Source organism: Kingella denitrificans ATCC 33394 (assembly GCF_000190695.1).
In the GTDB taxonomy this organism is placed as follows: Bacteria; Pseudomonadota; Gammaproteobacteria; order Burkholderiales; family Neisseriaceae; genus Kingella_A; species Kingella_A denitrificans.
Map to the genome: position 1 here is coordinate 822,546 of NZ_GL870929.1, position 112,681 is coordinate 935,226.

The following is a 112,681-nucleotide window of genomic DNA, read 5'->3' on the forward strand; positions in this document are numbered from 1 at the left end:
CAATCACCCGAATTACGACCCCAATTATGTGCCGTATCATATGCGCGACACCAATGGTAAGAAAGGAAATAACCTATGTTTATTGGAATTGGAATGCAATGCGGCTATAAAACTGATAAACGTTTTGGGCAATATCATATTTTATTAAATAGAATATTCAATCAAAATAAAGAAGAACCATGCATCCATTTTAAAACCCTGCATGAATTTTCCATTATATTCAGGGTGGCAGGGGGGAGAGATTGATTTTGATGGTGGTGAGAGGCCGGAACGTTTAAGAAAAGGACGCAATCAGCCTTACTATACAATCGACTTGGTCATTCCCGAAAAAAAACTGGCCTGAAAAAACCGAAACCGAACTGCGCGAATATGTCGCACAAGGCGTTCGGGACTGCTTTGCCTTGTTGCGGGACAAAGCGGTTAAAGCCGGCAAAGTCAAAGATGTGGCAAAGCTGGATGCCGATTTTGAACAAGGCATGGTGCAATTTTTAACCCTGCCTTTGCCAGAACTACCAAAATATTGACCAACAAGCATAGATTAGCTATTTGTAGCGGCATATCCTGTATCTGCAAAAGCAGCCTAAAAATCTCTCTTCGGCAGCCAAACAAGTAGATTCCAATGCCATCAACAGACGGGTTGGTCGCCGTTCATAACTCATCCTTGTATTTCAATACCTTTACTGCGCAGATTTGCCAAGCATTCGGCAAGGTAATCATCGTCATGTTCGTCATAAATCGGGCTGCCGACAGGTTCTTCCGCCAAATCGGGATAGGACGGGCAGGTGTTGCCGCGATGGTTTTTATCGCGCCACGCGGGATCTGGCCGGTAGCCGCGCTGCTGCATTTCGTCCATGATGAGAACGTGATAGGCGTAGAGCAGATAGGGGCTGTGGGCGAAGACGTAGTTGACGGTGGCGTGCGGCCGGCCCCAGCCGTTGCCGCGCAGGGCGGCGCATTCGCGGTGTTGGCCGAGTAGTTGGGCGCGGGGGAGTTGGGGAATAAGGGCTTGGTGCCACAGGCGCATAAATGGAGTCTCTGTAAAAAGTGCAGGCTGCTTTTTGGCAATGGAAAAGCAGCCTGCACATTATTTTCAATCGATGGCGCGGTATTCGCCCGTCCATTCGCCATTGGGCGCGGCGGCATCGGTTTTCATTTTTCCGCTGCGCCGGTCGATTTCATAACTGAACAAACGCGGAGCGGTTGTCGGGTCGCCGCCACATTGGGCATCGTGTTTTTCGCGCACGTCTACCATGTAGCCGTTTCTAGTTTTCTCGGCCATAAACATCAAGCATTCGGTTTTCAGGCTGGTCAGCCGATTGCGTGCCACGGATTCGGACACGCGCTGAATCGCCTGCTCTTCGCTGCGAACGCTTTTGGCATGTGTGGGCAGAGCGGTAATGGCCGACAGGACGGCGAAACAATAGATGTAGATGGATTTCAATTTCATCGTATTTCCTTATCTTGCACTGCAAAAGAACAGGCAGCCTGCACATTGGACATGCAGGCTGCCTGCCGATTCAGCCGTTAAACAGCCAAGGCTGGCTTTGGCGGCGTTGCGTTTCAAACGCCTTGATGTCATCCGCATGCTGCAAGGTCAGGCCGATTTCGTCCAAACCGTTGAGCAGGCAGTGTTTGCGGTGTTCGGTAATGTCGAACTCAAAGGTTTCGCCGCTCGGTGTGGTTACGGTTTGTTGTTCCAAATCAATGCTTAGCTGATAGCCCTCGGCAGCATACACTTCTTGGAACAGCCGCTCCACCTGCTCTTCGGTCAGCACAATCGGCAGCAGGCCGTTTTTGTAGCAGTTGTTGAAGAAGATGTCGGCAAAGCTGGGGGCGATGACGGCGCGGAAGCCGTAGTCGTCGAGCGCCCAAGGGGCGTGTTCGCGCGAGGAGCCGCAGCCGAAGTTTTTACGCGTGAGCAGGATTTGCGCGCCTTGGTAGCGCGGTTGGTTCAACGAAAAATCGGGATTGAGCGGGCGCTTGCTGTTGTCCATGCCCGGCTCGCCGTGGTCGAGATAGCGCCATTCGTCAAAGCAATTCACGCCAAAGCCGCTGCGTTTGATGGATTTGAGGAATTGTTTGGGGATAATCGCATCGGTGTCCACATTGACGCGGTCGAGCGGTGCGACGATGGCGGTAAGTTGGGTAAAGGCTTTCATGGGAATCGTGCTTTGCCATCGGCATTATTGCTGGTTGGAATATTGGACTTTTTCCCAAGATGTGGCATCGCTGCTGATGTGCGCGCGGGTGTCGGCGCAGGCAGCCAAAATCAAAGCGGCAACGGCAAGAATGATGGTTTTTTTCATGTTAAACTTCCTTATATTTCAAAATATTAAAAGTGCAGGCTGCTTTTATCCCCGCACAGTAAAATGCCCCGCGCAAACGGGACATTCTACATTCGCATCACAAATGATTAGTGGCTCATTTTTTGTTGCACGTTTTCAGCACCGCTGCTCACAGCACCGCCCAGCGCGCTTACATCACGACCTGCACCAGAAATGGTGTTACATGCAGACAAAGCCATCAGAGAAACAATAGCCAACAAAGTCAATTTTTTCATTTTGAGCTCCTTAAAAAATATAAATAATATGCAGAAACTGCGCGCCTATCATAAAGGCTGACCGTAAAAAAGACAAGTTTATTTTGGGTGCAGGCTGCTTTTTGGGTTTTCCGGTGGCAAAAAAGCAGCCTGCACACCGTTTATCCGTGTATTGCAGGCTGCTTTGCCGGTTTACGCGCCTTCTTTTTTACTCAATGTCAGCCCCGTGAAGCCGAACAGCAAGGTCAGCAGCAGGCTCAAATAGCAGAAGAAGGCATAAGGCAGATATTGCCAAACGGGCACGCCGAGCGCATGGCTGATGAACACGCCGCAGACGCTCCACGGCACGAGCGGATTGATGACCGTGCCCGCGTCTTCCAGCGTGCGCGAAAGATTGCGCGAATGCAGTCCGAGCTTGTCGTACACGGGTTTGAAGGTTTCGCCGGACAGCAAAATGCTCAAATATTGTTCGCCGATCAGAAAATTCACGCCGACCGATGTGGCGGCCACGCTGAAGGTGGCGCGTCCGGCGGTGGTCAGGAACGCGCGGATGGCGGAAAGCAGCGACGGAATCACGCCGAGCGTAAACAGCAGCCCACCCAAACTCATGCCGAGAATCACGATGGTTTGTGTGAAAAACATGCTTTCCAAACCGCCACGCGAAATAAGTTTGGCAATGTCTTGGAAGGTGTCGCCTTCGAGTTTGTAGCCGCCGTAAAACCATGCGCCGAGCTGCTTCAAATCGGGCGTGCTGTGCAGATAAGTCACGGCAAGCGCGGCAATGATGGTGAAGAGCATGGCGACGACGGCGTTGATACGCAGCAGCGCCAGCACCACCAACAGCGCAAACGGAATCAACGAATAAGCGTGTACCAAGCCCGTTGCTTCCAGCTGGCTGCGGAAGGATTCGACGCTGTTCAAATCGTGGGCAGCCACATTGGGCAAAAGCCACAGCATCAGTGCCGCGCTGATGAGCCACGCGGGAATGGTGGTGTACATCATGTTTTTGATGTGTTCGAACAAATCAATGCCGACGATGGAGGCGGAAATGCCCGTGGTATCGGAGAGTGGGGACATTTTGTCGCCGAAGAACGCGCCGGACACAATCGCCCCCGCCGTCATCGCCAAATCGGCATGAAACGCCGCTGCCATGCCCATAAAGGCAACGCCGACAGTGGCGCAAGTAGTCAAACTGCTGCCGATGGACACGCCAATGACGGAACAAAGCGCAAAGGCGGAGAAATAGAAATAAGTGGGGGAAATCAGCCCGAAACCGTAATACATCAGCGTCGGAATCGCACCACTCATCATCAGCGCGCTCACCATCAGCCCGATGAAGAAAAACAGGTAAATCGCGCCCATGCCCTGCCCCACCGCGCCGACCATGCCTTTTTGCATGTCGTTGTATTTCAACCCGCGCGCCAAGCCGTACAAAATCAGCACGGTGATGGCGGCGATGATGGACATGTGCGGCAGCCATTCCAGCGAGATAATCGTGTAGCCCATGGCGCCGATAAGCGCGATAACGACGGCAAGCGCCTCCGCACGCGGCATTTCGAGCAGTGATTTGAATGCAAACATATTGCTTTGCCTTAATTCGGTATGAAATTTAACGGATTTTAACACAAAGACGGCCGGAACGCGCGGTTTCGGCAAAAAGCAGCCTGCACTTTGTTTTTGATGGTGCAGGCTGCTTTTCAGCCTTCAAACCCGTCGCCCGACAAAAAAACAGCAGAAGTTTCAAACCTCTGCTGTTTCGGTATTTTGGTAGGCACGATTGGATTCGAACCAACGACCCCCACCATGTCAAGGTGATGCTCTAACCAACTGAGCTACGTGCCTGTGCGAAAGCGCGGATTATAGCCGATTTTGCGCAGTTTGTGAACGCAATCCGAAAGCAGCCTGCACCTTAACGGCACACGGGCAAATCCCGCACCTGCTCCCACACGGTTTCGTTTTGCAGGCGGATTAAAATGTGTATTTGGCGCACACCCATCTGGTTCATGGCCTCCGCTATCTTGCCTGGGAAACAAGGCATGCTCTGCTCCACGCCCGTTTCCACTAATTGCACAAACCGCTCCCTATTCCTATCCAGCACTGTGCGAAACGCAGGCTGCAACTGAAACGTGTACGTTAGCTGCGGTTTTTCCGGAAAATTATGGCTCAAACGCATACTTTGCACCACTTCTGTTTCCGGGCGCTGCGCATAGCGCTCATTGACTTGGCTCACCATTTCGTCCAGCAACTGTGCTTTCTGTTGCTGATTCAACGTTGGCAGCGCCTGTATAAATGAGTCCAATTCCCTGTCGTTTTGCTGCGTTTCCGCCCGTGCAGGCTGCAATAGCAAGACTAATGACAGCACCGAAAAGGCCAATATCTTGTTCAACATACGTATTTCCCTCTAATACATCAATAGTTTAAATCATAACAGCATCCCTGCCGCCCACTCCATCGTTCAAAAGCAGCCTGCACCTTAACGGCACACAGGCAAATCCCGCACCTGCTCCCACACGGTTTCGTTTTGCAGACGGAACAGCAGGCGCACTTGGCGCACGCCCAGCCGGTTCATGATCTCCACCGTCTTACTTGAGAAACAAGGCGCGGCCAGTTCCATGCTCGTTTCCATTAATTGCACAAGCAGCTCCCTGTTCCTATCCAGCACTGTGCGAAAAGCAGGCTGGAACTGAACCGTGTACGTTATCTGCTCCTTTTCCGGAAAATCATGACTCAAACGCATGCTTTGTAGGTTATCGACACCCGTTTCCGGCAGCTGCGCATAACGTTCGTTGACTTGGCGCACCATTTCGTCCAGCAACTGGATTCTCTGTTGCTGATTTAATGTTGACAGGGTCTGCATAAATGAGTCATCCCCCCTGTCGTTTTGCTGCGTTTCCGCCCATGCAGGCTGCAATAGCAAGACTAACGACAGCACCGAAAAGGCCAATATCTTGTTCAACATACGTATTTCCCTCCAATACATCAATAGTTTAAATCATGCAGGCATCCCTACCGCCCACTCCATCGTTCAAAAGCAGCCTGCACCTTCAAAACCAAAGTGCAGGCTGCTTTTTTATCCGTCAACGTGTTTACGCTTCTGCCGCCGCCATCAGGCTGGCGTTACCGCCGGCGGCCGTCGTGTTCACGCTGCACGAAATTTCTTCGTACAACGGCAGGATGTCCACGCCGTTGCTGGCATCGATCACGCGCAAAATCGCACCGTCGCGTTTCGCCATCGTGGTTTTCAGTGCTGCGCTCGGTTTGTCCAAGCTCACCAAATGCACCACTTTGGCTTCCTGTTCGGGATACGCGCTCACTTTCAGCAACTGGCCGGCAGCCTCGGCCAATGCGGCCAGCGGATGGTCTTGCGACACCACCACTTGCGCGCCGGTGGCGGCAATGCGGATAAAGCCTTCCAATGCCTGTTGCAGGCTGCCGCCTTCCAGGTAAACCTGTTTTGGCGCGTGCCAAGTCAGCTCGTTGCATTCGCCGGTCGGGCCTTGCAGCAGGGCAACCGCCTGATTCAGCGTGTGAATCCGCGCCTCGCCCAAAATGCCGCCCAAGCGCACTTTTTCTTCGTGCGATACCGGCAGCTGCTGAATCATGCCTTCCAAAATGTGCAGGCTGCCTGCATCTGCCGCGCCCAATTTGGTCAGGTTTTGCGGCAATGTCCATGCTTTGCCTGCGCTCAGTTTTTGCAGGTAGAACGGGCCGCCCGCTTTCGGGCCTGTACCGGACAGGCCGTGTCCGCCAAACGGCTGCACGCCCACCACCGCGCCGACGATATTGCGGTTCACATAAATATTGCCCGCTTCAATGTTTTTCTGCACAAATTCCACGGTGCGGTTGATGCGGCTGTGGATGCCGTGCGTGAGTGCATAGCCTTTGCTGTTGATTTGTTTGATTAATTCGCCCAGTTGGTCGGCGCGGAAGCGGACAACGTGCAGCACGGGGCCGAACACTTCGCGCTGCAACTGGTTCAAGTTGTCCAATTCAAACAGCACGGGGGCAACAAAAGTGGCTTTGTCGGCATTTTCCGGCAGTTTGATTTGGTGATAAGACTTGGCGGCCGTTTTCATTTTCTCAATGTGCGCCAACAAGTTGCCTTGCGCTTCTGCGTCAATCACGGGGCCGACATCAGTGGTCAGCTCCATCGGGTTGTCCACGCGCAATTCGTCCATCGCGCCTTTAATCATCGCCACCATGTGGTCGGCAATGTCTTCCTGCAAGCACAGGATGCGCAATGCGGAGCAGCGTTGTCCCGCGCTGTCGAATGCGGAGTTGAGCACGTCGGCGCAGACTTGTTCCGCCAATGCGGTACTGTCCACAATCATGGCGTTCTGGCCGCCGGTTTCGGCAATCAGCACGGGCAAATCTTCGCGCGCGCTCAGGCTTTGGTTGATGAGTTTCGCCACTTCGGTAGAGCCGGTGAAAATCACGCCGTTGATGTTCAGGTTTTTCGTCAAGGCCGCGCCCACATCGCCCGCACCCAGCACCAGTTGCAACACTTCTTCCGGCACGCCCGCTTCATGCATCAGCTGAACGGCACGGTGGGCAATCAGGCTGGTTTGCTCGGCAGGTTTGGCAATCACGGTGTTGCCCACTGCCAATGCGGCCACCACTTCGCCGGTGAAAATCGCCAGCGGGAAGTTCCAAGGGCTGATGGCCACCAGCGTGCCCAAGGCTTGGCGTTCGGCGCAGGTGGTTTCGCATTCGTTGGCGTAATAGCGACAGAAATCCACGGCTTCGCGCACTTCGGCAATGGCGTTGTTCAGCGTTTTACCGGCTTCGCGCACGGCCAGCATCATCAGTTCGGGCGCGTGCTGTTCGTACAAATCGGCAATGTTGCGCAGGATTTCGGCACGTTGTGCAGGCTGCTTTTGCGCCCATTCGGCTTCTGCTTTTTTGGCATTGGCCACGATTTTATCGACTTCGGCCGCCTGCACGAACGCTGCTTTGCCCACCACATCGTCGTGATTGGCCGGGTTGCGGACTTCGTGCGCGTTTTCGTTTTTAATGCGGCCGACCACCAAGGATTTGGCTTGGTAATCTTTTTCCGCCGCTTTGTTCATGGCAGCCTGCAAATCGTTCAGCACGGTTTCGTTCGACAAATCGAAGCCTTGCGAATTGAGGCGTGCATCGCCGTAAAGGTGGCGCGGCAACGGCAGGATGGCGTTGGGTTTGCCGCCGGTCTCCGCCGCGGCATCCAGCGGGCATTTGAGCAATGCGTCCACGCTCACATGCTCGTCCACAATCTGGTTCACGAAAGACGAGTTCGCACCGTTTTCCAGCAGGCGGCGCACCAAATAGGCCAGCAGGGTTTCGTGCGTGCCGACTGGGGCGTACACGCGCACGCGCCGGCCCAGGTTTTGTTCTCCCACCACTTGGTCGTACAGCGTTTCGCCCATGCCGTGCAGGCATTGGTGCTCGAAATCTTTGCCTTTGCCAAAGTTGTAAATGCAGGCGAGTGTGTAGGCGTTGTGTGTGGCAAATTGCGGGAATACGGCGTCTTGCGCTTCCAGCAGTTTGCGCGCGCATGCCAAATAGGAAACGTCGGTGTGCACTTTGCGTGTGTACACAGGATAGCCGTCCATGCCGTCCACCTGCGCCCATTTGATTTCGCTGTCCCAGTATGCGCCTTTCACCAGGCGAATCATGAGTTTTTGGTTGTTGCGGCGCGCCAAGTCCACCAGATAATCAATCACGAACGGGCAGCGTTTCTGATACGCCTGCACCACGAAGCCGATGCCGTGGAAGCCGGCCAAATCGGGGTCGGACACCAAGGCTTCCATCAAATCCAGCGACAATTCCAAACGGTTGGCTTCTTCGGCGTCGATGTTCAGGCCGATGTTGTATTGTTTGGCGAGCAGGAACAGCTCTTTCAGGCGCGGCAGCAATTCTTTCATCACGCGTTCGTGTTGCGCGCGCGAATAACGCGGGTGAATGGCTGAGAGTTTCACCGAAATACCGTTGCCTTCGTACACGCCTGCACCGTTGGCATCTTTGCCGATGGCGTGAATCGCCTGCACATAATCGTTAAAATAACGTTGCGCGTCGGCTTCGGTCATGGCTGCTTCGCCCAACATATCGAACGAGAAGCGGTAGCCCATTTTTTCGCGTTCTTTGCCGTTGGCCAATGCTTCTTCAATGGTTTGGCCGGTCACGAACTGTTTGCCCAGCATACGCATGGCCGCATCCACGCCGGCGCGGATCAACGGTGCGCCGCCTTTGCCCAACAGGCGGCTCAAACTGCCCGACAAAGCTTCTTCATTTGGTTTGTCCTGCGTGAGTTTGCCGGTAATCAGCAAGCCCCATGCGGCGGCATTCACAAACATGGAAGGGCTGCGTCCCAAGTGGCGTTTCCAGTCGCCGTCTGCCAGTTTGTCCTGAATCAGTTTGTCGCGCGTTTCTTTATCGGGAATACGCAGCAGGGCTTCGGCCAGACACATCAGCGCCACGCCTTCTTCGCTGGACAATGTGAACTCCTGCATCAGCGCGTCCACACCGCTGGCTTTGCTGCGGTCGGCACGCACTTTTTTTACCAGCGAGCGTGCCAGTTGGTCTGCAGCCTGCTTTTCTTCAGCGCTCATCGCCGCACGTTGCAGCATGTCGGCAACGGCTTCCTCCTCGTCGCGGCGGTAGGCGGCGGTAATGGCTTGGCGCAAGGGGTTGGTTTGGGTTTGGGCAAAGGCAAACATGATTTTTTTCCTTAATCCTTTATATAGATTGATCAAGTTGTGGTTAAAATGCTTATCGGTCATTGAGAGTCAACGTGTGAACGTGTAATTTTGCGATAAACTCCGCAAAATATTATATTAGTACAACACTCATCGAAATGCAAAGAATGCAGGCTGCTTTTGAACGGGATTTGCGCCAACGCAAAATCAAAGCAGCCTGCACTTTCCGTGTGCCGAAAGACAGTGCCCGTCCAAGGTTTCAGATTGACAGCGGCACCCCTTGCCCTTACGATTACGAATTGTCCGTTTGACACAGTGTTTATACCCGACATGAAAAGCATTAAATCCATTGCAATTGCCGTCAGCAGCCTTTTTGTTTTGCCCGCCGGCATGGTGCAGGCTGCTTCTGCCGCGCCGTCTCCGTCGCCCAAACAAACCGGCTTGGCAATCATGCGTTTATACCAATCCAACTATTCCGCCCATGCGCCGAAAATGGGGGGCGAAATTTGGTTGAGCCTGCGCCAAGACTTCCGCTTGAGCGAAGTGAACGCAAATTTAGTGCGCAATCATGAAAGCCGCTTCGTAGCCAACCGCAGTTATTTCAACCGCACTTTAGCACGCAGCGCGCCTTATATGTACCATATTGTCAATGAGGTGCAGCGACGCGGCATGCCGGCCGAAATCGCCCTGCTACCCTTCATCGAAAGCGCTTATGTGACCAAAGCGCGCTCCCATGTCGGCGCGTCGGGTTTATGGCAGTTTATGCCCGCCACCGGCCGCCACTACGGCTTGGAGCAAACCCCGATGTATGACGGGCGGCACGACATTTCCGCTTCCACCAATGCCGCATTGAACTATCTGCAATACCTGCACGGACTCTTCGGCGACTGGACGCTCGCGCTGGCCGCCTACAACTGGGGCGAAGGCAACGTGAGCCGCGCCATCCGCCGCGCGCAAGCCGCCGGACTTGCCCCCACATACGAAAACCTGAACATGCCGGCCGAAACGCGCAACTACGTCCCCAAACTGCTGGCCGTGCGCAATTTGGTCAATAATCCGCACATGTTCGGGCTGCAACTGCCCAGCATCAAGCACGAACCTTATTTCCGCGCCGTTACCGTGAGCGCGCCGTTGGACATTATGGCCGCCGCGCATTTGGCCAACATTTCCGAAAGCGAATTTTTGGCGTTGAATCCCGCCTTCAAAACACCGGTTTTCATCCCCAAAGAAAACCGCCAAATGCTGCTGCCTGTGCAGGCTGCCAACACATTTGAAGCCAACTACCGTGAATCCGACCCGAAAACCCTGCTTTCTTGGGACGTATTCACGCCCACGCAGCGCATTTCAGTGGCTGATTTGGCCAGCCAAACCGGCAGCAGCCCCGCCGAATTGCGCCGTCTGAACGGCATTTCGGGCAATTATGTGAACGCCGGCCGCACCGTTTTGGTAAACCGCAACACCATGCAGGGCATCGGCAATGTGAACGCGTTTGTGAAAGCCGATTTCGACCCCGTGCCGGATACGTTTGTGGAACAGGCACCGGTGTTGGCACCGCCTGTGGCTGCCGCGCATACGCCGCGCCCTTCTTTAGCCGCCAACACGTTTGCCGCACCGCCCCAAGCGGCCGATGTCGTCATCGTTACCCCACCCTTAAACCTGACACCGCCTGCGCCTGAAACCCCGCCACAAAATACCGTAGTCGCCGAAAAGCAGCCTGCACCTTTGCCGACAACGCAAACCGCATCGGCCGAAACAGCTGACACGCCGACAGAACACATCAGCGCGCCTGCGCCTGCCGAAGAGCCGCCTATCCGCATCGCACAAGCCGATACCGAAACAGCGGCCAAAACACCCGAACCAGCCGAAAGCGCACCCAAAGTGCAGGCTGCTTTGAACGAACCAGCCGCCGACAAAGCGCCTGAAGCACCGAACGTTGCCGCCAACCAGACAGACAGCAGCGCCCAAGACGACGATGACGAATTATGGGTTGTCGCGCAAGCCGCACAAGCCAAAATGCAGGCTGCCGAAACCGTCCGCGCCACCGTTGCCCAAAGCGATGCCGCCGCAACACGCGAGCGCACGGCCGCCGAAACGCGCCGCCGAAACGCCAACACAGCAGCAACTCCAAAACCCGCACCACAGGAACGCGTGAGAACGGCGGAAAAACCAGCCGCAGAACGCACACGGATGGCAGAAAAACCCGCTGCCGAGCGCAACCGCCCCGCCCCCGCGCAAACGTATAAAGTCGAGCAAGGCGATACCGTATACAGCATCGCCAAACGCTACAACATCAGCACCGACGAACTGATTGCCGCCAACCAAATCCGCAATAACCGTTTGAGCGTCGGACAAACGCTGAAAGTGAGCGGCAATGCGGCCGCAAATGTGCAGGCTGCCCGAAACGGCAACGCGCCTCGCAGCAACAGCGCAGCCAAACCTGCCGAGCAGAACGCGCGCCACGGCAACCAGCGCGATGCCAAACCCAATGCACAGCCTGCACATAACGGCCGTGCCGAAAAACCGGATACGCCGGCTGCGCGAAACAACAGCCGCACCGAAAAAGCCGGCACGCCCGCGGCACGCAACGGCAGCCAGCGCAACCAGCAAGCCGAGAAGCACCACGCGCCCACCACGCGCAATGCCGACCGCCAAACCGAGAAACCCAACGCGCAGCCTGCCCGCAACAACCAACGCGGCAACAGCGGCCAAAGCAAACCCGCACAACCTACCAAACGGCGTTAAAAGCAGCCTGCACCCTGGCAAAACCACGTTCCCCGCCCAGCAACGTGGTTTTGCCATGCCTTGTCTTGTCGCTTGAACAAAAACGCACTAGAATTGCCCGAACCAAAGCCCCCTAATCGCCCACCCAACCCGCATGGAACAACATTATGCCGTGGAATATTCCCATCCTGCTCACATGGTTGCGGATTTTGCTCATCCCCATCTTCACCGCCCTCTTCTACCTCCCCCAGACCTACATTTCGCAAACCCACGTCAATATTGCGGCGGCGCTGATTTTCGCATTGGCGGGCATCACCGACTGGCTGGACGGCTTTTTGGCACGGCATTGGAAGCAAACCTCCGATTTCGGCGCATTCCTCGACCCCGTCGCCGACAAACTCATGGTGGCTGTGTCGCTGATTTTATTGGTCAAACTCGACCGCACGCTCGCCATCTACGCCATGATTATCATCGGGCGCGAAATTACCATCTCCGCCCTGCGCGAATGGATGGCGCAAATGGGCAAGCGCAACAGCGTCGCCGTCGCCTATATCGGCAAACTCAAAACCGCCGCACAAATGGCCGCCATTTTTGCACTGCTGCTCAACTTTCCCGACTTTTACGGCATCAATTTCAACCAAGCCGGCAACCTGTTGATGTTTATCGCCTCCGTGCTGACCATTTGGTCGATGTTTTATTACCTGAAACTGGCGTGGAAAGAATTTCAATAAATTTGGTACAAACTGCTTGACAATATTTCCGCAAGCATTATAATGCCGACTTCTTTTGCTGGATTTGCAAAGCATGCGGGAATAGCTCAGTTGGTAGAGCGCAACCTTGCCAAGGTTGAGGTCGCGAGTTCGAGACTCGTTTCCCGCTCCACAATTCACACAGCAAACAAATACGCGGGAATAGCTCAGTTGGTAGAGCGCAACCTTGCCAAGGTTGAGGTCGCGAGTTCGAGACTCGTTTCCCGCTCCACTTACATTCAAACAGCAAACAAATATGCGGGAATAGCTCAGTTGGTAGAGCGCAACCTTGCCAAGGTTGAGGTCGCGAGTTCGAGACTCGTTTCCCGCTCCATTTTTTTATGTGGCGAAATAGCATAGTGGTAATGCAGCGGATTGCAAATCCGTAGACGCCAGTTCGATTCTGGCTTTCGCCTCCAATCATTTCCGGCGGGGTGGCAGAGTGTTTATGCGATAAGGGGTGCAACCCTTATACAGGCTGGTTTGATTCCACGCCCCCGCCTCCATATCGATACCGGTTTCAATGTGCCCGAGTGGTGGAATTGGTAGACACAACGGACTTAAAATCCGTCGCTCCTAAACCGAGCGTACCGGTTCGATTCCGGTCTCGGGCACCAAGATTTAAGAAAACAGCCTTGAACGGCTGTTTTTTTATTGCCCACCAAAGCCAAAAGCAGCCTGCACTTCGGTCATTCGAATAGAAAATCACAACGTGCAGGCTGCTTTTTGCTTTCGGTTTTCACGCTGCACAAAAACCGTTAAAATTCACGAGTCTGAACACGAATAATGCGATTCGGCAGCCGCTGCAACCGCACGGCAAAACACGAAAACACGCACAGCCGATAACGGTTACCCGATATCGCAAAGCCATTAACTTTCGCCCGAAGGCGCGCCAAATCCGAACGAAAGCAAACGGCCGCCACAAAACCAACCGATATTTCAAAGAGCGATGATTATGCTGTATTTAACGATGATTTTACTGATTGGTGCGCTGGCCGGATTGGCCTATTGGCAACACCTGCAAGAAAAGGAATGGCTGGAAAATTGGTTTCGGCACAACCAGCACGCACATAAGGCGGCGGCACCTGAAAATACCGTAAACGAACCCACCGGAACCGCAGAACAGGCAGATGCAGAAAATGTCGGCGCAACCGACCCTTCCGCCGACAACGCCGCCGCAGACAAGGAAGCCAAAACTGCCGAACAACCGGCCGACGCGCCGACCACCCCATCGGAAATTGTCTTTATGGATATGGCGCAGCAGAAAACCGCGCCGCCCGACATCATTTCCACGGCAGAAGTAACGCGCTTGGTTTCGCGCCCTTTGAAAAGCAGCCTGCACCCGAGCTTCCGCCCCGATGCCATTATTGAAGAGCAGCAAATTGCCGCGCAAACCATCACCCCGAACGACCCCGCCTTGCACCGCGTCCGCACGCGCACATTGACGGAATTGGAGATGCTGCGCGAACGCGGTGGCCTGCCCGACACCACCGTCACCGCGCCGTTTCCAAGCAATGAAAGCGTGCAGCTGCCCGAGCCGTCTGCCGAATTGGAAACCATTGAAATTTCAGATATTCAAAGCAGCCTGCATCGCCAACGGCAGGCGCGGCGGCAAGTGCAGGCTGCTTTGAGCCATACGGCAGACCAATATAACAATGCCCTGCCCGTCATCCCGGAAGACGAACTGTGGGCGAATTTGGCGAACCGTCGGCCGCATTCCGCACGCCTGCTACGCCAAAACCGCAGCCAAACGACAGCCGCACCTTCACCGCTGGCCGACACGCCCGCCGCGAACACCAGCCCCGTGTCGATTGCGCCGGTGCCCAGCCTCCCCGCCTCCATCATCCCCGAACCTGAAATTGCCGAACCCGTGCATTTTCAAGCGCAAAGCCATACCGACGAATTGGCGAACCGCCTGTCCTCGCCCGAAACGCCGCCCCGCCGGCACACCAAGCTGGACCGCGCCGCCATCGCCGCACAAGTACAGGCTGCCACCCTGCCCGCCGCCCAAGCGTCCGGCCACATTGAATTTGACGATACCAGCGATGTGCTGACCGAAGCCGATTTCGCCGCTTACTACCAAGAGCAAAACGACAGCGCTGCCGATGTGCTGGACGATTCGTGGGAATCCGCCTTCTCCGCAGAACCCGCTTTGCCGCCGCTGCAACTGCTGCAACCGCCGCAACACAATCCTCAGGCCGTGCAAAGCCCTGAAGAACTGCTGGAAAACAGCATCATCATTGAAGAAAAGCTGGCGGAATTCAAAGTGAAAGTGAAGGTGCTGGACGCTTATGCCGGCCCTGTGATTACGCGCTATGAAATCGAACCCGACGTGGGCGTGCGCGGCAATTCCGTCATCAATCTGGAAAAAGACTTGGCGCGCTCGCTCGGCGTGGCCGCCATCCGCGTGGTGGAGACGATTCCGGGCAAAACCTGCATGGGATTGGAACTGCCCAATCCCAAACGCCAAACCATCCGTCTGCGTGAAGTGTTCGATTCGCCCGAATTCTCGCAAAGCACGTCCAAACTCACGCTCGCACTGGGGCAGGACATCAGCGGTAATCCGGTCGTTACCGATTTGGCCAAAGCGCCGCATTTGCTGGTGGCCGGCACCACCGGTTCGGGCAAATCGGTGGGCGTGAACAGCATGATTTTGTCGATGCTGTATAAAGCCACACCCGAAGAAGTCCGCATGATTATGATTGACCCGAAAATGCTGGAATTGTCCGTCTATGAAGGCATTCCACATTTGCTCGCGCCCGTGGTCACCGACATGAAGCTGGCCGCCAACGCGCTCACCTGGTGCGTGAACGAAATGGAAAAACGCTACCGCCTGATGAGCCATGTCGGCGTGCGCAACCTGGAAGGCTACAACCAAAAAATCGCCCAAGCCGCCGCACAAGGGCGCAAAATCGCTAATCCGTTCAGCTACACGCCGGACGACCCGGAACCGCTGGAAAAACTGCCGTTTATCGTGGTGGTGGTGGACGAGTTCGCCGATTTGATGATGGTGGCCGGCAAGCAAATCGAACAGCTTATCGCCCGCCTTGCCCAAAAAGCGCGCGCCGCCGGCATCCACCTGATTCTGGCCACCCAACGCCCCAGCGTGGACGTGATTACCGGCCTGATTAAAGCCAATATCCCCACGCGCATTGCCTTCCAAGTGTCCAGCAAAATCGACAGCCGCACTGTGCTCGACCAAATGGGTGCGGAAAACCTGCTGGGACAGGGCGATATGCTGTTCCTGCCGCCGGGCACGGGCTATCCGCTGCGCGTACACGGGGCGTTTGTGGCAGATAACGAAGTGCATAAAGTCGCGGATTACTGGAAGCAGTTCGGCGAACCCAATTATGTGGACGACATCCTTTCCCCCGCTTCCGAAGACTTCCAATTAAGCGGCGGCAGCGAACGCGACCCGCTGTTTGACCAAGCGGTGGAAGTGATTCTGCGCACCAAAAAGGCCACCGTATCGTCGTTGCAGCGCCATTTGCGCATCGGCTACAACAAAGCCGCCACGCTGATTGACCAGCTCGAAGCCGAAGGCGTGGTGTCTGCCCCCGACCATTCCGGCAAGCGCACGATATTGGCACGCAAAACGGAATAACGCTTCCCGTTGCCGCGCCCTATTAACTGTGCAGGCTGCTTTTCCCACCCCGCCAAAACAGCATTCAAAAGCAGCCTGCACTTTTTTCATCATCAAAATCAAAGCTGCCCATGGACAAAATCTTTCTGCACGGCATGAAAGCCGAAACCCTTATCGGCGTGTACGAATGGGAACGCCAACAACCGCAAACCCTCGTCATCGACCTCGACATCGCCCTGCCCGACAACGCAGGCGCGCAAGACGACATCGCCCAAACTATCCACTACGGCGAAGTCTGCCAAGCCCTCCGCAGCGAACTGGCCAAACGCAATTTCCTGCTGCTGGAAAGCCTGGCGCAATCCATTGCCGACTTCATTTTCGCGCAGTTTCACGCCGCATGGGTGCGCGTCCGCATTACCAAGCCCGGCATTTTGCCGCGCGTGGCCGCAGTCGGCGTGGAAATTGAACGGCACAATCCCCAAAAGCAGCCTGCACCCTGATTTCTGCAATTCAATTACAGAAAATTCAAAACAAAAACATATTCCTACAAACAAACAGGCTGAAAGCGTATCATCTCCCTACCTAGCCTGTTTTAATCTTTCAAAACACCAAAATTCAGAAATAATATAACCAAAATCGCCCCATTTTCCCATCCGGCAACTTAACACTTTGTTTGCATTTTTTAACATTTCCATTATATTTTCTGATACCCGCCATCAAAAACACAAAACTCTAAAAATGGTTTCATTATTGATTGAAAATAATCTGTTTTTTACCCGACCAAACCCATCGCACGCAGCGTCATTACGGTATTTCCAAATATTTTCAGGCAATTTATCCGCGAAAATATCCGCCAAACCCGCATTTATTTTTACAAGCCCCTTGACCGTCCAAAATCATATCGCGTAAAGTAATGCAAATTTGCCGCCGATACAGGCTGCACCTATTCTTACAATAAACATAAGAAGCATTATCATGAACACCAACCAAAGCACCCCACACGGCGGCAAACCCGCCGATGTTTACTTTTTCGGCACCTGCCTTTTGGATTTGTTTATGCCAGAAGCAGGTATGGACGCCATCACGCTGTTGGAGCAGCAAGGCATTAAAGTGCATTTTCCGATGGAGCAAAGCTGCTGCGGGCAGCCTGCATTCTCATCGGGCCACCGCGAAGAAGCGTTCGACGTGGCCAAGGCACAGCTTGATTTGTTCCCCGAAAACTACCCCATCGTCGTGCCTTCCGGCTCTTGCGGCGGCATGATGAAGCACCATTGGCCCAAATTGTTCAAAGGCAGCGAATACGAACAGCGCGCCAACGAATTGGCCGGCCGCGTGGTCGAGCTGACCAATTTCTTGGTGGACATCGGCTACGAGCCCAAAGACGTGGGCGCGCCGGTGAAAGTGGCGGTGCATACTTCTTGTGCAGCGCGCCGCGAAATGGGCGTGCACATCACCGGCTGGAAGCTGATTGACAGCCTGCAAAACGTGGAACGCATCGTGCACGACCACGAAAGCGAATGCTGCGGCTTCGGCGGCACGTTCTCCGTGAAGCAGTCCGATATTTCCGGCGCGATGGTCACCGACAAAGTGGCTGCGCTGAAAGAAACGCAGGCCACGGAAATCGTGAGTGCGGATGCAGGCTGCATGATGAACATCGGCGGCAAAATCGCCAAAGACGAGCCGAACATGCCCAAACCCAAACACATTGCCACATTCTTGCTGGAACGCACGGGAGGTAAAGCATGAGCGCGCGCGACAATATTTTGGCCAAACTCCGCAAAGCCAACGCCTATCCGATGGCGGAACCGCAAACTTTCGATTACTACCAAGAAATGTCGCCCGAATGGGAAAGCGAAACCGCCCGCCTGCGCCATTGGGCGGCCACCATGCGCGCGGTGAAAACCGAGATTTTCTGGGTGCGCGAACACGATTGGGAGCAAAAACTGGTGGAAGTGGCGCAGCAAAAAGGCCTGCAAAACATGCTGCTTTCGCCGCAAACCGAACACGGCCGCCGCGCCCAAGCGGCCTTGCAGGCTGCTTCCGTGGAAACCCGCGCCTTCAACAAACCGATTGACGATTGGAAAGACGAATTCTTCGCCGACGTGCAGGCTGGTTTCACTTCGTCTGTTTGCGGCATCGCCCACACCGGCACGATTATGCTGGTTTCCTCCCCTGAAGAACCGCGCAGCCAAAGCCTGGTTCCCCCCGTACACATCTGCCTGTTCGATACACGCAAAATGTACGACACCTTTCATGCGGCACTGCATGGCGAAGCCTTAATCGATGCCATGCCCACCAATATCATTTTGGTGTCCGGCCCGTCAAAAACCGCCGATATCCAATTAACCCTTGCCTACGGCGCACACGGTCCGCGCGATATGGTCGTCTTGGCCATATTGCCCGAGAATATCGACCCCGCCGATTTGGAGAATGCCGCATGAGAACCGAACAAACCGTACACTTCCATCCGCGCCCCGAAACCTTCAAAGCCAACGCGCGCGAAGCCCTGGCCGACAAACCTTTGCGCAAAAGCCTGCGCACGGCTATGGACATGCTGATGACCAAGCGCAAAATCGTGCTGTCGGACGAACAAGAACTGCAAATGCTGCGCACCCTGTGCGAACACATCCGCCAACGTTCGCTGTCCAAACTACCCGATTTGCTGGAACAGCTGGAAAGCAACCTGACCCGTTTGGGTGTGAAAGTGCATTGGGCGGAAACGCCCGACGAAGCCTGCCGCATCATCCACGGCATCATCATGCACCATCAGGGCAAACTGATGGTGAAAGGCAAATCCATGGTGAGCGAAGAAATCGAGCTGAACCATTATCTGGCCGACCGCGGCATTAAAGCCGTGGAAAGCGACTTGGGCGAATACATCGTGCAGATGGCCGGCGAAAAACCGACCCACATCGTGATGCCCGCCATCCACAAAACCAAAGAGCAAGTGAGCGAACTGTTCCACAACAACATCGGCACGCCGCTGACTGACGACGTGGACCAACTCACCGGCTTCGCCCGCCAAGCCCTGCGCGACGTGTACCGCACCGCCGATGTCGGCTTGAGCGGCGTGAACTTTGCCGTGGCCGAAACCGGCACGCTGTGCTTGGTGGAAAATGAGGGCAACGGCCGCTTGTCCACCACCGTGCCGCCCGTGCACATCGCCATTACCGGTATTGAAAAAGTGGTGGCCAAACTGTCCGACATCCCGCCGCTGTACAGCCTGCTGCCGCGCAGCGCCATCGGCCAAAACATCACCACCTATTTCAACATGATTACCGGCCCACGCCGTTCCGACGAGCTGGACGGCCCGCAAGAAATGCACCTAGTGCTGCTGGACAACGGCCGCAGCCAGGCCTACGGCGAAGAACAAATGCGCCGCACCCTGCAATGCATCCGCTGCGGCGCGTGCATGAACCACTGCCCCGTGTACACCCGCATCGGCGGCGCGGCCTACGGCACTACTTATCCCGGCCCGATTGGCGAAATCCTGTCGCCGCACCTGCTCGGCTTGGAGCCCACCCGCGACCTGCCCACCGCCTGCACCATGTGCGGCGCGTGCGTGGAAGTCTGCCCCGTGAAAATCCCGATTACCGAGCAAATGCAGCGCCTGCGCGAAGAAGCCCAGCGCGCGCCCGACGAAGCCGTGCCCTACCCGATTAAAGGCCAAGGCGCGTCGCACACCTTGGGCGAGCAACTGGCTTGGCGCATGTTTGACGGCATCTTCGCCGGCAAAACCGCCTACCGCATGTTCGGCGCGCTGGCCACCAAATTCCGCGGCCTGACCCCGGGCAAACAGCTGACCTGGACCGACAACCACGTGCCGATGAAGCCCGCGCCCAAATCGCTGCACCAGCTGATGAAGGAAAAACAGCAGAAAAACGGCGGCTAAACCGAGTGCAGGCTGCTTTTCGGACATAGGAATAAGAAGGGCAGCCTGCAAAGCTGGAACGGTTTTGGTTTGGCAGAAGCCGAAGCTTCCGGCCGGCCTTTTTCAGGTAGCCCGAACGCCGCAAAGGCTCGCCGCACAAACCAAAGTGCAGGCTGCTTTTGCATCGTCCGAACCGATTGAAAAATCAGGAAAAACAGTTTTCAGGTGGCCCGAAACACACGGATTCGCGCAACCCCATCCCCTCTCCCATGGGAGAGGGTTAGGGAGAGGGCAGCAAACCTCAGGTTTGCCGTTTCAACATCGCCCGTTCCGCCAATCCTGAACAGAATCAGGCAACCGCGTTTTCAGGTAGCCCCAACCTTCGGCACGGCTTAACTTGCCTTTGCCCATGTGCAGGCTGCTTTTTCATCGTCTGAACCGATTGAAAAATCAGGAAAAATAATTTTCAGGTAGCCTGACTGACGACAAACCCAATCCGCCGCCTGTTTTCAGGCAAAACCCAAAAGCAGCCTGCACCCCGGGCTGCCCCTTTTTACCGACACACACGGAGACATCATGAGTATCGCCCTTTCCGTCTTTCCCATCTTATTGCTGATTGTTTTGATGATCGGCTTCAAAATGCGCGGCGACCGCAGCGCCATCTTGGCCGCGTTATCCGCTGTTTTGATTGCCATTTTTGCCGTGCCCAACGTGGGCGGCTTCACGCCCCCCACAGGATACGGCGTCGGATACGTCGGCTGGGCGTTTGCCGAAGGGGTGCTGAAAGCCATCTTCCCCATCCTGATTGTGATTCTGATGGCTTTGTTCAGCTACAACGTGCTGCTGGAAAGCAAGCAGATTGAAGTGATTAAACAACAATTTACCAACATTTCCAGCGACAAGCGCATTCAGGTGCTGCTGATTGTGTGGGGCTTCGGCGGCCTGCTGGAAGGCATGGCGGGCTTCGGCACGGCAGTGGCCATTCCGGCGGCTATCTTGATTGGTTTGGGCTTCAGCCCGCGCTTCTCCGCGCTCGTGTCGCTCATCGGCAACAGCGTGGCCACCGGTTTCGGCGCGGTCGGCATCCCCGTGATTACCTTGGCCAAAGAGGTATTCGGTTCGGCGCTAACGGCCGAGCAGACCCATGCCGTTGCCGGGGACGTGGTGATTCAGCTGGGCTTCTTGATGTTCTTGGTACCGTTCGTCATCCTGATGCTGACCGACACTTCTAAAAAATATATCGTGCCCAACATTATCCTGTCGGCCGTAGTGGGCGGCTTGTCGCTGGGTGTGCAGTTTGTAGCCGCTTATTTCATCGGCGCGGAAACGCCTGCCATCTTGGGCAGCATCGCCTGCATTATCTTCATCGTGCTGTATGCGAAAATGACCGAGAAAAAAGATACGCCTGCCGATAAAGCCATCAGCATGGGGCAAATGGCGAAAGCATGGGCGGTGTACGGTTTCATCCTGTTCTTCATCATCATGGCCAGCCCCTTGTCCGGTCCCGTCAGCGCGTTTTTGAAATCCACGCTGGTGAGCAAAATCCACCTGCCGATTTATGAGAAAGGCATATATTTCTCCTTCGGCTGGTTGTCTAACGCCGGCTTGATGCTGTTTTTGGGCGCGTTTATCGGCGGCTTGGTGCAAGGCGTATCCGCAGGCAAGCTGTTCCGGATTTTGGGGCAGACTTTGGTGAAAATGAAGGCTTCGGGCATCACCGTCATCTGCCTGGTGGCCATGAGCGCGATTATGAGCCACAGCGGCATGATTGCCGTGATTGCCAAAGGTTTGGTGGACGCCACCGGCACGTTCTATCCGCTGGTTGCACCGCTGGTGGGCGCCATCGGCACATTCGCTACCGGCAGCGACACTTCTTCCAACATCCTGTTCGGCAAACTGCAAGCCTCCGTGGCCGACCAGCTGGGCATGAATAAATCATGGCTCGCCGCCGCCAACACGGCCGGTGCGACCGGCGGCAAAATCATTTCGCCGCAAAGTATCGCCATCGCCACCGCCGCCTGCGAACAGCAAGGCCAAGAAGGCGCCTTCCTGCGCTCCGCCATGCCTTATGCGATTGCGTATGTGATTATTGCGGGCATTACGGTGTATTGCTTTACTGCATTAGCACTGTAATCCCATGGCATCAAAAGCAGCCTGCACCCCGAATTTCCGAAGTGCAGGCTGCTTTTTCGTATGAATAAACCATTTAATTATTTGAATTATAAAAATTAAATTTAAACAGGCAAACGTAGAAATACTACAGAAAAATCAAAATTTGATTGCAATTTTGCCCATGAAAAGGCAAAATAAATCCGCGAAATCCCACCACCATCCATTATCTTATCCAGGAGCAGAGCCATGTCCATCAAAAACGTTGTACAAATGATTGAAGACAACGATATCCGTTTTGTCGATTTGCGTTTCACCGACACCAAAGGCAAGCAACACCACTTCACCATTCCGGCGCGCATCGTACTGGAAGACCCCGAAGAATGGTTTGAAAACGGGCAGGCTTTTGACGGTTCTTCCATTGGCGGCTGGAAAGGCATTCAAGCATCCGATATGCAGCTGCGCCCCGACCCATCCACCGCATTTATCGACCCTTTTTATGACGATGCCACCCTCGTACTGACCTGCGACGTGATTGACCCTGCGGACGGCAAGGGCTACGACCGCGACCCGCGCTCCATCGCCAAACGCGCCGAAGCCTATCTGAAATCGTCCGGTATCGGCGATACGGCATTTTTCGGCCCAGAACCCGAATTTTTCGTGTTCGACGGCGTGGCGTTTGAAACCAGCGCGCACCAATCGCGCTTCAAAATCACTTCCGAAACCGGTGCTTGGTCGAGCGGCAAAGATTATGACGGCCAAAACACAGGCCACCGCGCCATGCTCAAAGGCGGTTATGCGCCCGTTGCGCCTGTGGATGCAGGGCAGGATTTGCGTTCCGCCATGGTGCGCCTGCTGGAAGACATCGGCATTCCCGTGGAAGTGCACCACAGCGAAGTCGGCACAGGTTCGCAAATGGAAATCGGCACAAAATTCGCCACTTTGGTGAAACGCGCGGACTGGACGCAGGATTTGAAATATGTGGTGTGGAACACAGCGCACAATTTCGGCAAAACCGCCACCTTCATGCCCAAACCCATCATGGGCGACAACGGCAGCGGCATGCACGTCCACCAATCCATCTGGAAAGACGGCAAAAACCTGTTTTCTGGCGACGGCTATGCCGGTTTGAGCGATATGGCGCTGTATTACATCGGCGGCATTATCAAACACGCCAAAGCCCTGAACGCGATTACCAATCCGTCCACCAACTCTTACAAACGCCTCGTGCCGCACTTTGAAGCACCGGTGAAACTGGCGTATTCCGCCAAAAACCGTTCTGCTTCCATCCGCATTCCGGCGGTGAACAGCCCGAAAGCCGTGCGCATTGAAGCGCGCTTCCCCGACCCGGCCGCCAATCCGTATTTGGCGTTTGCCGCGCTGCTGATGGCGGGCTTGGACGGCATTCAAAACAAAATCCACCCGGGCGACCCGGCCAGCAAAAACCTGTACGACCTGCCGCCTGAAGAAGACGCGCAAGTGCCGACCGTGTGCGCCTCTTTGGAAGAAGCATTGCAGGCATTGAAAGCCGACCACGAATTCTTAACGCGCGGTGGCGTGTTCAGCCAAGACTGGATTGACAGCTACATCGCGTTCAAAGAAGAAGACGTGCGCCGCATACAGATGGCGCCGCATCCGCTGGAATTTGAAATGTATTATTCGCTGTAACGAATATCGCGGATGAAAATAAAAGTGCAGGCTGCTTTTGGAAAGTTCTCAAAAGCAGCCTGCACTTTATTATTGGTGATAAGGATTTATTCTTCGTCGCCGTCGTTCAGCGCGTTGATGCTGTATCCGCCGTCCACATAAGTGATTTCGCCGGTAATGCCCGAAGCCAAATCCGACAGCAGGAACGCAGCCGCATTGCCCACTTCTTCAATGGTCACATTGCGGCGCAACGGATTTTGCGCGGCCACATGTGCCAACAGTTTGCCAAAATCGGCAATACCGGCGGCCGCCAAAGTTTTAATCGGGCCGGCCGAAATACCGTTGCAGCGGATGCCTTCTTTGCCCAAGCAAGACGCGGTGAAACGGATACCCGCTTCCAGGCTCGCCTTCGCCATGCCCATCACGTTGTAGTTCGGAATCGCACGCACCGCGCCCAAATAGCTCAATGCCAAAATCGACGCATTGCGGCCCTGCATCATCGGACGGGCGGCTTTAGCCAACGCAGGCAGGCTGTATGCCGAAATTTCATGCGCCGTATTGAACGCCTCGCGCGTAATGCTGTCCAAAAAGTCGCCGCTCAACGCTTCTTTCGGCGCAAACGCAATGGAATGCACCAAGCCGTCCAAGCCATCCCAATGTTTGCCCAATTCGGCAAACGCGCCTGCGATTTCTTCATCGCTCTGCACATCGCAATGGAACACCAAATCCGAACCCAAACCGTTGGCCAGCTTGCGCACGCGCTCTTCCAGCTTGTCCACGGCGAACGTGAACGCCAATTCCGCGCCCTGTTCATGACACGCCTTGGCAATGCCGTATGCAATCGAACGGTCGGAAATCATGCCCGTAATCAAAATCTTCTTGCCTTGTAAAAAAGCCATATCGTATTCCTTTACTTCTGTCGTTATTGTGCCGTAAAAACCTGCCATTATATCCGTATTTTACCCATCGGGCATAGAGCTTGCGCAACAAAAAGGCAGCCTGCACCCCAAGCCCCCGAAGCGCCCTGCCCCGCGCAATGATTTTTAATGCCCGAAGTGTGGTTTTATGTTAAAGTTCGACTTGTTTTGTTAGGGTTTGCCCGCCCGTACCGCCAAAGGAAAACGGCACAGGTTCGGCGGCAATCCCGATACGATTTTTCCAAAGCAGCCTGCACTCCCTTGCTTCAGGCTGCCCGAAAGCATGGCCTGCCCCCACCAAAGCAGCCTGCACCCCATTCCATTAACCTCAAATCCAAAAGGTAACACCCATATGGCACAAAACGTAATCGTCATCGGCTCGCAGTGGGGCGATGAAGGCAAAGGCAAAATCGTGGACTGGCTGGCCGAACAGGCCACCGGCGTGGTGCGTTTTCAAGGCGGCCACAATGCGGGGCACACGCTGGTGGTGAACGGCAAAAAAACCGTCCTGCGCCTGATTCCCAGCGGCATCCTGCACGAAAAACTGGACTGCTTCATCGGTTCAGGCGTGGTGGTTTCCCCCGAAGCCCTGCTCGGCGAAATTGACGAACTGATGGCGGCAGGCGTGCCGAACGTGGAACAACGGCTGCACATTGCCGCCACCGCACCGCTGATTCTGCCGTACCACATTGCCCTCGACCAAGCGCGCGAAGCTTCCAAAGGCGACAAAAAAATCGGCACGACCGGCCGCGGCATCGGCCCTGCGTATGAAGACAAAGTGGCGCGCCGAGCCGTGCGCGCAGGCGATTTGCTGAATATGGACGCGGTGGCGGACAAAGTGCGCGCCAATTTGGAGCTGTATAACGTGCAGTTGCAGCACCTGCACAACGCCGAACCCGTATCATTCGACGACGTGATGGCCAGAATCAACGGTTTCCGCGCACGCATGTTGCCGATGATTGCCGATGTGCCGCGCACCTTGTACGACAAAAACCAAAAAGGCGAACGCCTGCTGTTTGAAGGCGCGCAAGGCACGCTGCTGGACATCGACTACGGCACTTATCCCTTCGTTACCTCGTCCAACTGCATTGCCGGCGCGGCATCGGCAGGCGCGGGTGTGCCGCCGCAAATGCTGCAATATGTGCTGGGCATTGTGAAGGCCTACACCACGCGCGTAGGCAGCGGCCCTTTCCCGACCGAACTGTTTGACGACATCGGCGCAGGCCTGGCGCAACGCGGCAACGAATTCGGTTCCGTGACCGGCCGTCCGCGCCGCTGCGGCTGGTTTGATGCGGCCGCGCTGAAACGCTCGATTCAAATCAACGGCATCACCGGCATGTGCATTACCAAGCTGGACGTGATGGACGGCATAGACGAAGTGAAAATCTGCACGGGCTACACCCTGCCCGACGGCAGCACCACCGACATCCTGCCGTTCGGCTCGGACGCGGTGGCCGCCTGCACGCCGGTTTATGAAACGCTGCCCGGCTGGAAAGAATCCACTTTCGGCGTGAAATCTTATGACGCGCTGCCCGAAAACGCGAAAAAATACCTGAAACGCATCGAAGAAGTGTGCGGTGCGCCGATTGCCATCGTGTCCACCGGTCCGGACCGCGAAGAGACGATTTTAGTACAGCATCCGTTTGCTTAATCAAATCGAAAAAGCAGCCTGCACCTGGGAAACAAGGTGCAGGCTGCTTTCTTTGTATTGACGCCGCGCCCAAACCACTGCCGTGCTATAATTTTCCGCGCATTTCGCACAATCCAAACAAGGAATCCATGATGAAAAAACTGCTCCCCGCCCTGCTGCTCTGCCTGCCCCTCGTCACCATTGCCGAGCCGGTGCGCCAAATCAACAACCAAAGAGACATGTGCCAAGCCATACTGCAAGGCAGCGCGTTCAACCTTTATCTGGAAAAAACCTGCGGCTTCAAGGGCGGGGTTTCCCGCAAACTCGCCCAAATCGGCGCACGCCAATGTGCGGACATCTTCACTGACAGAGAGGCCCTTGCCCTGTCGGAAGAAGCCATACATGAAGGCACGATGCGCTTTGAAGGCTTCGACAAAAGCCGATTCTGCTCTGCCAACCGCCAGGGCTACAACGACGCCGGCAGACTGGCGGACGATTTTCTCAAACGCAACCCATAAACCGACAGCCGCCAAAAGCAGCCTGCACCCCGTTCCCCAAAGTGCAGGCTGCTTTTTATAGTGGATTAAAATTGCAATGATACGGCGTTGGCTCGCCTTAACGTACTACTTGTACGCCTTGCGGCTCGCCGCCTTGTCTCATTTTTATTTTAATCCACTATATGCCACACAATCTTTACCAAACCTTTACCCAGCTTGACAAAACATTGCCGCGGCAAGACAATTTTCCGTGGATTCATCTCCATCTTCCACAAGGAACACCATGAACCACACCCTCTCATTACTGCTCGCCTGCCTGCTCTGCACCAGCCTGTGCGCCTGGGTTTTGCAGCGGCTCACTCCCGCCCCCGCGAAACCCGACGCACGCAGCCGCCAGTTGGACGGCTTGCGCGGCGTTTTGGCGTGCCTGGTGGTCACCCACCATTTTTACTACAATTTCTCATGGCGCGAAGGCGGCATGTGGGGCGCAAAAAGCATTCCCATCATCAATTTGGGCGCCATTTCCGTTTCCCTGTTTTTCCTGATGAGCGCGTACCTGCACATACTGAAAGTCTGCCGCTCGCCCGACATCTGCTGGCGCGAATTTTACATTTCCCGCATCAAACGCATTTATCCGCTGTACATTGCCGTTTTCCTGCTCGTGGTCTGGATAACGCTTTCCTTCAAACCGCTCAATGCCGACAACTGGCGCGACTTCCTGCGCTTCACAATGGAATGGCTGCTGTTCCAAAACACCAGCTTCCAAGGCTTCCAATCCCACCTCGTCATCGCGGGCGTGCAATGGACGCTGGTGTATGAATGGGCGGTTTATGCCGTCCTGCCGATTATCCACATGATTTACCATCGGAAAATCAACTTCCAATGGGCGGCATGGGCAGCCTTCGCACTTGGCTGCTGGATTATCGGCTTCCATTCGCAACTGCGCTATTACTGGCTTTTCCTGCTCGGCATGCCCGCCGTCTGGTTAGCCAAACCCGTCAAAGCCCTGCTGCAAAAGCAGCCTGCACTCGCCCACCTCATCATGATACCGCTCACCGTGTACCTGTTTGCCGCCACCAAAGCCTATTCATGGGAACAACGGCTTTGGCTCGCCCTCTGGTTCACCATTTTGGCGCACGGCTACAGCTTCGGCGGCCTGTTGAACCTGCGCGGCCTCACCAAACTGGGCGACTTGAGTTACGCCGTCTACCTGATACACGGCATGGTGATTTTCATGTGGTTCGGCGTGTGGAAAATGTTCCCCTTCGGGCACGGCAATTTCGCCGCCTACCTGCTGCACCTGCCGCTGATATTCGCCGCCGCCGTGCTGCTGTCGTGGCTGGGCAACCGCTTTATCGAAATGCCGTTTGCGCGCAAACACTGAACGCAAACGCCGCCCGCGCAAAAGCAGCCTGCACCTCCAATCGCCAAAGTGCAGGCTGCTTTTGTAAAAACAGGTTTATAAAACCCCGCAAATGCGCTATATTTAGCCCGTTTGCGCTTGTGTTTCCAACAGCGCCGCATTCACTCTCCCACAGCCGCAAGCCAAAACGGCCTGTATATTCCAAACCATTCAATTTAAAGAAAAGATTATGTCTAAATTCCTAATCCTCCCCGTTACGCGCCATGTCAATGCTGCCGCCGTCGCCCAATCCGTTGCCCAAGCCCTGCCGCAGGCTGCCGTGTTCAACCCCGTGCAGGACGCATGCGCCGTGGAACAACTGCTGGCTGCCGGCAAAGGCGACGACTGGCTGGACGACTTAATCGGTAAAACCGCCGCCCTGAACGCGCAAAACCTGGTCATCCAAGGCATCACGCCCGATGCCGACCACCTGCTGCTGTCCGGCAAAAACACCGATTTGGCCACTTCCTTCAACACGCAAATCATCTTTGCCGTGACCGGCGACAATTCCGCCGAAGTCGCCAAACGCGTGGAGCTGGCCAAACAAGCATTTGCCGGTAAAACGGTGACTTTCGCCGGCGTGATTTGCGACAATCCGAAAGTGGCCGAATTGACACAGCTGCCTTATTTGGGTTCTGCCGCACAAGTATCGGGCTTGAACCCCGCCGCCGGCGAAACCGACCGCGTGTCGCCCGCCCAATTCCGCTTCAATATGATGCAAAAAGCGCGCGAAGCCAACAAACGTATCGTGCTGCCCGAAGGTTCAGAACCGCGCACCGTGCGCGCCGCCGCCATCTGCCATGAAAAAGGCATTGCGCGCTGCGTGCTTTTGGCCAACCCTGCTGCCGTGCACGCCGTGGCCGAATCGCTGAACATCACATTGCCCGACAGCTTGGAAATCATCGACCCGGAAACCATTGCCGAGCAATATGTCGCGCCGATGTGCGAACTGCGCAAATCCAAAGGCATGACCGAAGAACAAGCCCGCGAGCAACTGAAAGACACAGTGGTGCTGGGCACGATGATGATGGCGCAAAACGATGTGGACGGCTTGGTTTCCGGCGCGGTACACACCACGGCCAACACCATCCGCCCTGCTTTGCAGCTCATCAAAACCGCACCGAACGCCAGCATTGTTTCCAGCGTGTTCTTCATGCTGCTGGAAGGCCAAACCGTGGTGTATGGCGATTGCGCCGTGAACCCGAACCCGACTGCCGAACAACTGGCGGAAATCGCCATCCAGTCGGCCGACAGCGCCAAAGCCTTCGGCATCGAGCCGCGCGTGGCGATGATTTCTTATTCCACCATCAATTCGGGCAGCGGCCCCGATGTGGATTTGGTGATTGAGGCGACCAAGCTGGTGAAAGAAAAACGCCCCGATTTGCCCGTGGACGGCCCGCTGCAATACGATGCCGCCGTGGTGCCGAGCGTGGCGAAATCCAAAGCGCCGAACAGCCCCGTGGCTGGCAAAGCCACCGTGTTTATCTTCCCGAACCTGACCACCGGCAACTGCACCTACAAAGCCGTACAGCGCAATGCCAACGTATTGAGCGTGGGCCCGATGCTGCAAGGTTTGCGCAAACCGGTGAACGACCTGTCGCGCGGCGCGCTGGTGGAAGACATTGTCTATACCGTCGCCCTGACGGCCATTCAGGCGCAACAGCAAGCGGCATAAGCTGAAGAGCGCACAACCAAAAGCAGCCTGCACTTTGAAATGGAAAGTGCAGGCTGCTTTTTCATGCAAAAAACATAGGCGCACGCCGCCATCCGAAAGCCGACGCTGCGGCAAAAGCAGCCTGCACCCTGCGGCGGCTTTACGTTATAATTTGCGCTTTTCCGCTTTGCGTGCAGGCTGCTTTTCATGCGTTTAACCCAAATCAAACTGACCGGATTCAAATCGTTTACCGACCCGACCACCATTCATGTGCCCGGGCAGCTGGTGGCCGTTATCGGGCCGAACGGCTGCGGCAAATCGAACGTGATTGACGCGGTGCGCTGGGTGCTGGGCGAGGCTTCGGCCAAGCAGCTTCGCGGCGAATCCATGCAGGACGTGATTTTCAACGGTGCCGCCACACGCCGCCCCGCGCCGCGCGCTTCGGTGGAACTGGTGTTCGACAACAGCGACCACAGCCTTCAAGGCGCATGGGGGCAATATGCGGAAGTTTCCATCAAACGCCAGCTCACGCGGCAGGGCGAATCCAGCTATTTCATCAACAACCAACCCGTGCGCCGCCGCGACATTACCGATTTGTTTCTGGGCACGGGCGTGGGCGCGCGCGGTTATGCCGTCATCGAACAAGGCATGATTTCGCGCATTATCGAAGCGCGGCCGGAAGAGTTGCGCGCCTATATCGAAGAAGCCGCCGGCGTGTCCAAATACAAAGAACGCCGCCGCGAAACGGAATCGCGCCTAAAAGACACGCGCGAACACCTGCAACGCCTGTCCGACTGGCAGGGTGAATTGTCGCGCCAAGTAGGAAAATTGGAAAAACAGGCCGTTACCGCCGAAAAATACCGCGAATTGCAAGCCGAACTGGCGCACAGCCAGCAACTGGCGGACTATCTGCAATGGCAGGAAGCGCTGGCGGAAGCGGATTTGCGGACACAACAGCACGAAGAAGCGCAAATGCAGGCGGAAGCGGTACAGCAGCAAATCCACACGCTGAACGAGCATTTGCAAACCCTGCGCCAGTCCGAACACGAACAGCAGCAACAGCAGCACGCGCTGAATCAGGAATATGCGCTGCTGCGCGAACAAATGGCGCGCGTGGAAGAACAGTTGCGCGCACGGCAGGCACAACAGCAACGTATGCAGCGCGACCGTGTGCAGGCGCAAGCGCAGGTGCAGAAAATCATGCAGGAGCAGCAGCAGCTGGACGATGAAATCGCCGTGCTAGACGAAGAAGTGCAGGCGCAACAGGCGGAGCTGGCGGAATGGGCCATGACGGTGGCGGAGCGCGAAATGCAGTTGCCCGAAGAAGAGCAACGCTGGCAGCAAATGCAGGCTGCACATCAAAACCAGCAGGAAGAATACAACCGCATCCAACGCGAACACGCACTGAAACAGCAGCAATATCAGCAAAAGCAAGATGCATTGCGGCAACACGAAGCGCGCCTGGCGCAACTGCGCGAACAACTGGAACAACTGCCGCTGCCCGACCAAGAAGCATGGCAAACGGAGGAGCAGGAAGCGGAAATATTGCAGCAGCAATACGATGAAAGCGAAGCGGCTTTGGGCGGCTTGGAAGAACAAGTGGCCGACACACAGCGGCAAGTGCAGGCTGCCGAACAGCAATACCGCGCCACCAACCAACATTATCTGACCTTGCAAGCGCAACACGACACGCTGGCGGATTTGCTGCGGCAGCACAATGCACAGGACGTGTGGGCGGACACACCATTTGCCGACACGCCGGTGCTGTGGCAGAACGTGCAGGCGCCCGAAGAATGGCAGCATGCTTTGAGCGTGGTGCTGGCACAACGCCTGCATGCGCGCGCGTTGCCGAACGATGCCTCCGCCGACCCCGCCGCATTGCCGGTGCAGGCTGCTTCTTGGATTGACACGCCCATTGCCGTCAGCCGGAAAATGCAGCCTGCACAAGCCCTCATCCACCAAATCCGCAGCAGCGACACCTTCCAAGCCGCGCTGCATTATTGGCTGGACGGCGTGTTGTGCGCACCCGATTTGGCCTATGCGCTGGCGCACCGCAACCAGTTGCAGGGGCAGCAAGTTTGGCTCACACCCGAAGGGCATTGCGTGGACAAAGTCGGCGCGGTGCTGTTTGACGCGCACCAGTCGCAGCAATGGATTCAGCAGCAAAGCCGTTTGGACGCGCTGGCAGAGCAACTTGACTTGGCGCGGCCGCAGGCGGAACAATGCGACCAAGAAGTGCAGGCTGCCCGCGAAGCACAGCAAAATTTAACGCAGCAATACCACGCCGCGCAGGCACAGCACCGCCAATACGCGCAACGCCTGCAAGCACTGCACCACCGGCTGCACGAATACCTGTCCCAGTCCAACCAGCGGCAGTTGCGCGTGGAGCAAATCGAACGAGAATGCGCGCGCATCGAACAAGACATCCGCCAATGGACGGCGCAATGCAGCGGTTTGGCGGATGACATTGCCGCATTGGAAGAAAGCAGCGCCGCCCTGCAACAGCAAACGGCGCAAGGCGCAGACGCGCAACAGGCGCAGCAGCAGGCGGTAAAGCAGGCGCAGCTTGCCCTTTTGGAAGCCAACCGGCAATATGGCATGGTGGAACTGGCGCACCACAAGCAGCAGCAGCGTTTGACGCATTTGCAGCAGCAGCGTGCCGAATGCGCCGAGCAGTTGGCCGAATGGCAGGAACGGCAGACCGAGCTGGCATTGCTGGACGAAAACGATGTGGGCTTGGACGAATTGCAGCGCGAACAATGGGAAACTTGGAACGACAATGCAGGCAGCCTGCAAGAGCAGCTTGCCGTCGGCCAGCAGCACTTGGCGGAGATTCAGGCGCAGGGGCAGGAAGGTTACGCGCAGCAGCAGGCCTTGTCCGCACGGCTGCCCGAATTGCAGGCGGCGGCGCAGCAGTTGTTGCTGCAACAGCAGGAGGCTTTGCTGAACGCACGGCGTTTCCACGACAGTTTGCAGGCTGCTTCGGCAGACGAGGCGGCTTTGGCGCAGGAAGCGCGGCAGCGCAATGATTTGGACGCTTTGCAGCAGGCCATCCGCCAAACGCAGCAGGCCGTGAGCAGCTTGGGCGCAGTAAACCTGGCGGCATTGCAGGAATTGGAACAGGCCAAAGAGCACGACGATTATTACCGCCGTCAAAGCGAAGACGTGCAGGCTGCCATCGATTTGCTGGAAGAAGCCATCGCCCAAATCGACCATGAAACCAAAACCCGTTTCCAAGCCACGTTCGACGCGGTGAACGACAAAGTGAAAACCTTTTTCCCGACCCTGTTCGGCGGCGGCGAAGCAGGCCTGCACCTGACCGACGACGATTTATTAAGCGCGGGCGTGTCCATCATGGCGCAGCCGCCCGGCAAGCGCAACAGCAGCATCCACCTGCTTTCCGGCGGCGAAAAAGCCCTGACGGCCATGAGTTTGGTGTTTGCCCTGTTCAGCCTGAACCCCGCGCCCTTCTGCCTGCTGGACGAAGTGGACGCGCCGCTGGACGATGCCAACACTTCGCGTTTTTGCAAACTGGTCAAGCAGATGTCGGCACAAACCCAGTTTTTATACATTTCCCACAACCGCCTGACCATGGAAATGGCGGAGCAGCTCATCGGCGTGACCATGCAGGAAAAAGGCGTGTCGCGCATTGTCGCCGTCGATATCCAGCAGGCGTTGCAAATGGCAGAGCAAGTGCAGGCTGCCTGACCCTTTAACCCACTTTCAGAAAGAAGGCCGATATGGTTTACCAAATCAAACGTCCCGACGGCAAAACCGACCCCCAGCCGCAAACCGAAGAGCAATGGGCGCAAAGCACCCTGCGCGAAGTGCTTTTTGCCGCCTACCGCGAACAAAAACGCGCCCGATTGTGGCGCAACATCTGGCGCTTCGTCGCCCTGCTGGTGTTTATCGCCTTCATTGCGGGATTGCGCGACAGCGGCACGCAGGAATCCGAGCAGGCGGCATTTTCCGCCGCGGCCGCCCGAGGGCCGCACACCGCCGTGATTGATTTGAACGGCACGATTGGCGGCGACAACCGCATTAGCCAAGTGGACATGCTGCGCCAAGGCATGGAGGCGGCCTACCGCAATAAAAACGTGCGCGCCATCATCATCCACGCCAACAGCCCCGGCGGCTCGCCCGTTGTGTCCAACACCGCGTTTTCCGAAATCCGCCGCATCAAGGCGGAACACGCGAATATCCCCGTGTATGTCGTCGCCAAAGACATGTGCGCATCCGGCTGCTACTACATTGCCGCCGCCGCCGACAAAATCTTTGCCGACCCGTCCAGCCTGGTGGGCAGCATCGGCGTCATCGGCAGCAGCTTTGATGCGACCGGCCTGATTGAAAAACTGGGCATCCGCCGCCGCGTGCGCATTGCGGGCGACAACAAGGGCATGGGCGACCCGTTTGTTCCCGAAACGCCGGAACAGCAGGCCATTTGGCAGAACATGCTCAACCAGATTCACGGCGAGTTTATCAAAGCCGTGCGCGAAGGCCGCGGCAAGCGGCTGATGGAAAAAGAATTTCCCGATATGTTCAGCGGCCGCATCTTTACCGGCATCGATGCGAAAAAAGCCGGCCTAATCGACGATTTCGGCAATGTGTATTCCGTGGCGCGCGACGTGGTGAAAGCGCCGAACCTGGTGAACTACACGCCGGAGAAAAACGATTTGGCCAGCCTGCTCAACCGCCATTTGAACAACCAAATGGAAGAAACGGTAGATCATTGGCTGCAACGGATTTGGTAAACGGCACAAAAAGCAGCCTGCACTTTGGGAAACGGAGTGCAGGCTGCTTTTATAATAAGTATTGGGTCGGGAATCCGCCGTTCTTCGTTGGGATACCGCCCTTGTATTGCGCCGCGCGGTTTGCCTGCTTCGGAACGCACAGCACGACAGGAATGGCGCAGCGGCATGAAAAAGCAGCCTGCACTTTAAAAAACACAGTGCAGGCTGCTTTTCACGTTGGATAAACCAAAGCGTATAGGATCGTTACATTTATCGGCACAAGGCCATCCGCTCGATTACGCTGTTTTTTCATCCACTTTATAGCCCTTCAGCGCGAAGAACACGATGTAGGCATAGCAAATGGCGGAAACGAAGTATGCCGGCAGCAGACCGATGGTATCGGCAAATGCGCCCTGCGCCACAGGAATCAGCGCACCGCCCACGATGGCCGAACAGATAATGCCCGATGCCTGGCTGGTGTATTTGCCCAAACCGTTCGTGCCCAAAGAGAAAATGGTGGGGAACATGATGGAGTTGAACAAACCGATGGCCAGCAGCGACCACATGGCCACTTTTCCGCCGGACACAATCGCCAGCACAATCAAGGCCACCACAACAGAAGCGTTAAATGCCAGCAGTCGGTTGGCTTTGATTTTGTTCATGATGAAAGTGCCTGCAAAACGGCCCACCATCATGCCGCCCCAGTATAAGGCCAGATAATTGGCGCCTTTTTCATGGTTGAGGCCGGCCACTTTTTCCAACACGTTCACCATCATCGAACCGATGGCCACTTCGCCGCCCACATAGCAGAAAATGCCCACGGCGGCCAGCACCATATGTTTGTATTGCCACACGCTGTTTTTGCCGTCGCGGTTGTGTTCGGTTTCCGCTTGGGCGATTTGGCGCGCGTCAGGCAGCTTAATCATGGCCACGGTAATGGCCAGCAGAATCATGAAGCCCGCCAGTCCCAAATACGGCATCTGCACCGATGAAATACGTTCGGCCAGCGATGCGTTGGCATCCACAAAAATCATTGCGGCACCCAAAGGCGGCGCAATGGTGGTGGCCAACGAGTTAAACGCCTGAATTCGCGTGAGCGTGGCGGATTCTTTGCCAGGTTTAGCCAGCAGGGTGACATACGGATTGCCCGCCACTTGCAGCAGCACGATGCCGGTGGCCAGAATGAAGAGTGCGCCCAAGAAGATGGGATAAGACGCGCTGCTCGCCGCCGGATAAAACAGGATGCAGCCGAAGGCGGCAATCAGGAAACCGCCAATCACGCCGCCTTTATAGCCGATTTTTTCCACCAGCTTGCCGGCGGGAATCGACATCAGCGCATACGCGGTGAAGAAGCAGAACTGCACCAGCATGGCCTGCGTATAGCTCAGGTTGAAAATGCCTTTCAGGTGGGGAATCAAAATATCGTTCATGCAGGTGATGAAGCCCATCATGAAGAACAGCGAGGTTAATACGCCCAATGCCAGATTGTTATTGGGTGCAGTGCTTGGGTTTTGAGCGGACATACGAGACCTTTCAAAAGAGGGTGGAACATGGGTGTTGCGTGAAAAATGACCATCTTGCGATGATGTTCAGCGGCAACGGATAAAAAGAGGCGGATTGTACTGTATTCCTGCGGGTTTGCCTATGCGTGGCGCAAGAGTGGCACAATGGGCAATAAAACGGGTGCAGGCTGCTTTTTCGGAGGAGGCAAAAGCAGCCTGCACATCATGCCGCAGCTTCTTGCAACGCCTGCCGCAAAGCGTCTGCCACAAAGCGCTGCTCTTCATCGCTCAAACTAAAATACATCGGCAGGCTTACGGCTTGCGCGTAATAGCGTTCGGCATTCGGGAAATCGCCCTTGGCAAAACCGAAGCGCTTGCGGTAATACGGCTGTGTGTGCACGGGGATATAATGCACGTTCACGCCGATGCCGTTGGCGCGCAAGGCATTGAAAATACGGTTGCGGTGTTGCGCCGGCACCAACACCGGATACAGGTGCAGCGCGGAACGGTTATCGGGATGGCGGAACGGCAGGCCGACGGGCAAATCCGCCAATAATGCGTCATATTGCGCCGCCAGCACATGACGGCGCGCCACAAATTCGTTCAGCCGCTGCAACTGGCTCAAACCCAAAGCAGCCTGCATTTCGGTCATGCGGTAATTGAAGCCCAAATCGATTTGCTGGTAATACCACGCGCCGTCGCTTCCGCCTTCCATTTCGTCCGCATTGCGCGTGATGCCGTGCGACCGCAGCAGCGCGATTTTGTACGCCAAATCCGCGCGGTTGGTCAGGCACATGCCACCCTCGCCGGTGGTGATGATTTTCACGGGGTGGAAACTGAACACGGTGATGTCGCTGTATTGCCCGCCGCCCACCGCACCGCCGCGATAACGTGCGCCCACCGCGTGCGATGCATCTTCAATCACGGCCACGCCGTATTCGTCCGCCAGCCACTTAATCGCCACCATGTCGCACGGCTCGCCGCACAAATGCACCGCCACCAGCACTTTGGGCAGCCGTCCTGCGGCTTTGGCGCGCGCCAGTTTTTCCGCCAATGCGTCCGGCGACAAATTCCACGTTTGCGGGTCGATATCGACAAAATCCACGTCCGCGCCGCAATACAGCGCACAGTTGGCCGAAGCGACAAACGTGGTCGGCGTGGTCCACAGCAGGTCGCCCGGCCCCAAGCCCAACGCCAAACACGCCAAATGCAGCGCGGCAGTGGCATTGCACACGGCAACGGCATGTTGCGCGCCGCAATAATCCGCCAGCGCCTGCTCGAACGCGGGCACGCGGCTGCCTTGCGTTAAAAAATCGGATTGCAGCACCGATACGACGGCTTGAATATCGGCTTCGGAAATGGTTTGTTTACCGTAGGGAATGGTCATGGCTGGCTTTCGGAATGGATGGGGTAGCAACGGGTGCAGGCTGCTTTCGGACGGCGGCCGAACCCGAATCGGCAAATAAACGCATTTTAACGCAAATCGAACGACGTGTCGGTCGGCAAATGGCGGCCATATTTTAAAGTGCAGGCTGCTTTTTCCTTCTTCAAAAGCAGCCTGCACTTTTCTGCACACAGTGTTTATGCACCTTCCGGCACTGGATACGTCCCTTTTACCAAAATATCGCGGGTTACTTCCTCAATATTGCGGCAGCCGGTGAACGCCATGCTCAAATCCATTTCCTTATACAAAATTTCCAGCGCACGGCGCACGCCGTCTTCGCCATACGCGCCCAATCCGTACAGGAACGCACGCCCAATCATCACGCCGCGCGCGCCCAAAGCCCACGCCCGCAGGATATCCTGCCCCGTGGTAATGCCGCCGTCCAGCCACACTTCAATTTGCGAACCGGCAGCCTGCACCACGTCGGGCAGCGCACGGATGCTGGAAGGCGCGCCGTCCAACTGCCGTCCGCCGTGGTTGGACACGACAATCGCATCCGCGCCGTGCTGCACCGCTTTTTCCGCGTCTTCCGCCGTCATAATGCCTTTGATAATCAGCTTGCCGCCCCACAAATCCTTAATCCGCGCCACATCGTCCCAGCTCAGGCGCGGGTCGAACTGCTCCGCCGTCCACGAAAACAGGGACGAATTGTCCTGCACGTTTTTCGCGTGCCCCATGATATTGCGGAACGTGCGCCGCTCCGTGTGCAGCATGTGCCAGCACCATTCGGGTTTGCACAATAAGTTCAGCAGATTCAACAAGGTGGGTTTCGGCGGTGCGGACAGGCCGTTTTTAATGTCTTTGTGCCGCTGCCCCAAAATCTGCAAATCCGCCGTCAGCACCAAAGCCGAACATTTGGCCTCTTTGGCGCGGGTAATCAGGTTCTGCATAAATTCGCGGTCGCGCATCACATACAGCTGAAACCAGAACGGGGCGGTCGTATTTTCCGCCACATCTTCAATCGAACAAATCGACATGGTGGACAAGGTGAACGGCACGCCGAATTTTTCCGCCGCCTTCGCCGCCAAAATCTCGCCGTCGGCACGCTGCATGCCTGTCAACCCTGTCGGCGCCAACGCCACCGGCATGGTCACGTCCTGCCCCACCATTTTCGTGGCCAGGCTGCGGCCTTCCATATCCACCAACACCTTTTGACGAAATTTGATTTCGTTAAAATCGCGGCTGTTGGCACGGTATGTGCTTTCTGTCCAAGAGCCGGAATCGGCATAATCGTAGAACATTTTAGGCACTTTGAATTTTGCGACGCGGCGTAAATCTTCAATACACGTCATTTTGTCCAATCCGAAATTCATGGTCTTTCCTTTCTATGGTTCAATCGATACGGATGCCTGCATGGAAGGCAAAAGCGCAGGCTGCTTTGACAGCATAATTTTTTGAGAATGATTCTATTTTGCGCCTATTTACGCCAATATGCAATAAAAGCAGCCTGCACATCGTTAAAGCAATGAATTTTATGTTAAACTATAACGAACTGAAACGATTTTATCCGGATGCCCAGCGCCGCCCTATCCGAATTCCAAAATAACCGTTGAATCAAGGCTATATCACATGCGATCGAACAAACATAATGCCGCCCTCCCGCCCGACTATATCCCCTATCAGCTACGCACGCGCATCACACAAATCGACCCGAAATTAGACGTGTTTTGGCAGCAGCACCTGCATGAGATTTTTACCAGAATCACGCCGCAAGAGCGCAAAAACATTGCCGAACAGCTGCTGACGCCGAACAATATCTTCTGGAACAGCGACAAAAAAGTCTTCGAATACCGCGACAGCCTCAACCTGTCCTTTTCGCAAATTTGCGCCAACATTCCGGCAAAATTCAAAAATTTCAAATCCATGGCCAAAAAAGTTCAGGCCAGCCTGGAAGATTTGGACATTGAACGCGACGCATTGAAAATTGCGGATTACCTGGAACAAACGCTGCACACCATCGCCGAATTCAACACCGAAGACGATTTGGAACTGCAAATCCAGAAACAACGCTTCCGCCGCGCGTTTATTTATGTGGCCGGCGACATTATCCGCCACAAACGCGAGCTGATTCTGCCCGACAATGTGCGCAAATTGTCCAGCGACGAGGTGAAAGTCTTCATTAACGAAGTATTCTTGAAACACCAGGTGTTGGGCTATTGGTTCAAAACCATGCGCCAACGCCAACTCAAAGAATTCCGCCAGCCTTTGATACGCGAATATTTGGCAAGCGTGCAAAAATCGCTGCAACTGGAAGTGGTGCCCGCTTCCGGCTATATTTTCATCATCGCCCCGATGGCCGAATATTCCGCTGATTTGTTCACCATCCGCCGCTTCCTGCTGGAAGATTTGCTGTTTGACCGCACGCTGCTGCTCAACGGCATTGCCCTGCCCACCGCCAATTTGGATAACCCCACACCCGCTTTTGAAGACGCATTCAAACGCCAAATCCAATGCATCGTGACTTTGGAAGGCATGGTGCGCCCCACGGTCATGGATTTCGTGGAAAAACTGAACGATTACCACGAAGACCATTTGCTGCCATTGCTGTTCGGGCCGTTCATTTTGAAAGAAAGCCTGGAAAACGAAATTGCCAACCGCCTGAAAAAATACGAGCAGCGTTTGTGCTACGGCATTTTGGAACCGCTGGCACAAACCATGCGCCGCCTGCCCAACAGCCCGGAAGAGTTTGATTACCTGTATATTTCCATGCGCCAACTGATGGGCAATATCGTATCGACGTTCCAAGACTTCCAAACCCAGCCGGCCATTGCCAACAGCCCCGCTTCCGCCAAACGGCAGGCCGCCATTTTGTTTGCTCGGTTGGTGGCCTATACGGCATTGCTGGAAAAACGGCGCAGCGACATCTTTGCCAAAATGGATGATTACGAGTGGAAAGAAAACCACAAAAAAACCTATACTTGGATTAACTACGCCCGTTCGGTTGCCAAAAAATACATTAAAGATTATGTGCAGCGGTACGATGCGGTAGTTAAGCAAGAAGCCTTGGTCAAAAAACCGGAAAATTTCTTCGATAAAATATTTAAAAACAAGAAAAAACAGATCGATGCTTTGAACGAAAAGAAAAAAGCCCTGCGCAAAATCCAATATGCCGCGCACATGAAGCTGCTGTACCTGCCGGATGAAATTAAAGCGCAAACCGTGAATATGGAGTTCGACACGCAGATGGTGGGCGACGGCACTATGCGCACTTATGCGTTCCCGAGCGGCGACAACGGCATTTCCGCATTGCCCAGCACGTTTTCGCTGCCTGAAAACCGCCTGCAGTTCGATTTGCGCGCTTTTGCCCGCCAATTCGGCATCTCGCCCGATGGAAAATCATCCGGCAGGGATGACGATTAGGACGACGACGAATAAATCCGTTATGCCACCGTTCAGCCGTTAAATTGAAGTGCAGGCTGCTTTTGCACAGATAAAAAAGCAGCCTGCACTTTGTTGTCCACCCCAATCCCGCAAGATTTCCCATGCCCCGTTTCCATACCGATAAAACACTGGAACACGCCGAACGCATCATGCTGGTATCCGCCCATTTCGCCAACAGCCACACCGGCAGCAGCGAAACCCGCGAGCGTGCCTTTCAAGCAGCCTGCACCGAAGCGGCCGAACTGGTGCGTGCCACCGGCGGCGAATTAGTCTGCCAACATACTGTCAAGCGCGACAAAGCCCATCCCGCGCTTTTGGTCGGCACGGGCAAAGCCGAAGAATTGGCGCAACTGGTTCGGCAGAACGATATCGAACTGGTGGTGTTCAATCACGAATTGTCCCCCACCCAGGAACGCAACCTGGAACGCGCCCTACAATGCCGCGTGCTTGACCGCGTCGGCCTGATTTTGGCGATTTTCGCCCAGCGCGCCCAATCGCAGGAAGGCAGGCTGCAAGTGGAACTGGCACAACTGACCCACCTGGCCGGACGGCTGGTGCGCGGATACGGACACCTGCAAAGTCAAAAAGGCGGCATCGGACTGAAAGGCCCTGGCGAAACCCAGCTCGAAACCGACCGCCGCCTGATTCAAACCAAAATTACCGCTCTGCGCCGACAACTGGCGCAAGTGAAAAAACAGCGCGAAACACGCCGCAAAGCACGCCAGTCCGGCCGCATGAAAACCTTTGCCATCGTGGGCTACACCAACGCCGGCAAATCCACGTTGTTCAACCGCCTCACCAAAGCCGACGTATTGGCCAAAGACCAGCTTTTCGCCACGCTCGACACCACCGCGCGCAAACTTTATCTCGCGCCCGAACACAGCATCATCCTGACCGATACCGTCGGCTTCGTGCAGAACCTGCCGCACAAACTGGTGGCCGCCTTCTCCGCCACGCTGGAAGAAACCGCGTTGGCAGACGTGTTGCTCCACGTGGTCGATGCGGCCGACCCCGAACACGAACGCAAAATCGAAGACGTGAACAATGTGCTGGCCGAAATCCATGCCGACCACCTGCCGCAAATCCTGCTGTACAACAAAATCGACCTGCTGCCCGAAGCCGAACAAAATGCAGGCTGCCTGCGCAACCACAACGGCCAAATCACCGCCGTGCGCCTCTCCGCCACCCAAGCGCAGGGGCTGGATGATTTGCGCCAAGCATTGTTGGAAACATTGACCGCATGACACGGAAACATAAAAAGCAGCCTGCACCTTAATTTTTCAAAGTGCAGGCTGCTTTTTGGCAACCGATAATTGACTGGAATAGATAACGGCATTACCAGAAACAACTGTTGTAGCGGCCGGATTTCAGTATCCGAATTTTTCCCTGACGACACCCACATCAACACCAAATTTAACCGCTACGGTGCATTGTTCCTCATAATTTACCTCCATAAAACATTATTTCGGAACAGATGATCTGAAAAAAATCAGCTTAACATCCACTTGTTTTGTTAAATTTAATTTAGCCTCATAATTTAATACCACCTCCCCTCTTTTTAAATTAACATAGAATGTACTATAGTAATTTTTCTTATTAATACTGCTGACAACATACGGCGTCAAGAAATCACCACCTTGAGTAATAACAGAATTATTTTTCTCATTGATTAAGGAGTAACTAATAAAAACTTCTTTTGGGAATTTAAACATAAGATAATTTTGATTAGCATCCAAATAATCACCCTCTAGCCCATCTAGCTCTACACCAAATCTATAAAATCCATCTTTAGGTATTAATATTTTTTCAGAGCGACGAACATTAGAATCCTTACTGCTATTTATTACTAACGAATAGACCGGTGTAGAAAACTCATCAGAATCACCCTTATCTGTGATTTTCTTATACAGAAAAATACATATCGCAGAAGAAATTAGTATAGATAATGTTATGAAAGACACGATAATTTTCATTTTTCTCATTATGATTTCACCCTATTGAACATAAATGTACGATTATACAGATACTACACTACATATACCTATGATATAAATACAAATAAACTGTAGTTAATTACATCTCCACTTTGCACTCATACATAATTAACAACGTACTTCATCTTTCAAATTCCGTCAAGAACCGCTTATTATCTTTAAATTCACTTAAGAATATGAATCATATTTAAGCTATCAAAATACAGAAATTACATTGTGTCCATGCCCCATAGTGGGTAACAGCATAACTAGGCATCGTTGCATCAGTCTGAAAGATCACACGGAACCCAGCTCAAAGCACATCATTTTAACCGCATAACGCGGACACATAAAAAGCAGCCTGCACCTTATTTTTCAAAGTGCAGGCTGCTTTTGCGTTGAGTGCGCAGGCTCAATGCGTTTCGGACAACACGGCCGCAATCACTTCCCGCGCCCCGTCGTCCGACAGTTTTTTTGCCACCGCCCGTCCCAGCGCGTCCGCATAAGGCGCGGGTGCTTGCGCGTTTGCCGTCATCACCACGGAACCGTCGGGATGCGCCACCAGGCCGTGCAGCGTCAGCAGGCCATATTCGTCTGCCGTGCAATACGCGCCCAGCGGCACTTGGCAGCTGCCGCCCAACGCCCGTGCCAGCGCACGCTCGGCGGTAACGCAGGCGGCGGTTTGCGCATGGTTGAGCGGCAAAAGGATGTCCACCAAATCGGTGCGGTGCGCGGCAATTTCGATGCCCAACGCGCCCTGCCCCGCTGCCGGCAAACTGTCGGACGGCGGCAGCAGGTTGCGGATGCGGCCGTGCAACTGCAAACGTTCCAAACCGGCGGCCGCCAGAATAATTGCGTCATAATCGCCGTTGTCCAGTTTGGCCAGACGGGTTTGCACGTTGCCGCGCAATGGTTTCACTTGCAAATGAGGGAAACGCGCGCGCAACTGGGCTTCGCGGCGCAGGCTGGATGTGCCGACCACCGCGCCTTCGGGCAATTCTTCCAGCCGTTCGAAGCGGTTGGACACCAGCGCGTCAAACGGGTTGGCGCGCTCGCCCACCGCCACCAGAACAAAGCCTTCGGGCAAATCCATCGGCACATCTTTAAGCGAATGCACCGCCAAATCGGCACGGTTTTCCTGCAATGCGGTTTCCAGCTCTTTGATAAACAGGCCTTTGCCGCCGATTTTGGACAGGGTTTTGTCCAAAATCTGGTCGCCCTGCGTGGTCATGCCCAAAATATCGACCGTGCAGCTTGGATACAGCGCCTGCAATTTTGCCTGAATGTGTTCGGCCTGCCACATGGCCAATGCGCTTTCGCGGCTGGCAATGGTGAGTTTTTGCGGAATGTTCATGGTGTTTCCTGTGGGATTTCAAACGGTGCCGCAAAAAGCAGCCTGCACGCCGGTGGGGAAAGTGCAGGCTGCTTTTTTGGCGTTAAATTAAATGGATGACGGTTATTCCGGCTGAATCGGCATGTCGATGCGATACAGGATTTTCTGCGTGCCGGCATTGAGCAAATCGGCCAGCGTATAATTGTCCAAATGCATAAGGAAAAGTTTCAGGCCGGAGTTTAAAATATTGGCCAGGCGGCAATGCGGCGAAATGATGCATTCGTTGTTTTCGCCGAAGCATTCGGCAATCACCATCGGCTCGGTCAGCCGCACCACGTCGCCCACGCGTATCTGTTCGGGCTCTTTGCCCAAGCGCAATCCGCCGCCTTTGCCGCGCACGCTGTGCAAAAAGCCGCCTTTCACCAATGCGGTCACCACTTTCATTAAATGGCTTTTGGAAATGTCGTAGGTTTTTGCAATTTCGGCAATATTGACCAAGCCTTCGTTGTTGATGGCGGTATAAATTAACACGCGCAGGGCATAATCGGTTTGTTGTGTCAGGTGCATGATAATGGTCTGTGATGTAAAATCATTCAATATAGCGAATCCGCTATACAATATGCAGGCTGCTTTTGGAATCCGGACGCGCCTGTGCGCCCTTTTGGCCGCTATTATACTTTAAAGAAACGAATCACAATCCAGAAAGAAGAGTAAAAAAATGAAACGCCATCCTTTGCTGATTGAACTTTCCCAAGAACACCACCACACGCTGGCTTTGTGCGTGCGGATTCTGCGCGCGCCGGAAACCGACCACCGCCACGACATTACCGAGCATTTCATCGATTTGGAAAAACATTTCGCCAAAGAAGAAACCATGTTTGCGCCATTGTGGGACAAGCTGGACCGTGCCGATTTGCGCAGCCGATTCGAGCAGGAACATGCACGCCTGCGCGAACTCTTCCACCACGCCCAATGGAACGATGCGGCATGGAACACCGAATTTGCCACCTTGCTGCGCGACCATGCCCGCTTTGAAGAACGCGAACTCTTCCCCGCGCTGGAAGAACACGCCCTGCCGCCCGCCTGACGGCAAAAAGCAGCCTGCACCTTTGACCAATCCGACCGAAAGCCGCCCATGACCCGCCGCCGCTGTTTTTTATTGCTGACCATCCTGTTTTCCCTGCTGTTCATCGCACTGGTGGCCGCAGGCAGCTACCTGCTGTCGATTTACAGCAAATCGTTCGGCGTGGCCGCCTTCTTGTTCGCCTTTGCCGCCGCCTTCGGGCAAATCACCTCGTTGGCCTTCTACATACGCCAAGTGGCACGCGATAAAATGCTGCCTCCCACCAACCCGTCGCCCTAAACCGCCATGACCGAAGCCTTCTTCCATACCGACTGCCCCAGCTGCGGCGCACCCGTCGAACTCCACTCGGCCACCGCCGTAACCGTGGTGTGTTCATATTGCAACAGCATGCTGGTCTATCAAGACAGCAGCCTGCGCGATACGGGGCGCGACAGTGCCGTCCTGCATGATTTTTCGCCCATACAAATCGGCACAACCGGCGTTTGGCAAAAAATCCCGTTTGCCGTCATCGGGCGACTCAAAGCGCAATACGATGCCGGCGAATGGAACGAATGGTGGATACGCTTCCAAGACGGCAGCGACGGCTGGCTGTCCGAAGCCGGCGATTTATACGTCCTCGTCCGCGCCGTTCAGCTTTCCGAAACCCTGCCCGAATTTGACAGTATCCGCGCCGCCGAAACCCTGCTCACCATACAAGGCAAAAATTTCATTGCCGCCGACGTGCGCGAAATCGTGCTGGAACGCGCCCAAGTACAGGGCGAACTGCCCTTCGCCGTGCCGGAACGTTTGGAGAACCGCGTGGCAGACTTCCGCAGCGGCGAACATTTCCTCACGCTGGACTATGCCGACACGCCGCCCGCCGCATTCTTGGGCAGCACCGTATCACTGGATAATTTATCGCTCCAATTCACGCGCGATGCCGAACAAATCCGACAAAGTGCAGGCTGCCTGCGCGGCTCGCGGCAAGCGGAAAAATGTCCGCACTGCGGTTCGAGTATCCAGTGGATTGGCGGATTGACCAACCACGTAATCTGCCCCAGCTGCCGCAGCGAAATCGAAATGAGCGAAGGCAAGGTGCAGCTGCGCGCCGCCGGCATCATGCGCGATGCCCAACAAGAAGCCCTGCCGCTGCCCTTGGGCACGAAAGGCACGCTGTACGGCAAATCCTATACCGTAATCGGCGCGGTGTACCGCGATGAAATTTCCGGCGACGACGCACGCCTGCTCATGGGCGGTTTTTCGCCGCGCAACGGCATCGTGCCGCAAGGCTGGTGGCGCGAATATCTGCTGTATTCGACACAACACGGCTTTGCATGGCTGGTGGAAACCGAAGACGGCTGGAAACTGTCGCAAACGCAGGCTGCTTTTCCGCCCATGAACCAGCACGGCGAGCCGCAGCAAGGCCGGTTTTTATACGATTACGGCGGCCGCGTCGGCTTTGCGGCAGGCGCGTTTTACTGGCAAATCCACGCGGGCGATACGCAGATTTACCGCGACTACGAAACCGGCAAAGGCATTTTGTCCGCCGAAATTTCCAACCACGAGATGGCATGGAGTTTAAGCACGCCCGTTCCGCGCAATGTGCTGGCCAACGCGTTCAATTTGAAAGTGAACAACCTGCTTTCCCGCGACCAAACGCCCGTGGACGAGGATGACGGAACCGTCTCCACCACCCTGCGGCTCACCGCCATCGGGTTGTTTCTCTTCTGGAATTTGGGTGCATGGACGAATATGTTGCCTGCACAGCTCGTGCCTTCGCTGATTTGTTCCTTAATTATTGTGATTTTGCTGTGGCGCATATAATAGCCAAAACGAAAGTATTTATTTATGAGTAGATTAACTTATATCATCTGCGCCATTCTTCTGATATTACTGGGTACGATAATCAACTATATGATGATTACGGATGGCGACAACAGCAGCGGTAGCCGCGGATACAGCGGTAGCGGCAGTGGAAGCAGCAGCTCCTACGGCGGATACGGCGGCTTTTCGGGCGGGCACAAATAATGGCCGAAACGCTGTATCTGCCCGGTCAGCACGGCTTGCTGGATTTGTACGGCTGCCCGCCGGAACTCCTGTCCGACCCAAGCAGCCTGCAACGCGCCCTTGAACACGCCGCGCATTTGGCCAACGCCACCATTTTGTTCAGCCACTTCCACCATTTCGGCGAAGGCGGCGGCGTGACCGGCGTGCTGCTGCTGGCAGAATCGCACATCAGCATCCACACCTGGGCGGAGCACCGCTTTGCCGCCGTCGATATTTTCCTGTGCGGGCAAAAAAATCCGCAAACCGCCGCACAATTCCTACAACAGGCATTACACGCCGAACACGCCGTCTGGCATTGCCGCGCACGCGGCACACACATCACCGCATCATGACCCGAAACCGTTTCTGGCTGCTTCTGTGCTGCTTAATGCTCAATGCCTGCCGCAGCCTGCCCAACTTGGATGACCGCGAAACCAGCCTTTACATCCCCACCCAAAGCGCACCGCGGCTCGAACAAGCCCTCAACCTGCCTGCCGCCGCTTCCGAAGCATCCGCACCCCAACCGACCGAAACAGAACCGAACGACGACCAGAACACTGTCTATCCAAACACCGCCTATCCGGCCGACGTGCAGCTGCTCAATGGTGCACGCGCCGCCTATCACGCACGCGCGGTTTTGCTCGACAACGCCGCCGTTTCGATTGATGCGCAATATTATATTTGGCGCGACGACACCTCCGGTCTGGCATTGCTGCAAAAGCTCTGGCAGGCGGCAGAACGCGGCGTGCGCGTGCGCCTGCTGCTGGACGATAACAACACGCACGGCATGGACGCCATTCTGTCCGCGCTCAACAGCCACCCCAATATCCAAATCCGCCTATTCAACCCATTTTTATACCGCAAATGGCGGTTTATCGGCTATCTGACCGATTTTTCGCGACTGAACCGCCGGATGCACAACAAAGCCCTGATTGCCGACAACCGCGTCAGCATTATCGGCGGGCGCAATATCGGCGACGAATATTTCGACATCCACCGCGAACACACCTTTGCCGACACCGACGTGATGGTGAGCGGCGCCATCGTGCCGCAGATTTCGCAGGACTTCGACCGTTATTGGCAAAGCCATTCCGCCTATCCGTTGGAACGCATCGTCCGCCGTGCAGATATCTCTGCCGGGCTGGAACGGCTCAAAAGCAGCCTGCACCCTGCCGCCGCCAACAATGCCGATGACGATGCGTCCGCACTGCGCCTGATTCCGCATATCCGCGCCACCACCGAACTGATTAGCGACGACCCCGCCAAAGCATTGAACCGCAGGACACGGGTCGATATTGCCGAAAGCATGCAGGCTGCTTTGGGCGAACCCAAACGCGAAATTTATCTGGTCAGCCCGTATTTCGTACCCACCCGCACCGGCATCCAAGTCTTCCGCCAACTGAGCGGGCAAGGCGTGCGTACCACCGTGTTCACCAATTCGCTGAACGCCACCGACGTGGCCGCCGTGCATTCGGGCTATACCCGCTACCGCCGCGCCCTGTTGCACGCCGGCGTGCAATTATATGAATTCAAAGGCGACACCGCCGTCAAAGGCCTGCGCGACCGGGGCCTGACCGGTAGCTCCATCACCAGCCTGCACGCCAAAACCTTCATCATCGACCAAGAACGCGTCTTCATCGGCTCGTTCAACCTCGACCCGCGCTCCGCCCGACTCAACACCGAAATGGGACTGGTCATCCACTCCCCCGCGCTGGCGCAACTGATGCAGGGCGAATTGCAGCGCACCGCCGAATCCGGCGCCTACCACGTCCGGCTCGACCCGCAAGGCCGCATGCAATGGTACGACCCGCAAACACAGTCCGCCAGCCCGAAAGAACCCGACGCACCGCTGTGGAAACGCCTGTTGAGCAAAATTTTCTCCTGGCTGCCGATCGAACGGCTGCTGTGAATGCCAAAAGCAGCCTGCACCCTTGGCAAAACCCGAAGCGGCAGCATTGCGAAACCGCCGAATGAAAATAGACCGAAAGCAGCCTGCACGTCCGGATAACGCATCCGCAAGGTGTTCATGGCGTTGCGCCGCCATACCCACGCTTGGGGTAGCTGCCCGCCCCGCAGGCTGCTTTTCCAAGCCCGCAGCCCGACCTCCCCCGCTTCTGAAAGAGAGTTTTCTGCGGGCAGCGCAAACCCCATTGCCGAACAGCGGTGGTTTTGTCCCGCAGCGGATTGGAACGTGCAGGCTGCTTTTGCCATGTGCGGCCGCCCCCAAGCGCGGGTATGGCGGCGCAACGCCATGAACACCGCCCGAACACAGCCCCTTCGCCAAAAGCAGCCTGCACCCCGAAACCGAACCCCATCCCGTTATGATGCCCACCCTGCTCCTCGTCCGCCCCGAAAACCGCCAAGCCGAAGACCGCCGCATTGCAGAGCGCGCCGGTTGGAACGTGCTGCCCTTCGCCCCCGTCCGCCTGGCCGCCGACCCAACCCTGCCCGAACAACTCGCCGCCTGCCTGCCTGATGCCGCCGCCGTGTTCTGGGTCAGCCCCACCGCCGTGGAAATGGCCGCGCCGCACCTCCGCACGCACACCGGTATCGTCGTCCATATCGCCGTCGGCCAAGCCACCGCGCGCGCATTGGAACGTGCAGGCTGCTTTCCCGTTCACGCGCCCGCACAACAGAACGACAGCGAAGCCGTTTTAACCCTGCCCGTGTGGCAGCAACTGCCGCCGCATTCAGGCATCGTCATCATCCGCGGGCAAAGCGGCCGCGAATATCTGGCCGAGCAACTGCGCCTGCGCGGCTTCCGCGTACACGCCGCCGCCGCCTACCAAAGCATTGCCCTGCCGCTGGATTGGCCGGCCTTCATGCGGCAAAATGTGCAGGCTGCCTGGGTTACCTCCTCTGAAATGGCGCGCGCACTCTTTACACAAGCACCGTCAGCGTGTACGCAAAAGCTCAAATCCTTGCTATACTTAACCCATCATGAACGCATTGCCCGAACATTGCAGCAATACGGCGCGGCCAAAGTGTCGGTTTACCCGAATCTGGCCGCCGCCTTACACGGCAATGCCCCAAACGTTTACACGGAGACCCTCCCATGACCGAAGCGCAACAACCCCAAAAACCTGAAGAAAACGCTGAAAACACACCGACAATGCCCAACGAAAACGAATCCTCCGCTGTGCCTGAGGAAGAGGTGCAGGCTGCTTCTTCTGCCGCACCCGCGCCAACCTCCGCACCCATTGTGATTGAGCAAAAAGCATCCGGCGGCAAAGGCTTGGCGGTGGGCGCGCTGGTGCTGTCCTTGCTGGGGCTGGGCGCCAGCGGCTTCCTGTTCGTGCAGGGGCAAAATCTGCTGAACACGCAAAAACTGCAACTGGAACAAGAATTGGACAAAGCCGGACTGGGCAACAGCCAAAATGCCGTCCTGCTGCAAAACACCTTGTTGCGCCAAGAAAAAATCGAACAGGAACTGGCCAAAATATCCACCATGCAACAGCAAAGCCAGCAGTCGTTGGAAAGCGTGCAACGCGCATACGGCGAATTGCTCAAAGGCCGCGTGAACTGGCTGGTGGACGAAGTGGAAGTGACGCTGAACCTCGCATCGCAACAACTGCTGCTGTCGGGCAACATCCCTGTCGCCATCAACGTGCTGGAAAGCCTGGAACAGCGGTTGAGCCGCTTCGAGCAACCCGAACTGCTGCCGATTCAACAAGCCGTCAGCCAAGATTTGGCGGCATTGAAAAACCGCCCATACCTGAACATCCCCGCCACCACGCTGCACTTGGAACGCCTGCAAAATGCAATTCCAAGCTTGCCTTTGCTGGTGGACGGCACGCTGAAAGAAGGCAATACCGCGCCCGAACCCGTTTCTCAAGCCGGCAACTGGTGGACGCGTACGGTGGACAGCACCGTGAGCCTGCTCAAAAGCATGGTGGAAGTGCGTAAATTAGACAACAACGATGCCATGCTCATCGCCCCCGAACAAGCCTATTTCGTGCGCGAAAACCTGCGCCTGTACCTGCTGGATGCGCGCTTGGCACTGTTGCAGCACAACGGTGAAATCTACCAAAACGATTTGAACGCGGTCGAAGCCACCGTGAAGCAGTATTACGATGTGCAGTCTGCCGCCACCCAAGCATGGCTGAAAGAGTTGAACGAACTGAAAAACCTGGAAATCCGCATGATTGGTGATGACGTGCTCAAAGCCAGCATTTCTGCAGTACGCACATACCAAAACAATGCCCGCACCGCCATGCCTGTGGACTTGCCGGCCGTTGAACCGCGCGCCGCTTCAACGCCTGCCGCAACACCAGTGCAGGCTGCTTCTTCCGCTGCCGCACAAACACCTTCCCAAGCCAGCCAGCCGGCACCGAAAGCCGCCAGCGAAGCCGCTTCCGCACCCGCCGCCGCGCCTGCCCCTGCAAAATCGGCCAGCCAACCTGAAACTGCCCGTAAAGGGGGTGCGGTATGAAACAGCTGCTGTGGATTATCATCTTATTCGCGCTGGCCATCGGTGTAGCCATTGCCACACGCACCTACACGGGCAACGTGTATCTGGTCATCGAACACACCATGATTCGCGTGAACCTGCACCTGTTCGTGCTGGGTTTGGTGGCTTCCGTGGTGGCGCTGTATATATTGGTGCGCCTGATTGCCGGCATTTTGAGCACGCCCGACAAGCTGAGCCGCTTCGGCGTGGGCAGGCGCAACCGCAAAGCCACCCAATCGCTCAACGCAGCCGGCTTGGCGTATTTTGAAGGCAAATTCCAAGAAGCCCAAGCGCAGGCCGATAAAGTGTTGGCCAACAAAGAAGCGGGCGACAAACGCATTTTGGCATTGATGCTAGCGGCACACGCGGCCGACCAAAGCGGTAATGCCGAAGCACGCGACCAATACCTGCACGACATTGAAAAACTGCCCGAAAAAACACAGCTGTCGCGCCATCTGCTGCTGGCGGAAAGCGCCATCAACCAGCAAAATGACGAAGAAGCGGAAAACCACCTGAAAGCGGCGGCGCAAATCAATCCGCGCCTGACCCGATTGGTGCGCCTGCAACTGCGCCATGCGCTGGACAAAGGCAACGCACTGGAAATTCTGGACAAAGTGGACAAACTGCGCCGCGCGGGGGCAATGAACGACAACGAGGCCGAGCAGCTCTCCGAACGCGCCTATGCCCAATTATTGTCGCTAGCGCAAGATGCGGCCGGTTTGAAAGCCTGCCTGAAACGCATTCCCGATTCGCTGAAAGCAGGCGCGCTCAGTGCCGCCATCGCGCAAAAATACGCGGAATTGGGCCTGTACGACAAAGCAGTCGCCTGGGTAAACCAATATTATCCGCAAAACCACCGCGCCGATTTGCTGTCCGTTTTTGTGCAAAGCGCGCAATATTTGGACGAATACGGCCAGCAAAAAGCCATTGACACGGCCGATGCCTGGCTGCGCCAAAATCCGAACGACCCGAAACTGTTGGCCGCGCTGGGCGATTTGGCCTACCACCGCCAATTATGGGGCAAGGCGCAAGGCTATCTGGAAGCCAGCCTGCGTTTGGAACCCACCGTGCATGCGCGTTTGACGCTGGCCAAAGTCTTCGAGCAAAGCCAGCGCCACAACGACGCGCAAGAACAGCGCCGTTTGGCATTGTCCGCCATGGACGAAACGGCCGAACACTAAACGGCCCATCGGGTGCAGGCTGCTTTTTCGTTGCCGCGATAAAAGCAGCCTGCACTTTTTTCACTATCCCAAAATACTCATAAAATCAGAAAGAACACCATGTCCGAACCCATCCGACTCTCCAAACAAATGGCGCAACTGGGCCTGTGCTCGCGCCGCGAAGCCGACCACTACATCGAACAAGGCTGGGTGAAGGTCAATGGCGAAGTAGCTGTGCTGGGACAGAAAGTGCTGCCCGGCGACCGCATCGATTTGGACAAAAACGCCCACCAACAACAGGCAGGGCGCGTGACCGTGCTGCTCAACAAACCCGTGGGCTACGTCAGCGGGCAGCCGGAAAAAGGCTATAAGGCGGCCGTGGAACTGATTACGCCGGAAAACCATTGGGAGGGCGACCAAAGCCGCATTGCCTTCCAACCGCAGCATTTGCGCGGATTGGCGCCGGCCGGCCGGCTGGACATCGACTCGGTGGGGCTGCTGGTGCTGACGCAAGACGGCCGCGTGGCCAAGCAGTTGGTCGGCGAACAAGATTCGCGCGAAAAAGAATATCTGGTGCGCGTGCGCGGCAAAATCATCGAAAACGGCTTGAATTTGCTCAACCACGGCCTGCATTTGGACGGCCAGTCACTGCGCCCCGCCAAAGTGAGCTGGCAGAACGAAGACCAACTGCGCTTTATCCTGACGCAGGGCAAAAAACGCCAAATCCGCCGCATGTGCGAACTGGTGGGGCTGCGTGTGGTCGGTTTAAAGCGCGTCCGCATCGGGCGGATTAAGCTGGGCGCGCTGCCGCCGGGCAAATGGCGTTATCTGTCGCCCGACGAGCGGTTTTAACGGCATGACACGGATACAAAACAGAATATTGCCCGACAACCGCGCAGAAACGAGTGAAAAAGCAGCCTGCACTTCCATCCTTCCAAGTGCAGGCTGCTTTCGTTTGCCCGCTGCTTATAACTTCGGGCAATTTCCCATAAAATGAATCGTTCTTTCACAAAAAACCGCGCATTTGATACAGTCCGTCAATTTTATAGCGGATTAAAATAAAATGAGACAAGGCGGCGAGCCGCAAGGCGTACAGGTGGTACGTCAAGGCGAGCCAACGCCGTATCATTGCAATTTTAATCCACGATAACCATCACCCACAAGGACGGCCCATGAACCCAGTCAAACCCGAGCATTTGCGCGACTTTTATCCCCATGAAATCTTGCAGGATTCCTTGCAGAAATCGCAGGCCAAATCAGGCTCAAGCCTGAAAACGCTGGCCATTTTGAGCTTTTTGGGCGGCGGTTACGTCGGCTTCGGCTATCTGGCGTTTTTAAAAGTGGTGACCGGCATTCCGCCCGAATGGTCAGGGCTGGGCAACCTGCTGGGTGCTTCGGTATTCCCCATCTGCCTGATTTGCATCCTGATTGGCGGCGGCGAGCTGGCCACGGGCAACATGATGCTGATGGGGCTGGGCTGGTTCGGCAAAAAAATCAACATCTCCCACCTGATGCGCAACTGGCTGATTGTGAGCCTCGGCAATTTGGCCGGTGCTTTGTTTATGGCGTATTTCCTCGGCCATTACGTGGGTCTGACCGAAGGCGTGGCGGCCGCCAAAACCATCGCCATCGCCGAAGCCAAAGTCGGCATGAGTTTCGGCCGTTCGTTCATCTCCGCCATCGCCTGCAACTGGATGGTGTGCATGGGCATTTGGTTTTATTTCGGCGCGAAGCAGACTTCCGGGCGGATTCTGGCCATGTGGTTTCCCGTGATGACGTTCGTGCTGATTGGCCTACAACACTTTGTGGCCAATATGTTCATCATTCCCGCCGGTATTTTTGCGGGCGCGAATGTGTCATGGGGGCAGTTTTTCGCCAACATGATTCCCGTGTTTTTGGGCAACGTGGCGGGCGGTACGGCGTTTGTGGCCGCGTCCTATCTGCATGCCTACAAACATTTGCTGAAAGACGATTACTCCATCTGACCAACACGAAAAAGCAGCCTGCACCCCATGTTCAAAGGTGCAGGCTGCTTTTTTCACCGTATTTTCAACGAATCTGCCAATCAATCGGCGCCAATCCGTGCGCCTGCAAATACGCATTGGCCTGCGAAAAATGGCGGCAGCCGAAAAAGCCGCGATAAGCCGACAACGGTGAAGGATGCGGCGCTCGCAGCACCAAATGGCGCGATTCGTCCAGCCAGGCCGCTTTTTTCTGCGCGTGGCTGCCCCAAAGCAGGAACACCAAATGGCTGCCGTATTCGTTCAGCGCACGAATCACCGTGTCCGTGAACGTTTCCCAGCCCAAGCCAGCGTGAGAATGCGCCTGATGCGCGCGCACCGTCAAAACCGTGTTCAGCAGCAAAACGCCCTGCTCCGCCCAATCCGTCAGGCAGCCGTGCGCCGGCATTTGAAAACCGGCAATATCGTTCGACAACTCTTTGTATATATTCGCCAAAGATGGCGGAATATCGCAGCCTTTCTGCACCGAAAACGCCAAACCGTGCGCCTGATGCTCGTTGTGGTACGGGTCTTGCCCCAAAATCACCACCTTTACCTTGTCCCACGGCGTGTAGCGGAACGCATTAAACACCTCTTTTTCGGGCGGATACACGGTCTGCCCTGCCGCGCGTTCCGCACGCACCTGCTGCAACACGGCCTGGAAATACGGCTTTTGCTTTTCCTGCCCCAATACGTCTGTCCATGTTTTCATCCTGTCCTCCTGCTGTTTGGCCATTGAAAAGCAGCCTGCACTTCCGTTTTCAAAGTGCAGGCTGCTTTTTGTGTCGGGCGGCAGGACATTGCTAAAGTGTGCCCTGCCGGTTCGGACAGACGGTTAGAAACCGCCCATGCCGCCCATTCCACCCATGCCGCCCATATCAGGCATTGCAGCAGGTTTGTCTTCTGGAATATCGGCAATCATGCACTCGGTGGTCAGCATCAGACCCGCGATAGACGCAGCGTGTTGCAATGCGGAACGCGTTACTTTGGCGGGGTCGAGCACGCCCATTTGAATCATGTCGCCGTAAGTATCGCTACCGGCGTTGTAACCGAAATTGTCTTTGCCTTCCAAGACTTTGTTCACCACCACGCTTGGCTCGCCGCCGGCATTGGCCACGATTTGGCGCAGCGGCGCTTCAATCGCGCGCAGCACGATTTTCACGCCGGCTTCTTGGTCGGCATTGGCAGTTTCCACCGATTTCAACGCCGCACGCGCACGCAGCAGAGCCACGCCGCCGCCGGCCACCACGCCTTCTTCAACGGCGGCACGGGTGGCGTGCAGCGCGTCGTCCACGCGGTCTTTTTTCTCTTTCATTTCCACTTCGGTGGCCGCGCCCACTTTAATCACTGCCACGCCGCCGGCCAGTTTAGCCACGCGCTCTTGCAGTTTTTCTTTGTCGTAGTCGCTGGTGGCCACGTCAATTTGTTTGCGGATTTCGCCCACACGCGCTTCAACAGCGGATTTGTCGCCGTATCCGTCGATGATGGTGGTGTTTTCTTTGGAGATTTCAATGCGTTTGGCTTGACCCAAGTGTTCCAAAGTTGCCTGTTCCAAAGTCAGGCCGATTTCTTCGGCAATCACGGTGCCACCGGTCAGGATGGCGATGTCTTGCAGCATGGCTTTGCGGCGGTCGCCGAAGCCCGGTGCTTTCACGGCCACGGTTTTCAGAATGCCGCGGATGCTGTTCACCACCAAAGTCGCTAAGGCTTCGCCTTCCACGTCTTCCGCAATAATCAGCAATGGGCGGCTGGTTTTCGCCACTTGTTCCAGCACGGGCAGCAAATCGCGGATGTTGCTGATTTTTTTGTCAAACAGCAACACGAACGGGTTGTCCAAACCGGCGATTTGTTTTTCCACATCGTTCACGAAGTAAGGCGACAGGTAGCCGCGGTCGAACTGCATACCTTTCACCACTTCCAATTCGTTTTCCAGCGATTTGCCGTCTTCAACGGTAATTACGCCTTCTTTGCCCACTTCCTGCATTGCGTCTGCAATGATTTTGCCGACTTGTTCGTCAGAGTTGGCGGAGATGGCGCCCACTTGCGCGATTTGCTCGTAGGTTTCGCAGGGTTTGGAAATGTTGGCCAATTCGCCCACCAGTGCGTTCACGGCTTTGTCGATGCCGCGTTTCAGGTCGGTCGGGTTCATGCCGGCGGTAACGTATTTCATGCCTTCGGACACAATAGCTTGTGCCAAAACAGTTGCCGTAGTCGTACCGTCGCCGGCCACATCGTTGGTTTTGGACGCCACTTCTTTCAGCATTTGCGCGCCCATGTTTTCAAATTTGTCTTTCAATTCGATTTCTTTGGCTACGGTCACGCCGTCTTTGGTGATGTGCGGGCCGCCGAACGAACGGTCAAGCACCACGTTGCGGCCTTTGGGGCCCAGGGTAACTTTCACCGCGTTGGCCAACACGTTCACGCCGTTGACCATTTTTTGACGCACTTCTGTGCCAAATTGAACTTCTTTTGCTGCCATGATTGGTTTCCTTATGAAATGAAAAAATGAATGTTTACAAAAAATCAGATGCTTTCAGGCTGCCTGAATGGTGCAGGCTGCTTTTCGTACAGCGCATAAATTGGGTTGCCGAACGTGATATTCAAGTTCCGCAACGGCAAACTTTATTGCGCTGCGCCCACCATCGCCAAAAATTCGGCTTCGGTCAGCTTGGGCGTGTCGTTTGCCAAATCGTAATACGGGGCTTTGCAGTCGATGAAGATTTGCGACGCGGTGCGGAAGCCTGCATTGTCGGCAAACAGACCGGCGTTGATGTAGTAATCGTTGCCGACCTGCACGAACAGGTGCGTGCCGCATTCTTTGCAGAAGCAGCGTTGCGCCCATTCGGACGATGCGTAACGCCCGATGTGTTCGCTGCCTGAAATTTCGGGCGACTGTGCCGTCAGCGTGAACGATGCGCCGCCGTTCCAAGTACGGCATTTGCCGCAGTGGCAGGCGTGCAGTTCGTGTGTTTCGGGCACTTCCAGCGTTACCGCGCCGCATAAACATTGTGCGTGCATAGTGTGTTTCCTGTATTAAAACTGGGTCGAACGGGTGCAGGCTGCTTTTATTCCAAGCCCATCTGTTTCGCGAGTTCGGCATCCAGCGCCTGTGATTTGGCAAAGGCGGGACGTGCCGCGTGGCGTTTCATAAACGCGCCCAATTCGCTGTCCATATCCAACACCTGCGCCCGCATAATGCCCCACGCAATCAGGCCGCTCAAATACAGGTCCAGCGCGGTGAAATGGTTGCCCAATGCATATTCTTTGCCGTGCAGAAACTTAGTTAGCGTGGCGACAACTTCGTCAAAGCTGCCGTAGCCGATGCTGCGCTTGCGTTCCGGTGTTTCGGGAATGCCGTGCCATTTGTCCATGAAGGCGTATTCGGCGTGCATGGCGAACATCAGCCAGCGGTAAAACTCGCCGCGTTCTGCGGTACCGACAGCGGGAATCAGGTTTTTCTCGGGGAAGAGTTCCGCCAGAAAAGTTATCAGTGCGGCGGTTTCGGTGATCACCGCGTCGCCGTATTTCACCGCAGGCAGCTTGCCCATGGGATTGACGGCGAGATAGTCGGCGGATTTGGTGCCGTTTTCGCCGAAAGGCACGGGGACAACTTCATAATCCGCGCCGCATTCTTCCAGCAGCCAGCGGATAATCCGGCCGCGCGAATTGGGGTTGGTATAAAGCGTGATTTTTTTCATTTCATAAACTCCTGATTAAATTTTGAAACAGACGTGCAGGCTGCCTGAAACTTATTCCACGATGCCGAAGATGTCTTCTTCGCGCATCACCAGCAGTTCCACGCCGTCGGCTTTCACGGTTTGGCCGCTGTATTTGCCGAAAATCACTTTGTCGCCCACTTTCACGTCCAAAGCTCGGCGGCTGCCGTCTTTACCGATTTTGCCCGCACCCACGGCGATGACTTCGCCCATGTCGGGTTTTTCGGTGGCGGAAGGGGCAAGGATGATGCCGGACGAGGTTTTTTCTTCGGCTTCCAAGCGTTTGATAACGACGCGGTCGTGTAACGGACGAATGTTCATAAATAGCTCCCAAAAATAAAATTGACGAAAAAAAGTACAGTAATACACTGTATGGCTGCTAGATAAAGGCAGCCTGCACAAAGTTCAAGACAGGCGGCGCATTTTTTTTGCGATGGATAGGTAAGCATTTAAACCAAAAGGAAATATTAAAGTGCAGACTGCTTTTTCAGAGCCGAAAAGCAGCCTGCACCCGCCCAAAATCGCTTGCATACCGTTTCCTACTGTATAATCCCGCGCAATCTATTGAATTAAAGGAATCACCATGAAACTGGACAACGAGCGCAGCAGCAACAACATCGAAGACCGACGCGGTTCCGGCTCGGGCGGCGGCGGTGGCGGCGGAAAAATCGGTGGTATTGCCGGCCTGATTATCATGCTGGTCGGCGCGTATTACGGCATCGATTTGAGCGGTCTGGCCGGCGGCATGGCCGTACAGCAGACACAGCCGCAACAACAGCAGAGTCGCCCCGTTTACGCCAGCCGCGAAGAAGAACAACTGAAACAATTTACCCGCAAGATTCTGGCCAACACGGAAGACACATGGGGCGAATATTTCCGCCGCCAAGGCCGCCAATACGTGCAGCCCACCATGGTGCTGTATCGCGGCAGCACCTACACTTCCTGCGGGCAAGGCCAAGCGGCCATGGGCCCGTTCTACTGCCCTGCCGACCAAAAAATCTATTTGGATTTATCGTTTTACGATGACATGAAAAACAAACTCGGCGCGGCGGGCGATGCGGCGTTCGCCTATGTGATTGCCCACGAAGTCGGCCACCATGTGCAAAACCTGACCGGCTCGATGGCACAGGTGAACCGCGCGCGCCAATATGCCGGCGAAAGCGAATCCAACCGCTTGTCGGTCAAGCTCGAATTGCAGGCAGACTGCCTGGCCGGCGTGTGGGCCAACCGCGCGCAAGAACGCCAACTGTTTGAAGAAGGCGATTTGGAAGAAGCCTTTAACGCCGCCGAAGCCGTGGGCGACGACCGCCTGCAAGAGCGCAGCCGCGGTTATGCCGTGCCCGACAGCTTCACGCACGGCACATCCGCCCAGCGCCTACAATGGTTCCGCCGCGGCCTGCAAAGCGGCGACCCCGCGCAATGCAACACGTTCGATTCGTGAGCAGCCGAATCCCCCGATGCCAAAAGCAGCCTGCACTTTGGTTCACGTGCAGGCTGCTTTTTTATCGGCACGCCCCATTGGTGAAAGGCAGCCTGCCGCCGTAAAGAAAAGTTAAACCGTTTTACTCTGCCGATATAAACAGTTACAGTGTCCGCTTCCTTAACACACAACCCGGGAGCATGAAAATGAGTAATTTCGATGAAATCGTAGGCAACGTGAAAAAAGAAGTCGGCGACGCTATCGGCAACAGCAAACTGCAAGCCGAAGGCCTGATTCAAGAAGGCGTGGGCAAAGCCAAAGAAGTTGCCGCCAACTTGGAAAAACAAGCGGCGGATGCACTGGAAAAAGGCAAGGAAACTGCCGAACATCTGGCCGCCGAAGCCAAAGAAAAAGCCGAAAATTTGGTGAACGACATCAAAAGCAAATTTTAATTGAACGGGCAAACCGCCCTGCACAATACAAACAAAGACCACTTGAAGAGATTCAGGTGGTCTTTCTTTTGCCTGTGCGGCGGGATTACAGTTTCCAATCGAATTTCAACACGAAATTGCGTGGCTCGATCAGATAGTTGTTGATGCCGTTCTGCCGGGTTTTCTGGTTTTCATACACGCGCCGGCCGGTCAGGTTGCTGCCAATCAGGCTAAGCTTCATGTTGTCGTTAAAGCTGTATTGCACATTGGCGTTAAGCAGCGCATAACCGCCCTGCTTCACATTGGCCAGGCTGGAGGTTTCGCTTTGTGCGGTTACGCCGCCGCCAATCGTCCATTTATTTGCCGCACCGGGCAGGCGGTAGCTGGTGTAGAGGCGGAACATATGGCGCGGCGTGTGTTTGCTGAAATTGGTGCCCGCAGGAATCGCGCCGCGGTTTTCGGCATCCAGATATTTGCTGTTGTTCAGCGTGTAGCCTGCAAACAGCTGCCAATCGTCCGTCAGCTTGCCGGAAATTTCCATATCCACGCCGCGGCTGCGCACACGGCCCACCGGCTCGTAATACCAGCGCGACATGATATTGTCGTACACCTGAACGCTGCGGTTTTTCTGCACAATGTTGAACAAGGCCACGGAAGCATTCAGTTTGCCTTGATACCATTCACCCTTCCAGCCGATTTCATAATTGTTGCCCAATACCGGCGGAAGATAGCGTTCGTGGCGGTCTTTGTAGCCGTTCGGTTTGAAAATGCTGGTGTAGCTGGCGTATATGCTGTGATGCGGCGTGATGTCGTAAGTGATGCCGAAATACGGAATAAAGCGGTGGTGTTTGCGGCGGGTCACACTATCCGGATCGTTATCCACCGCGCCACTGGTATAGTGGTAATCCACCACGGATTTGGTGGTCATATTGGTATAGCGCGTGCCGGCCAAAATGTGCAGTTTTTCGGTGGGGTTGAAGCGTGTGCCGGCCATGAGGGAATGGCTGCGCTCGGTATTATCGTAATCCCACAACATCCACGGTGTGCCCGCATACCAGTTCGGCTCGGCCACTTCGTTGCCCCGGAAAGCAGACGGGTCGTAAGACTGAAGATGGCGGAACTGGCGGCGTTCGCCACCGCCGCTTTTGTGGTTATAGGTATAGCCGAAGAACACATCGTGTTCCTGCCCCAACAGGCGGTATTTGCCGTTCAGATTGGTTTTGATGGTGAACTGCTTTTCGTTGCGGTCATACCGGCCGAGCCAGCCGGAAGGCAGAACGCCGCCGGTTGTCCAGCCTGCATAGGAAGTATTGCCGCTGTAAATGCCGCCGTTGCGTTTCAAAGAATGGTTGTTGTTGTAATTGAGTGCTCCGGTCAGTTTCCAATCATCGGAAAAATGGTGCTCCACTTCGGCAAACAGGTTGATTTTACGGGCCCTGTTACGGCTCCAATCATAGCTGAGGAAAGTGTCGCGCGGCAGGCCGGAATCGCTGCCGTTCACGCCCATCGGAATGCCCCAGTCGTCTGGTGTGGATATTTTGCGTTGATACAGCCCGCCCCAAGTGAGCTTGGTATTCTCGCCCAACTGTGCATCCATCACGCCGTATAAAGTGAATGTGTTGCCCGCCGCGCTGTCTTTGAAGCTGCCGTCTCTACTGGCCACACCCACCACTCGGCCGCGCAGGGTTTTTGCTTCGTTCAGTGAACCCGAAGCGTCAATCGTGGCGCGTGCCGTGCCAAAGCGGTTAAACATCAAATCGCCTTGAATTTGGGTTTGCGAAGTTGGGCGTTTGCGCACGGCATTGACTGTACCACCCGGCTCGCCGTTGGCTTGGGTAAGCCCCGTGGCACCGCGCACCACTTCGATATGGTCGTACACCGCCAAATCGGTCGATGACTGCGCATCGTACATCGGGTTGGCTACTGCACCGGGCACTACGCTGCTGATGCCGTCTTCTTCAATCTGGTCAATATAGAAACCGCGAGATTGGAAGCGCGCCGTACCGGTATCGCGGATAACGTTGATGCCCGTGGTGGTTTTCAGCGCATCTTCCATGCTGGTGATGCCTTGGTCGCTCATCTGCCGTTTAGTAATCACACTCACCGACTGCGGCGTTTCCTTGGGCGACAGCGAAAGCCCCGTGGTGGTGCGCATGGCGGAAGTGGTGTAGCTGTTTCGGTTTTCAGTGCGCGTGTTGCGGTTGCGGGCGGTCACTTGGACGGTTTCCAAGCTGGTGGCTTCCGCCTTGCTGCCTGCATTAATGGTTTCATCTGCGTATGCGGATACCGAACCGGTCAGCATGGTGGCAATCAAGGTCAGTTTGAATGAATGTTGCATGAAGATTTTCTCAAAATAAATTTGCAAAGGTTAAAAGAACGCGGGCAATTATATTTCTTTGTTAATTTAATGCAAATGATTTTTATTTTATTAAAGAATAGGCCATGATTTAAAACGAAAATACAACACAGCCCAGAAAATCAATCATTTCTCCCAATGCTGTTAATGACCAAGCGAACGCAATATATAGCGGATTAAAATAAAAATGATGCAAGGCGTACAAGTAGTACGTCGAGGCGAGCCAACGCCGTAGCATTGCGATGTTAATCCGCTATAAAAAGCAGCCTGCACACTCGGAAACCAAGGTGCAGGCTGCTTTTGAGTTTATGAAATGAAAACGGCGGCGTGCTTTAAAAAGCAGCCTGCACCGCCTGCCGCTGCAATTCGCTCAATTCGCGGATGCCTTTCTGCCCCAGCGCAACCAGTTGCTGTAATTCGTCCATGCCGAACGCCGCGCCTTCCGCCGTGCCTTGGATTTCGATGATTTTGTCGGCATTGAGCATGACCAGGTTGATGTCGCTGTCGCAGCCGGAATCTTCGGGATAATCCAAATCCAGCAGCGGCACGCCGCCCACCACGCCCACGGAAATGGCGGCCACGCTGCCCACCAGCGGGTTTTCAGCGATTCTGCCATCGGCCAGCAGTTTGCGTACGGCGATTTGCAGTGCGACAAATGCGCCGGTAATGCTGGCGGTGCGCGTGCCGCCGTCCGCCTGAATCACGTCGCAGTCGATTAGGATTTGCCGTTCGCCCAGCTTCGTCATGTCCACGGCGGCGCGCAGGCTGCGTCCGATGAGCCGCTGGATTTCCTGCGTGCGCCCGGACTGTTTGCCGGCGGCGGCTTCGCGTTTCATGCGCGATTGGGTGGAGGCGGGCAGCATGCCGTATTCTGCCGTGACCCAGCCCTGCCCTTTGCCGCGCAAAAACGGTGGGATGTTTTCGTCTATCGTGGCGGTGCAGATGACTTTGGTGTTGCCGCAGGCCATCAGCACGGAGCCGTCGGCGTGCGGCAGGAAGTTCGGTGTGATGGTGATGGGGCGCAATGCGTCTGTGGCGCGGTCGGTGCGTTGGTATGCCATGATATGTCCTTGGAATTGCGAATGAATGGGTGGATGAATGAAAATGGAAACGGTGCAGGCTGCTTTTTTCGCTTTCAAAAGCAGCCTGCACTTTGGAATGGGCGGCAAACGGTGGGCTGCGGCGGCGTGGGTATGGCGGCGCAACGCCATGCCAACCGTCAAAGTTCAGCCGGATTGGAGGGGCGGAACGGATGCGGTCATGTCAAAAGCAGCCTGCACACCGTTGGGCAAAGTGCAGGCTGCTTTGGCATTACAAACCCAGCAGCGCGGTGTCGCCTTTGCCCTGCCGCACAAGTTCGATGCCGTCCGTCATGTCTACTACGGTGGTGGGCTCGCTGCCGCACCAGCCGCCGTCGATGATGATATCGACCGCATGGTCCAAGCGGTCTTGGATTTCGTAGGGGTCGGTCAGCGGTTCTTCGTCTTCGGGCAGCATAAGGGTGCAGGAGAGTAAGGGCTCGCCCAATTCGCGCAACACAGCCAATGCGATGGCGTTGTCGGGCACGCGCAGGCCGATGGTTTTGCGTTTGGGGTGCAGCGTGCGGTTGGGCACTTCTTTGGTGGCGGGCAGGATGAAGGTGTATGCGCCGGGCGTGGCGGCTTTGAGCAGGCGGAACTGGCTGTTGTCCACTTTGGCATAAGTGCCCAGTTCGCTCAAATCGGCGCACAAAAGGGTAAGGTGGTGTTTCAGGTCAATCTGCCGAATCGCCAAAATGCGTTCCATGGCGGTTTTGTCGCCCAAATGGCAGCACAAAACATAGCAGGCATCGGTGGGCAACACCAGGATTTTGCCTTGTTTGATTTGCCCGGCCACTTGTTTGACCAGCCTTTCCTGCGGATTATCGGGGTGAATGGCAAATAGTTGCGCCATGTGTGTTCCTTTGCTGTGCCGGCCCAAAAGCAGCCTGCACTATATCAAGCATTTGTTTTCAAATAATGTTCCATAATGGCCAGGGCGTATTGCACGGCTTGGCGGCGGATTTCTTCGCGGCTGCCGGAAAATTGGTAATGTTTCGCCCAAATCCGCTGCTTGGTGGCAAAGCCGAACCACACCAAGCCCACGGGTTTTTCCGCCGTGCCGCCGTCCGGTCCGGCAATGCCCGAAATGCTCAACGCATAATCCGATTTGGCGGCAATCAACGCACCCAACGCCATTTCGCGCACCGTTTCCTCGCTCACCGCGCCATAATGGCGCAGCGTTTCCTCGGTCACGTTCAGCAACTGCTTTTTGGCCTGGTTGGAATACGTCACGAAACTGCGCTCAAAAAATGCGGAACTGCCGGGAATGCTGGTCAATGCGGCCGCCAGCAAACCGCCCGTGCACGATTCCGCGCAGGTAACGGTCTGTTTTCTCTCGGTAAGGGCTTGGGCAATGTATTCGATTCGGCTCATTTGGGCTGTCTTCTCCATGGGTCAGGCAACTGCTTCGCTGTCAAAACTGCAAATCATCATCTTAAATTCCAAATCTTTTTCCACCGGTTTGCCGCGCATACTTTCCTGATTGGCCTGCACGAAGCGGATGTGTGTGAAATATTTGTTGGCGGAAACTTCCGGCAAAACGCCGGCCGCCTGCGGGATTTCAACCGTCAGCAAATGGATATTTTTCGCCAGGCTGGTGTGCTCGTAATTGGCTTTTTGGGTTTTGCACATCATCACACGCTGGTTGCTGCGCAAAATCTCCAGCAGCAGCTTGGTGGCGTGGTATGTCGGCATCATGACTTGGCTCCAACGCTGCAAGTCGGCGCGGCGCAGGTCTGCAGGCTGCTTTTGCCAATAATAATAGCTGGGCAATTCGACAGGTGTTGTGCCGCCCGCCATCACAATACGCTGTTTCAGCGACATCAGCCACTCATTCTCGCGGAGGTGCTGCCCGAATTTCTGCTGCACATCCTGCAAATCCTGCGATGCACGCTGGATTCTATCCAAAATATCGGGATTGTCGCGATGGCGAACGGCCTGCCGCTGCCGTTCCAATTCCTGCAAAATATCCAATTTCAATTCGGCGCGCGACGAGCACTCCATAATTTCAAACAAACTGCTCAATGCCACATGGTGCGACCATTTGTCATCACTGTCCGTGTTGTGATTGAAACGGTTAAACAGATGGTCAATCCGAATCAAACTGCGAACACGTTCAGACAAAGGGTGGTCAAAACTCAACATGAAAACTTCCTTAATGCGTGCAGTGCAGGCTGCCCTTCGGGCAAGGCGCGGTCTTTATGCGGCATCAACGGAATATCCAATGCCTTGATTTTAAAGCGACCAACGCTGCAAATAAATGCGGTGCTGCCTTTGCACTGCCTGTGATAAATCTTCCGGCGAACCTTGATTGACCAGACAATCGTCTGCCAATGCAAGCCTTTGTTCATCGCCGGCTTGGGCTTGCATAATGGCGCGAACTGCCGCTTCTGTCAAACCGTTGCGCGCCATCACCCGCTGCACGCGCGTTTTTTCATCGCACTGCACCAGCAAAACACGCTGCACCAAACGGCGGAAAACCGGGTGTTCCGCCAAGGTCGGCAGCTCGATAATGCCGTATGGCGCAGCAGTGCAGGCTGCTTTTTGCCGTTCGATTTCGCGATAAATCAACGGATGCAGAATCGCTTCCAAACGCTGGCGCGCCTGTTCGTCGGCGAACACATATTCGCGCATGGCGGCACGGTTCAGGCAGCCTGCACTGTCAATGACCGAATCGCCGAAGGTTTCCCGTATCCGGCGCAATGCTTCGCTATCCGGCGTTTGCGTCAATATTCTGGACACCGCGTCCGCATCAATTACCGGCACGCCCAATAAGGCAAAACAGGCAGCGGCCTGTGATTTGCCGCTGCCGATACCGCCGGTGAGTCCCACCCACGCTGTCATTGTTTAAAATCCCGATTTCGCCAAATACCAGGCCATGCCCCGCATCACGGAATCGTGGAACAGGAACACCACCCAGCCCGCCACGGCCAAACAAGGCCCGAACGCCATCGGCTGCTGTTTGGCCACGCGTTTGATTAAGGCCGCAACAATCCCCACAATGGCCGCTGAGAACACGATAATCGGAATGGTCGAAACGCCCAGCCATGCACCCAAAGCGGAAAGCATTTGAAAATCGCCGCCGCCCATACCGTCCACACCGCGCAGCAGTTTGTAGGTTTTGGACATCAACCACAGGCTCATATAACCCACCAACGCGCCCCAAACGGCTTGTTGCAGCGAAACGAACCCGGTCAACAGATTGAACAGCAAACCCCAACGAATCAGCGGAACAGTCAATTCATCGGGCAGCAACTGCGTATCAGCATCGATAAACGTCATCGCCACCACATATGCCGTGAACAGGCAAGCACCGACCGTGTACCACGTCCAACCGTACCGCCAAGCCACCAGCGCAAACAAAATACCGGTAAGCAGTTCGACCAACGGATAGCGGATGCTGATTTTGGTATGGCAGCCTGCACATCGCCCGCGCAACAGCAACCAACTGATAATTGGGATATTCTGCCATGGTTTTACACGCGCACCGCAATGACCGCAACGCGACGGCGGCGTTACAAGATTAAATGTCGGTAATGTTTCCACCGGTAGCCCCAAGTATTCCTGCGCCGCCTGACGCGACTCTTGATGCAGCATGACCGGTAGGCGGTAAATCACGACATTGAGAAAACTGCCGATGAGCAGCCCGAAAATAAAGGCCAAAACAATGGCTGGTACGTCCATATTTTGCTTCGATTCTATCAAGGATGGTTTCAAGATAAATTTCGCATGAATGTTGATTTCTCCATTCATGCGAAAACCCAAGCAGCCTGCACTCTAAGAATGCGGCTGCCCTTTAATAACGGTTAAGCGACTACGTTACCCAAATTGAACAACGGCAAGTACATCGCCACCAAGATGGTACCAATGATAACGCCCAGTACCACCATGATGACCGGTTCCATCAAAGAAGACAAGCTCGCTACCGCAACATCCACTTCTTCTTCATAAAACTCGGCGATTTTATTCAGCATATCGTCCAGTGCACCCGATTCCTCACCAATGGCCGCCATCTGCACCATCATATTGGGGAACATATCAGTACCGGCACCTTGCAAGCCTGAAGTCAAAGAAAGACCTTGATTCACTTTGGAACGGATGACCATCGTGGCCTCTTCGTAAATAATATTACCCGAAGCACCTGCCACAGATTCCAATACTTCCACCAATGGCACACCTGCCGTAAACAGAGTTGCTGTGGTCCGCGCCCAGCGTGCCAGCGTTGCTTTCCGTACAATGGCTCCGAAAATAGGTAATTTCAACAACCAAGAATCGACTTTTTTCTGGAATGCCGGAGAGCTTTGGTGGAATTTAATCAAACCAACCACACCACCGATCAGGCCAAGAATAATCAACCAACCATAAGCCACAAATGCGTTAGAGATATTCATCATAAACTGTGTCAATGGTGGCAATTCAGCGCCCATACTGCTGTATACCTTACCAAATTCCGGCAGTACGAACATCATCATCACAATGACCAAAACCACGGCCACCACCACAATGGCAATCGGGTAAGTCAACGCCGATTTTACTTTTTTCTTGATGGCTTGGGTTTTTTCTTTATAAAGTGCCAGCTTATCCAACAGTCCTTCTAATACACCACCTGCTTCACCTGCGGCAACCAAATTGCAATAGAACTTATCGAAATATTTTGGGTGTTTGGAAAACGATGTGCCTAAAGATTCACCTTGTTCCACATCATTGCGGATTTCCGTCAGCAATCGGGTAACAGCAGCATTACTATGGCCTTTCGCCACAATATCGAATGCCTGCATCAACGGAAGGCCAGCTTTCATCATGGTAGACAATTGGCGCGTGAACACAGTAATGTCCTGTTGCGTGATTTTTTTCTCACGGGCGCTTTTCATTTTGTTCAATTGCAAAACACGAATCTGACGGCGCGCCAATTTTTGACGTGCATCCTCTTCGTTTTTGGCAACCACCTCGCCGCGAACAATGGAATCCGTGCTTAAATTGCGGCCTTCAAACTGATAGCGGTTACCCTTTTCTTTCTTCTCCGGTCTTGCCGCTTTTTTCACAGGTGCTTTTTTAGAAGCCACCTTTCTTGCTGGTTTTCTTTCAGCCATTGTATTTCCTTATAAATAAATTATCTGTTCCAAACAACCGAAATTACTCGTTGGTTGTGGCAATCACTTCCTCTAACGTCGTAATGCCCTGCATGACTTTCAACAAGCCTGAACGACGCAAATCACACAATCCTTCTTCATAGGCGATATTCGCAATATCAACCTCAGTACCGCCTTTCATAATAACGGCTTTCATTTTTTCCGTCATCGGCATAACTTCATACAAACCTGCACGCCCTTTATAGCCTTTACCTTTGCAGGCATCGCAACCTACGGCGCGATACATGGTCCAATCTTTCGCCAAGTCCTCGTCGGTAAAGCCCGCTTGACGCAATGCCTGCTCCGGCGGACGTTCCATTGGCGCTTTACAGGCTGAACACAAGCGGCGCGCCAAACGTTGCGCCATAATCAGATTAACTGCCGATGCAATATTAAACGGCGCCACACCCATGTTCAACATACGCGACAATGTAGCCGGTGCATTGTTCGTGTGCAAGGTAGAAAACACCATGTGGCCTGTTTGTGCAGCTTTAATCGCAATATCGGCAGTGCCCAAGTCGCGAATCTCACCAATCATGATGATATCCGGGTCTTGTCGAAGGAATGCTTTCAGCGCCGCTTCAAACGTCAGGCCTTGTTTATCGTTCACGTTTACCTGGTTGATACCGGGCAAGTTAATCTCTGCCGGGTCTTCTGCAGTCGAAATATTCACATCGTCCGTGTTCAGAATATTCAGGCAGGTATAAAGCGATACGGTTTTACCCGAACCGGTAGGTCCTGTTACCAACACCATGCCGTACGGACGGTGAATCGCCTCCATAATCATCTCTTTTTGGAAATCTTCAAAACCCAATTGGTCGATATTCAAGCTGGCGGCATCGGAATTCAGAATACGCATCACGACTTTTTCGCCAAACAGGCAGGGCATGGTATTCACACGGAAGTCGATGGCTTTGGTATTTTTGGAAAACTGCAACTGGATGCGTCCATCCTGAGGTACGCGTTTTTCAGAAATATCCAGCTTCGCCATTACCTTGATACGCGATGCCAACTGGCTGCGCAATGCCAAAGGCGGCTGTACGATTTCGCGCAACTGGCCGTCGGTACGGAAACGCACGCGTGCCATAAATTCGTAAAACTCAAAGTGAATATCGGATGCACCGGAAGTGACGGCATCATGCAGGATTTTTTGGATGAAACGCGCTACCGGACCATCCTCTTCCTCTTCGCCATCCACAATCATGGTTTGCGCAGACTCTTCTTTCTGCACATCCATGCCCATTTCTTTCAACAGAACAGAGCGGTGTTGCTTTGACCAAACCATTCCAAAACGGTGCTTAACTGATCATCACGTACCACAACCAAATCGGCCGACAAACCGGTACTGAAAACCGCCTTTTGGATATTTTGCAGATTGGTCGGATCGGAAACGGCCACATACAGTTTTTTACCGCGTTTATGCAGCGGTATGCAGCGCAATTCCTGCATTTGCTCTTCGGTCAATACGTCGGGAACAATGCGCGAACGCGGGAAAAAATTCAAATCCAGCATCGGATAGTTGAAAACGTCGGAGCACAGTTGCGCCAACGCATCCGGCGTAATGATTTTGTCGCTGAACACCAGGGGCAGAATCGGTTTTTCTTTTTTAATAGCTTCTTGATATTTTGCGAGGTTTTCTTGTGGAACTAATTTTTTCTGCACCAATACGCGCAATAAGCCGACGCTCATACAATATCCTATTTCTTTGCCCAAACGGCTGCAATGCAGCTGCCGATACGGGACTATATCGTCAATAATCTTACAATTATACAAGATTATGTGTGTCTAATTAACGGAATGCAACAAATGTAAAGTTTTTGCTTCGTTCGCGTTTCATCTACACAACACAATCGCAGTGCAGGCTGCTTTTGACGCACGAAAAGAAAGCAGCCTGCATTTTTACCGTTCACGCCAATACGCTTTTTTCCGAAGCGAATACATCTTCCCACGTTTCACGCGGTCGAATCAGGCGCACCTTATCGCCCGATACCAGCACTTCTGCCGCCCTGCCGCGCGTGTTGTAATTGCTGGCCATGCTGGACGCGTATGCACCTGCGCTGCGCACCAGCAGCAAATCTCCTGCTTGGGCGGAAATCATGCGGTCGCGCGCCAAAAAATCGCCCGTTTCGCAAATCGGGCCGACAATATCCGCCAAAAACACGGGCTGCCGTTCGGAGGTTTCGGCATTTTCGATATTGTGGTATGCCTGATACAGCGCGGGTCGCATTAAATCGTTCATGGCGGCATCGACAATCACAAAATTTTTCTCTTCGCCGCGTTTCACATACTCCACGCGTGTCAGCAGCGTGCCGGCATTGCCGACCAAACTGCGGCCGGGTTCCAACACCAGCGATTGCGGCCGACCGGCCAAAAGCGTTTGCACAGCGGCGGCGTATGCGGCTAAATCGGGGCTTTGTTCGTTTTGATAAGCAATACCGATGCCACCACCCAAATCGATGTGTTCCAATACGATGCCCTGCCCTGCCAAGCGGTCGGTCAGTTGCAGCAGGCGTTCGCAGGCTTCAATTAAGGGCGACAAATCCATCAGCTGCGAACCGATGTGGCAGTCAATCCCGACAATGCGCAAATGGTGCAGGCTGCCTGCATGTCGGTATGCCTGCTCTGCGTCCGCCATGGCGATGCCGAATTTGTTGGCTTTCAGGCCGGTGGAAATATACGGATGGGTTTTGGCGTCCACATCGGGATTGATGCGCAGCGAAACCGGTGCGGTTTTGCCCAGCCGTTGCGCCACGGCGTTGATTCTGTCCAACTCGGGCAGGCTTTCCACGTTGAAGCACTTAATGCCGGCATTCAGCGCGAATTCGATTTCGACCTCGCTTTTGCCCACGCCCGAAAAAATGATTTTGTCCGCGCTGCCACCCGCCGCCAGCACCCGTGCGATTTCGCCGCCCGACACGGTATCGAAACCGCTGCCCAGCCGTGCGAAATGCCGGATGATGCTCAAATTGCTGTTGGCTTTGACGGCATAGCAAATCAGCGGGTTGAGCGCGACAAAGGCGGTTTGGTAACGCGCATAGGCCTGGGTCAGCTCGTTTTCGCTATACACATACAGCGGCGTGCCGAATTGTGCCGCCAGTTGTCCGAATTCAATATTTTCAATGGTTTTCATGCGTATTTTCCTTGGGTTTCGCTGTGTCCTGCGGCGGCGTGCGTTTGAAATCGATTCCGGTTTGGACCACGCCGAAGCGGGCATGGTCTTTTTCGCGTGGCAAATACAAATCGCCCTTGAAGCCGCAGGCGCCCACGCTGCACAGCAGTGCCATCATCATTATGTTCTTCATATCCTTTATCCCACAATAAAAAGGTGCAGGCTGCTTTTAAAACTGGCACAATATGCGCCGATTTATTTTCAAAGAGGCACACACCATGACCGAAACCGAGTTCCTGCAACATTCCGACACCTTGTTCGCCCATATCGAAAACGAATTGGACGCATACGATTTTGACTGCCTGTATGCCGGCAACGTGCTGACGATTGAAGCCGAAAACGGCACGCAGATTATCGTGAACCGCCACACGCCCAATCAGGAACTGTGGATTGCGGCCAAAAGCGGCGGCTACCATTTCGCCTATCGCGAAGGAAAATGGCTCGCCACTCGCGACAACAGCGATTTCTTTACCGTATTGAACACGGCATTGAGCGAAGCGGCGGGCGAAACCGTCTGCATTCCGCCGTTTGCCGGATAATACGACCGTTTCCAAAAGCAGCCTGCACCCCTGAAAACGAAGTGCAGGCTGCTTTTTTACCTCTTTACACGCCCTGCTTCAGGCTCGCTTCAATGAATCCGTCCAAATCGCCATCCAACACCGCTTTGGTATTGCCGACTTCATAACCCGTGCGCAAATCCTTAATGCGCGACGAATCCAGCACATACGAACGGATTTGGCTACCCCAACCCACGTCCGACTTGCCTTCTTCCAGCGCCTGTTTTTCCTCGTTGCGCTTACGCATTTCCAGCTCGAACAATTTGGCGCGCAGCATTTCTTCACAGACGCGGCGGTTTTCGTGTTGCGAGCGGCTGTTTTGCGACTGCACCACGATGCCGGTCGGGATATGCGTCATACGCACGGCGGAATCGGTTTTGTTAATGTGCTGGCCGCCCGCACCCGATGCGCGGTAAGTGTCGGTACGCACGTCGGCCGGGTTGATTTCCACTTCAAAGCTGTCGTCCACTTCGGGATATACGAACACGGACGCAAACGACGTGTGGCGTTTGTTGTTCGAATCGAACGGCGAATAACGCACCAGACGGTGCACGCCGGTTTCGGTACGCAGCAGGCCGTAGGCATATTCGCCTTCCAAACGGATGGTGGCGTTGTTGATGCCGGCAATTTCGCCGTCGTCCTGTTCCACCACTTCCACTTTGAAGCCTTTGCGCTCGGCATAGCGCAGATACATCCGCAGCAGCATGCCTGCCCAGTCTTCGGCTTCCGTGCCGCCCGCGCCTGCGGTGATGTCGATAAAGCAGTTGTTCGGGTCGGCAGGCTGGTTGAACATGCGCTTGAATTCCAAATCCGCCATTTGTTTTTCCAGCCCGGCCACATCGGCAACGATGGCGGCAAAACCGTCTTCGTCATTCTCTTCCACCACCATGTCGATGAGTTCGCGGTTGTCGGCAATGCCGTTTTCGATGTTTTCCAACGTCAATACGATGCCTTCCAACAGTTTGCGTTCTTTGCCGATGTCTTGGGCGCGCTTGGGGTCGTTCCACAGCTCCGGGTCTTCTGACAGGCCGACCACTTCTTCCAAGCGTTCTTTTTTGCCTTGGTAATCCATATAGGCGCGGATATCGGTGTTGCGTTGCGCCAGGTCGTCCAGCTGGTTGTTCAGTTGGTTGATTTGTTCGGGTTGCATATAGTTTCCTAAATTTTTCAATTAATTATTCTTATGCGGCGGTGTTTTTTAAAGTGCAGGCTGCTTTTCGGTTCAGGCAGCCTGCACGTTACCGATGATTAAAGTGCAGGCTGCTTTTTCTGCCGGCGGATGCACTCTGCCAAAGCGGGCAAATCGCGTTGCATCAAACCCGTGCCGGCGGTGCAGAAGAAGACTTTGCCGACATGGCGGTCAAAATAGCTGCGGCAGTCGTCCAGTGCCAGCCACGGCTCGTGTTCGCACAGATGGTCTTCCAGATAGCACAAAATTTCCTGTTCGCGCTCGGCAATAGGCGATGTGGCGACATATTCGGGCGTTTTGCCGACAATGCGGCCGTGGAAATCGGCGGAAAACGGCGCGCGGAGTTCTTCCAAGCTGCGGTTATGCCGCCAAGTGGACGAGACGACGAATTGGATGTCGGCAAATTCCGGCTGCCGGAAAAACGGCTCGAACACGGAAAGCTGGCTGAACATTTGCTCGGCGCGGAATGCGTGGGCGGAGTGCAGCACGCCGTCGAAATCTAAAAAAATCAGCATGGTGATGCGGCGTTTATTCGCGGTGATAAGGGTGGTTCTGCAAAATGGAGACGGCACGGTACAGTTGTTCGGTCAGCAGCACGCGCACCATGCCGTGCGGCAGCGTCAGGCTGGAGAGGCGCAACATCAGCCGCGCTTTCTGTTTGAGCGCGTCGGTCATGCCGTCCGCCCCGCCAATGACAAAGCAAACGTGTTCGCCGTCCTGCTGCCAGCGCTGCATATATTGCGCCAGTTCTACCGATGTGGGTGCTTTACCACGTTCGTCCAGCACCACCAGAAAGGCGTTGTCCGGCAGGGCTTCCAAAATACGTTTTTCTTCAGCGGCCATGCCTTGTGCGGCATTCACGCCGGCGCCGCGTTTTTCGGGTTTGATTTCTTTGAGCGTGTATTGCACGTCGCGGCCAAAGCGTTTGGCATATTCCTGCACGGCTTCGTCCACCCAGTGCGGCATTTTGTTGCCCACGGCCAATACGGTGATATTCATTCGGCTTTATTCTTCTCGGTGCAGCTGCTGCACCCAATAGGTGATTTGGCGGAGGATATAAGTGCTGGCGGGATGCTCTTCGTCATAGCTTTTCAGGCAGACGAACAGGGCTTTGCCATAAGCGGACAAGGCGACTTCGATTTGCCCTTGAGCGGCACAGTGTTCCGCCGTGAGCAGCCAGAAATCGAGCCACAACGGATGCATTTCGCCCACACAGTCGCGCAAAATGCGCTCGGCTTCGGCCAAATGTGCCTGCGCTTCGCCGTATTGCCGCTGCATATCGCAACATTCGGCCAGCCGCCATTGCGCCACGGCCACATACGGGTGCAGGCTGCCCAGTTGTTCGCGTAAAACCGCATCGGTGCTGCGCAAAACGGATTGCGCTTCGGCAACATAGCCCTGCTTGGCGTATTGTTCGGCAATTTGGGTGTAGGTATAGGCGGTTTCCGCGTGGTGCATACCGTGCAGGCGTTCGAACATGGCGGCGGCCTGCTCCAACAGCGGCAGTGCTTCCCCAAGGGTTGCAGGCTGCATGGCATTGATGTTGCCCTGCAAACGCAAGGTGTGGGCAATATCGTCGTGGTCGGCGTGTTCGCCATAATATTGGCATTGTGTCGAATACACTTCGGCGGCCTGCTCGGCGGCCTGCTGCCATTTCCCTTGGCGGCACAAGGCTCTGGCGTAATAAAACTGTGCTTTCAGCGCTTCGGTGGGTGCATCGGCGCGGTGGCGGCGGAACAGTTGGGCGCTTTGGCGCATCAGGGTTTCAAACGAGGCGTATTCGCCTTGCGCTTCGTGCCACAAGCCCAAGTTCATCAGGCAGCCTGCACTTTCCCGACTGTTGTCGCCATATTGTGCCTGCACTTGGCGATAAGTCTGCATGACGGCTTCTTTGGCTTCGTCCAAACGATATGCCGAAATCAGGCGGCGTTCATGCTGCCATTGCGCTGAAAGTTCCGTAGTGTCCATTGTCCGCGTTGCGCATCAGTTGTCGGCGGCGTGCCAGGGCTTGGTGGCGCCTGCGTGGAAAGACGGTTTTTCGCCGCCCCACAAGGCTTCGATGTCGTAAAAATCGCGCACGGCGGGCAGCATCACATGAACCACCAATTCATCGGCATCCACCAGCGCCCATTCGCCGCTGTCCTGGCCTTCGCTGCTCAAAATGGCGAAACCGGCTTCTTTCAAATCCACGGCCACATTGTTGGCCAAGGCTTTCACTTGGCGCGTGCTGTCGCCGCTGGCAATAATCATGCGCGAAAACAGCGAGGTTTTTTCGCTGGTATCCAAGACGATAATGTCTTTGGCCTTCACGTCTTCCAATGCGTTCACGGCAATATCGACCATTTTCTGTATGGCCTGCAATTCTTGTTCAGTCATCATTATTCGTTAAACTTTTGAGAAAATGGCGCATTATAGCGTATTTATATCAAAGCAGCCTGCACTTTGTTGCGGCGGGGAACGAAAAGCAGCCTGCACCTTTATTTATAGTGGATTAAAATAAAAATGAGACAAGGCGGCGAACCGCAAGGCATACAAATAGTACGTCAAGGCGAGCCAACGCCGTATTCATTGCAATTTTAATCCACTACCCGATACAGCCCGTGTTGCAGGATATACTGGCGCACGGCGGACGGCACATCGCCCGATATATCTGCGCCCGCCTGAATTTTCCGCCGTATTTCGGTGGAGCTGACTGCCATTTCCGGCGCATTCAGAAAGTGCAGGCTGCCTGCTTTGAGCGCATCGGCCGCATAATCCTGCAACACCGCAGGCAGCTGCCGCAACGACTGCCCCGGCCGCGCCGCCACAGCTATCGACACCTGCCGCACTAAAGCCTGCCAGTGTTTCCATGTGTGCAGCGTCATAAAGCTATCCATGCCCATCAGCCACCACCATTGTGCATTAGGATAAATCTGTTTGAAAATCTGAACGGTATCAATGGTATAGGTTTTCCCTTCGCGCACCAAATCCACATCGCTGGCCGCAAAACGCGCGTCCAACTCCGTGACGCATTGCACCATCTGCCAGCGGTGCTCCCTGCCCACATCGGCATGGGCTTTATGGTACGGATTGCCCGCCGGCACAAACAGCACGCTGTCCAACGCCAATTCGTCGGCAAAGGCGCGCGCCATCGCAACATGGCCGCAGTGCAGCGGATTGAAGCTGCCGCCGAAGAGTCCGATTTTCTGCATTCGATTCATTTCATTGTCAAAAAAGAAAAAATAAGCCGAACCAAGTTCAGCTTATCGGGAATCCTGCTTATTTTTCCACAAACTGGCCATACGCCATAATGCGGTCGAAGCGGCGTGTCAGCAATTCGTCCACCGGCATGTCCTGCGCGGTACGCAACTGCTCTTCCAGCACTGCTTTCAGGCGTTTCATCAGTTCGGGATAATCGCGGTGCGCGCCGCCCAAGGGCTCTTCAATCACTTTGTCCACCAGATTGAGTTTTTGCAATCGGTCTGCGGTGATGCCCAACGCGGCGGCGGCATCGGCGGCTTTTTCGGCAGTTTTCCACAGAATCGATGCGCAGCCTTCGGGCGAAATCACCGAATAAGTGGAATATTGCAGCATGTTCACATAATCGCCCACCGCAATCGCCAGCGCGCCGCCGGAGCCGCCTTCGCCAATCACGGTGCAGATAACGGGCACGCGCAGTTTGGTCAGTTCGTACAGGTTTTTGCCGATGGCTTCGGACTGGTTGCGCTCTTCCGCGCCAATGCCGGGGTATGCGCCCGGGGTATCGACAAACGTGAGCACGGGCAGGCGGAATTTTTCCGCCAAGTGCATCAGCCGCAGGGCTTTGCGGTAGCCTTCGGGGCGCGGCATACCGAAATTGCGGCGGATTTTTTCTTTGGTATCGCGCCCTTTTTGATGGCCGATTACCACCACGCTTTGCCCGTTAAAGCGCGCCAAACCGCCCACGATGGCGTGGTCGTCGCCGTAATGGCGGTCGCCGTGCAGTTCTTGGAAATCGGTACACAACGCGGCAATATAGTCCAGCGTGTACGGCCGCTGCGGATGGCGGGAAATTTGCGAAATCTGTGCGGGTGTGAGCTTGTTGAAAATGGATTTGGTCAAATCCATGCTTTTTTTCTGCAAACGGGCAATCTCATCGGAAATATCGACCGCCGAATCGTCATGCACCAGGCGCAACTCTTCGATTTTATTGTTTAATTCCGCAATGGGCTGTTCAAAATCCAAAAAAATAGGTTTCATAAAAATCTCGCAACGGTTCGGATAGGCGGATTATAACGCCTTATGCCGTATTTGGGTAATCACTCTATAAACATGTGCAGGCTGCCGCCCTATTGCCCTGCCCGACAATGGGGGCTATCATACGCCGCTTGCCCGTGTGCCGCACGGTTTCAGGCAAAAGCAGCCTGCACTTTCTATTGATATACGCACCATGAATGCCAACAACTCCAAACCCATCGGCGTTTTCGATTCCGGCGTGGGCGGCCTCACCGTCGTCCGCGCGCTGATGGAGCGCCTGCCCAATGAAAACATCGTTTATTTCGGCGACACCGCGCGCGTGCCTTACGGCGTGAAATCGCGCAACACGATTGAAGATTTCTCGCTGCAAATTGTCGATTTCCTGCTGCAAAACCAAGTCAAAGCCCTGGTGATTGCCTGCAATACGATTGCCGCCGTTGCCGGAGCAAAAGTGCAGCAAATGGCCGGCAACATGCCCGTGCTGAGCGTGATTGAAGCCGGGGCGCAGGCTGCATTGGCCACCACGCGCAACAACCACATCGGCGTTATCGCCACCAACACCACAGTGAACAGCAATGCCTATGCCCGCGCCATCCACGCCCACAATCCCGACACGCGCATCCTGTCGCAAGCCGCGCCGCTGCTCGTGCCGCTGGTGGAAGAAGGCTGGCTCGACCATGAAGTAACGCGGCTGACGGTGCGCGAATACCTGAAACCGCTTTTGGCCGACAAAATCGACACCTTGATTTTGGGCTGCACGCACTATCCGCTGCTCAAACCGCTCATCCGGCAGGAAGCGCCGCACATCGAACTGGTCGATTCGTCCACCACCACCGCCGAAGCCACCGCGCAGGCACTGGCCGCCGCGCAACTGCTCAACACGCAGCCCTGCACGCCCGACTACCGTTTCTACGTGTCCGACATCCCGCTGCGCTTCCAAACCATCGGTGAACGCTTTCTGGGCCGCAGTCTGGAACAGATTGAAATGATGCGGCTGGGCTGACCGGGCAACGCCTGCGCTTCAATGTGCAGGCTGCTTTTTCGGCAGCCGAATCTGCTTGCAAAAAGCAGCCTGCACATTTAAAATCCGATACGATTCTATGGCTTACATAGAATTACATCCCTCACGATTCATCACTGCAAAGGAAATCGATATGTTCGTCAAAACCCTTGTCACCATCGCCCTGATGGCCGCACCGCTGGCCGCACAGGCACACGGCCACCACCATTCCAAACCGCTGGCATTTGAAGAGCTGCCGCAAAACTGCCAAGCGCACTTCAAACGCGCCGAAGCCTGCTACGCCAAAGCCAGCGGCCCAACCGCCGAATTCCACCGCGGCAACACCAAAACCCTGCTCGATGCCATGCCTGCCGCCACACCGCAGCAACGCGAGCAATTATGTGCCATCGCCGACCGCGAATTTGCCGCCAAAGCCAAAGCGCTGCATTGCGAATAAGCCAAGCCGGTCAATATAAATTAAAGTGCAGGCTGCTTTTGAAGATCATCCAAAAGCAGCCTGCACTTTTATTGTATTTCGAATCAAACGTGGAAGCTTTCGCCGCAGCCGCAGCTTTCCTTCACGTTCGGGTTTTCAAATTTAAAGCCTTCCTGCAAACCGTCTTTGGCATAGTCCACCTGCGTGCCGTCCAAGTAAACCAAACTTTTCGGGTCCACAAACACTTTCACGCCGTCCTGCTCGAACACTTGGTCTTCGGGCTGGATGTCGTCCACAAATTCCAGCGTGTAGGCCATGCCGGAGCAGCCGCTGGTTTTCACGCCGATGCGGATGCCTTCGCCTTTGCCGCGTTTGGCGATGAAATTGCGGATGTGGTCGGCGGCATTTGAGGTAATCGTAATCATGGTGTTTTCCTCGTGATGATGAATGAAGTTACGGGTAGGTGCAGGCTGCTTTTGGAGGGCGTCGGCCTGCGGTTTATGCGTTTACAGGCTGGTAAAGAATGCCACAATGCCCAGTACCACGCCAGGTACGTTGGCAACGATAATCGGCCAGTTGCGCGGTTTTAAAAACAGGCCGTATGCCACCCACAGCGTGCAGTTCACGGCGGCGGCAAGCGGCTGCCACGGCGAGCCTTTCGCGCCGGCCAGATTGGCTTGGATTTGCGGGATATAGGCCACATACATGCACACGGCGGTGATGGTGGCGACAACGGATAGGATTTTAATGGATTTTTCGTTCATGATTTTTCCTTTCGAGGATAGTTTAAATTTGAATGATAACAGGTTTTGACAGTGCAGGCTGCTTTCGGCGCATTCAGGCTGCCTGCCGCCGCTTTGCCCAATCCACGGCAGCCTGCATGGCGGCGCGTGCCTGCGGGCTGTTTTTCCAGCAGGTGCTGCCGGTGAGCGCCGCGCCCTGTTGCAGCATATCGTCCACATCGGCGACGGCGAGCTTGGCCACGTCGTCCAAGCCCATTTGTTGCAGGCGTTGCAGCACGGTTTTGCCGATGCCTTTTTCGGCGAGCAGTGATTGGGTTTCTTCTTGGCTGAACATAGGTTTGCTCCTTATTCGTGTTTCGCAGGGCTTGGGGTGCAGGCTGCCTGCAACGGCTTATTGCCCCTGCGGCGTGATGATATGCACATCGCGCTGCGGGAACGGGATGTTGATTTTGGCGGCGCGCAGGTTTTCCACCACCTGCTCGTTCAGCCCGAAGCGGAACGCGCCCAAATTGGCTTCGTTCGTCCATGCCCACAGCGTGATTTCAATGGCGCTGTCGCCCAGATTGGTTACGTGTGCCACGGCTTCCCTGCCCGCTGTCTGCACGCATAACGGGTGTTCGGTGGCGGCTTTCAGCACGGCGGCTTTGGCGGCCTTCAAATCACAGGCGTAATCCACACCCACCACCACTTGGGCGCGGCACAGCGGGTCGGAAGAGCGGTTCACGATGCTGTTGCTCATCACCACGCTGTTGGGCAGGATGACTTCTTCGTTGTCCGGCGTGTGCAATGATGTCTGTACCATTTTGATTTCGCTCACCGTGCCTTCAAAGCCGTTCACTTTGATGAAGTCGCCCACTTTGAACGGGCGGAACAGGATAATCAGCGCGCCGGCGGCGAAGTTCGACAGTTGGTCTTTCAGCGACAGGGCCACCGCCAAGCCCGCGCCGCCGATTAAGGCGGTAACCGATGTGGTGGGGATGCCAAGTTTGCCCAGCGCGGCGATGATAACCAAGATAAGCAGGCCGACATTAGCCACGTTGCCGAGGAAGCTGACCAGCGTCCTGTCCACTTTGGCGCGGGTCAGCGTGGCCTTCATCAGGATGACGAGATAGGTAACAATCCATTTGCCGATAAGGAAAATGGCCAGCGCGGCCAGCAGGTTGGTGCCGAACGACATACCGATTTCGGCCAGCCGCTGCCAACCGGCAATGGATGAAAACTGGTCGAGGTTGATGTCCATATTGCCCATAATATATTACTACTCCATTGATGTGTATTGAAATTTTTTGGTGCAGGCTGCTTTTTATCCGCCCGTATAGGGATTTCAGCCTTCGTATTTCGTTATCGAGATTTTGCCGTCGTCGTATTCCGCCAAAAACACCGCGTCGACCTCTTCAATGCCCTGCGCTTTCAATTCCGCCAGCAGCCAGTCTTCGTCTTTGTCAATCATTTCCAGCGTGGCGTGCTGGATGCTGCCGTCCGTAACCAGCGGATATTTCGGATTTTCTTCGCCGAATGAGGTTACGATGAGCTGACCATCCTGCTCAAGGATGGCCTGTTTGACATCTTTCACCGTATAAATGCCCTGCATCCGCAGCTTGAACGCCAAATCGTTGGCCGAAAGGCCTATTTTACGCGCCGCCACCACATCGATTTTGCCGCGCGAAATCAGCAACACAGGCCGCCCGTCCACCAGCCGTTTGACCAGGCTGTTGTGTTTTTTCAGCCAGCGCAGCGACAGCACCGCCGCAAACCAAATCGCCAAAATCAGCATGAATACGGGCACGGAAATATCGGAATTGTAGATAACGCCGCCGACAATCCCGCCGAGCACATAGTTCTGCACTTGGTCGGTGGCGGAAGCGGGGGCGAGGTTGCCCTTGCCGGTCAGGTTGATGACCAACACCAGAGCCAGCAGGCCGAGGACAAGTTTCAGGGCGACGATGATGTAAAACATGGTGTATGTGTACCTTCGTAAAATTTTATTTTTTATAGGGCAAAGAAGTGCAGGCTGCTTTTGGGCATTGTTTTCCCGTTTTAAAAGCAGCCTGCACTGTTTATTTTTAAAATTTGCGCTTTCAGGCTGCCTGAAAACGCCCTGCCTACGCGCCGCCGTCCAACGCCAGCCGCATCACCGACACGGTTTCGCCGTTGTGCGGCCGCGTTTCGATTTCGTGCCAGCCGTATTTGGCGTACACCGCCTGCACGTCGGGCGTGTAAAGATAGAGTTCGGGCAGGCCGAGCCGCCGCGCTTCCAGCAGGGCGTGTTCCACCAGATGCCTGCCCACGCCGCGCCCGCGTGCTTCGGGCAGCACGAACACGTCGCCCAGCCAGTATTCGTATTGCGGCAGTGCGGCGATATCGTGCCGTTTCAGCGCGGCCGAGCCGAGCAGCCGCCCGCCGTCCACCGCCAGCCAGGCAAGCGGCAGGTCGTTGCCTTCCAAGCAGCGGGCGTAATAGGCGCGGATTTTTTCCACGTTCTGCCACGGAGCGAAGTCGTGCCATTCGGCGTGCAGGGCGTGCGCGAGGGTGTCGATGTGCTGCGGCTGTTCCGCCAGCGGGACGATGTTTATCGGCAAAATAGCCTCCAAGGGTGCAGGCTGCTTTTTGGGCTTTCGGACTGCCTGAAAATCATTAGGCAGTGAAGCGGTCATACACGGCATCGATGTCGGTGCAGGCACGTTGAACTGCTGCCTCCCAGTCGCCTGCCGTGCCTTCGGCATAAACAGTATCCACCGAAGCGAAGCCTAAGAAACCGCCGAGCAAGGTTTTCAGGTAGCTTGAAGCGAAATCCATCTGAGCCATCGGGCCTTCGGAATAAACGCTGCCGCTGGCCTGCAACAGCAGTACTGTGTGCGCGCCCATCAAACCTTGCGGCGCGCCGTCTTCGCCGTAGCGGAAGGTTTCACCGGGCACAACCAGATTGTCCAGCCAGTCTTTCAGGCGGGCGGGAATGCCGGAGTTATACATCGGATAGGCGATAACGAGGCGGCGGGCGGATTTCACTTGCTCCACCACCGACATCAACCGCGCCAGCAACGCCGCCTGTTCCGCGTTCGGCTGCTGCCTTTGGAACACGGTGGCGATAAACATTTCCACCGCGGCCTTGTCCAACGGCTGGATGTCGGTTTCCGCCAGATTGACGGTTTGCACGCTGCCTGCTGGCAGCTTGGCCAACAGGTGGGCAACCATGCGATTGGTGGCGGACATAGATGAATGCGGATTGGGATGGGCGTTAATAATCAGAGTATCGGTCATTTTGAATACCTTTCTGTAGGTTGAAAAAACTGGGTTGCTATGGATTTATCGGTTTCAGGCTGCCTATTTCAGCTGGCTGTCCTTGCTGCCGCGCCGGTTGTAGGCAGCCTGAAAACGCTGTTGTTTGTCCGCTTCTTCTTGGCAGGCAATACACAACTGCACGCCGCGCAGGGCACGGCGGCGGGCTTCGGGAATCGGCTCGCCGCATTCGGCGCATTCGCGGGCACTTTCGCCAGAGGGTAGGTTTTGCCGGGCGGCGGCGAGCGCGTCGTCCAAATTGGCGTCGATTTGCGCCTGCTCCGCGCCGTCGGGCGCCCAGCCGCCGGCCATGTTATACGCCTTTTTTCTTTTTGTAGTCCGCCACGGCGGCTTTCACCGCGTCTTCCGCCAAAATCGAGCAGTGGATTTTCACAGGCGGCAGTTCCAATTCTTCGGCGATTTCGCTGTTTTTAATCGCCAGCGCGTCGTCCAAACTTTTGCCTTTCACCCATTCGGTAATCAGGCTGGACGAGGCGATGGCGGAGCCGCAGCCGTAGGTTTTGAATTTGGCGTCTTCAATAATGCCTTGGTCGTTCACTTTGATTTGCAGGCGCATCACGTCGCCGCAGGCGGGCGCGCCCACCATGCCGGTGCCGACGTCGCTGTCGTCTTTGTCGAACGTGCCGACGTTGCGTGGATTTTCGTAATGGTCAATGACTTTGTCGCTGTATGCCATGATGTGTTTCCTTGTATTTTTAGCAGGTTAGTAAAATTTTTGGGGTGCAGGCTGCTTTTTGCGCCTACGGGTGCGGGGTAACGGTTTCCACCTTGATTTGCCCGTCCGGCTGCTTGTGCGTGCGCACATAAGGCGCGGATGATTTCTGCGTGTGGACTTCGGGGCGCGTATCCGTGTAGTCGGGCGTGGCGCAGGCGGCCAGCGCGGTTGCGCCGATAACTGTTAAGAGCAGGTGTTTCATTTCAGGCTGCCTTTAAATTTTGCACGCACCGCCTTCGCAGCCGTCGTCGTTTTCGGAATCGACACCGCCTTCCACGGTAACGCCGTCAAAGTTTTCGAAGAGCGCGTCCAAGTTGTCGAAATCGTCTGTGGTTTGGTCGTTCATGGTTATTCCTTTGTGTGTGCAGGCTGCTTTGGGGCGGGGCAGCCTTGCCCGCGTGGGTATCTGAATATGCCGTCAGGTGCAGGCTGCTTTTCAGGCCGCCTGAAAATAAATTTTCAACTTAAATCAAATACCTGTATCGTTAAAACCGTTTCGGGCGGCAGGTCGCGCAGCAATTCGGGGCCGCGCAATTCCAAAGGGCGGTAGCCGTACGACTGCATCAGCACGGTTTCGCCCTCGTCCGTTTCCATGAACACAGGCATGAAGTTGCTGTGCGGCACATCGCCCTTCGGTGAGATTTTGCCGTCCAGCAGCCACGGGGCGATGTGTTTCGCCTGCGTTTGGTACACATTGGGATAGCCGCCGTTGTTTTCGGTCTGCTCGGCGTGCCCTGCTTGACAAAGTTCGTCCAGCCAGTCCGCGCCGCCAATGCCGCACTCCCACAAGGCGATGAGGTGCGGCTCTTGCCTGTCCGCATCGCTAAAAACGGTTATCTGCCAACCGAGCATAGTTTGCTCCTTGTGTAATTGGTTTATCGGGTGCAGGCTGCCTGAAACGGCCTCACAGCCCATGTTTCCACGGCACTTCTTCGGCTTGGCCGTTTTGAATCCGCCACCATTTCTGGTTAGTGGTGGCGCTGCCCAGCCCGCCCAAATCTGCCTGCCAACGCCCTGTTTTCAGGTAATCCAGCAGCGGCAGCAGTTCGTTGCGGTATGCCAGCGTGTCGATTTCGCATAAATCCAGCCCGGTATAAAGGCAGGTTTTCAGGCCGTTCTGCTTGGCCAGCGCCAGATGTTGCAGCAGGGAGCGGATGTGCCATTCGCCACCCAAAAACAGCACGCAGGAAACCATATTGCGGTATTTGTCGATTTGCTGTTGCAGGTATTCCGCCGTCAGTTCCGTTTTGTGCGGCTGCCTGGCGGTTTCGCTCCAGCTGTCCGCGCTATGGCAGCCTTTGCACATCAGCGGGCAGCCTGCAATCAGAAACGACAGGGCGATTTCGTCCGGCACTTCCTGAAAGGTAATCTGCTCGCTAACGAACAGCAGCGGCGCATCGGGGGCAACGCCGCCCCCGAACGGCTGCACAAACTGCGTTTTATGCACGGTGGTAGTGCCGCATGGCGTGTTCTTTGCGCCGCGCCCTGCTGAACGAAGACACGCGTTTCAGGTAGCCGATGACCCTTGTGGCGTGGTCCACGTTTTCCGTGCCGCACGAAGGGCAGCGGTACAGCGTGCGCTTGTCAATGTGCCCGCATTCGTTGCAGATAGTGGTGCGGACGTTGATGCAGAAATAGTTGCACCCCGTTTTCGCCGCCACATTGACCAGTTTCTTGTAACCTTCCTGCGTCAGTTTTTCGTCCAGATTCAGGTGCAGCGCGGAACCGCCGTCCAAATAATCCACCAGTTCCCTGCCGTGCAGCAGGAATTTGTCCAGCGGATTGATAAATTCGTCTTCCACCACATAGAAATAGGAATTGTAGCAGTCGCGCTCTTCTTTCACGCTGTAACCATCTTTTTTGTCCCACTTCGCGTTTTTCGCGCCCAAGTTTTCGGCCGGCACGAATTCGGTATTGAATTTGTAGCCGTATTTTTTGGCGGCTTCCTGATTGGCGTGGTAGATGATTTTCAGTTTTTCCTGCACGAATTTGACGTATTCGTCGTTGTAGCCGACATGGATGCCCTGCGATTCCGCCGCTTCCACCATCCCGTTAATGCCGATGGTCAGGAATTGTTTGTCCAGCGTGATGAATCCCGCATCGTAAACAGGCAGCAGCCCGCCGGCTTTGAATTCTTCCATGATTTTGCGGTAGGCCACCTGATATTGGTGGATTTTTTCCACTTCCGTCGCCAAATCGCGCCCGTCCTGCACCAAACGGTTCATGTTGAGCGTAATCACGTTAATCGAACCCGTTGCCACGCCGCCCGCACCCAACGTGTAGGAAAAGGTTTTGTCGGTGATTTCGTTGCGCAGGCGGCAGCACGAAGCCAGCGAATCAGCGTTTTCGGACAGATACATGAAGAACGAGTTGCCGTTTGCCAGCTCGTCGGCCACCATGTCAGCAAATTCTTCGTCCCGGCATTGGTTTTTGTCGGTCAGCAAGGCACAGGTTACGACGGGGAACGTGAGCAAGGCTTTTTTGCGTTCTTCGTTAAACCATTTCAGGAAAAACACTTGCAGTTTTTTGACGGATTCCCATTTCGGCCGGCTGAATGCTTCGTCCGGAAAGGCGAAACTTTCAAACATCGATTCGAAATAATATTGGTCGTAAATGGAAATATTCCAAAATACGGACTGGTAATTGCGCGCGGCGGCAGGCTGGTTGATGGTGTACACCACCTGCTGGAAATAGCCCGCCAGTTGCGCGCCGACGGTTTTCCGTGCGATTTCGGTGCCGCTGCCGAATGCCGGATTGGCGGTTTTCTCGGACAGCCTGTCCATATAGTCTTCGCCGAACTCTTTGCGGGCGAAATAGTCGAAATAGGCCAAAAATTCCACCGTTGCCACCGCACCGGCAAACTGCGAGCTCACCGCAAATACCAGATTGACGAACGAACCGCAGAACGAAGCCAGATTTTTCGGCGCTTTGGATTCGCCGCCCAGCTGCGTGAGCCCGTTGAGCAGGAACGGATACATGGAAATGCTGGCGCAGTAGGGGCGCAGGCTGCTTTCGTCGTGTGCGTAGATTTCGTGGTTTTCCAGCTGGCGCACATATTCGTCTGCTAATTCACTGCCGAACAGTTGAGTGATTTTGTCCGTCATCAGCCTGCGGTTCACCTGGATGAAATAGTCTTTCATCAATTCGGTTTCCAGCGTGGAAATGTTTTTCAGGGTAACGTTGGCGTTAGCGTCCACCGTAGAACCGTCGGCGGGGTTGAACGCCTGTTTGTAGTTCTCGATAAAGTTGACTTTGTCCTGCAACTGGGCTTCGGACAATGAAGAAATCAACGACATTTTTAAATCCTCTTTTTTTACGAATTGCATCAACCGATATGCATCACGTCTCCTCCTTTTAGGATGGTGGCACATCTCCTCTTTTTTGGGCTGCCTGAAAGGAGAGAAGGCCGGGGATTTCAGGCTGCCCTGCTTTGGGGTTTCCCCAGCCTGTATCTGTTTTGGGTATTTCGGGGTTTGATAAAGGTTTTAAGTATGTCTTATTGTTAAAATATATTGTTTAGTAAAAGCAGGCTGCTTCAAAATCGGAGATTGTACAGTCCAAACTTCACGCCATTATTCCAATACTAAAAAATATCCTTATTCCTCTAGTAGGTTGTTCCCCCTATGGATATTGGTACACTCCATCCAATGACCAGCTTTGCCTGTTCTTTAATTTGAGCATAGACGAAATTTATCATCCATTAATTTTTTGCCGTAGTGGGTATGTAAAGACTTTTAATCAATTGCTCTTGCTTGGCTTTGAACTGCTCCAAACATTCGTCAAATTGCTTTTCAACAGTTTGACGAACCAAGGCATACCCATCTTTACGCCAATCCTCCAAGGAATGGCCGTCAGCTTCCTTAACACAAGAAAAATCCGGTTCTTTCACCCCACCCAAATTACTGAATGTCATGCGCAGATGTACTTCATTATGCAGCAAATATTTATCTCCTCCACTTAATTTTTCATACACCAAATAAAACCGACCGGGCTGGATATAGATATTTTTAGCTATCCTCCCCTCATCCTGAACAGGTATTCCCGACACCCATGCCCGTATTTTTGGGGATAAATAATCGAAAACAGGATTAGGAAACTTTGGTTCTACCTCGCTGCCACGCAATTCATGTTTAGAAAAACCGTCAATCGGTTGACTATTAAAAGAAAAAATGCTTGCAATGGTGGCCAGCGTCGCTAAAGCTGTAGTACCAACTGTGTTCGACCTTCGGATAATCACCAAATTAGGTTCACTGACTTCGCCTATGCTGAAACGGCTATTCCTAATATCATGAGGATGATATAGCCGATCGATTATCTTAACTTCTTGTCCCTTCAATGTAATGATATGAGTGGCAACATCAGTATAATCCTTGCGATATGCTGCCTCCCTACGCGCCTTTTCCTCTTCAGGTGACAGCGGTTTGCTCGGCATAACAGAACATGCAGAAAGAGAGAACGCGATTGAAAGAACGATTAAACTTGTTTTATTCATTTTGATCAGCATTTTGTAAACGTTTTTAAACTAATAAATAATGTCCCAGGCTGCCTGAAACGCGAATCTAAACATCCGCGCTCCATTGCCAAAATGCAGGCTGCTTTTAATGCGCCGCCCATTCAATTGAGTTCAAATCAATCCCGTCTTTAAACATTTCCCACAACGGCGACAGTTCGCGCAGTTTGCCGATTTTGGATTTAATCAGCTCTGCGGCAAACTGCACTTCTTCTTCGGTGGTCATGCGGCCGAAAGTGATGCGCAGGGAGGAGTGCGCCAGTTCGTCGTTGCGGCCGAGCGCGCGCAGGACGTAGCTGGGTTCGAGCGAGGCGGAGGTGCAGGCGGAGCCGCTGGATACGGCGAGTTCTTTCACCGCCATAATCAGGCTTTCGCCTTCGACGAAGTTGAAGCTGACGTTCAGGTTGTTCGGGGCGCGGTGTTCGAGGTCGCCGTTGATATAGACTTCTTCGATGCCTTCGATGCCTTTGAGGAAGATGTCGCGCAGTTTGCGGTAGTGCGTCATGTCTTGCTCGAGTTCTTCTTTGGCGATGCGGAAGGCTTCGCCCATGCCGACGATTTGGTGGGTCGGCAGGGTGCCGCTGCGGAAGCCGCGTTCGTGGCCGCCGCCGTGCATTTGGGCTTCGAGGCGGACGCGGGGTTTGCGGCGGACATACAGCGCGCCGATGCCTTTGGGGCCGTACACTTTGTGGCCGGACATGGAGAGCAGGTCGATTTTGGCGGCTTCCACGTCAACAGGCACTTTGCCGCAGGCTTGGGCGGCATCGACGTGGAAGATGATTTTGCGTTCGCGGCAGATTTCGCCGATGGCGGGAATATCTTGCACCACGCCGATTTCGTTGTTCACCCACATCACGGAAATCAGGATGGTGTCGTCGCGGATGGCGGCTTTGAGCTCGTCCAAATCAATCAAACCGTTTTCCTGCACGCCGAGATAGGTTACTTCAAAGCCTTGGCGTTCGAGTTCGCGCATGGTGTCGAGCACGGCTTTGTGTTCGGTTTTGACGGTGATGAGGTGTTTGCCTTTGGATTGGTAGAAGTGTGCCGCGCCTTTGATGGCGAGGTTGTCGGACTCGGTCGCGCCGCTGGTGAAGACGATTTCTTTGGCATCGGCGTTAATCAGGGCGGCGATGTCGGCACGGGCTTTTTCCACGGCTTCTTCCGCCACCCAGCCAAATGCGTGGCTGCTGGATGCGGGGTTGCCGAAGGTTTCGGTTAAGTAGGGAATCATTTTTTCGGCAACGCGTTTGTCAACTGGGGTGGTGGCGGCGTAGTCCAAATAAACGGGGGTTTTAACGGTCATGGTGGTGTCCTTGAAGTATGTTGTTGTATCAATAAAATCAATGCATTGAAAAGTGCAGGCTGCTTTTGGCCGTAGTTTTGGTTTCCCGGCCGATGAGCGTGCCGATTCAATAAATATGCGTTATCTTGACGATTTGGGTGTTTTTGTCGGGCTGCTGCTGGGCAAGCAATCCGGCAAGCGTTACGCTGCTTAAATAAGCGTTAATGGTGTGATTCAGGTTTTCCCACAGATTATGGGTCAGACACGGCGCGCCGCTTTGGCAGTTGGCTTTGCCTTTGCACAGCGTGGCGTCCAGTTCGTCTTCGGCGGCGGCGATGATTTGGGCAATGTTGATTTCGCCCGCGTCGCGCCCCAAAATGTAGCCGCCGCCCGGCCCGCGTATGCTTTCGACCAAGCCGGCCCTGCGCAGTTTGCTGAATAATTGTTCCAGATAAGACAGCGAAATTTGCTGGCGTTCGCTAATGGAATTGAGTTTGACGGCATTGTTTTGCGCGTTAAGTGCCAAATCAATCATGGCTGTAACCGCAAATCGCCCTTTGGTGGTTAATCTCATGGTTCAAGCTCTGTTTAAGTGTTTTTCTTATGAGGTGCGATTGTGCAATATCCGAGTAATTTAGTCAAGATTAAAACGGGTGTCGAAAGCAGCCTGCACTTTGCCATATTTGATTTAAATCAATTATTTAATTTTTCAACATATTGATATTTATGAAAATATTTTATTGATGTTTTCTTATTCAGATTTCATCTATGATTTTTTCTCCGCACTCACCTACTCTTCACACAAAGGATTTCGCGCATGAAACAGGGCGGCCGATAATGGCGAAAAAAGCAAAAGCAACCTGCACTTTGCATTATGAAGTGCAGGCTGCTTTTTTGCCGTCCAAATCCGTCTTCACGCTTCTTCAAAGCCCGCTTCGTAGGCTTTTTTGTACCATTCGTCGGCCAATTTGCGGTTGCGTTTCGTGCCGAAACCGTTTTCATACATCATTGCCAAATTGTACATGCCTTCCGGGCTGTCGTTGCTGGCGGCAAATTGGTAATACAGAAAGGCTTTGCTGTCATCTTTCGGCGTGCCCTGCCCGTTGTAATGCAGGGTAGCCAATTCGTTCTGCGCTTGGCCAAGTTTGTTGCCGCCGGCCTGTTCGTAATATCGGCGCGCCAGCGCGTAGTCGTGCGGAATGGTTTTGCCGTAAGTGTAAATCAGCCCCAGTTCGGCATAGGCCTCCAAAACACTTTTTTCCGCTGCTTTTTTAAAGAAACCGACGGCTTTTTGCTCGTCTTTCTCCAGCAATCCGCCGTATGCGTATTCCCAACCCAAATTGTAATAGGCCATGCCATATTCTTGTTCGGCCGCGCGGTGCAGCCATTTCAGCGCTTCTTCTTTGTTTTGCGCCACACCCCGTCCTTCTGCATAACGTACATAAAGACTATTTTGCGCCTCGGCATCGCCTTGTTCGGCGGCGGCTTTGTACCACTTGAAGGAGGCTTCTGCATCCTCCTCCACCGCCTCGCCACGCATATAGGCCATAGCCAAATCTTTCTGTGCGGCCAGTTCGCCGCCCTCTGCCCGTGCCAACAGGTTTTCCCAATCGCTGCAGGCGGCATTTTGGCTGCGGATTTGTGCCAGTGTCGGAGCGTAATAGGCATTTTGTTCGGCCAATAATGCAAACAATGCTTCCGCTTTTGCCAAATCTTTCGGCACGCCGTCCAAGCCGTCGCGGTAAATCTATGCCAATTCAGACACCCATTCCTCCACACCGTATTCGGCCGCCTGTTCCAGCCACGCCACAGCTTTGCGCCCGTCCTGCGGCACACCTTTGCCCATTGCATACGCTTTGCCGACATAGTAATAAGCGTCAATCAAATCGTTTTCAGCGGCTTTGAGATACCATTTGAAGGCTTGTTTGTGTTCGCCTTTACCGGCATACAGATGGCCCAGGTTCAGCATGGCATGCGGCATGCCCATCTCTGCGGCTTTAATGAAGTATTTTTGCGCTTTTGGGTAATCGGTGGGGATGCCGTCATGAGTGTTGTAAAGCGTTCCCAGATTGTTATAAAGGTCGGTCAATTCAATGGTCGTCAGGTCTTGGGAATTCTTTTCGGCCAGCAGGTAATATTCCAGGGCTTTTTGATTATCCGGCTGGGGATTTTCGTCAAAATCGCCATCGTACCAAAACCCCAAAGTCAATGCAGCGTGTCCGTTTTGCGCCGCATGGGGTTCCAGCATGGACAGGCCTTTGGCCGTGTCAGGGGCAACTGTAATCCCGTTCAGATAAAACCGTCCCAAATTGGTTTCCGCCTGTTTGTCGCCTTGGCGGATGCCTTGTTCAAACCACTCCACGGCTTTCTCCGGCTCGCCGATGTTGTCATACAGCGCGCCGATACTATTGGCCGCCAGCGGATAACCCAAAGCATTGGCGCGACGGTACAGCAGCATGGCTTTTTCATCATCCGCTTCAACCAGTTCGCCAATGTGATACATCCGTCCCAGAAGATACATGGCTTCGGCATCGCCCTGCTCTGCGCGCCGCTGCAAATTTTCAAGATAGTTCGAGTGGTTCGTACGGAACAAACCGGCCAGTTTTTTCAACATATCGCGTTCCTGTCGGGTTGGTGGGAGAAGGGATTATATAGTAAATTAAATTCAAACTAGTACAGCGTTGCCAATGCCCTTATGTACTTGTACACGGCGGGCATTGCCACCTTATCCTAGTTTGATTAATCCTCTATACAAAACATCCGTCCTAATTACGCCAACGTTGGAAATAAGGCAGCCTGAAAAGCAAAAAATGCTTTTCAGGCTGCCTATTTTATGTGCAAATGCTATTGTCTTTTCGCACCGAATGAGCCGTTTACGTGAAGCAGGTCGCCACCTGGGATTGCATAAACGCCTTTGAACGTACCGCCCATTTCTGCGGCATTTGGGCCGTAGAAATTGCCCTGCATATTTAATGCGTCTTTTGTGCCGCTGAACGATGCGCCATTGATTGTGCCACCGAATTCCATAACAGCATTGGGCATGCCCAAACCACTATGGATTCTGCCATGGACGGTTTTTGCACCAAAGTCCACATCAAAATTGGCCGGCTGGGTTGTATAGGAGATTGCGGAGCTTGAAAACACGGAAGAGCCTGCGTAGCGCGCCGTGCCGCTGGTGGGAACATCGGCAATGGGGGTGAGGCTGCCGATGGCGAATGCACGGTACTGCAAAGAGTCAGTGTTGTCCATCTGCAAACCAAAGCGAGTATAACTCAGGCGGCTGTCGCCGATATGGGAGGCAACACCGCGTGCCCAAGAATCGTTCATGTGCAGCAGGGTTTGGCTTTCGGTGAAGGCTTCGGGGGTGGTGATGTTGATTTCGCGTCCCTGCACGGTAATGCTACTAAGATTGCCGTTAACGGGAACATTGCCTCTGCCTTGTGCGTATTCGTTAAAACTTCTGTCGTTTTCGGTGTAATACGCTGTACCGCCATATTGTGCCTGCGGAGCTGGGGTTGCAGGTGGTGTCGGCTGCTGGGGTGCAGGAGCGTTGTTACCGTTTCCGTTGCCACTGTTATTGACAACAGGTGGCTGGGGCGAGGGCGTGTTGCTGCTGAAATTTGGGGTATTATTTGATGAGCCGCTGCCGCCGCAGGCTGCCAATCCGAACAGAGCGGTGCAAAAAACGGTAACGGTTTTTAAGGCGGTTTTCTTCATAATCCTGATTCCTTTTTTTGAGAGGTTGCCCCCTGCCACCGAGTGGTACGCGGCAGATGGGGAATCGGCAGATACCGAGCGTGTGTATTATAACAGATTTTGCATTCAGGTTATGGAATTTTAAGATTTTTTTATTTAGTGAAATGGCGACACGATGGGGTTTCAGGCTACCTTTGTACACAAAACGCGTGGACAACGAGTGCCTATCCTACTTCTCCGTATAGCGGCCACACACGCATTCATTTTCTCTTCTGAATATTCCGTTTGATTTTCCTGCCGACCAACCACCCCAGCCCGCACGAACAAAGCAGAGCCGCAAAATAAACCCCGTCCCTTGTTGCTGCCGTCCATGCCGTTTTCGGCAAAAGCCGCATCACACCGTCTGCCAGCGCAAACAAAACCGCCAGCCATGCCGCAAATTGCAGCGCGCCCAGCAATGCGCCCACCGAATCAAGCAGATATGGCCGCAAGGTTTTTTGCGTGTAGTGAATACGCAGCTTGGCGAGCCAGAATAAAAATGCGGTGGCCAAAGCCGCGCCCACCGCCGCCGTGCCCCAAATGCCGGCGTTATCGTGCACAAAGCTGATGGGCACGACACGGTCGTTTTCAATCCGGTAACGCATCACGGCCATGCCCATGCCGAATTCGGCGGTGGCTTCAAAAGTGTCAGGGGCTATGCTTTCTACGAAATAAGCGCCGGTTTCCTGCGGCGGATTTTGCGGTTTTTCGCCGGGTCGGATTTGGTTTGGGTGGCGGAAGGCTAGCCCGCCTGCCTGCGTTTGAACCGGAACAAGGAAAAACGGCGACACGGCACCGTCCTGCGGATAATGCCGGGTCGCTGACCAACTCAGACATTCGTGCAAGGCGATAAACAGCGCAACCCACAAAACGCAGCCCAAAACGAATTTGAACAATCCGATAAAGGCGGCGCGGAGAAAAACAAGTAATTGGTGTTTCATTTGGTTTCAGCGCAGTGTTTGCAAAAACGGGTTAAACGCGATTTCCCACAAAAAGCCGTCCGGGTCGGCAATATAGCCGCTGTATCCGCCCCAAAATACTTTCTGCGGTGCTTTGACGATGTTCGCGTTTCGGGCGGCAAATGCGGCAAACAGCGCATCCACTTCGGCTTTGCTGCCGACATTGTGCGCCAGCGTGAAGCTTGGGAAACCGCTTCCCTGCGCCGATACCTGCGCGTCCTGCGCCAAGGCTTCCCTGCCGAACAGGGCCAACCGCAGCGCGTTTCCCGTTTGGAAAAACGCAATGTGTTCGTTGCCGTCTTCCGTTTCCCGCCAGCCGAATACGTTGCGGTAAAAACGGCGGGACGCGGCAAGGTCAGCCACGCCGAGCGTAATGTAGTTGATGTGCTGCTCCATAGCATTCTCCGTTTCATGATTGATTGGGTGTGCAGGCTGCCTGAAACACAAAGGGCGCGGGCTTCAAAAGCAGCCTGCACCCTTCAAAACGGCTTAATTATCCAGCCCTTCCTGCACCATCTGCGCCGCACGCAGCACCGCGCGCGCCTTGTTTTGCGTTTCCTGCCATTCGGCTTCTTCCACGCTGTCGGCCACGATGCCGCCGCCACTTTGCACATACAGCGTGCCGTCTTTAATCACAGCGGTGCGGATGGCGATGGCCAAATCCATGTCGTTGTTGAACGCCCACACGCCCACGGCGCCGCCGTAGATATTGCGTTTTTCGGGTTCCAACTCTTCAATGATTTCCAGCGCGCGTACTTTGGGCGCTCCGGACAATGTGCCGGCGGGGAATGTGGCGGCAAGGATGTCCATATTGCCGATTTCGGGTTGCAGGCTGCCTTCCACGTTGGAAACGATGTGCATGACGTGCGAATATTTTTCCACCACCATTTTTTCGGTGACGGACACGCTGCCGGTCCGGCTGATGCGGCCCACATCGTTGCGGCCCAAGTCAATCAGCATGGTGTGTTCGGCAATTTCTTTTTCGTCGGCCAGCAAATCGCGTTCGTTTGCCGTGTCCTGTTCGGGCGTTGCACCGCGCAGCCGCGTGCCGGCAATGGGGCGGACGACGACTTTGTCGCGCTCGCGGCGCACCAAAATTTCAGGCGACGAGCCGACGATGTGGAAATCGCCGAAATCGTAGTAAAACAGATAGGGCGACGGGTTGAGCGTGCGCAGGGCGCGGTATAGGTGCAGCGGTTTGTCGGCAAAGGGCAGGCTCATGCGCTGGCTGGGGACGACCTGCATGCAGTCGCCGTCCAGAATGTAGTCGCGCACGCGCTGCACGTAGGATTTGTAGCGCGCTTCGCCGGTGAGGTGTTCGAGCTCGGTTTTTTGACTGCCCAGCGACAGGGGGATGGCGACGCTCTGGCGCAGTTTTTCGCGTAATGATTCCAGTTTGGCGCGCGCGTGTTCATAGCCCTGCGGCTGGGACGGGTCGGCATATACAATCAGATAGATTTTGCCGCTCAGGTTGTCCACCACCGCCAATTCCTGCGACAACATCAGGAAAATATCGGGCGTGCCGAGCGGGTCGCCTTTTGCAGGCTGCTTCAAGCGGTGGGCGATGTGCTCGAAATGGTAAATGCTCTCGTAGCCGAAATAGCCCACCAATCCGCCGGTGAAGCGGGGCAGCTTGGGGATTTCGGGCGTTTTGAAACGGGCGTGGAACTGCTCGATAACGTGCAGCGGGTTGCCTTCGTGCGTTTCGGCGAGTTGGTGGTTGCGGTAGATTTCAGTGGTGCTGCCGGAAACTTTGAGGTAGGTGTCGCACGGCAGGCCGATGAAGGAATAGCGCCCGAAGCGTTCGCCACCCACCACGGATTCGAGCAGGTAGGAAAACGGGCGGTTGGCGAGTTTCAGGTAAAGCGACAGGGGCGTGTCCAAATCTGCCAGCAGTTCTTGGACGAGGGGGATGCGGTTATAGCCCTGCGCGGCTTGGGATTGGTATTCTTGTTTGGTCATCATGGCTGGTGTTCCTTTGTGTGGTGGGTGCAGGCTGCTTTTTCGTTATCGCGGCAACGGTTCAGCTGCCACAGCTGTGCATATTTCAAAAACGTATAAACCGCGTTCATGGCGGCAATCATCAAACCGGGCTGGCCGTCCAGAAAGCCGCGTTTGAGCAGGTAAAACCGCACGAATGCAAACACGGCGCGGCAGGTGGCGGAAAACGGCGTGGCGCGCTTTATGCCCTGCCGCTGCGCCGCCCAGGCAAACGCATATTGCTGCATTTTCGCCAAATGCTGTGCCAAATCGTGATAAGTGAAATGCAGCACGTCGCCCTGCAATTCGATAATGCGCGCACCTTGCGGCACACGCACGGATTCGTGCACTAAATCGTCGCTATATTGCGTGTGGGCAACGGGATAGCAGCGCACGATGCGGTCGGGATACCAGCCGCTGTGGCGGATTTCGCGCCCGTAGGCCACGCTCAGGCGGTTGATGGAAAACACGGTCTTGCCGTCGGCTTCGTGGGCGGCAAGCTGCCGGCGGATATCTTGGCGCGCGGCTTCGGAAAGCCGCTCGTCCGCGTCCAACCAAAGCACCCACGGCGTGCGGATAAAGGCGTGCGCACGGTTGCGTTGCGCGCCGAAGCCTGGCCAATCGTCAAAAACATGCACGTCGGCACCGTATTGGCGGGCGATTTCTGCCGTATTATCGCAACTGCCGGAGTCGATCATCACGATGTCGCAGCCCAAATCCTTCACGCTATCGAGGCATTGCGCCAGCACGCGCTCTTCGTTTTTGGTAATCAGGGCAATGGTCAGCAGGGAATGCAGGGGCAGCATGGGTTTCTCTAAATCAATCGTTCGGACGGCGCTTCGGGGCAAGGGTGCAGGCTGCTTTTCGGCAGGCCGCATAGCCAAAGCAAATTCGGCGTATAATACGCGCGTTTTCCTTTTTTCAAAAGCAGCCTGCACATGAAAATCCTCATTCTGGGCAGCGGCCAAGTCGGTTCCACCATTGCCCAAGAGCTTGCCGCCATGCCCAACCACGACGTGACCATCATCGACACCGACGAAGCCGCCCTGCGCAACACCGGCAGCCGGCTGGACGTGCAGACCATTGTCGGCAACGGCTCGTCGCCCATGATTCTGGAACAGGCGGGCGCGGCCGACACCGATATGCTGCTGGCCCTCACGCGCAACGACGAAACCAACCTCGTGGCGTGCAAACTGGCGGCGGAACTGTTCAACATCCCGCAGCGCATTGCCCGCGTGCGTTCGGTCGATTATCTGGAATACGGCCAAGACGAAAGCAAAGGCCTCGATGCCGACAAATCCCTTTCTGACAGCCTGAACGCCTTCGCCATCACCGACTCCATCCACCCCGAACATTTGGTGACGGAACACTTGGTCGGCCTGCTCAACTATGTGCGCGCGCTGCAAGTGCTGCCCTTTGCCAACGACAAAGTGCGGCTGGTGGTGGCGCAGGCAAAAGCAGGCGACGGCATCATCGGCAAGACCATTGAAACGCTGGTCGCCCTGCTGCCCGAAAACACCGACTGCCAAATCTGCTCCATCTACCGCGGCAACCGCCTGATTGTGCCGCAGTCCGACACCGTGATTCAGGAAGGCGACGAAATCGGCTTTGCCGTGGAAGCGCAATCAATGGCCACGGTGATGTATGTGCTGTTCCACTACAAACAGTCCAACCACCGCCTCATCATTGCCGGCGGCGGCAACATCGGCTACCGGCTCGCCAAACGGTTAGAAGACAAATTCAACATCAAAATTATCGAAAGCAACGCGGCGCGCGCGGAATGGCTGGCCGAAAATCTGGACAACACCCTGGTGCTGCACGGTTCGGCCAGCGACGAAGATTTGCTGAAAACCGAATACATCGACGAAATCGACGTGTTCTGCGCCATCACCAACGATGATGAAAACAACATCATGTCCAGCCTGCTGGCAAAAAACTTGGGTGCCAAACGCGCCATCAGCATCATCAACCGCTCGCGTTATGTGGATTTGCTGACGGGCAACCAAATCGACATCGTGGTGTCGCCGCACCAAATCACCATCGGCAGCGTTCTGTCGCATGTGCGGCGCGGCGATATTGCGGCGGTCTATCCGCTGCGGCGCGGCACGGCGGAAGCCATCGAAGCGGTGGTGCACGGCGACCGGCACACGTCCTCGCTGGTCGGCCGGCGTGTCGATGAAGTGAAATGGCCGGCCGGCTGCCACATTGCCGCCATCGTGCGCGGCGACGAAGTCATCATGGGGCGCGACCACAGCCAAATCCTGCAAGACGGCGACCATATCGTCTTTTTCGTGTCGCGCCGCCGCGTGTTGCGCGAATTGGAAAAGCTGATTCAAGTGAAAATGGGCTTCTTCGGTTAAGCGTGCCGCTAAAAGCAGCCTGAAAATATCATTTCGCATTATTAGGCAGCCTGAAAATGACCCCACGCATCTTTATTACCACCACCGTGCTCAAACTGCTCATCGCCATCGCCCACCTGATTGCATGGTGGCTGCTGATGATGGTGATGGCGTGGGGCTTTCGCCAACTGCCCGCCGAGCAATACGCCGAAGGCGACGCAATCAGCCCGATGTTCACCGTTTTGGTGCGCACGCCGCAGGGCAAGGTTTTGCCGCAGCGGCTGCAAAATCTGAAAAGCAACGAAACCCTGCTGCGCCAAGCGTTCAGCCGCGATGATGAGAACGGGCGTTTTTTCAGCCTAACGCCCGTTGCGCCCGATGCGTTTGAATTGTTTGTGAATTACGACACCGCGCAGTTCACGCAGCGATACCGCATTACGGCGGATGGCAAGGTGGTGCCGCTGTCGTTCAAATCATGGAGCGCGGGGCATGGCTTTATCTTGTTTTTGCTGTCGTTTCCGTTGTTTGCGTTGCTCAAATGGCTGCTACGCCGTTGGCTTTTCAGGCTGCCTTTGCGGCACAGCGATGCCGCACCGTCTCATTAAAAAAAACAGAGGCTTAGGAAGGAAAATCACCCAAATCAGTGATAAGCTTCTGAAATGAAATTAAAAAAACAAGTATCAAAAGTTCAGCAAAATTTCTGAACCACAATTTCGTCAAATTCTACGGCTATTTGCCTTGGATTTGACTGCTTCTGATACTGCCAGATTAACTGGCATCAGTGTCAGAAGTATCAACACGCTATTCTTAAAATTACGGCAACGGTTAGCTGCTGAATGTGAGCAGCTAACTCCTTTTGGTGGTGTTGTTGAACTTGACGAATCCTACTTTGGTGCGAAGCGTATTCGTGGTAAACGCGGACGCAGTGCCGGTGGCAAAACCATCGTCTTTGGGGTACTCAAACGGGGAGATAAGGTCTATACGGAAATCGTACCCGACGCCTCCAAAGCCACGCTACAAAAGGTTATACGCGGACATATCTCCATTGAGAGCGTCATCAATACTGACGGATGGCGCGGTTATCATGGTTTGATTGATATGAGATTTGCAAAGCATTTTAGGGTGTATCACGGGCAAAATGAGTTTGCTCGTGGAGCGCAACACATTAACGGTATTGAGTCGTTTTGGAGTTATGCGAAACACCATCTGATACACAACATGGTGTAGCAAAACATACGTTTTACTTGCATCTGAAAGAAACTGAATTTCGCTTCAATCACAGGCATGATGATTTGTACAAAGTACTGCTGAAAATGTTGCGGAATGATCCTTTAAAATGATTTTTGCTTCCTAAGCCCCTTTGATTTTCTGCCGTGAAATCATTGGCGCGATACACTTATCCACACATTGCCCACACGCTTATCGCCAAAACACACCCATTCTCCCCAAAAGCAGCCTGCACCATGACTTCCCCCGCCATCCAATCGCCCCAAAACCCCCAGCTCAAACACCTTGCCAAGCTGCTCGGCCACGCCAAACACCGCCGCGAACACAGCCAGGCCGTCTTGGAAGGCGCGCATCTGCTCACGGCCTATTTGGACGCGGGCAACACGCCGCTGCAAGTGTACCTTCCGGAACACCGCCTGCACGAACCCGAAATCGCCGCACTCTTGTGCAGGCTGCCTGCCGATATCGTCCAACCCGTCAGCGGCAAAGCACTGGGCAAAATCACCCAACTGCACCAAGCCGAAGACCTGATGACGCTGATTGCGCTGCCGCCGCCCGTCGCGCCCGAATCACCCGATTATGTGCTGCTCGACCGCGTGCAGGACGCAGGCAATGTCGGCACGGTGCTGCGCAGCGCGGCGGCGGCCGGCATCCGCCAAATCGTCTTGGGCGAAGGCTGCGCCGATGCCTATTCCCCCAAAGTCCTGCGTGCCGGCATGGGCGCGCACTTCCTGCTTCACATCCAAGAGCGCGTCTGCCTGACCGAATGGTGCGCCCGCTATCCGCACGCCGTATACGCCACCGCATTGGACGGTAATCGCCCCGCCCTACTCTACCAACTGGATTTGCGCGCGCCCTGCGCCTGGATTTTCGGCAACGAAGGCAGCGGCGTATCGCCCGAACTCATCGCGCTGGCGGGCAGAAGCGTGAAAATCCCCATGCAGGGCGCGACCGAATCGCTGAACATCGCCCAAGCCGCCACCGTCTGCCTGTTCGAGCAAATGCGCCAACGCTGGCAGCAACAGCCATAACATAACGATGTGTTGCAGGCAGCCGCCAAATCGAAAGCAACCTGCACTTGCCGCTATACAATTTAGTATTTCTGTTCTAAAATGCACCACCTTTGATTTTGCGCAAAAATGCCCGATTTTTCGCACAAAAGCTGGATTTTTTGCAGCAAAATCGTCAAAATTACCCATTTGCAAAACGCCGTTGCGGCGCACATAGAATTTTTACTTTTTGACAATATAAACCGATAGGAAGAAACATGGACTTACGCAAATTAAAGAAACTGATTGATTTGGTTGAAGAATCCGGCATTGCCGAAATTGAAGTGACCGAAGGCGAAGAAAAAGTCCGCATCACGCGCTCGGTGGCGGCTCCTGCCGTGCAAACCGTTTATGCCGCCGCGCCTGCACCGGTGGCCGCACCCGCTGCCGCCGCACAAGCCGCATCCGCTCCTGCTGCCCCCGCCGCTCCGGCCGCCGCGCCCGCCAACCACGCCAATGCACAAAAATCACCGATGGTCGGCACGTTCTACCGCGCGGCCAGCCCCACTTCCGACCCGTTTGTGGAAGTCGGCCAAACCGTGAAGGAAGGCCAAACCCTGTGCATTATCGAAGCCATGAAGCTGATGAACGAAATCGAAGCGGAAAAATCGGGCGTGGTCAAAGCCATTTTGGTGGAAAACGGCACTCCGGTGGAATACGGCGAACCTTTGTTTGTGATTGAATAATCCGGGTGCAGGCTGCTTTTGAACCGTGCGCGCTCCGCCGGAAAAAGCAGCCTGCACACCAAAATCCGTTAGGAAAACAAAATGTTGAAAAAAGTATTGATTGCCAACCGGGGCGAAATCGCCCTGCGGATTTTGCGCGCCTGCCGCGAAATGGGCATTGCCACCGTTGCCGTGCATTCCGAAGCCGACCGCGAAAGCCTGCACGTCAAACTGGCGGACGAAAGCGTTTGTATTGGCCCCGCGCCATCGCCGCAAAGCTATTTGAACATTCCCGCACTGATTTCCGCCGCCGAAGTGACCGGTGCGGACGCCATCCACCCGGGCTACGGCTTTTTGGCCGAAAACGCCAATTTTGCCGAGCAAGTGGAAAAATCCGGCTTCATCTTCATCGGCCCGAAAGCCGACACCATCCGCCTGATGGGCGACAAAGTTTCCGCCAAACACGCCATGATTGAAGCGGGCGTGCCCTGCGTTCCCGGCTCGGAAGGCGCATTGTCGGACGACCCGGCGGAAATCCTGAAAACGGCAGACAAAGTCGGCTTCCCCGTCATCATCAAAGCATCGGGCGGCGGCGGCGGACGCGGTATGCGCGTCGTTGAAAAGAAAGAAGATTTGATTAAGGCCGTGGAAATGACCAAGGCGGAGGCCGAAGCCGCGTTCGGCAATCCGATGGTGTATATGGAACGCTTCCTACAACGGCCGCGCCATGTGGAAATCCAAGTGCTGGCAGACGAACACGGCAATGCGATTTATCTGGGCGAACGCGACTGCTCCATGCAGCGCCGCCACCAAAAAATCATCGAAGAAGCGCCCGCGCCGTTCATCACGCCCGAAGAGCGCGCCAAAATCGGCCAATCGTGCGCCGATGCCTGCAAACGTATCGGCTACCGCGGCGCAGGCACGTTCGAGTTCCTGTATGAAGACGGCGAGTTCTTCTTCATCGAAATGAACACGCGCGTGCAGGTGGAGCACCCGATTACCGAGCTGGTCACTGGAGTGGACATCGTGCAGGAACAGCTTCGCGTGGCCGCAGGATTGCCACTGCAATACCGTCAGGAAGACATCGTGCTGAAAGGCCATGCGTTTGAGTGCCGCATCAACGCGGAAGACCCGTACACCTTCATCCCCAGCCCCGGCCTGATTGAAAGCTGTCACCTGCCCGGCGGCTTGGGCGTGCGCGTGGACAGCCACATTTACCAGGGCTACAAAATCCCGCCGAACTACGACAGCCTCATCGGCAAAATCTGCGTACACGGCAAAACGCGCGAACTGGCAGTGGCAAAAATGCGCGTCGCCATGGACGAATTGGCGGTGAACGGCATCAAAACCAACGCGCCGCTGCACCGCGATTTGTTCCGCGACGAAGGCTTTATCAAAGGTGGCGTTTCCATCCATTATCTGGAACACTGGCTGGCGGAGCGCAAAGAGCGTTTGGCCAAAGAAAAAGCCTAAATCCGGCAAAGGCAAAAAAGCAGCCTGCACTTCGTTTTACAAGGGTGCAGGCTGCTTTTTACCAACCTATACAATTACCCGCACACGCTATACAATCCCCCATTTCCACACCGCATTTTGCTGTTGCCATGATGTATCCACAACTCTCGTTCGATTTTGACGAAACCGCCTATCCGCGCTTTGACAAACTCCTGGGCAACGCCAATGCGGAACTCATCTACATCTTGCAGCAGGAACACGACCAATTCCTTTATTTGTGGGGCGAACAAGGTTCGGGCAAAAGCCACATTTTGCAGGCATGGGTCGGGCAGGCGGCACATGCGGGGCACAGCGCCCTGTATATCGACGTCGGCAAAACCCCGCTGCACGACACCGCCGCCGAATACGATTTCGTCGCCATCGACCAAGTCGAACGGCTCAACGACCAAGAACAAGCCGTTTTGTTCGATATTTTCAACCATTTCCGCAACAGCCAAAAAGGCCACCTGCTCCTATCCGCCGACGTGCCGCCCGGCCGCCTGCACCTGCGCGAAGATTTGCGCACCCGCATGAGCTATTGCCTGGTTTACGAAGTGAAATCACTCAGCAGCGAAGAAAAAATTCAAGCATTGGCCAATATGGCGCAGGCGCGGCAACTGAGCATCGACCCCGACATCTACCGCTACCTGCTCGAACACTGGCGGCAGGATTTGAACAGCCTGCTCACCATGTTCAACGATTTGGCCAACTATTCCATCACGCAAGGCAAACCCATCACCCTGCCCCTGCTGCGCAAACTCTTAAAGCAGCAGGAAAACGCATAAAAAACCCTCCAACAGGACAACCATCATGACCACCAAACCTTTCAGCTTCGAATTCTTCCCCACCCGCACACCCGAAGGCCGCGCCAAACAGGTCATCACCCGCAAACAGCTGAGCCAGTTCAACCCGTCGTTTTTCTCCTGCACGTCCGGCGCAGGCGGCAGCACGCGCGAAGGCACCATGCAGACCATCGGCGACATTCTGTCCGAAGGCATTGCCGCCGCACCGCACCTGCCCTGCATCGGCATGACCGCAGACGAAGTGAAGGCCCTGCTCACGCAATACAAAGCCATGGGCGTGAAACACATTGTCGCCCTGCGCGGCGATATCCCCTCCGGCATCGGCTTGGGTATGGACGGCATGCGTTATGCCAACGAACTGGTGGAACTGATTAAAACCGAACACGGCAGCGATTTCCACGTCGAAGTGGCCGCCTATCCCGAATTCCACCCGCAGGCGCGCAGTGCCGAAGACGACATCAACCATTTCGTGCGCAAAGTCAATGCCGGTGCCGATTCCGCCATCACGCAATATTTTTACAACGCCGATGCCTATTTCCGCTTTGTCGATGACGTGCAAGGACGCGGCGTGCGCATTCCCATCATCCCCGGCATCATGCCGATTGCCAGCTTTGCCAAACTGGCGCGCTTCTCCGACACTTGCGGCGCCGAAATCCCGCGTTGGCTGCGCCTGAAACTGCAATCGTATGCCGACGACAGCGCCTCCATCAAAGCATTGGCCTTGGACGTGGTGACCGACATGTGCGAACGCCTGCTGCGCGAAGGCGCGCCCGGCCTGCATTTTTACACGCTCAACCAAGCGGGTTTGGTATCCACCATCTGCCAGCGTTTAGGCTATTAAACTGCTGCAAAAAGCAGCCTGCACCTTCTCGAAATGGAGAATTCTCATGAAAAACATTGTGTTGATATTTGCCGCCGCTCTCATCCTATCCGCCTGCCGTGCCACGCCGAAAGAATGCACACGCAAAGACATCGTGCCGCCCAAAGAATTACGCCGACCGTCGGTACAATACCCTCCGGCATCGCAAAACGACGGCGACGAAGGCACCGTTACACTGCTGCTCGCCGTGCAGACAGACGGCAGCATATCGGATATCCGAATTGCACGCAGCAGCGGCTATCAGCGCTTGGATGCCGCCGCAGTAAGAAGTCTCCGCCAAGCCAAATTCCAGCCGGCCACCTGCCACGGCAAACCCATTGCGGTGCGGATACATCAATCGTTCATATTCAAAATAGACTGATGGCAGCCCCTCACTGAAGCAGCCTGCACCTTCTCGAAATGGAAAATTCTCATGAAAAACATTGCCTTGATATTTGCCGCCGCCCTTGCCCTGTCCGCCTGCCGCGCCACACCGAAAGAATGCACACCCAAAGACATCCGGCCGCCGAAAGAGTTACACCGTCCCTCGTTGCAATACCCTTCGGCATCGCAAGACGTCGGCGACGAAGGCATCGTTACACTACGGTTTATCGTGCAGCCGGACGGCAGCGTATCGGATATCCAAATTGCGCGCAGCAGCGGTCATCGGCGCTTGGATGCCGCCGCGCAAAGAAACCTCCGCGACACCAAGTTCCAGCCGGCCACCTGTCACGGCAAACCCATTGCGATGCGGATGCATTACTCGTTCACATTCGAACTGACTGACGACAGCTAGTTTCTCCACGAAAGCAGCCTGCACTTTTTGCGACACTCCGCCGCCCCAAAGTGCAGGCTGCTTGCATTCGCCCGCATTTGTCATTAAAATGCGCCGCTTTCTTGCAGTATCTTTAACATCACGCCCGTTCCGGCATCCTTCCCCTTTCCATCAAAACCCGCGCCGCCGCCGCCCAAAGTGCAGGCTGCCTTTATTCTGAAAACACCATCCGTTATGCACGTTTCCGAATTACAAACCAAACACATTACCGAACTTTTGGCGCAAGCCGAACAAATGGGCATTGAAAACGCCAACCGCCTGAGAAAACAAGACCTCGTCTTCACCATCGTGCGCAAACTGATGGAAAACGGGCAAGAATTCATCTGCTCCGGCACGCTCGAAACCCTGCCCGACGGCTACGGCTTCCTGCGCAGCGCCGCCACATCGTATCTGGCCTGCCCGGACGACATTTACGTATCGCCGCACCAAATCCGCCGTTTCAACCTGCACACGGGCGACACCATCGAAGGCACCGTGCGCGTGCCCAAAAACGACGAAAAATACTTCGCCCTCGTACGGCTGGACAGCGTGAACGGCGACCATCCCGAAAAATGCCGCCACAAAATCCTGTTCGAAAACCTCACGCCGCTCTTCCCCGAAAAGCAACTGAAATTGGAGCAGGACAACCTCTCGGCCGAAAACATCACCGGCCGCATCATCGACTTGATTTCGCCCATCGGCCTGGGGCAGCGCGCGCTTTTGGTCGCCCCGCCCAAAACGGGCAAAACCGTGATGCTGCAAAACATTGCCCACGCCATCACCGCCAATTATCCGGATGTGGAACTGATTGTGCTGCTGATTGACGAGCGCCCCGAAGAAGTGACCGAAATGACCCGTTCCGTGCGCGGCGAAGTGGTGGCTTCCACCTTTGACGAACCGGCGCAACGCCATGTGCAAGTGGCCGAAATGGTGATTGAAAAAGCCAAGCGCATGGTGGAACACAAAAAAGACGTGGTCATCCTGCTCGACAGCATCACGCGGCTGGCACGCGCTTACAACACCGTGGTGCCGACATCGGGCAAAATCCTCACCGGCGGCGTGGATGCCAACGCGCTGCACCGCCCCAAACGCTTTTTCGGCGCGGCACGCAACACAGAAGAAGGTGGCTCGCTCACGATTATCGCCACCGCGCTGGTCGATACCGGCAGCCGCATGGACGACGTGATTTTTGAAGAATTTAAAGGCACGGGTAATATGGAGCTGAACTTGGAGCGCCGCCTGGCCGAAAAACGCGTGTTCCCCGCCATCAACATCAACAAATCCGGTACGCGCCGCGAAGAATTGCTGGTGCCGGCCGACCAACTGCAGAAAATGTGGGCGCTGCGCCGCGTCATCCATCCGATGGACGATATTGAAGCCGCCGAATTCCTGCTCGATAAAATCAAGAAAACCAAAAACAACGACGACTTTTTCGATTCCATGCGCGGCGGCTCAACCGTCGGAAAAACGGTGGCGAAAACCACGGTGGCGGCCAAAACCGATTCGCCCGTTGCCAAACCACGCATCCGCAAAACCAAAACGGCGGAATAATCAGCAAATAATTGTTTAAACAATATTTTTAAATGTGCAGGCTGCTTTTTAGCGCTCAAAAAGCAGCCTGCACCCCACCGACACGGAAAACCCATTATGAAGAAACCCCAACGCAACGGCTATGCCCGCATCGACCGCGTGAAAGAGCAAGTGATGCGCGAGCTGGCCGAGCTGGTACGCACCGAATTGAAAGACCCACGCGCCGGCTTTATCACAATTAACGACGTGGAAGTGAGCCGCGACTACAGCCACGCCACGGTTTACTACACCGTATTGAACGGCGACCGCGCTGCCAGCGCGCAGGCTTTGGAAAAGGCCAAAGGCTTCCTGCGCAGCGAGCTGTCGCGGCGCATCACCGTGTTCCGCACGCCGGAATTGCATTTTGAATACGACGAATCGCTGGAACGCGGCGTGAACCTGTCGCAACTCATCGACCAAGCCGCCGCCGAAAAACCGGTGCAGGATTAACCCATTTTGCAATGTGCTGGCTGCTTTTCGGGCATTCAAAAAGCAGCCTGCACCGCAATCCGAACACCACAGCCGCCATGACCACCATCGCCTTCTGCGCCGGTTCCGCCCGCCCTTACCTTGCCGCGCTTGACCAAATCCCTGCCGACGTATTGGTCGGCGTCGATGCCGGTGCCAACGCATTGGCCGAACACGGCCGCATTCCCGATTGGGCGGTGGGCGATTTCGACAGCATCGAGCCGCCTGCCGAATGCCGCCGTATCGTCCGCCTACCCGCGCAAAAAGACGACACGGATTTGGAAGCGGCATTAAGCCTTGTGTTGGCACATTATCCGCCGGAAAACATTGACCGAATCGTGATTTTGGGCGCATTGGGCGCCGGCAGGCTGGACCATTTGCTGGCCAATGTCTGGCTGGCGTACCAGCCGCGTTTTGCTCCGTATTTGACCAAAATGCTGTGGCTGGAGCACAACAACCGGATGCAGTTTTTCCAAGCGGGTGAGCATGTGTGGCAACGCGATGCCGATAAAAAATATGTTTCGTTCATCGGCATGACCCCGATTAAATCGCTCAGCCTCTCCGGCCTGCTGTATCCGCTGGACAACGCACAGTTTGCCCGGCCGATGGCTTTGGTCAGCAACGAATGCTTGGGCGGCGAAATGCGGTTTTCGTTCAAATCCGGCTTATTGTGCGGCATTCAAAGCTCGGATTTGCCGCCCTCCGCCGCTGCAAAATGAGCCGTGCCCGGCGCGGCAATATCCCCTTTCGCGAAAACGTGCTATGATTTGCGCCCTCGCGCTACTTGGCTCTATACAGTATTCCCATTATATTAACTCAATAAAAAGGACTATTTATGGCAACACTTACCGAACAGGACATCCTTGCTTGGAACGGCCCGGAAAGCGATTATATGAACGAACAGCATTTGGCGTTTTTCCGCGCTTTGCTGACCCAAATGCAGAATGATTTGATTTCCCGCGCCGATGCCACCGCTGTGCATCTGCAAGAGCACGAAACCGCGCCCGACCCTGCCGACCGCGCATCGCAGGAAGAAGAATACGCGCTGGAACTGCGCACACGCGACCGCGAACGCAAACTGCTGGTGAAAATCCAAGAATCGCTGCGCGAAATTGATTCGGGCGACTACGGCTACTGCCGCGACACGGGCGAACCCATCGGTTTGCGCCGCCTGCTGGCCCGCCCGACGGCGACTTTGTCGGTGGAAGCGCAGGAACGCCGCGAACGTTTGAAGAAACAGTTTGCCGATTAAATTCCCAGAAGCCCAAAAGCAGCCTGCACTTTGCACGGCGCGGTTTCGCAGCAATATGCAGGCTGCTTTGGGCGATACCCGCGTGTGTTGGCGGGTTTTTTTATATCATGGGCGAACTGTGCCTCCGCCGCACCTAAACCTAATGTGTATCGCCCTGATATCCATTGCCCCATCCTCCGACCGAATATGAATACCCACACTTATTTGCGCGCCGCCCAAGCTGCGTGGTTCGGCCTTATTTTCATCACCTTGGCATGGGACGGCTGGTATGCGCCGCTGCATACGGGCTACTGGCTGCCCGCCATCAAACTGCTGCCCCTGCTGCTGCCTTTGCGCGGCATCGTGTCGGGGCGGGTGTATACCTATCAATATTGCTCCATGCTGATTTTGGCGTATTTTGCCGAATCCATCATGCGTCTGTGGGACATGCAGCCTGCAAGCCGTCTTTGGGCGGCGGCGGCCATGCTGTGCACCATCGTGTTTTTCGTCTGCAACCTGGCGTATTTGAAACAGTTCAAAACCCCGCGCAAAGGAAAGTCTTCATGAAACACAATCCTCCCTCTTCCGTCTTCGGCCTGGCTTTGGGACTGTTTCTGATTGCCGTCGTACCGTTTTTGTCGATTTGGCGCGTGGGCCCGCTGCCCAGCTTTTTCTTGGAATCCGGCTCGCTGCTGTTTGCTTTGTGTTTTGTGGCCATCAGCATCGGTGCAGGCTGCCTGCGCGTGCGTTTGCCCGCCTCCAGCATCTATTGGCTGGTTTTGGCGGCATTTTGGTCGTTTCAGGCACGCTGGATGCACCTGACCTATCCCGGCATGAGCAGCATCGTGTCCTACACCTTTGTGATTTTGGCTCTAATGTGCTGGGCATGCAGGGGCTGGCTGCTGCGCGAAGGGGAAGAACGCGTGGTCAGCACGCTGGCCGCCGTGCTGGTGGTGGGCTGTGTCATGCAGTCCGTCATCGGCTGGCTGCAATACACCGGCTTGGCCAAGCATTTCACCGGCTACCTCATGTACCGTACCGGCATTGTGGAAGGCCAACTGGCGCAACGCAACCATTTCGGGCATTACCTGATGTGGGGCGTGCTCTCCGCTTCATGGCTTTGGGCGCAACGCCGTTTGCCGACCATTCTGGCCGCCGCCTGCGTTTTGCTGTTTGCTTCCACCATGTCGCTGACCGGCTCGCGCACCGTTTTGGCCTATGTTTTGATGCTGGCCGTGTGGCTGCCGATTTGCCTGCTGCTGGGCGGGCGCGAAAACCGGCGCACCGTTGTGGCGTTGGCCACGGGCGCACTCACCGTCCTGATTTGCCAATACACGGTCGAACCCGTGCTGGGCTGGTTCACCCAAACCGAATCGCTGCAAAGCGCGGTGGAACGCATGCACGGCGCGCAACTGGAAGGCTCTGGACGCGGTTACGAATGGCGCAAAGCATGGCAGATTTTCTTGAATGCGCCTTGGCTGGGCAACGGCTGGGGCAGCTATCCGCTGTACGGTTTTCTAGAAAACGTGTATCCAAACGGCTTCCGCCCTTATGAAAACAACGTGCTGTTCACGCACAGCCACAATTCGTTTTTGAACCTGCTGGCGGAAATGGGCATTATCGGCACCGCCTTGGTGCTGGGCGGCCTGCTGTGGGCAGTCAAAGGCAGCCTGCAACGCGCCCACCAGCCCGCAGGCGGCTTCCTGCTGGCGCTGATCGGCGTATCGCTGGTGCACAGCATGCTGGAATACCCTTTGTGGTACATCTATTTCTTAACGCCATTTGCCCTGTTTGTCGGCTTCACGCCGCCGGCGCGCAGGACAGATAAATATGCCTATTCAAAAAGCAGCCTGCACCTGGTTTTGCAGGGTGGCGCAGCCCTTGCCTGCCTGTTTTTCACCGTCGGCATCGTCCGTTTGGCGTTTGTCTATCAAGAGCTACGCCATTTCTCGGGCACGCCCAGCACGGAAGTCGTGAAACGAACGGAACAGATTGTCGGCCTGTTGCGCATCGCCAAAACCGAGCCGATGCTGCGTTATTACGCCCAATTCCAGCTCACCTCGTTCATCGACCCGAATTCGGCCAGCCAGCCTGATTGGGCATACGCCACCGCCCGCGATGCACTGCGCTACCGCCCGTATGCCAACGCCCACAAATACGCCTTTGCCGCCTACCGCGAAGGCAAAGTGGAAGAAGCGCGCGACTGGCTGCGGCTCATGTATCATTATTATCCGAGCAAAATGAACGCTTATGCCGCGCCCATCATGAACACGCCGTATTACACCAACTTGCGCGCCGATTTCGCCCGTTCCTGCCAGGCCTACCGCAAACGCGTGCCCGAAGCCGATTTCTGCGCCGAAGCCCTGCCGCCGCTGCCGCAAAAAATCACAGAGAAAAAGCGTTAAGACAAGGTATTTAATGCAAAATCGCGCAAAAGAGACAAACAAACCGCTATGAATGTAAAGATAATGCTGCTAATATAGGCGGCGTTTACATTTCATTTTAATGAGCAAAGGAGTGGCCATGAGTCGCGTATTATTGGTAGATGATGATGATTTGTTGACCGAATTGCTGACAGAATATCTGACTGCCGAAGGTTTGGAAGTGAACCGCATGCCCGATGGCGAAAAAGGCGTGCAGGAAATCCTGAACGGCCCGGGCTACGATGTGGTGGTGCTGGATTCCATGATGCCGAAAATGAACGGTTTGGACGTGCTGAAAACCGTGCGCGCGCAAAGCAAAATCCCCGTGATTATGCTGACGGCAAAAGGCGACGATATCGACCGCATCATCGGCTTGGAAATGGGCGCGGACGACTATGTGCCCAAACCTTGCCAGCCGCGCGAGCTTTTAGCGCGCATCAACGCCATCCTGCGCCGCGCACAGCAAACCACGGAAAACCCCAGCGTGGTCAATAGCATCAGCGCCAGCGGCATTACCCTCTTCCCGGCCAAACGCCAAGCCATGATTGGCGATGCCGCGCTGGAATTGACCAGCACCGAATTCAACCTGTTGGAAGTGCTGATGCGCCACGCCGGACAAGTGGTGAGCAAAGAGAACCTGTCACAAGAAGCCCTCGACCGCAAATTGGCCAAATTCGACCGCAGTATCGATGTGCATATTTCCAGCATCCGCCACAAACTGGGCGATGCATCGTTGATTCAAACCGTGCG

115 protein-coding genes, 6 tRNA genes and 2 pseudogenes (1 of these 123 running past the window's edge) are annotated in these 112,681 nt (G+C 55.0%); 58 read left to right on the forward strand and 65 right to left on the reverse strand.

The window, feature by feature from the left end:
- Window positions 1-75: 75 nt before the first annotated feature.
- Window positions 76-246, forward strand: a complete 171-nt coding sequence (locus HMPREF9098_RS12205; RefSeq protein WP_232617956.1) for a hypothetical protein — start codon at window positions 76-78, stop codon at window positions 244-246.
- A 409-nt stretch (window positions 247-655) separates the two neighbouring features.
- On the opposite strand, the gene HMPREF9098_RS04120 is transcribed toward HMPREF9098_RS12205, so the two are convergent.
- The 10 genes from HMPREF9098_RS04120 to putA all read right to left on the reverse strand — a co-directional run bounded on the left by HMPREF9098_RS04120 (window position 656) and on the right by putA (window position 9,234).
- A complete protein-coding gene (locus tag HMPREF9098_RS04120) occupies window positions 656-1,024 on the reverse strand; it encodes a TIGR02328 family protein (protein WP_003782304.1) in 369 nt (122 codons plus the stop codon).
- A gap of 66 nt (window positions 1,025-1,090) precedes the next feature.
- A complete protein-coding gene (locus tag HMPREF9098_RS04125; protein WP_003782306.1) occupies window positions 1,091-1,447 on the reverse strand; it encodes a hypothetical protein in 357 nt (118 codons plus the stop codon).
- 70 nt (window positions 1,448-1,517) lie between these two features.
- On the reverse strand, window positions 1,518-2,159 hold the full coding sequence (gene leuD / locus HMPREF9098_RS04130) for a 3-isopropylmalate dehydratase small subunit (RefSeq protein ID WP_003782308.1): 642 nt from the start codon (window positions 2,157-2,159) through the stop codon (window positions 1,518-1,520).
- 24 nt (window positions 2,160-2,183) lie between these two features.
- The gene (locus tag HMPREF9098_RS11940; protein WP_003782309.1) at window positions 2,184-2,306 is read right to left on the reverse strand and encodes a lipoprotein; all 123 of its coding nucleotides are present in this window, start codon (window positions 2,304-2,306) and stop codon (window positions 2,184-2,186) included.
- Window positions 2,307-2,413: 107 nt separating this feature from the next.
- Complete coding sequence (locus tag HMPREF9098_RS04135; RefSeq protein ID WP_003782311.1) at window positions 2,414-2,560, reverse strand: entericidin A/B family lipoprotein; 147 nt, start codon at window positions 2,558-2,560, stop codon at window positions 2,414-2,416.
- Between the two features lie 171 nt (window positions 2,561-2,731).
- Entirely contained in the window at window positions 2,732-4,120 is a 1,389-nt protein-coding gene (gene nhaC, locus HMPREF9098_RS04140) for a Na+/H+ antiporter NhaC (RefSeq protein ID WP_003782314.1), read from the reverse strand.
- Window positions 4,121-4,304: 184 nt separating this feature from the next.
- A tRNA-Val gene (locus tag HMPREF9098_RS04145) sits at window positions 4,305-4,381 on the reverse strand.
- 67 nt (window positions 4,382-4,448) lie between these two features.
- Window positions 4,449-4,928 carry a hypothetical protein gene (locus HMPREF9098_RS04150; RefSeq protein WP_003782315.1) on the reverse strand — a complete coding sequence of 160 codons (480 nt, stop codon included), beginning with the start codon at window positions 4,926-4,928 and terminating at the stop codon, window positions 4,449-4,451.
- Window positions 4,929-5,012: 84 nt separating this feature from the next.
- The gene (locus tag HMPREF9098_RS04155) at window positions 5,013-5,498 is read right to left on the reverse strand and encodes a hypothetical protein (protein ID WP_040564251.1); all 486 of its coding nucleotides are present in this window, start codon (window positions 5,496-5,498) and stop codon (window positions 5,013-5,015) included.
- Window positions 5,499-5,625: 127 nt separating this feature from the next.
- Complete coding sequence (putA, locus tag HMPREF9098_RS04160) at window positions 5,626-9,234, reverse strand: bifunctional proline dehydrogenase/L-glutamate gamma-semialdehyde dehydrogenase PutA (protein ID WP_040564252.1); 3,609 nt, start codon at window positions 9,232-9,234, stop codon at window positions 5,626-5,628.
- A 146-nt stretch (window positions 9,235-9,380) separates the two neighbouring features.
- Between putA and HMPREF9098_RS11675 the strand changes: the two genes are divergently transcribed.
- From HMPREF9098_RS11675 to glnA, 15 genes are all read left to right on the forward strand, one after another.
- The gene (locus HMPREF9098_RS11675; protein WP_155803277.1) at window positions 9,381-9,524 is read left to right on the forward strand and encodes a hypothetical protein; all 144 of its coding nucleotides are present in this window, start codon (window positions 9,381-9,383) and stop codon (window positions 9,522-9,524) included.
- 19 nt (window positions 9,525-9,543) lie between these two features.
- Window positions 9,544-11,955 (forward strand): transglycosylase SLT domain-containing protein, encoded by a 2,412-nt coding sequence (locus HMPREF9098_RS04165; RefSeq protein WP_003782318.1) that lies wholly within the window; start codon window positions 9,544-9,546, stop codon window positions 11,953-11,955.
- Between the two features lie 146 nt (window positions 11,956-12,101).
- Window positions 12,102-12,665 (forward strand): CDP-diacylglycerol--glycerol-3-phosphate 3-phosphatidyltransferase, encoded by a 564-nt coding sequence (gene pgsA / locus HMPREF9098_RS04170; protein WP_003782319.1) that lies wholly within the window; start codon window positions 12,102-12,104, stop codon window positions 12,663-12,665.
- Between the two features lie 75 nt (window positions 12,666-12,740).
- Window positions 12,741-12,816 (forward strand) — tRNA-Gly (locus HMPREF9098_RS04175).
- 23 nt (window positions 12,817-12,839) lie between these two features.
- A tRNA-Gly gene (locus tag HMPREF9098_RS04180) sits at window positions 12,840-12,915 on the forward strand.
- Between the two features lie 26 nt (window positions 12,916-12,941).
- Window positions 12,942-13,017 (forward strand) — tRNA-Gly (locus HMPREF9098_RS04185).
- An 11-nt stretch (window positions 13,018-13,028) separates the two neighbouring features.
- Window positions 13,029-13,102 (forward strand) — tRNA-Cys (locus HMPREF9098_RS04190).
- Between the two features lie 108 nt (window positions 13,103-13,210).
- Window positions 13,211-13,300, forward strand: a tRNA-Leu gene (locus tag HMPREF9098_RS04195).
- Between the two features lie 332 nt (window positions 13,301-13,632).
- Entirely contained in the window at window positions 13,633-16,287 is a 2,655-nt protein-coding gene (locus HMPREF9098_RS04200) for a DNA translocase FtsK (protein ID WP_003782321.1), read from the forward strand.
- A 110-nt stretch (window positions 16,288-16,397) separates the two neighbouring features.
- The gene (gene folB, locus HMPREF9098_RS04205; RefSeq protein ID WP_003782323.1) at window positions 16,398-16,766 is read left to right on the forward strand and encodes a dihydroneopterin aldolase; all 369 of its coding nucleotides are present in this window, start codon (window positions 16,398-16,400) and stop codon (window positions 16,764-16,766) included.
- Between the two features lie 475 nt (window positions 16,767-17,241).
- Complete coding sequence (locus tag HMPREF9098_RS04210) at window positions 17,242-18,012, forward strand: (Fe-S)-binding protein (RefSeq protein ID WP_003782326.1); 771 nt, start codon at window positions 17,242-17,244, stop codon at window positions 18,010-18,012.
- Complete coding sequence (locus HMPREF9098_RS04215; protein ID WP_003782328.1) at window positions 18,009-18,707, forward strand: LutC/YkgG family protein; 699 nt, start codon at window positions 18,009-18,011, stop codon at window positions 18,705-18,707. Before HMPREF9098_RS04210 ends, HMPREF9098_RS04215 begins: the two co-directional genes overlap by 4 nt.
- Window positions 18,704-20,158, forward strand: a complete 1,455-nt coding sequence (locus tag HMPREF9098_RS04220; RefSeq protein ID WP_003782329.1) for a LutB/LldF family L-lactate oxidation iron-sulfur protein — start codon at window positions 18,704-18,706, stop codon at window positions 20,156-20,158. Before HMPREF9098_RS04215 ends, HMPREF9098_RS04220 begins: the two co-directional genes overlap by 4 nt.
- A gap of 555 nt (window positions 20,159-20,713) precedes the next feature.
- Window positions 20,714-22,270 (forward strand): L-lactate permease, encoded by a 1,557-nt coding sequence (locus HMPREF9098_RS04225; protein ID WP_003782331.1) that lies wholly within the window; start codon window positions 20,714-20,716, stop codon window positions 22,268-22,270.
- Window positions 22,271-22,495: 225 nt separating this feature from the next.
- On the forward strand, window positions 22,496-23,914 hold the full coding sequence (gene glnA / locus HMPREF9098_RS04230) for a type I glutamate--ammonia ligase (RefSeq protein WP_003782332.1): 1,419 nt from the start codon (window positions 22,496-22,498) through the stop codon (window positions 23,912-23,914).
- Between the two features lie 86 nt (window positions 23,915-24,000).
- On the opposite strand, the gene fabI is transcribed toward glnA, so the two are convergent.
- Window positions 24,001-24,792, reverse strand: a complete 792-nt coding sequence (gene fabI, locus HMPREF9098_RS04235) for an enoyl-ACP reductase FabI (RefSeq protein ID WP_040564253.1) — start codon at window positions 24,790-24,792, stop codon at window positions 24,001-24,003.
- Window positions 24,793-25,162: 370 nt separating this feature from the next.
- On the opposite strand from fabI, the gene HMPREF9098_RS04240 reads away from it, so the two are divergent.
- From HMPREF9098_RS04240 to HMPREF9098_RS04265, 6 genes are all read left to right on the forward strand, one after another.
- On the forward strand, window positions 25,163-26,461 hold the full coding sequence (locus tag HMPREF9098_RS04240; protein WP_003782335.1) for an adenylosuccinate synthase: 1,299 nt from the start codon (window positions 25,163-25,165) through the stop codon (window positions 26,459-26,461).
- A 128-nt stretch (window positions 26,462-26,589) separates the two neighbouring features.
- Entirely contained in the window at window positions 26,590-26,958 is a 369-nt protein-coding gene (locus HMPREF9098_RS04245) for a hypothetical protein (protein ID WP_218915114.1), read from the forward strand.
- A 262-nt stretch (window positions 26,959-27,220) separates the two neighbouring features.
- Window positions 27,221-28,321 carry an acyltransferase family protein gene (locus HMPREF9098_RS04250; RefSeq protein WP_040564255.1) on the forward strand — a complete coding sequence of 367 codons (1,101 nt, stop codon included), beginning with the start codon at window positions 27,221-27,223 and terminating at the stop codon, window positions 28,319-28,321.
- Between the two features lie 208 nt (window positions 28,322-28,529).
- Entirely contained in the window at window positions 28,530-30,014 is a 1,485-nt protein-coding gene (gene pta, locus HMPREF9098_RS04255) for a phosphate acetyltransferase (protein ID WP_003782338.1), read from the forward strand.
- A gap of 186 nt (window positions 30,015-30,200) precedes the next feature.
- Window positions 30,201-33,701: a chromosome segregation protein SMC gene (smc, locus tag HMPREF9098_RS04260; protein WP_003782341.1), complete on the forward strand. Its 3,501-nt coding sequence runs from the start codon at window positions 30,201-30,203 to the stop codon at window positions 33,699-33,701.
- Between the two features lie 32 nt (window positions 33,702-33,733).
- A complete protein-coding gene (locus HMPREF9098_RS04265) occupies window positions 33,734-34,744 on the forward strand; it encodes a S49 family peptidase (RefSeq protein WP_003782342.1) in 1,011 nt (336 codons plus the stop codon).
- Here HMPREF9098_RS04265 and HMPREF9098_RS11680 read toward each other — a convergent pair.
- The 4 genes from HMPREF9098_RS11680 to HMPREF9098_RS04280 form a co-directional block, all read right to left on the reverse strand.
- Window positions 34,720-34,911 (reverse strand): hypothetical protein, encoded by a 192-nt coding sequence (locus tag HMPREF9098_RS11680; protein WP_147285395.1) that lies wholly within the window; start codon window positions 34,909-34,911, stop codon window positions 34,720-34,722. The genes HMPREF9098_RS04265 and HMPREF9098_RS11680 overlap by 25 nt on opposite strands.
- 108 nt (window positions 34,912-35,019) lie before the next feature.
- Window positions 35,020-36,246, reverse strand: a complete 1,227-nt coding sequence (locus HMPREF9098_RS04270; RefSeq protein WP_003782345.1) for a sugar MFS transporter — start codon at window positions 36,244-36,246, stop codon at window positions 35,020-35,022.
- 202 nt (window positions 36,247-36,448) lie between these two features.
- Entirely contained in the window at window positions 36,449-37,612 is a 1,164-nt protein-coding gene (pseC, locus tag HMPREF9098_RS04275) for a UDP-4-amino-4,6-dideoxy-N-acetyl-beta-L-altrosamine transaminase (RefSeq protein ID WP_040564256.1), read from the reverse strand.
- A gap of 194 nt (window positions 37,613-37,806) precedes the next feature.
- Complete coding sequence (locus tag HMPREF9098_RS04280; RefSeq protein ID WP_003782347.1) at window positions 37,807-38,982, reverse strand: alpha-hydroxy acid oxidase; 1,176 nt, start codon at window positions 38,980-38,982, stop codon at window positions 37,807-37,809.
- 256 nt (window positions 38,983-39,238) lie between these two features.
- Between HMPREF9098_RS04280 and HMPREF9098_RS04285 the strand changes: the two genes are divergently transcribed.
- Window positions 39,239-41,029, forward strand: coding sequence for a hypothetical protein (locus HMPREF9098_RS04285; protein ID WP_003782349.1), 1,791 nt, complete (start codon window positions 39,239-39,241; stop codon window positions 41,027-41,029).
- Window positions 41,030-41,151: 122 nt separating this feature from the next.
- Entirely contained in the window at window positions 41,152-42,294 is a 1,143-nt protein-coding gene (gene hflX, locus HMPREF9098_RS04290; RefSeq protein ID WP_003782350.1) for a GTPase HflX, read from the forward strand.
- Between the two features lie 216 nt (window positions 42,295-42,510).
- Here the strand turns inward: hflX and HMPREF9098_RS04295 are convergent, their stop codons facing one another.
- The 3 genes from HMPREF9098_RS04295 to HMPREF9098_RS04305 all read right to left on the reverse strand — a co-directional run bounded on the left by HMPREF9098_RS04295 (window position 42,511) and on the right by HMPREF9098_RS04305 (window position 44,923).
- Window positions 42,511-43,011, reverse strand: a complete 501-nt coding sequence (locus HMPREF9098_RS04295; RefSeq protein ID WP_147285394.1) for a hypothetical protein — start codon at window positions 43,009-43,011, stop codon at window positions 42,511-42,513.
- A 424-nt stretch (window positions 43,012-43,435) separates the two neighbouring features.
- Window positions 43,436-44,377, reverse strand: coding sequence for a hydroxymethylbilane synthase (gene hemC / locus HMPREF9098_RS04300; protein WP_003782357.1), 942 nt, complete (start codon window positions 44,375-44,377; stop codon window positions 43,436-43,438).
- A gap of 102 nt (window positions 44,378-44,479) precedes the next feature.
- Window positions 44,480-44,923, reverse strand: coding sequence for an RrF2 family transcriptional regulator (locus HMPREF9098_RS04305; RefSeq protein WP_040564258.1), 444 nt, complete (start codon window positions 44,921-44,923; stop codon window positions 44,480-44,482).
- A 151-nt stretch (window positions 44,924-45,074) separates the two neighbouring features.
- On the opposite strand from HMPREF9098_RS04305, the gene HMPREF9098_RS04310 reads away from it, so the two are divergent.
- From HMPREF9098_RS04310 to HMPREF9098_RS04355, 12 genes are all read left to right on the forward strand, one after another.
- Window positions 45,075-45,443: a hemerythrin domain-containing protein gene (locus tag HMPREF9098_RS04310; protein WP_003782361.1), complete on the forward strand. Its 369-nt coding sequence runs from the start codon at window positions 45,075-45,077 to the stop codon at window positions 45,441-45,443.
- A gap of 48 nt (window positions 45,444-45,491) precedes the next feature.
- Window positions 45,492-45,719 (forward strand): NGO_0222 family membrane protein, encoded by a 228-nt coding sequence (locus HMPREF9098_RS04315; protein ID WP_003782362.1) that lies wholly within the window; start codon window positions 45,492-45,494, stop codon window positions 45,717-45,719.
- Window positions 45,720-45,725: 6 nt separating this feature from the next.
- On the forward strand, window positions 45,726-47,243 hold the full coding sequence (locus HMPREF9098_RS04320) for a DUF4178 domain-containing protein (protein ID WP_232617958.1): 1,518 nt from the start codon (window positions 45,726-45,728) through the stop codon (window positions 47,241-47,243).
- 24 nt (window positions 47,244-47,267) lie between these two features.
- Entirely contained in the window at window positions 47,268-47,447 is a 180-nt protein-coding gene (locus tag HMPREF9098_RS12210) for a hypothetical protein (RefSeq protein ID WP_003782364.1), read from the forward strand.
- A complete protein-coding gene (gene speD / locus HMPREF9098_RS04325; protein WP_003782365.1) occupies window positions 47,447-47,818 on the forward strand; it encodes an adenosylmethionine decarboxylase in 372 nt (123 codons plus the stop codon). The genes HMPREF9098_RS12210 and speD overlap by 1 nt, the downstream gene beginning before the upstream one ends.
- Window positions 47,815-49,374 (forward strand): phospholipase D family protein, encoded by a 1,560-nt coding sequence (locus HMPREF9098_RS04330; RefSeq protein ID WP_003782366.1) that lies wholly within the window; start codon window positions 47,815-47,817, stop codon window positions 49,372-49,374. The genes speD and HMPREF9098_RS04330 overlap by 4 nt, the downstream gene beginning before the upstream one ends.
- Before the next feature lie 260 nt (window positions 49,375-49,634).
- Window positions 49,635-49,790, forward strand: a complete 156-nt coding sequence (locus tag HMPREF9098_RS11685) for a hypothetical protein (RefSeq protein WP_155803279.1) — start codon at window positions 49,635-49,637, stop codon at window positions 49,788-49,790.
- Window positions 49,787-50,524 carry a uroporphyrinogen-III synthase gene (locus HMPREF9098_RS04335; RefSeq protein WP_003782367.1) on the forward strand — a complete coding sequence of 246 codons (738 nt, stop codon included), beginning with the start codon at window positions 49,787-49,789 and terminating at the stop codon, window positions 50,522-50,524. The genes HMPREF9098_RS11685 and HMPREF9098_RS04335 overlap by 4 nt, the downstream gene beginning before the upstream one ends.
- On the forward strand, window positions 50,521-51,897 hold the full coding sequence (locus HMPREF9098_RS04340; protein ID WP_003782368.1) for a uroporphyrinogen-III C-methyltransferase: 1,377 nt from the start codon (window positions 50,521-50,523) through the stop codon (window positions 51,895-51,897). Before HMPREF9098_RS04335 ends, HMPREF9098_RS04340 begins: the two co-directional genes overlap by 4 nt.
- Complete coding sequence (locus tag HMPREF9098_RS04345; RefSeq protein ID WP_003782369.1) at window positions 51,894-53,096, forward strand: heme biosynthesis HemY N-terminal domain-containing protein; 1,203 nt, start codon at window positions 51,894-51,896, stop codon at window positions 53,094-53,096. Before HMPREF9098_RS04340 ends, HMPREF9098_RS04345 begins: the two co-directional genes overlap by 4 nt.
- A gap of 99 nt (window positions 53,097-53,195) precedes the next feature.
- Entirely contained in the window at window positions 53,196-53,927 is a 732-nt protein-coding gene (locus tag HMPREF9098_RS04350) for a pseudouridine synthase (protein ID WP_003782371.1), read from the forward strand.
- 320 nt (window positions 53,928-54,247) lie between these two features.
- Complete coding sequence (locus HMPREF9098_RS04355; RefSeq protein WP_003782373.1) at window positions 54,248-55,060, forward strand: formate/nitrite transporter family protein; 813 nt, start codon at window positions 54,248-54,250, stop codon at window positions 55,058-55,060.
- Between the two features lie 64 nt (window positions 55,061-55,124).
- Here HMPREF9098_RS04355 and ung read toward each other — a convergent pair whose 3' ends face one another.
- From ung to HMPREF9098_RS04380, 5 genes are all read right to left on the reverse strand, one after another.
- Window positions 55,125-55,787, reverse strand: a complete 663-nt coding sequence (ung, locus tag HMPREF9098_RS04360; RefSeq protein ID WP_040564259.1) for a uracil-DNA glycosylase — start codon at window positions 55,785-55,787, stop codon at window positions 55,125-55,127.
- Window positions 55,788-55,910: 123 nt separating this feature from the next.
- Window positions 55,911-57,554: a chaperonin GroEL gene (gene groL / locus HMPREF9098_RS04365; protein WP_003782376.1), complete on the reverse strand. Its 1,644-nt coding sequence runs from the start codon at window positions 57,552-57,554 to the stop codon at window positions 55,911-55,913.
- A gap of 143 nt (window positions 57,555-57,697) precedes the next feature.
- Window positions 57,698-58,093: a GFA family protein gene (locus HMPREF9098_RS04370; RefSeq protein ID WP_003782377.1), complete on the reverse strand. Its 396-nt coding sequence runs from the start codon at window positions 58,091-58,093 to the stop codon at window positions 57,698-57,700.
- Between the two features lie 47 nt (window positions 58,094-58,140).
- Window positions 58,141-58,773: a glutathione S-transferase family protein gene (locus tag HMPREF9098_RS04375; protein WP_003782378.1), complete on the reverse strand. Its 633-nt coding sequence runs from the start codon at window positions 58,771-58,773 to the stop codon at window positions 58,141-58,143.
- Between the two features lie 51 nt (window positions 58,774-58,824).
- A complete protein-coding gene (locus HMPREF9098_RS04380; protein WP_003782379.1) occupies window positions 58,825-59,112 on the reverse strand; it encodes a co-chaperone GroES in 288 nt (95 codons plus the stop codon).
- Window positions 59,113-59,374: 262 nt separating this feature from the next.
- Here HMPREF9098_RS04380 and ypfJ point away from each other — a divergent pair, with 262 nt between their 5' ends.
- Window positions 59,375-60,232 (forward strand): KPN_02809 family neutral zinc metallopeptidase, encoded by an 858-nt coding sequence (gene ypfJ / locus HMPREF9098_RS04385; protein WP_003782381.1) that lies wholly within the window; start codon window positions 59,375-59,377, stop codon window positions 60,230-60,232.
- A gap of 179 nt (window positions 60,233-60,411) precedes the next feature.
- Window positions 60,412-60,663: a CsbD family protein gene (locus HMPREF9098_RS04390; RefSeq protein ID WP_003782382.1), complete on the forward strand. Its 252-nt coding sequence runs from the start codon at window positions 60,412-60,414 to the stop codon at window positions 60,661-60,663.
- Window positions 60,664-60,748: 85 nt separating this feature from the next.
- Here the strand turns inward: HMPREF9098_RS04390 and HMPREF9098_RS04395 are convergent, their stop codons facing one another.
- From HMPREF9098_RS04395 to lptM, 11 genes and pseudogenes are all read right to left on the reverse strand, one after another.
- On the reverse strand, window positions 60,749-62,980 hold the full coding sequence (locus tag HMPREF9098_RS04395) for a TonB-dependent siderophore receptor (RefSeq protein WP_040564713.1): 2,232 nt from the start codon (window positions 62,978-62,980) through the stop codon (window positions 60,749-60,751).
- Between the two features lie 350 nt (window positions 62,981-63,330).
- Window positions 63,331-64,059: a ribonuclease PH gene (rph, locus tag HMPREF9098_RS04400; protein ID WP_040564714.1), complete on the reverse strand. Its 729-nt coding sequence runs from the start codon at window positions 64,057-64,059 to the stop codon at window positions 63,331-63,333.
- 250 nt (window positions 64,060-64,309) lie between these two features.
- Window positions 64,310-64,930 carry an L-threonylcarbamoyladenylate synthase gene (locus HMPREF9098_RS04405; RefSeq protein ID WP_003782385.1) on the reverse strand — a complete coding sequence of 207 codons (621 nt, stop codon included), beginning with the start codon at window positions 64,928-64,930 and terminating at the stop codon, window positions 64,310-64,312.
- 44 nt (window positions 64,931-64,974) lie between these two features.
- Window positions 64,975-65,451: a nicotinamide-nucleotide amidase gene (gene pncC, locus HMPREF9098_RS04410; RefSeq protein ID WP_040564260.1), complete on the reverse strand. Its 477-nt coding sequence runs from the start codon at window positions 65,449-65,451 to the stop codon at window positions 64,975-64,977.
- A gap of 21 nt (window positions 65,452-65,472) precedes the next feature.
- A complete protein-coding gene (gene zapD, locus HMPREF9098_RS04415) occupies window positions 65,473-66,222 on the reverse strand; it encodes a cell division protein ZapD (RefSeq protein ID WP_003782389.1) in 750 nt (249 codons plus the stop codon).
- A gap of 90 nt (window positions 66,223-66,312) precedes the next feature.
- The gene (gene coaE / locus HMPREF9098_RS04420; RefSeq protein WP_003782391.1) at window positions 66,313-66,921 is read right to left on the reverse strand and encodes a dephospho-CoA kinase; all 609 of its coding nucleotides are present in this window, start codon (window positions 66,919-66,921) and stop codon (window positions 66,313-66,315) included.
- A gap of 3 nt (window positions 66,922-66,924) precedes the next feature.
- On the reverse strand, window positions 66,925-67,761 hold the full coding sequence (locus tag HMPREF9098_RS04425) for a prepilin peptidase (RefSeq protein ID WP_040564261.1): 837 nt from the start codon (window positions 67,759-67,761) through the stop codon (window positions 66,925-66,927).
- 122 nt (window positions 67,762-67,883) lie between these two features.
- Entirely contained in the window at window positions 67,884-69,167 is a 1,284-nt protein-coding gene (locus HMPREF9098_RS04430) for a type II secretion system F family protein (protein ID WP_003782394.1), read from the reverse strand.
- A gap of 43 nt (window positions 69,168-69,210) precedes the next feature.
- Window positions 69,211-70,895 (reverse strand): annotated as a pseudogene (pilB, locus tag HMPREF9098_RS04435) (type IV-A pilus assembly ATPase PilB).
- A 217-nt stretch (window positions 70,896-71,112) separates the two neighbouring features.
- Window positions 71,113-72,336 carry a diaminopimelate decarboxylase gene (lysA, locus tag HMPREF9098_RS04440; RefSeq protein ID WP_003782402.1) on the reverse strand — a complete coding sequence of 408 codons (1,224 nt, stop codon included), beginning with the start codon at window positions 72,334-72,336 and terminating at the stop codon, window positions 71,113-71,115.
- Window positions 72,323-72,508, reverse strand: a complete 186-nt coding sequence (gene lptM / locus HMPREF9098_RS04445; protein WP_003782403.1) for an LPS translocon maturation chaperone LptM — start codon at window positions 72,506-72,508, stop codon at window positions 72,323-72,325. Before lptM ends, lysA begins: the two co-directional genes overlap by 14 nt.
- Before the next feature lie 85 nt (window positions 72,509-72,593).
- On the opposite strand from lptM, the gene cyaY reads away from it, so the two are divergent.
- The gene (gene cyaY / locus HMPREF9098_RS04450) at window positions 72,594-72,914 is read left to right on the forward strand and encodes an iron donor protein CyaY (RefSeq protein WP_040564715.1); all 321 of its coding nucleotides are present in this window, start codon (window positions 72,594-72,596) and stop codon (window positions 72,912-72,914) included.
- 64 nt (window positions 72,915-72,978) lie between these two features.
- On the opposite strand, the gene prfB is transcribed toward cyaY, so the two are convergent.
- The 7 genes from prfB to HMPREF9098_RS04485 form a co-directional block, all read right to left on the reverse strand.
- Window positions 72,979-74,082, reverse strand: a complete 1,104-nt coding sequence (gene prfB, locus HMPREF9098_RS04455; RefSeq protein WP_003782406.1) for a peptide chain release factor 2 — start codon at window positions 74,080-74,082, stop codon at window positions 72,979-72,981.
- A gap of 98 nt (window positions 74,083-74,180) precedes the next feature.
- A complete protein-coding gene (locus HMPREF9098_RS04460; RefSeq protein ID WP_003782407.1) occupies window positions 74,181-74,636 on the reverse strand; it encodes an HAD domain-containing protein in 456 nt (151 codons plus the stop codon).
- Between the two features lie 13 nt (window positions 74,637-74,649).
- On the reverse strand, window positions 74,650-75,120 hold the full coding sequence (gene rlmH, locus HMPREF9098_RS04465; protein WP_003782409.1) for a 23S rRNA (pseudouridine(1915)-N(3))-methyltransferase RlmH: 471 nt from the start codon (window positions 75,118-75,120) through the stop codon (window positions 74,650-74,652).
- 6 nt (window positions 75,121-75,126) lie between these two features.
- A complete protein-coding gene (locus HMPREF9098_RS04470; protein WP_003782411.1) occupies window positions 75,127-76,089 on the reverse strand; it encodes a tetratricopeptide repeat protein in 963 nt (320 codons plus the stop codon).
- Between the two features lie 15 nt (window positions 76,090-76,104).
- Window positions 76,105-76,497 carry a ribosome silencing factor gene (gene rsfS, locus HMPREF9098_RS04475; protein WP_040564262.1) on the reverse strand — a complete coding sequence of 131 codons (393 nt, stop codon included), beginning with the start codon at window positions 76,495-76,497 and terminating at the stop codon, window positions 76,105-76,107.
- Window positions 76,498-76,697: 200 nt separating this feature from the next.
- On the reverse strand, window positions 76,698-77,312 hold the full coding sequence (gene nadD / locus HMPREF9098_RS04480) for a nicotinate-nucleotide adenylyltransferase (protein ID WP_003782415.1): 615 nt from the start codon (window positions 77,310-77,312) through the stop codon (window positions 76,698-76,700).
- Between the two features lie 67 nt (window positions 77,313-77,379).
- Entirely contained in the window at window positions 77,380-78,339 is a 960-nt protein-coding gene (locus HMPREF9098_RS04485) for an acetyl-CoA carboxylase carboxyltransferase subunit alpha (protein WP_003782416.1), read from the reverse strand.
- Between the two features lie 190 nt (window positions 78,340-78,529).
- Here HMPREF9098_RS04485 and murI point away from each other — a divergent pair, with 190 nt between their 5' ends.
- Both murI and HMPREF9098_RS04495 read left to right on the forward strand, forming a co-directional pair.
- Window positions 78,530-79,339, forward strand: coding sequence for a glutamate racemase (gene murI, locus HMPREF9098_RS04490; protein ID WP_040564263.1), 810 nt, complete (start codon window positions 78,530-78,532; stop codon window positions 79,337-79,339).
- A gap of 151 nt (window positions 79,340-79,490) precedes the next feature.
- The gene (locus HMPREF9098_RS04495) at window positions 79,491-79,793 is read left to right on the forward strand and encodes a hypothetical protein (RefSeq protein ID WP_040564264.1); all 303 of its coding nucleotides are present in this window, start codon (window positions 79,491-79,493) and stop codon (window positions 79,791-79,793) included.
- Between the two features lie 83 nt (window positions 79,794-79,876).
- Here HMPREF9098_RS04495 and iscA read toward each other — a convergent pair whose 3' ends face one another.
- The 24 genes from iscA to HMPREF9098_RS04605 form a co-directional block, all read right to left on the reverse strand.
- Window positions 79,877-80,197 carry an iron-sulfur cluster assembly protein IscA gene (iscA, locus tag HMPREF9098_RS04500; protein WP_003782420.1) on the reverse strand — a complete coding sequence of 107 codons (321 nt, stop codon included), beginning with the start codon at window positions 80,195-80,197 and terminating at the stop codon, window positions 79,877-79,879.
- A gap of 81 nt (window positions 80,198-80,278) precedes the next feature.
- Entirely contained in the window at window positions 80,279-80,536 is a 258-nt protein-coding gene (locus HMPREF9098_RS04505; protein ID WP_003782421.1) for a SemiSWEET family transporter, read from the reverse strand.
- A gap of 73 nt (window positions 80,537-80,609) precedes the next feature.
- Complete coding sequence (locus HMPREF9098_RS04510) at window positions 80,610-80,849, reverse strand: Rossmann-fold NAD(P)-binding domain-containing protein (RefSeq protein ID WP_003782422.1); 240 nt, start codon at window positions 80,847-80,849, stop codon at window positions 80,610-80,612.
- A 57-nt stretch (window positions 80,850-80,906) separates the two neighbouring features.
- Window positions 80,907-81,764 (reverse strand): mechanosensitive ion channel family protein, encoded by an 858-nt coding sequence (locus HMPREF9098_RS04515; protein WP_003782423.1) that lies wholly within the window; start codon window positions 81,762-81,764, stop codon window positions 80,907-80,909.
- Between the two features lie 75 nt (window positions 81,765-81,839).
- On the reverse strand, window positions 81,840-82,472 hold the full coding sequence (locus HMPREF9098_RS04520; RefSeq protein ID WP_003782424.1) for a DUF421 domain-containing protein: 633 nt from the start codon (window positions 82,470-82,472) through the stop codon (window positions 81,840-81,842).
- A 145-nt stretch (window positions 82,473-82,617) separates the two neighbouring features.
- Window positions 82,618-83,088: a GNAT family N-acetyltransferase gene (locus HMPREF9098_RS04525; protein ID WP_040564718.1), complete on the reverse strand. Its 471-nt coding sequence runs from the start codon at window positions 83,086-83,088 to the stop codon at window positions 82,618-82,620.
- 61 nt (window positions 83,089-83,149) lie between these two features.
- Entirely contained in the window at window positions 83,150-83,773 is a 624-nt protein-coding gene (locus HMPREF9098_RS04530; protein WP_003782426.1) for an FMN-dependent NADH-azoreductase, read from the reverse strand.
- A gap of 63 nt (window positions 83,774-83,836) precedes the next feature.
- On the reverse strand, window positions 83,837-84,103 hold the full coding sequence (locus HMPREF9098_RS04535; protein WP_003782428.1) for a DksA/TraR family C4-type zinc finger protein: 267 nt from the start codon (window positions 84,101-84,103) through the stop codon (window positions 83,837-83,839).
- Window position 84,104: 1 nt separating this feature from the next.
- Entirely contained in the window at window positions 84,105-84,488 is a 384-nt protein-coding gene (iscU, locus tag HMPREF9098_RS04540; RefSeq protein ID WP_003782429.1) for a Fe-S cluster assembly scaffold IscU, read from the reverse strand.
- Between the two features lie 64 nt (window positions 84,489-84,552).
- On the reverse strand, window positions 84,553-84,729 hold the full coding sequence (locus HMPREF9098_RS11690; protein ID WP_003782430.1) for a hypothetical protein: 177 nt from the start codon (window positions 84,727-84,729) through the stop codon (window positions 84,553-84,555).
- Between the two features lie 12 nt (window positions 84,730-84,741).
- Window positions 84,742-84,873, reverse strand: a complete 132-nt coding sequence (locus HMPREF9098_RS12215; protein ID WP_003782432.1) for a hypothetical protein — start codon at window positions 84,871-84,873, stop codon at window positions 84,742-84,744.
- A gap of 113 nt (window positions 84,874-84,986) precedes the next feature.
- Window positions 84,987-85,379, reverse strand: a complete 393-nt coding sequence (locus HMPREF9098_RS04545; protein ID WP_040564265.1) for a hypothetical protein — start codon at window positions 85,377-85,379, stop codon at window positions 84,987-84,989.
- 52 nt (window positions 85,380-85,431) lie between these two features.
- Window positions 85,432-85,974: an anaerobic ribonucleoside-triphosphate reductase activating protein gene (nrdG, locus tag HMPREF9098_RS04550; RefSeq protein ID WP_003782435.1), complete on the reverse strand. Its 543-nt coding sequence runs from the start codon at window positions 85,972-85,974 to the stop codon at window positions 85,432-85,434.
- Window positions 85,967-87,814, reverse strand: coding sequence for an anaerobic ribonucleoside-triphosphate reductase (nrdD, locus tag HMPREF9098_RS04555; RefSeq protein ID WP_370889896.1), 1,848 nt, complete (start codon window positions 87,812-87,814; stop codon window positions 85,967-85,969). Before nrdD ends, nrdG begins: the two co-directional genes overlap by 8 nt.
- A 413-nt stretch (window positions 87,815-88,227) precedes the next feature.
- Window positions 88,228-89,031: a hypothetical protein gene (locus HMPREF9098_RS04560; RefSeq protein ID WP_003782437.1), complete on the reverse strand. Its 804-nt coding sequence runs from the start codon at window positions 89,029-89,031 to the stop codon at window positions 88,228-88,230.
- A gap of 94 nt (window positions 89,032-89,125) precedes the next feature.
- The gene (locus HMPREF9098_RS04565; protein ID WP_003782438.1) at window positions 89,126-90,340 is read right to left on the reverse strand and encodes an IscS subfamily cysteine desulfurase; all 1,215 of its coding nucleotides are present in this window, start codon (window positions 90,338-90,340) and stop codon (window positions 89,126-89,128) included.
- A gap of 106 nt (window positions 90,341-90,446) precedes the next feature.
- Window positions 90,447-90,893, reverse strand: a complete 447-nt coding sequence (gene iscR / locus HMPREF9098_RS04570; RefSeq protein ID WP_003782439.1) for a Fe-S cluster assembly transcriptional regulator IscR — start codon at window positions 90,891-90,893, stop codon at window positions 90,447-90,449.
- A 339-nt stretch (window positions 90,894-91,232) separates the two neighbouring features.
- On the reverse strand, window positions 91,233-92,042 hold the full coding sequence (locus HMPREF9098_RS12075; protein ID WP_198489552.1) for a tetratricopeptide repeat protein: 810 nt from the start codon (window positions 92,040-92,042) through the stop codon (window positions 91,233-91,235).
- Between the two features lie 24 nt (window positions 92,043-92,066).
- On the reverse strand, window positions 92,067-92,933 hold the full coding sequence (locus HMPREF9098_RS12080) for a tetratricopeptide repeat protein (RefSeq protein WP_003782441.1): 867 nt from the start codon (window positions 92,931-92,933) through the stop codon (window positions 92,067-92,069).
- A gap of 230 nt (window positions 92,934-93,163) precedes the next feature.
- Complete coding sequence (locus tag HMPREF9098_RS11380; protein ID WP_003782443.1) at window positions 93,164-94,036, reverse strand: transferrin-binding protein-like solute binding protein; 873 nt, start codon at window positions 94,034-94,036, stop codon at window positions 93,164-93,166.
- Window positions 94,037-94,275: 239 nt separating this feature from the next.
- On the reverse strand, window positions 94,276-94,995 hold the full coding sequence (locus tag HMPREF9098_RS04590) for a hypothetical protein (protein ID WP_003782445.1): 720 nt from the start codon (window positions 94,993-94,995) through the stop codon (window positions 94,276-94,278).
- Window positions 94,996-95,001: 6 nt separating this feature from the next.
- Window positions 95,002-95,409, reverse strand: coding sequence for a VOC family protein (locus tag HMPREF9098_RS04595; RefSeq protein WP_040564268.1), 408 nt, complete (start codon window positions 95,407-95,409; stop codon window positions 95,002-95,004).
- Window positions 95,410-95,502: 93 nt separating this feature from the next.
- On the reverse strand, window positions 95,503-96,978 hold the full coding sequence (gene trpE, locus HMPREF9098_RS04600) for an anthranilate synthase component I (protein WP_003782447.1): 1,476 nt from the start codon (window positions 96,976-96,978) through the stop codon (window positions 95,503-95,505).
- Complete coding sequence (locus HMPREF9098_RS04605) at window positions 96,975-97,931, reverse strand: glycosyltransferase family 2 protein (RefSeq protein WP_003782448.1); 957 nt, start codon at window positions 97,929-97,931, stop codon at window positions 96,975-96,977. The genes trpE and HMPREF9098_RS04605 overlap by 4 nt, the downstream gene beginning before the upstream one ends.
- Between HMPREF9098_RS04605 and trkA the strand changes: the two genes are divergently transcribed.
- From trkA to HMPREF9098_RS04690, 17 genes and pseudogenes are all read left to right on the forward strand, one after another.
- A complete protein-coding gene (trkA, locus tag HMPREF9098_RS04610) occupies window positions 97,932-99,353 on the forward strand; it encodes a Trk system potassium transporter TrkA (protein WP_003782449.1) in 1,422 nt (473 codons plus the stop codon). It begins immediately after the preceding gene.
- Window positions 99,354-99,409: 56 nt separating this feature from the next.
- Window positions 99,410-99,937: a hypothetical protein gene (locus tag HMPREF9098_RS04615; RefSeq protein WP_003782450.1), complete on the forward strand. Its 528-nt coding sequence runs from the start codon at window positions 99,410-99,412 to the stop codon at window positions 99,935-99,937.
- Window positions 99,938-100,028: 91 nt separating this feature from the next.
- Window positions 100,029-100,672 (forward strand): annotated as a pseudogene (locus HMPREF9098_RS04620) (IS1595 family transposase).
- A 123-nt stretch (window positions 100,673-100,795) separates the two neighbouring features.
- Window positions 100,796-101,590 (forward strand): TrmH family RNA methyltransferase, encoded by a 795-nt coding sequence (locus tag HMPREF9098_RS04625; protein WP_040564269.1) that lies wholly within the window; start codon window positions 100,796-100,798, stop codon window positions 101,588-101,590.
- A gap of 236 nt (window positions 101,591-101,826) precedes the next feature.
- Window positions 101,827-102,294, forward strand: coding sequence for an acetyl-CoA carboxylase biotin carboxyl carrier protein (gene accB, locus HMPREF9098_RS04630; RefSeq protein WP_003782454.1), 468 nt, complete (start codon window positions 101,827-101,829; stop codon window positions 102,292-102,294).
- Between the two features lie 81 nt (window positions 102,295-102,375).
- A complete protein-coding gene (gene accC, locus HMPREF9098_RS04635) occupies window positions 102,376-103,746 on the forward strand; it encodes an acetyl-CoA carboxylase biotin carboxylase subunit (protein WP_003782458.1) in 1,371 nt (456 codons plus the stop codon).
- A gap of 131 nt (window positions 103,747-103,877) precedes the next feature.
- Window positions 103,878-104,549, forward strand: a complete 672-nt coding sequence (gene hda / locus HMPREF9098_RS04640; protein ID WP_040564724.1) for a DnaA regulatory inactivator Hda — start codon at window positions 103,878-103,880, stop codon at window positions 104,547-104,549.
- A 25-nt stretch (window positions 104,550-104,574) separates the two neighbouring features.
- Entirely contained in the window at window positions 104,575-105,408 is an 834-nt protein-coding gene (gene metF / locus HMPREF9098_RS04645; protein WP_003782461.1) for a methylenetetrahydrofolate reductase [NAD(P)H], read from the forward strand.
- A gap of 46 nt (window positions 105,409-105,454) precedes the next feature.
- The gene (locus HMPREF9098_RS04650) at window positions 105,455-105,808 is read left to right on the forward strand and encodes an energy transducer TonB (RefSeq protein ID WP_003782463.1); all 354 of its coding nucleotides are present in this window, start codon (window positions 105,455-105,457) and stop codon (window positions 105,806-105,808) included.
- Window positions 105,809-105,859: 51 nt separating this feature from the next.
- A complete protein-coding gene (locus tag HMPREF9098_RS04655) occupies window positions 105,860-106,222 on the forward strand; it encodes an energy transducer TonB (RefSeq protein WP_003782464.1) in 363 nt (120 codons plus the stop codon).
- Window positions 106,223-106,435: 213 nt separating this feature from the next.
- Window positions 106,436-107,791 carry a transcription termination factor Rho gene (gene rho / locus HMPREF9098_RS04660; RefSeq protein ID WP_003782466.1) on the forward strand — a complete coding sequence of 452 codons (1,356 nt, stop codon included), beginning with the start codon at window positions 106,436-106,438 and terminating at the stop codon, window positions 107,789-107,791.
- 96 nt (window positions 107,792-107,887) lie between these two features.
- Window positions 107,888-108,259, forward strand: a complete 372-nt coding sequence (gene rbfA / locus HMPREF9098_RS04665; protein WP_003782468.1) for a 30S ribosome-binding factor RbfA — start codon at window positions 107,888-107,890, stop codon at window positions 108,257-108,259.
- Window positions 108,260-108,270: 11 nt separating this feature from the next.
- The gene (locus HMPREF9098_RS04670; protein ID WP_003782470.1) at window positions 108,271-108,996 is read left to right on the forward strand and encodes a thiamine diphosphokinase; all 726 of its coding nucleotides are present in this window, start codon (window positions 108,271-108,273) and stop codon (window positions 108,994-108,996) included.
- Window positions 108,997-109,112: 116 nt separating this feature from the next.
- A complete protein-coding gene (gene dksA / locus HMPREF9098_RS04675; RefSeq protein WP_003782471.1) occupies window positions 109,113-109,529 on the forward strand; it encodes an RNA polymerase-binding protein DksA in 417 nt (138 codons plus the stop codon).
- Window positions 109,530-109,715: 186 nt separating this feature from the next.
- The gene (locus HMPREF9098_RS04680) at window positions 109,716-110,075 is read left to right on the forward strand and encodes a DUF2069 domain-containing protein (RefSeq protein WP_003782473.1); all 360 of its coding nucleotides are present in this window, start codon (window positions 109,716-109,718) and stop codon (window positions 110,073-110,075) included.
- On the forward strand, window positions 110,072-111,913 hold the full coding sequence (locus tag HMPREF9098_RS04685; protein WP_003782474.1) for a PglL family O-oligosaccharyltransferase: 1,842 nt from the start codon (window positions 110,072-110,074) through the stop codon (window positions 111,911-111,913). The genes HMPREF9098_RS04680 and HMPREF9098_RS04685 overlap by 4 nt, the downstream gene beginning before the upstream one ends.
- A gap of 118 nt (window positions 111,914-112,031) precedes the next feature.
- Window positions 112,032-112,681 carry the 5' portion of a response regulator transcription factor gene (locus HMPREF9098_RS04690; protein WP_040564270.1) on the forward strand. The gene runs 31 nt beyond the window's last position, so 650 of the gene's 681 nt are visible here — the first part of the coding sequence; the start codon lies at window positions 112,032-112,034; its stop codon lies off the right edge, out of view.

What these genes read in the sequence shown, in the direction of transcription:
- HMPREF9098_RS12205 (WP_232617956.1), top strand. Translation starts at nt 76, where the DNA reads ATGTTTATTGGAATTGGAATGCAATGCGGCTATAAAACTGATAAACGT.
- HMPREF9098_RS04120 (WP_003782304.1), bottom strand. Translation starts at nt 1,024, where the DNA reads ATGCGCCTGTGGCACCAAGCCCTTATTCCCCAACTCCCCCGCGCCCAA.
- HMPREF9098_RS04125 (WP_003782306.1), bottom strand. Translation starts at nt 1,447, where the DNA reads ATGAAATTGAAATCCATCTACATCTATTGTTTCGCCGTCCTGTCGGCC.
- leuD (WP_003782308.1), bottom strand. Translation starts at nt 2,159, where the DNA reads ATGAAAGCCTTTACCCAACTTACCGCCATCGTCGCACCGCTCGACCGC.
- HMPREF9098_RS11940 (WP_003782309.1), bottom strand. Translation starts at nt 2,306, where the DNA reads ATGAAAAAAACCATCATTCTTGCCGTTGCCGCTTTGATTTTGGCTGCC.
- HMPREF9098_RS04135 (WP_003782311.1), bottom strand. Translation starts at nt 2,560, where the DNA reads ATGAAAAAATTGACTTTGTTGGCTATTGTTTCTCTGATGGCTTTGTCT.
- nhaC (WP_003782314.1), bottom strand. Translation starts at nt 4,120, where the DNA reads ATGTTTGCATTCAAATCACTGCTCGAAATGCCGCGTGCGGAGGCGCTT.
- HMPREF9098_RS04150 (WP_003782315.1), bottom strand. Translation starts at nt 4,928, where the DNA reads ATGTTGAACAAGATATTGGCCTTTTCGGTGCTGTCATTAGTCTTGCTA.
- HMPREF9098_RS04155 (WP_040564251.1), bottom strand. Translation starts at nt 5,498, where the DNA reads ATGTTGAACAAGATATTGGCCTTTTCGGTGCTGTCGTTAGTCTTGCTA.
- putA (WP_040564252.1), bottom strand. Translation starts at nt 9,234, where the DNA reads ATGTTTGCCTTTGCCCAAACCCAAACCAACCCCTTGCGCCAAGCCATT.
- HMPREF9098_RS11675 (WP_155803277.1), top strand. Translation starts at nt 9,381, where the DNA reads ATGCAGGCTGCTTTTGAACGGGATTTGCGCCAACGCAAAATCAAAGCA.
- HMPREF9098_RS04165 (WP_003782318.1), top strand. Translation starts at nt 9,544, where the DNA reads ATGAAAAGCATTAAATCCATTGCAATTGCCGTCAGCAGCCTTTTTGTT.
- pgsA (WP_003782319.1), top strand. Translation starts at nt 12,102, where the DNA reads ATGCCGTGGAATATTCCCATCCTGCTCACATGGTTGCGGATTTTGCTC.
- HMPREF9098_RS04200 (WP_003782321.1), top strand. Translation starts at nt 13,633, where the DNA reads ATGATTATGCTGTATTTAACGATGATTTTACTGATTGGTGCGCTGGCC.
- folB (WP_003782323.1), top strand. Translation starts at nt 16,398, where the DNA reads ATGGACAAAATCTTTCTGCACGGCATGAAAGCCGAAACCCTTATCGGC.
- HMPREF9098_RS04210 (WP_003782326.1), top strand. Translation starts at nt 17,242, where the DNA reads ATGAACACCAACCAAAGCACCCCACACGGCGGCAAACCCGCCGATGTT.
- HMPREF9098_RS04215 (WP_003782328.1), top strand. Translation starts at nt 18,009, where the DNA reads ATGAGCGCGCGCGACAATATTTTGGCCAAACTCCGCAAAGCCAACGCC.
- HMPREF9098_RS04220 (WP_003782329.1), top strand. Translation starts at nt 18,704, where the DNA reads ATGAGAACCGAACAAACCGTACACTTCCATCCGCGCCCCGAAACCTTC.
- HMPREF9098_RS04225 (WP_003782331.1), top strand. Translation starts at nt 20,714, where the DNA reads ATGAGTATCGCCCTTTCCGTCTTTCCCATCTTATTGCTGATTGTTTTG.
- glnA (WP_003782332.1), top strand. Translation starts at nt 22,496, where the DNA reads ATGTCCATCAAAAACGTTGTACAAATGATTGAAGACAACGATATCCGT.
- fabI (WP_040564253.1), bottom strand. Translation starts at nt 24,792, where the DNA reads ATGGCTTTTTTACAAGGCAAGAAGATTTTGATTACGGGCATGATTTCC.
- HMPREF9098_RS04240 (WP_003782335.1), top strand. Translation starts at nt 25,163, where the DNA reads ATGGCACAAAACGTAATCGTCATCGGCTCGCAGTGGGGCGATGAAGGC.
- HMPREF9098_RS04245 (WP_218915114.1), top strand. Translation starts at nt 26,590, where the DNA reads ATGATGAAAAAACTGCTCCCCGCCCTGCTGCTCTGCCTGCCCCTCGTC.
- HMPREF9098_RS04250 (WP_040564255.1), top strand. Translation starts at nt 27,221, where the DNA reads ATGAACCACACCCTCTCATTACTGCTCGCCTGCCTGCTCTGCACCAGC.
- pta (WP_003782338.1), top strand. Translation starts at nt 28,530, where the DNA reads ATGTCTAAATTCCTAATCCTCCCCGTTACGCGCCATGTCAATGCTGCC.
- smc (WP_003782341.1), top strand. Translation starts at nt 30,201, where the DNA reads ATGCGTTTAACCCAAATCAAACTGACCGGATTCAAATCGTTTACCGAC.
- HMPREF9098_RS04265 (WP_003782342.1), top strand. Translation starts at nt 33,734, where the DNA reads ATGGTTTACCAAATCAAACGTCCCGACGGCAAAACCGACCCCCAGCCG.
- HMPREF9098_RS11680 (WP_147285395.1), bottom strand. Translation starts at nt 34,911, where the DNA reads ATGCCGCTGCGCCATTCCTGTCGTGCTGTGCGTTCCGAAGCAGGCAAA.
- HMPREF9098_RS04270 (WP_003782345.1), bottom strand. Translation starts at nt 36,246, where the DNA reads ATGTCCGCTCAAAACCCAAGCACTGCACCCAATAACAATCTGGCATTG.
- pseC (WP_040564256.1), bottom strand. Translation starts at nt 37,612, where the DNA reads ATGACCATTCCCTACGGTAAACAAACCATTTCCGAAGCCGATATTCAA.
- HMPREF9098_RS04280 (WP_003782347.1), bottom strand. Translation starts at nt 38,982, where the DNA reads ATGAATTTCGGATTGGACAAAATGACGTGTATTGAAGATTTACGCCGC.
- HMPREF9098_RS04285 (WP_003782349.1), top strand. Translation starts at nt 39,239, where the DNA reads ATGCGATCGAACAAACATAATGCCGCCCTCCCGCCCGACTATATCCCC.
- hflX (WP_003782350.1), top strand. Translation starts at nt 41,152, where the DNA reads ATGCCCCGTTTCCATACCGATAAAACACTGGAACACGCCGAACGCATC.
- hemC (WP_003782357.1), bottom strand. Translation starts at nt 44,377, where the DNA reads ATGAACATTCCGCAAAAACTCACCATTGCCAGCCGCGAAAGCGCATTG.
- HMPREF9098_RS04305 (WP_040564258.1), bottom strand. Translation starts at nt 44,923, where the DNA reads ATGCACCTGACACAACAAACCGATTATGCCCTGCGCGTGTTAATTTAT.
- HMPREF9098_RS04310 (WP_003782361.1), top strand. Translation starts at nt 45,075, where the DNA reads ATGAAACGCCATCCTTTGCTGATTGAACTTTCCCAAGAACACCACCAC.
- HMPREF9098_RS04315 (WP_003782362.1), top strand. Translation starts at nt 45,492, where the DNA reads ATGACCCGCCGCCGCTGTTTTTTATTGCTGACCATCCTGTTTTCCCTG.
- HMPREF9098_RS04320 (WP_232617958.1), top strand. Translation starts at nt 45,726, where the DNA reads ATGACCGAAGCCTTCTTCCATACCGACTGCCCCAGCTGCGGCGCACCC.
- HMPREF9098_RS12210 (WP_003782364.1), top strand. Translation starts at nt 47,268, where the DNA reads ATGAGTAGATTAACTTATATCATCTGCGCCATTCTTCTGATATTACTG.
- speD (WP_003782365.1), top strand. Translation starts at nt 47,447, where the DNA reads ATGGCCGAAACGCTGTATCTGCCCGGTCAGCACGGCTTGCTGGATTTG.
- HMPREF9098_RS04330 (WP_003782366.1), top strand. Translation starts at nt 47,815, where the DNA reads ATGACCCGAAACCGTTTCTGGCTGCTTCTGTGCTGCTTAATGCTCAAT.
- HMPREF9098_RS04335 (WP_003782367.1), top strand. Translation starts at nt 49,787, where the DNA reads ATGATGCCCACCCTGCTCCTCGTCCGCCCCGAAAACCGCCAAGCCGAA.
- HMPREF9098_RS04340 (WP_003782368.1), top strand. Translation starts at nt 50,521, where the DNA reads ATGACCGAAGCGCAACAACCCCAAAAACCTGAAGAAAACGCTGAAAAC.
- HMPREF9098_RS04345 (WP_003782369.1), top strand. Translation starts at nt 51,894, where the DNA reads ATGAAACAGCTGCTGTGGATTATCATCTTATTCGCGCTGGCCATCGGT.
- HMPREF9098_RS04350 (WP_003782371.1), top strand. Translation starts at nt 53,196, where the DNA reads ATGTCCGAACCCATCCGACTCTCCAAACAAATGGCGCAACTGGGCCTG.
- HMPREF9098_RS04355 (WP_003782373.1), top strand. Translation starts at nt 54,248, where the DNA reads ATGAACCCAGTCAAACCCGAGCATTTGCGCGACTTTTATCCCCATGAA.
- ung (WP_040564259.1), bottom strand. Translation starts at nt 55,787, where the DNA reads ATGAAAACATGGACAGACGTATTGGGGCAGGAAAAGCAAAAGCCGTAT.
- groL (WP_003782376.1), bottom strand. Translation starts at nt 57,554, where the DNA reads ATGGCAGCAAAAGAAGTTCAATTTGGCACAGAAGTGCGTCAAAAAATG.
- HMPREF9098_RS04370 (WP_003782377.1), bottom strand. Translation starts at nt 58,093, where the DNA reads ATGCACGCACAATGTTTATGCGGCGCGGTAACGCTGGAAGTGCCCGAA.
- HMPREF9098_RS04375 (WP_003782378.1), bottom strand. Translation starts at nt 58,773, where the DNA reads ATGAAAAAAATCACGCTTTATACCAACCCCAATTCGCGCGGCCGGATT.
- HMPREF9098_RS04380 (WP_003782379.1), bottom strand. Translation starts at nt 59,112, where the DNA reads ATGAACATTCGTCCGTTACACGACCGCGTCGTTATCAAACGCTTGGAA.
- ypfJ (WP_003782381.1), top strand. Translation starts at nt 59,375, where the DNA reads ATGAAACTGGACAACGAGCGCAGCAGCAACAACATCGAAGACCGACGC.
- HMPREF9098_RS04390 (WP_003782382.1), top strand. Translation starts at nt 60,412, where the DNA reads ATGAAAATGAGTAATTTCGATGAAATCGTAGGCAACGTGAAAAAAGAA.
- HMPREF9098_RS04395 (WP_040564713.1), bottom strand. Translation starts at nt 62,980, where the DNA reads ATGCAACATTCATTCAAACTGACCTTGATTGCCACCATGCTGACCGGT.
- rph (WP_040564714.1), bottom strand. Translation starts at nt 64,059, where the DNA reads ATGGCATACCAACGCACCGACCGCGCCACAGACGCATTGCGCCCCATC.
- HMPREF9098_RS04405 (WP_003782385.1), bottom strand. Translation starts at nt 64,930, where the DNA reads ATGGCGCAACTATTTGCCATTCACCCCGATAATCCGCAGGAAAGGCTG.
- pncC (WP_040564260.1), bottom strand. Translation starts at nt 65,451, where the DNA reads ATGAGCCGAATCGAATACATTGCCCAAGCCCTTACCGAGAGAAAACAG.
- zapD (WP_003782389.1), bottom strand. Translation starts at nt 66,222, where the DNA reads ATGTTGAGTTTTGACCACCCTTTGTCTGAACGTGTTCGCAGTTTGATT.
- coaE (WP_003782391.1), bottom strand. Translation starts at nt 66,921, where the DNA reads ATGACAGCGTGGGTGGGACTCACCGGCGGTATCGGCAGCGGCAAATCA.
- HMPREF9098_RS04425 (WP_040564261.1), bottom strand. Translation starts at nt 67,761, where the DNA reads ATGGACGTACCAGCCATTGTTTTGGCCTTTATTTTCGGGCTGCTCATC.
- HMPREF9098_RS04430 (WP_003782394.1), bottom strand. Translation starts at nt 69,167, where the DNA reads ATGGCTGAAAGAAAACCAGCAAGAAAGGTGGCTTCTAAAAAAGCACCT.
- lysA (WP_003782402.1), bottom strand. Translation starts at nt 72,336, where the DNA reads ATGAAAACCATTGAAAATATTGAATTCGGACAACTGGCGGCACAATTC.
- lptM (WP_003782403.1), bottom strand. Translation starts at nt 72,508, where the DNA reads ATGAAGAACATAATGATGATGGCACTGCTGTGCAGCGTGGGCGCCTGC.
- cyaY (WP_040564715.1), top strand. Translation starts at nt 72,594, where the DNA reads ATGACCGAAACCGAGTTCCTGCAACATTCCGACACCTTGTTCGCCCAT.
- prfB (WP_003782406.1), bottom strand. Translation starts at nt 74,082, where the DNA reads ATGCAACCCGAACAAATCAACCAACTGAACAACCAGCTGGACGACCTG.
- HMPREF9098_RS04460 (WP_003782407.1), bottom strand. Translation starts at nt 74,636, where the DNA reads ATGCTGATTTTTTTAGATTTCGACGGCGTGCTGCACTCCGCCCACGCA.
- rlmH (WP_003782409.1), bottom strand. Translation starts at nt 75,120, where the DNA reads ATGAATATCACCGTATTGGCCGTGGGCAACAAAATGCCGCACTGGGTG.
- HMPREF9098_RS04470 (WP_003782411.1), bottom strand. Translation starts at nt 76,089, where the DNA reads ATGGACACTACGGAACTTTCAGCGCAATGGCAGCATGAACGCCGCCTG.
- rsfS (WP_040564262.1), bottom strand. Translation starts at nt 76,497, where the DNA reads ATGACTGAACAAGAATTGCAGGCCATACAGAAAATGGTCGATATTGCC.
- nadD (WP_003782415.1), bottom strand. Translation starts at nt 77,312, where the DNA reads ATGCAGAAAATCGGACTCTTCGGCGGCAGCTTCAATCCGCTGCACTGC.
- HMPREF9098_RS04485 (WP_003782416.1), bottom strand. Translation starts at nt 78,339, where the DNA reads ATGAAACCTATTTTTTTGGATTTTGAACAGCCCATTGCGGAATTAAAC.
- murI (WP_040564263.1), top strand. Translation starts at nt 78,530, where the DNA reads ATGAATGCCAACAACTCCAAACCCATCGGCGTTTTCGATTCCGGCGTG.
- HMPREF9098_RS04495 (WP_040564264.1), top strand. Translation starts at nt 79,491, where the DNA reads ATGTTCGTCAAAACCCTTGTCACCATCGCCCTGATGGCCGCACCGCTG.
- iscA (WP_003782420.1), bottom strand. Translation starts at nt 80,197, where the DNA reads ATGATTACGATTACCTCAAATGCCGCCGACCACATCCGCAATTTCATC.
- HMPREF9098_RS04505 (WP_003782421.1), bottom strand. Translation starts at nt 80,536, where the DNA reads ATGAACGAAAAATCCATTAAAATCCTATCCGTTGTCGCCACCATCACC.
- HMPREF9098_RS04510 (WP_003782422.1), bottom strand. Translation starts at nt 80,849, where the DNA reads ATGTTCAGCCAAGAAGAAACCCAATCACTGCTCGCCGAAAAAGGCATC.
- HMPREF9098_RS04515 (WP_003782423.1), bottom strand. Translation starts at nt 81,764, where the DNA reads ATGGGCAATATGGACATCAACCTCGACCAGTTTTCATCCATTGCCGGT.
- HMPREF9098_RS04520 (WP_003782424.1), bottom strand. Translation starts at nt 82,472, where the DNA reads ATGTTTTACATCATCGTCGCCCTGAAACTTGTCCTCGGCCTGCTGGCT.
- HMPREF9098_RS04530 (WP_003782426.1), bottom strand. Translation starts at nt 83,773, where the DNA reads ATGACCGATACTCTGATTATTAACGCCCATCCCAATCCGCATTCATCT.
- HMPREF9098_RS04535 (WP_003782428.1), bottom strand. Translation starts at nt 84,103, where the DNA reads ATGGCCGGCGGCTGGGCGCCCGACGGCGCGGAGCAGGCGCAAATCGAC.
- iscU (WP_003782429.1), bottom strand. Translation starts at nt 84,488, where the DNA reads ATGGCATACAGCGACAAAGTCATTGACCATTACGAAAATCCACGCAAC.
- HMPREF9098_RS11690 (WP_003782430.1), bottom strand. Translation starts at nt 84,729, where the DNA reads ATGAAACACCTGCTCTTAACAGTTATCGGCGCAACCGCGCTGGCCGCC.
- HMPREF9098_RS12215 (WP_003782432.1), bottom strand. Translation starts at nt 84,873, where the DNA reads ATGAACGACCAAACCACAGACGATTTCGACAACTTGGACGCGCTCTTC.
- HMPREF9098_RS04545 (WP_040564265.1), bottom strand. Translation starts at nt 85,379, where the DNA reads ATGCTCGGTTGGCAGATAACCGTTTTTAGCGATGCGGACAGGCAAGAG.
- HMPREF9098_RS04560 (WP_003782437.1), bottom strand. Translation starts at nt 89,031, where the DNA reads ATGCTGATCAAAATGAATAAAACAAGTTTAATCGTTCTTTCAATCGCG.
- HMPREF9098_RS04565 (WP_003782438.1), bottom strand. Translation starts at nt 90,340, where the DNA reads ATGACCGTTAAAACCCCCGTTTATTTGGACTACGCCGCCACCACCCCA.
- iscR (WP_003782439.1), bottom strand. Translation starts at nt 90,893, where the DNA reads ATGAGATTAACCACCAAAGGGCGATTTGCGGTTACAGCCATGATTGAT.
- HMPREF9098_RS12080 (WP_003782441.1), bottom strand. Translation starts at nt 92,933, where the DNA reads ATGTTGAAAAAACTGGCCGGTTTGTTCCGTACGAACCACTCGAACTAT.
- HMPREF9098_RS11380 (WP_003782443.1), bottom strand. Translation starts at nt 94,036, where the DNA reads ATGAAGAAAACCGCCTTAAAAACCGTTACCGTTTTTTGCACCGCTCTG.
- HMPREF9098_RS04590 (WP_003782445.1), bottom strand. Translation starts at nt 94,995, where the DNA reads ATGAAACACCAATTACTTGTTTTTCTCCGCGCCGCCTTTATCGGATTG.
- HMPREF9098_RS04595 (WP_040564268.1), bottom strand. Translation starts at nt 95,409, where the DNA reads ATGGAGCAGCACATCAACTACATTACGCTCGGCGTGGCTGACCTTGCC.
- trpE (WP_003782447.1), bottom strand. Translation starts at nt 96,978, where the DNA reads ATGATGACCAAACAAGAATACCAATCCCAAGCCGCGCAGGGCTATAAC.
- trkA (WP_003782449.1), top strand. Translation starts at nt 97,932, where the DNA reads ATGAAAATCCTCATTCTGGGCAGCGGCCAAGTCGGTTCCACCATTGCC.
- HMPREF9098_RS04615 (WP_003782450.1), top strand. Translation starts at nt 99,410, where the DNA reads ATGACCCCACGCATCTTTATTACCACCACCGTGCTCAAACTGCTCATC.
- HMPREF9098_RS04625 (WP_040564269.1), top strand. Translation starts at nt 100,796, where the DNA reads ATGACTTCCCCCGCCATCCAATCGCCCCAAAACCCCCAGCTCAAACAC.
- accB (WP_003782454.1), top strand. Translation starts at nt 101,827, where the DNA reads ATGGACTTACGCAAATTAAAGAAACTGATTGATTTGGTTGAAGAATCC.
- accC (WP_003782458.1), top strand. Translation starts at nt 102,376, where the DNA reads ATGTTGAAAAAAGTATTGATTGCCAACCGGGGCGAAATCGCCCTGCGG.
- hda (WP_040564724.1), top strand. Translation starts at nt 103,878, where the DNA reads ATGTATCCACAACTCTCGTTCGATTTTGACGAAACCGCCTATCCGCGC.
- metF (WP_003782461.1), top strand. Translation starts at nt 104,575, where the DNA reads ATGACCACCAAACCTTTCAGCTTCGAATTCTTCCCCACCCGCACACCC.
- HMPREF9098_RS04650 (WP_003782463.1), top strand. Translation starts at nt 105,455, where the DNA reads ATGAAAAACATTGTGTTGATATTTGCCGCCGCTCTCATCCTATCCGCC.
- HMPREF9098_RS04655 (WP_003782464.1), top strand. Translation starts at nt 105,860, where the DNA reads ATGAAAAACATTGCCTTGATATTTGCCGCCGCCCTTGCCCTGTCCGCC.
- rho (WP_003782466.1), top strand. Translation starts at nt 106,436, where the DNA reads ATGCACGTTTCCGAATTACAAACCAAACACATTACCGAACTTTTGGCG.
- rbfA (WP_003782468.1), top strand. Translation starts at nt 107,888, where the DNA reads ATGAAGAAACCCCAACGCAACGGCTATGCCCGCATCGACCGCGTGAAA.
- HMPREF9098_RS04670 (WP_003782470.1), top strand. Translation starts at nt 108,271, where the DNA reads ATGTGCTGGCTGCTTTTCGGGCATTCAAAAAGCAGCCTGCACCGCAAT.
- dksA (WP_003782471.1), top strand. Translation starts at nt 109,113, where the DNA reads ATGGCAACACTTACCGAACAGGACATCCTTGCTTGGAACGGCCCGGAA.
- HMPREF9098_RS04680 (WP_003782473.1), top strand. Translation starts at nt 109,716, where the DNA reads ATGAATACCCACACTTATTTGCGCGCCGCCCAAGCTGCGTGGTTCGGC.
- HMPREF9098_RS04685 (WP_003782474.1), top strand. Translation starts at nt 110,072, where the DNA reads ATGAAACACAATCCTCCCTCTTCCGTCTTCGGCCTGGCTTTGGGACTG.